At 37.2% G+C, this 88,628-nt stretch carries 99 protein-coding genes, 1 pseudogene and 1 riboswitch (1 of these 101 cut by a window edge); of the genes and pseudogenes, 32 read left to right on the top strand and 68 right to left on the bottom strand.

Annotated elements, in window-relative coordinates; translation table 11 throughout:
• On the top strand, positions 1-973 hold the 3' portion of the coding sequence (locus AB1279_RS03035) for a potassium channel family protein (protein WP_429757785.1). 23 nt of this gene lie to the left of the window's left edge; only the last 973 of its 996 coding nucleotides appear in the window; its start codon lies beyond the left edge, outside the window; the stop codon is at positions 971-973.
• Here the strand turns inward: AB1279_RS03035 and AB1279_RS03030 are convergent.
• Together AB1279_RS03030 and AB1279_RS03025 are read right to left on the bottom strand one after the other, a co-directional pair.
• Positions 963-1,373 (bottom strand): YugN-like family protein, encoded by a 411-nt coding sequence (locus tag AB1279_RS03030; RefSeq protein ID WP_429757784.1) that lies wholly within the window; start codon positions 1,371-1,373, stop codon positions 963-965. The genes AB1279_RS03035 and AB1279_RS03030 overlap by 11 nt on opposite strands.
• Before the next feature lie 140 nt (positions 1,374-1,513).
• Complete coding sequence (locus tag AB1279_RS03025; RefSeq protein WP_429753328.1) at positions 1,514-2,866, bottom strand: glucose-6-phosphate isomerase; 1,353 nt, start codon at positions 2,864-2,866, stop codon at positions 1,514-1,516.
• Positions 2,867-3,145: 279 nt separating this feature from the next.
• Between AB1279_RS03025 and AB1279_RS03020 the strand changes: the two genes are divergently transcribed.
• The gene (locus AB1279_RS03020) at positions 3,146-3,379 is read left to right on the top strand and encodes a DUF378 domain-containing protein (protein ID WP_377880077.1); all 234 of its coding nucleotides are present in this window, start codon (positions 3,146-3,148) and stop codon (positions 3,377-3,379) included.
• A gap of 222 nt (positions 3,380-3,601) precedes the next feature.
• On the opposite strand, the gene yugI is transcribed toward AB1279_RS03020, so the two are convergent.
• The 3 genes from yugI to AB1279_RS03005 all read right to left on the bottom strand — a co-directional run bounded on the left by yugI (position 3,602) and on the right by AB1279_RS03005 (position 5,788).
• On the bottom strand, positions 3,602-3,946 hold the full coding sequence (gene yugI, locus AB1279_RS03015) for a S1 domain-containing post-transcriptional regulator GSP13 (RefSeq protein WP_098309219.1): 345 nt from the start codon (positions 3,944-3,946) through the stop codon (positions 3,602-3,604).
• Between the two features lie 157 nt (positions 3,947-4,103).
• On the bottom strand, positions 4,104-5,294 hold the full coding sequence (locus AB1279_RS03010) for an aminotransferase (protein ID WP_429757783.1): 1,191 nt from the start codon (positions 5,292-5,294) through the stop codon (positions 4,104-4,106).
• Positions 5,291-5,788, bottom strand: a complete 498-nt coding sequence (locus AB1279_RS03005) for an Lrp/AsnC family transcriptional regulator (RefSeq protein WP_429757782.1) — start codon at positions 5,786-5,788, stop codon at positions 5,291-5,293. The genes AB1279_RS03010 and AB1279_RS03005 overlap by 4 nt, the downstream gene beginning before the upstream one ends.
• A gap of 350 nt (positions 5,789-6,138) precedes the next feature.
• Here AB1279_RS03005 and AB1279_RS03000 point away from each other — a divergent pair, with 350 nt between their 5' ends.
• Positions 6,139-7,107, top strand: a complete 969-nt coding sequence (locus AB1279_RS03000; RefSeq protein ID WP_429757781.1) for a 2-hydroxyacid dehydrogenase — start codon at positions 6,139-6,141, stop codon at positions 7,105-7,107.
• 242 nt (positions 7,108-7,349) lie between these two features.
• Positions 7,350-8,189, top strand: coding sequence for an alpha/beta fold hydrolase (locus AB1279_RS02995; protein WP_429757780.1), 840 nt, complete (start codon positions 7,350-7,352; stop codon positions 8,187-8,189).
• 118 nt (positions 8,190-8,307) lie between these two features.
• Here AB1279_RS02995 and AB1279_RS02990 read toward each other — a convergent pair whose 3' ends face one another.
• On the bottom strand, positions 8,308-8,559 hold the full coding sequence (locus AB1279_RS02990) for a DUF1871 family protein (protein ID WP_429715907.1): 252 nt from the start codon (positions 8,557-8,559) through the stop codon (positions 8,308-8,310).
• Positions 8,560-8,675: 116 nt separating this feature from the next.
• On the opposite strand from AB1279_RS02990, the gene AB1279_RS02985 reads away from it, so the two are divergent.
• A complete protein-coding gene (locus AB1279_RS02985) occupies positions 8,676-9,854 on the top strand; it encodes a MalY/PatB family protein (protein WP_429757779.1) in 1,179 nt (392 codons plus the stop codon).
• A 171-nt stretch (positions 9,855-10,025) separates the two neighbouring features.
• Here AB1279_RS02985 and AB1279_RS02980 read toward each other — a convergent pair whose 3' ends face one another.
• The 6 genes from AB1279_RS02980 to AB1279_RS02955 form a co-directional block, all read right to left on the bottom strand.
• Positions 10,026-10,724 (bottom strand): DUF3995 domain-containing protein, encoded by a 699-nt coding sequence (locus AB1279_RS02980; protein WP_429757778.1) that lies wholly within the window; start codon positions 10,722-10,724, stop codon positions 10,026-10,028.
• Positions 10,721-11,779 carry a hypothetical protein gene (locus AB1279_RS02975; protein WP_429757777.1) on the bottom strand — a complete coding sequence of 353 codons (1,059 nt, stop codon included), beginning with the start codon at positions 11,777-11,779 and terminating at the stop codon, positions 10,721-10,723. The genes AB1279_RS02980 and AB1279_RS02975 overlap by 4 nt, the downstream gene beginning before the upstream one ends.
• Before the next feature lie 213 nt (positions 11,780-11,992).
• Positions 11,993-13,345: a HAMP domain-containing sensor histidine kinase gene (locus AB1279_RS02970; protein ID WP_429757776.1), complete on the bottom strand. Its 1,353-nt coding sequence runs from the start codon at positions 13,343-13,345 to the stop codon at positions 11,993-11,995.
• Positions 13,342-14,016 carry a response regulator transcription factor gene (locus AB1279_RS02965; RefSeq protein WP_429757775.1) on the bottom strand — a complete coding sequence of 225 codons (675 nt, stop codon included), beginning with the start codon at positions 14,014-14,016 and terminating at the stop codon, positions 13,342-13,344. Before AB1279_RS02965 ends, AB1279_RS02970 begins: the two co-directional genes overlap by 4 nt.
• A gap of 618 nt (positions 14,017-14,634) precedes the next feature.
• Positions 14,635-15,192: a superoxide dismutase family protein gene (locus AB1279_RS02960; RefSeq protein WP_429753317.1), complete on the bottom strand. Its 558-nt coding sequence runs from the start codon at positions 15,190-15,192 to the stop codon at positions 14,635-14,637.
• 188 nt (positions 15,193-15,380) lie between these two features.
• Complete coding sequence (locus AB1279_RS02955; protein WP_336482490.1) at positions 15,381-15,557, bottom strand: hypothetical protein; 177 nt, start codon at positions 15,555-15,557, stop codon at positions 15,381-15,383.
• A 126-nt stretch (positions 15,558-15,683) separates the two neighbouring features.
• Here AB1279_RS02955 and AB1279_RS02950 point away from each other — a divergent pair, with 126 nt between their 5' ends.
• Positions 15,684-16,067: a kinase-associated lipoprotein B gene (locus AB1279_RS02950; RefSeq protein ID WP_429753315.1), complete on the top strand. Its 384-nt coding sequence runs from the start codon at positions 15,684-15,686 to the stop codon at positions 16,065-16,067.
• A gap of 59 nt (positions 16,068-16,126) precedes the next feature.
• Here the strand turns inward: AB1279_RS02950 and kapD are convergent, their stop codons facing one another.
• Positions 16,127-16,750, bottom strand: coding sequence for a 3'-5' exonuclease KapD (gene kapD / locus AB1279_RS02945; protein WP_429753314.1), 624 nt, complete (start codon positions 16,748-16,750; stop codon positions 16,127-16,129).
• Between the two features lie 330 nt (positions 16,751-17,080).
• Here kapD and AB1279_RS02940 point away from each other — a divergent pair, with 330 nt between their 5' ends.
• The gene (locus tag AB1279_RS02940) at positions 17,081-18,406 is read left to right on the top strand and encodes an ArsB/NhaD family transporter (protein ID WP_429757774.1); all 1,326 of its coding nucleotides are present in this window, start codon (positions 17,081-17,083) and stop codon (positions 18,404-18,406) included.
• A 55-nt stretch (positions 18,407-18,461) separates the two neighbouring features.
• On the opposite strand, the gene AB1279_RS02935 is transcribed toward AB1279_RS02940, so the two are convergent.
• On the bottom strand, positions 18,462-18,950 hold the full coding sequence (locus tag AB1279_RS02935) for a hypothetical protein (RefSeq protein WP_429757773.1): 489 nt from the start codon (positions 18,948-18,950) through the stop codon (positions 18,462-18,464).
• Positions 18,951-19,094: 144 nt separating this feature from the next.
• On the opposite strand from AB1279_RS02935, the gene AB1279_RS02930 reads away from it, so the two are divergent.
• Both AB1279_RS02930 and AB1279_RS02925 read left to right on the top strand, forming a co-directional pair.
• Positions 19,095-19,778 (top strand): DNA alkylation repair protein, encoded by a 684-nt coding sequence (locus AB1279_RS02930; RefSeq protein ID WP_429757772.1) that lies wholly within the window; start codon positions 19,095-19,097, stop codon positions 19,776-19,778.
• Between the two features lie 398 nt (positions 19,779-20,176).
• Positions 20,177-21,553, top strand: coding sequence for a glycine--tRNA ligase (locus tag AB1279_RS02925; protein WP_429757771.1), 1,377 nt, complete (start codon positions 20,177-20,179; stop codon positions 21,551-21,553).
• Positions 21,554-21,657: 104 nt separating this feature from the next.
• On the opposite strand, the gene AB1279_RS02920 is transcribed toward AB1279_RS02925, so the two are convergent.
• Entirely contained in the window at positions 21,658-22,041 is a 384-nt protein-coding gene (locus AB1279_RS02920; RefSeq protein ID WP_429757770.1) for a hotdog fold thioesterase, read from the bottom strand.
• 94 nt (positions 22,042-22,135) lie between these two features.
• Here AB1279_RS02920 and AB1279_RS02915 point away from each other — a divergent pair, with 94 nt between their 5' ends.
• Both AB1279_RS02915 and AB1279_RS02910 read left to right on the top strand, forming a co-directional pair.
• On the top strand, positions 22,136-22,879 hold the full coding sequence (locus AB1279_RS02915; RefSeq protein WP_429757769.1) for a DUF3298 and DUF4163 domain-containing protein: 744 nt from the start codon (positions 22,136-22,138) through the stop codon (positions 22,877-22,879).
• Between the two features lie 50 nt (positions 22,880-22,929).
• Positions 22,930-23,523 carry a biotin transporter BioY gene (locus AB1279_RS02910; protein WP_429757768.1) on the top strand — a complete coding sequence of 198 codons (594 nt, stop codon included), beginning with the start codon at positions 22,930-22,932 and terminating at the stop codon, positions 23,521-23,523.
• Positions 23,524-23,563: 40 nt separating this feature from the next.
• Here the strand turns inward: AB1279_RS02910 and galU are convergent, their stop codons facing one another.
• Together galU and AB1279_RS02900 are read right to left on the bottom strand one after the other, a co-directional pair.
• Positions 23,564-24,448, bottom strand: a complete 885-nt coding sequence (gene galU, locus AB1279_RS02905; RefSeq protein WP_429753306.1) for a UTP--glucose-1-phosphate uridylyltransferase GalU — start codon at positions 24,446-24,448, stop codon at positions 23,564-23,566.
• Positions 24,449-24,641: 193 nt separating this feature from the next.
• Positions 24,642-26,366 carry a phospho-sugar mutase gene (locus AB1279_RS02900; RefSeq protein WP_429757767.1) on the bottom strand — a complete coding sequence of 575 codons (1,725 nt, stop codon included), beginning with the start codon at positions 26,364-26,366 and terminating at the stop codon, positions 24,642-24,644.
• Positions 26,367-26,522: 156 nt separating this feature from the next.
• On the opposite strand from AB1279_RS02900, the gene cdaS reads away from it, so the two are divergent.
• Positions 26,523-27,128, top strand: a complete 606-nt coding sequence (gene cdaS, locus AB1279_RS02895; protein ID WP_429753304.1) for a sporulation-specific diadenylate cyclase CdaS — start codon at positions 26,523-26,525, stop codon at positions 27,126-27,128.
• 26 nt (positions 27,129-27,154) lie between these two features.
• Here cdaS and AB1279_RS02890 read toward each other — a convergent pair whose 3' ends face one another.
• From AB1279_RS02890 to AB1279_RS02860, 7 genes are all read right to left on the bottom strand, one after another.
• The gene (locus tag AB1279_RS02890; protein WP_429757766.1) at positions 27,155-27,385 is read right to left on the bottom strand and encodes a hypothetical protein; all 231 of its coding nucleotides are present in this window, start codon (positions 27,383-27,385) and stop codon (positions 27,155-27,157) included.
• Positions 27,386-27,484: 99 nt separating this feature from the next.
• Positions 27,485-28,969: a leucyl aminopeptidase gene (locus tag AB1279_RS02885; RefSeq protein WP_429757765.1), complete on the bottom strand. Its 1,485-nt coding sequence runs from the start codon at positions 28,967-28,969 to the stop codon at positions 27,485-27,487.
• A gap of 62 nt (positions 28,970-29,031) precedes the next feature.
• Positions 29,032-29,412, bottom strand: a complete 381-nt coding sequence (locus AB1279_RS02880; protein ID WP_429753301.1) for a DUF309 domain-containing protein — start codon at positions 29,410-29,412, stop codon at positions 29,032-29,034.
• Between the two features lie 90 nt (positions 29,413-29,502).
• Positions 29,503-30,129, bottom strand: a complete 627-nt coding sequence (locus AB1279_RS02875) for a 3D domain-containing protein (protein WP_429757764.1) — start codon at positions 30,127-30,129, stop codon at positions 29,503-29,505.
• Between the two features lie 209 nt (positions 30,130-30,338).
• A complete protein-coding gene (locus tag AB1279_RS02870) occupies positions 30,339-30,656 on the bottom strand; it encodes a YuiB family protein (RefSeq protein WP_429757763.1) in 318 nt (105 codons plus the stop codon).
• 21 nt (positions 30,657-30,677) lie between these two features.
• Positions 30,678-31,172, bottom strand: a complete 495-nt coding sequence (locus AB1279_RS02865; RefSeq protein ID WP_429757762.1) for an NUDIX domain-containing protein — start codon at positions 31,170-31,172, stop codon at positions 30,678-30,680.
• 349 nt (positions 31,173-31,521) lie between these two features.
• A complete protein-coding gene (locus AB1279_RS02860) occupies positions 31,522-32,730 on the bottom strand; it encodes an NAD(P)/FAD-dependent oxidoreductase (protein ID WP_429753298.1) in 1,209 nt (402 codons plus the stop codon).
• 656 nt (positions 32,731-33,386) lie between these two features.
• Here AB1279_RS02860 and AB1279_RS02855 point away from each other — a divergent pair.
• From AB1279_RS02855 to AB1279_RS02845, 3 genes are all read left to right on the top strand, one after another.
• Complete coding sequence (locus AB1279_RS02855) at positions 33,387-34,376, top strand: NAD(P)/FAD-dependent oxidoreductase (RefSeq protein WP_429757761.1); 990 nt, start codon at positions 33,387-33,389, stop codon at positions 34,374-34,376.
• A gap of 142 nt (positions 34,377-34,518) precedes the next feature.
• A complete protein-coding gene (locus AB1279_RS02850; RefSeq protein WP_429757760.1) occupies positions 34,519-34,998 on the top strand; it encodes a GyrI-like domain-containing protein in 480 nt (159 codons plus the stop codon).
• A 158-nt stretch (positions 34,999-35,156) separates the two neighbouring features.
• Positions 35,157-36,407, top strand: coding sequence for an MFS transporter (locus tag AB1279_RS02845; RefSeq protein WP_429757759.1), 1,251 nt, complete (start codon positions 35,157-35,159; stop codon positions 36,405-36,407).
• 17 nt (positions 36,408-36,424) lie between these two features.
• Here the strand turns inward: AB1279_RS02845 and AB1279_RS02840 are convergent, their stop codons facing one another.
• Complete coding sequence (locus tag AB1279_RS02840) at positions 36,425-37,315, bottom strand: helix-turn-helix domain-containing protein (protein ID WP_429757758.1); 891 nt, start codon at positions 37,313-37,315, stop codon at positions 36,425-36,427.
• Positions 37,316-37,600: 285 nt separating this feature from the next.
• On the opposite strand from AB1279_RS02840, the gene AB1279_RS02835 reads away from it, so the two are divergent.
• Entirely contained in the window at positions 37,601-38,053 is a 453-nt protein-coding gene (locus AB1279_RS02835) for a DUF523 domain-containing protein (RefSeq protein ID WP_429753293.1), read from the top strand.
• Positions 38,054-38,265: 212 nt separating this feature from the next.
• On the top strand, positions 38,266-39,078 hold the full coding sequence (locus AB1279_RS02830; protein ID WP_429757757.1) for a hypothetical protein: 813 nt from the start codon (positions 38,266-38,268) through the stop codon (positions 39,076-39,078).
• A 39-nt stretch (positions 39,079-39,117) separates the two neighbouring features.
• Here the strand turns inward: AB1279_RS02830 and AB1279_RS02825 are convergent, their stop codons facing one another.
• The 9 genes from AB1279_RS02825 to AB1279_RS02785 all read right to left on the bottom strand — a co-directional run bounded on the left by AB1279_RS02825 (position 39,118) and on the right by AB1279_RS02785 (position 45,658).
• Positions 39,118-39,273 (bottom strand): FbpB family small basic protein, encoded by a 156-nt coding sequence (locus AB1279_RS02825; protein ID WP_336482464.1) that lies wholly within the window; start codon positions 39,271-39,273, stop codon positions 39,118-39,120.
• A 308-nt stretch (positions 39,274-39,581) separates the two neighbouring features.
• Complete coding sequence (locus AB1279_RS02820; protein ID WP_429757756.1) at positions 39,582-40,919, bottom strand: amino acid permease; 1,338 nt, start codon at positions 40,917-40,919, stop codon at positions 39,582-39,584.
• 371 nt (positions 40,920-41,290) lie between these two features.
• Positions 41,291-41,461 carry a hypothetical protein gene (locus AB1279_RS02815; protein ID WP_176524580.1) on the bottom strand — a complete coding sequence of 57 codons (171 nt, stop codon included), beginning with the start codon at positions 41,459-41,461 and terminating at the stop codon, positions 41,291-41,293.
• A gap of 115 nt (positions 41,462-41,576) precedes the next feature.
• Entirely contained in the window at positions 41,577-41,669 is a 93-nt protein-coding gene (locus AB1279_RS02810; RefSeq protein ID WP_429757755.1) for a DUF3967 domain-containing protein, read from the bottom strand.
• On the bottom strand, positions 41,669-41,881 hold the full coding sequence (locus AB1279_RS02805; protein ID WP_429753289.1) for a hypothetical protein: 213 nt from the start codon (positions 41,879-41,881) through the stop codon (positions 41,669-41,671). Before AB1279_RS02805 ends, AB1279_RS02810 begins: the two co-directional genes overlap by 1 nt.
• Positions 41,882-42,033: 152 nt before the next feature.
• Positions 42,034-43,287 (bottom strand): ATP-binding protein, encoded by a 1,254-nt coding sequence (locus tag AB1279_RS02800; RefSeq protein WP_429757754.1) that lies wholly within the window; start codon positions 43,285-43,287, stop codon positions 42,034-42,036.
• Between the two features lie 606 nt (positions 43,288-43,893).
• Complete coding sequence (locus AB1279_RS02795) at positions 43,894-44,247, bottom strand: HesB/IscA family protein (RefSeq protein ID WP_098308732.1); 354 nt, start codon at positions 44,245-44,247, stop codon at positions 43,894-43,896.
• A 41-nt stretch (positions 44,248-44,288) separates the two neighbouring features.
• Positions 44,289-45,155, bottom strand: a complete 867-nt coding sequence (gene dapF / locus AB1279_RS02790; protein WP_429757753.1) for a diaminopimelate epimerase — start codon at positions 45,153-45,155, stop codon at positions 44,289-44,291.
• A 263-nt stretch (positions 45,156-45,418) separates the two neighbouring features.
• Positions 45,419-45,658 (bottom strand): YuzB family protein, encoded by a 240-nt coding sequence (locus tag AB1279_RS02785; protein ID WP_098308736.1) that lies wholly within the window; start codon positions 45,656-45,658, stop codon positions 45,419-45,421.
• Between the two features lie 335 nt (positions 45,659-45,993).
• Between AB1279_RS02785 and AB1279_RS02780 the strand changes: the two genes are divergently transcribed.
• Positions 45,994-47,064, top strand: coding sequence for an NAD(P)/FAD-dependent oxidoreductase (locus AB1279_RS02780; RefSeq protein ID WP_429757752.1), 1,071 nt, complete (start codon positions 45,994-45,996; stop codon positions 47,062-47,064).
• Between the two features lie 98 nt (positions 47,065-47,162).
• Here the strand turns inward: AB1279_RS02780 and AB1279_RS02775 are convergent, their stop codons facing one another.
• From AB1279_RS02775 to AB1279_RS02760, 4 genes are all read right to left on the bottom strand, one after another.
• A complete protein-coding gene (locus AB1279_RS02775; protein WP_429757751.1) occupies positions 47,163-47,666 on the bottom strand; it encodes a DinB family protein in 504 nt (167 codons plus the stop codon).
• 220 nt (positions 47,667-47,886) lie between these two features.
• Positions 47,887-48,684 carry a nucleotidyltransferase domain-containing protein gene (locus tag AB1279_RS02770; RefSeq protein WP_429757750.1) on the bottom strand — a complete coding sequence of 266 codons (798 nt, stop codon included), beginning with the start codon at positions 48,682-48,684 and terminating at the stop codon, positions 47,887-47,889.
• Positions 48,672-48,962, bottom strand: coding sequence for a hypothetical protein (locus AB1279_RS02765; protein ID WP_429757749.1), 291 nt, complete (start codon positions 48,960-48,962; stop codon positions 48,672-48,674). Before AB1279_RS02765 ends, AB1279_RS02770 begins: the two co-directional genes overlap by 13 nt.
• 74 nt (positions 48,963-49,036) lie before the next feature.
• On the bottom strand, positions 49,037-49,345 hold the full coding sequence (locus AB1279_RS02760; RefSeq protein WP_429757748.1) for a YuzD family protein: 309 nt from the start codon (positions 49,343-49,345) through the stop codon (positions 49,037-49,039).
• 160 nt (positions 49,346-49,505) lie between these two features.
• Between AB1279_RS02760 and AB1279_RS02755 the strand changes: the two genes are divergently transcribed.
• On the top strand, positions 49,506-49,742 hold the full coding sequence (locus AB1279_RS02755) for a NifU family protein (protein WP_098308748.1): 237 nt from the start codon (positions 49,506-49,508) through the stop codon (positions 49,740-49,742).
• Between the two features lie 207 nt (positions 49,743-49,949).
• On the opposite strand, the gene yutH is transcribed toward AB1279_RS02755, so the two are convergent.
• Positions 49,950-50,951 carry a spore coat putative kinase YutH gene (gene yutH, locus AB1279_RS02750; RefSeq protein ID WP_429757747.1) on the bottom strand — a complete coding sequence of 334 codons (1,002 nt, stop codon included), beginning with the start codon at positions 50,949-50,951 and terminating at the stop codon, positions 49,950-49,952.
• A 116-nt stretch (positions 50,952-51,067) separates the two neighbouring features.
• Between yutH and AB1279_RS02745 the strand changes: the two genes are divergently transcribed.
• Positions 51,068-51,559: a phosphatidylglycerophosphatase A family protein gene (locus AB1279_RS02745; protein WP_429753280.1), complete on the top strand. Its 492-nt coding sequence runs from the start codon at positions 51,068-51,070 to the stop codon at positions 51,557-51,559.
• 49 nt (positions 51,560-51,608) lie between these two features.
• On the opposite strand, the gene AB1279_RS02740 is transcribed toward AB1279_RS02745, so the two are convergent.
• Positions 51,609-52,097, bottom strand: a complete 489-nt coding sequence (locus AB1279_RS02740; RefSeq protein WP_429757746.1) for a GNAT family N-acetyltransferase — start codon at positions 52,095-52,097, stop codon at positions 51,609-51,611.
• Positions 52,098-52,266: 169 nt separating this feature from the next.
• Here AB1279_RS02740 and AB1279_RS02735 point away from each other — a divergent pair, with 169 nt between their 5' ends.
• Positions 52,267-52,848 (top strand): NAD(P)H-dependent oxidoreductase, encoded by a 582-nt coding sequence (locus tag AB1279_RS02735; protein WP_429757745.1) that lies wholly within the window; start codon positions 52,267-52,269, stop codon positions 52,846-52,848.
• A gap of 78 nt (positions 52,849-52,926) precedes the next feature.
• Here AB1279_RS02735 and AB1279_RS02730 read toward each other — a convergent pair whose 3' ends face one another.
• The 4 genes from AB1279_RS02730 to hepT form a co-directional block, all read right to left on the bottom strand.
• Positions 52,927-54,279 (bottom strand): MFS transporter, encoded by a 1,353-nt coding sequence (locus tag AB1279_RS02730; protein WP_429761288.1) that lies wholly within the window; start codon positions 54,277-54,279, stop codon positions 52,927-52,929.
• A 322-nt stretch (positions 54,280-54,601) separates the two neighbouring features.
• Complete coding sequence (locus AB1279_RS02725; RefSeq protein ID WP_429757744.1) at positions 54,602-55,366, bottom strand: TIGR01457 family HAD-type hydrolase; 765 nt, start codon at positions 55,364-55,366, stop codon at positions 54,602-54,604.
• Between the two features lie 92 nt (positions 55,367-55,458).
• The gene (locus AB1279_RS02720; protein WP_429753276.1) at positions 55,459-56,094 is read right to left on the bottom strand and encodes a helix-turn-helix transcriptional regulator; all 636 of its coding nucleotides are present in this window, start codon (positions 56,092-56,094) and stop codon (positions 55,459-55,461) included.
• Positions 56,095-56,312: 218 nt separating this feature from the next.
• Positions 56,313-56,753, bottom strand: coding sequence for a type VII toxin-antitoxin system HepT family RNase toxin (gene hepT, locus AB1279_RS02715; protein WP_429753275.1), 441 nt, complete (start codon positions 56,751-56,753; stop codon positions 56,313-56,315).
• Positions 56,754-56,901: 148 nt separating this feature from the next.
• Between hepT and glpX the strand changes: the two genes are divergently transcribed.
• From glpX to AB1279_RS02700, 3 genes are all read left to right on the top strand, one after another.
• Positions 56,902-57,873 carry a class II fructose-bisphosphatase gene (gene glpX / locus AB1279_RS02710; protein WP_429757743.1) on the top strand — a complete coding sequence of 324 codons (972 nt, stop codon included), beginning with the start codon at positions 56,902-56,904 and terminating at the stop codon, positions 57,871-57,873.
• A gap of 15 nt (positions 57,874-57,888) precedes the next feature.
• Entirely contained in the window at positions 57,889-58,155 is a 267-nt protein-coding gene (locus tag AB1279_RS02705; RefSeq protein ID WP_429753273.1) for a DUF3055 domain-containing protein, read from the top strand.
• Between the two features lie 370 nt (positions 58,156-58,525).
• Positions 58,526-59,029, top strand: a complete 504-nt coding sequence (locus AB1279_RS02700; protein ID WP_429757742.1) for a cytoplasmic protein — start codon at positions 58,526-58,528, stop codon at positions 59,027-59,029.
• A 39-nt stretch (positions 59,030-59,068) separates the two neighbouring features.
• Here AB1279_RS02700 and AB1279_RS02695 read toward each other — a convergent pair whose 3' ends face one another.
• Complete coding sequence (locus AB1279_RS02695) at positions 59,069-59,371, bottom strand: YutD family protein (protein ID WP_429753271.1); 303 nt, start codon at positions 59,369-59,371, stop codon at positions 59,069-59,071.
• A 252-nt stretch (positions 59,372-59,623) separates the two neighbouring features.
• On the opposite strand from AB1279_RS02695, the gene AB1279_RS02690 reads away from it, so the two are divergent.
• Positions 59,624-60,196: a YhcN/YlaJ family sporulation lipoprotein gene (locus tag AB1279_RS02690; RefSeq protein ID WP_429757741.1), complete on the top strand. Its 573-nt coding sequence runs from the start codon at positions 59,624-59,626 to the stop codon at positions 60,194-60,196.
• A 207-nt stretch (positions 60,197-60,403) separates the two neighbouring features.
• On the top strand, positions 60,404-61,180 hold the full coding sequence (locus AB1279_RS02685) for a YhfC family intramembrane metalloprotease (protein WP_429757740.1): 777 nt from the start codon (positions 60,404-60,406) through the stop codon (positions 61,178-61,180).
• A gap of 185 nt (positions 61,181-61,365) precedes the next feature.
• Here the strand turns inward: AB1279_RS02685 and AB1279_RS02680 are convergent, their stop codons facing one another.
• A complete protein-coding gene (locus AB1279_RS02680) occupies positions 61,366-62,238 on the bottom strand; it encodes a YitT family protein (protein ID WP_429757739.1) in 873 nt (290 codons plus the stop codon).
• Positions 62,239-62,737: 499 nt separating this feature from the next.
• Between AB1279_RS02680 and AB1279_RS02675 the strand changes: the two genes are divergently transcribed.
• The 3 genes from AB1279_RS02675 (at position 62,738) to AB1279_RS02665 (ending at position 64,312) form a co-directional block, all read left to right on the top strand.
• Entirely contained in the window at positions 62,738-63,319 is a 582-nt protein-coding gene (locus tag AB1279_RS02675) for a histidine phosphatase family protein (protein ID WP_429757738.1), read from the top strand.
• Positions 63,320-63,388: 69 nt separating this feature from the next.
• A complete protein-coding gene (locus AB1279_RS02670) occupies positions 63,389-63,709 on the top strand; it encodes a hypothetical protein (protein WP_429757737.1) in 321 nt (106 codons plus the stop codon).
• Between the two features lie 135 nt (positions 63,710-63,844).
• Positions 63,845-64,312 carry a YbaK/EbsC family protein gene (locus tag AB1279_RS02665; protein ID WP_429757736.1) on the top strand — a complete coding sequence of 156 codons (468 nt, stop codon included), beginning with the start codon at positions 63,845-63,847 and terminating at the stop codon, positions 64,310-64,312.
• Positions 64,313-64,370: 58 nt separating this feature from the next.
• On the opposite strand, the gene AB1279_RS02660 is transcribed toward AB1279_RS02665, so the two are convergent.
• The 3 genes and pseudogenes from AB1279_RS02660 to lipA all read right to left on the bottom strand — a co-directional run bounded on the left by AB1279_RS02660 (position 64,371) and on the right by lipA (position 67,059).
• Positions 64,371-65,822, bottom strand: a complete 1,452-nt coding sequence (locus AB1279_RS02660; RefSeq protein WP_429757735.1) for an RNA-guided endonuclease InsQ/TnpB family protein — start codon at positions 65,820-65,822, stop codon at positions 64,371-64,373.
• A 159-nt stretch (positions 65,823-65,981) separates the two neighbouring features.
• Positions 65,982-66,077: pseudogene (locus tag AB1279_RS02655) on the bottom strand (SMR family transporter); the annotation flags it as partial.
• Between the two features lie 85 nt (positions 66,078-66,162).
• Positions 66,163-67,059: a lipoyl synthase gene (gene lipA, locus AB1279_RS02650; RefSeq protein WP_336482440.1), complete on the bottom strand. Its 897-nt coding sequence runs from the start codon at positions 67,057-67,059 to the stop codon at positions 66,163-66,165.
• A gap of 190 nt (positions 67,060-67,249) precedes the next feature.
• Here lipA and AB1279_RS02645 point away from each other — a divergent pair, with 190 nt between their 5' ends.
• The gene (locus tag AB1279_RS02645) at positions 67,250-68,242 is read left to right on the top strand and encodes a M23 family metallopeptidase (RefSeq protein WP_429753263.1); all 993 of its coding nucleotides are present in this window, start codon (positions 67,250-67,252) and stop codon (positions 68,240-68,242) included.
• Positions 68,243-68,304: 62 nt separating this feature from the next.
• Here AB1279_RS02645 and yunB read toward each other — a convergent pair whose 3' ends face one another.
• From yunB to AB1279_RS02555, 18 genes are all read right to left on the bottom strand, one after another.
• Entirely contained in the window at positions 68,305-69,042 is a 738-nt protein-coding gene (yunB, locus tag AB1279_RS02640; RefSeq protein ID WP_429753262.1) for a sporulation protein YunB, read from the bottom strand.
• A gap of 52 nt (positions 69,043-69,094) precedes the next feature.
• Complete coding sequence (locus tag AB1279_RS02635; protein WP_336482437.1) at positions 69,095-69,397, bottom strand: YunC family protein; 303 nt, start codon at positions 69,395-69,397, stop codon at positions 69,095-69,097.
• A gap of 80 nt (positions 69,398-69,477) precedes the next feature.
• The gene (locus AB1279_RS02630; RefSeq protein ID WP_429761287.1) at positions 69,478-70,869 is read right to left on the bottom strand and encodes a bifunctional metallophosphatase/5'-nucleotidase; all 1,392 of its coding nucleotides are present in this window, start codon (positions 70,867-70,869) and stop codon (positions 69,478-69,480) included.
• 338 nt (positions 70,870-71,207) lie between these two features.
• Positions 71,208-72,749, bottom strand: coding sequence for a thiol-activated cytolysin family protein (locus tag AB1279_RS02625; RefSeq protein ID WP_429757734.1), 1,542 nt, complete (start codon positions 72,747-72,749; stop codon positions 71,208-71,210).
• A 434-nt stretch (positions 72,750-73,183) separates the two neighbouring features.
• A complete protein-coding gene (gene sufB, locus AB1279_RS02620) occupies positions 73,184-74,581 on the bottom strand; it encodes a Fe-S cluster assembly protein SufB (RefSeq protein ID WP_429753260.1) in 1,398 nt (465 codons plus the stop codon).
• Between the two features lie 50 nt (positions 74,582-74,631).
• Entirely contained in the window at positions 74,632-75,063 is a 432-nt protein-coding gene (gene sufU / locus AB1279_RS02615; RefSeq protein WP_002089369.1) for a Fe-S cluster assembly sulfur transfer protein SufU, read from the bottom strand.
• Positions 75,053-76,273, bottom strand: coding sequence for a cysteine desulfurase SufS (gene sufS, locus AB1279_RS02610; protein ID WP_429753259.1), 1,221 nt, complete (start codon positions 76,271-76,273; stop codon positions 75,053-75,055). Before sufS ends, sufU begins: the two co-directional genes overlap by 11 nt.
• Complete coding sequence (sufD, locus tag AB1279_RS02605) at positions 76,273-77,565, bottom strand: Fe-S cluster assembly protein SufD (RefSeq protein ID WP_429753258.1); 1,293 nt, start codon at positions 77,563-77,565, stop codon at positions 76,273-76,275. The genes sufS and sufD overlap by 1 nt, the downstream gene beginning before the upstream one ends.
• 15 nt (positions 77,566-77,580) lie before the next feature.
• Positions 77,581-78,366: a Fe-S cluster assembly ATPase SufC gene (gene sufC, locus AB1279_RS02600; protein ID WP_035433106.1), complete on the bottom strand. Its 786-nt coding sequence runs from the start codon at positions 78,364-78,366 to the stop codon at positions 77,581-77,583.
• A gap of 235 nt (positions 78,367-78,601) precedes the next feature.
• Complete coding sequence (metQ, locus tag AB1279_RS02595; protein WP_429757733.1) at positions 78,602-79,414, bottom strand: methionine ABC transporter substrate-binding lipoprotein MetQ; 813 nt, start codon at positions 79,412-79,414, stop codon at positions 78,602-78,604.
• A 100-nt stretch (positions 79,415-79,514) separates the two neighbouring features.
• Positions 79,515-80,330, bottom strand: a complete 816-nt coding sequence (gene metQ / locus AB1279_RS02590) for a methionine ABC transporter substrate-binding lipoprotein MetQ (protein WP_429753256.1) — start codon at positions 80,328-80,330, stop codon at positions 79,515-79,517.
• A 101-nt stretch (positions 80,331-80,431) separates the two neighbouring features.
• Complete coding sequence (locus AB1279_RS02585; RefSeq protein WP_429757732.1) at positions 80,432-81,097, bottom strand: methionine ABC transporter permease; 666 nt, start codon at positions 81,095-81,097, stop codon at positions 80,432-80,434.
• Positions 81,090-82,115 (bottom strand): methionine ABC transporter ATP-binding protein, encoded by a 1,026-nt coding sequence (locus tag AB1279_RS02580; RefSeq protein WP_429757731.1) that lies wholly within the window; start codon positions 82,113-82,115, stop codon positions 81,090-81,092. The genes AB1279_RS02585 and AB1279_RS02580 overlap by 8 nt, the downstream gene beginning before the upstream one ends.
• A 161-nt stretch (positions 82,116-82,276) precedes the next feature.
• A riboswitch (SAM riboswitch) is annotated at positions 82,277-82,384 on the bottom strand.
• 126 nt (positions 82,385-82,510) lie between these two features.
• Complete coding sequence (locus AB1279_RS02575) at positions 82,511-82,855, bottom strand: hypothetical protein (RefSeq protein WP_429761286.1); 345 nt, start codon at positions 82,853-82,855, stop codon at positions 82,511-82,513.
• A gap of 153 nt (positions 82,856-83,008) precedes the next feature.
• Positions 83,009-83,308 (bottom strand): thioredoxin family protein, encoded by a 300-nt coding sequence (locus AB1279_RS02570; protein WP_429757730.1) that lies wholly within the window; start codon positions 83,306-83,308, stop codon positions 83,009-83,011.
• Positions 83,309-83,319: 11 nt separating this feature from the next.
• A complete protein-coding gene (locus tag AB1279_RS02565; RefSeq protein ID WP_098308849.1) occupies positions 83,320-83,664 on the bottom strand; it encodes a toprim domain-containing protein in 345 nt (114 codons plus the stop codon).
• 172 nt (positions 83,665-83,836) lie between these two features.
• Entirely contained in the window at positions 83,837-84,220 is a 384-nt protein-coding gene (gcvH, locus tag AB1279_RS02560; RefSeq protein ID WP_098308851.1) for a glycine cleavage system protein GcvH, read from the bottom strand.
• 41 nt (positions 84,221-84,261) lie between these two features.
• Entirely contained in the window at positions 84,262-84,627 is a 366-nt protein-coding gene (locus tag AB1279_RS02555; protein ID WP_429753251.1) for an arsenate reductase family protein, read from the bottom strand.
• 369 nt (positions 84,628-84,996) lie between these two features.
• Here AB1279_RS02555 and AB1279_RS02550 point away from each other — a divergent pair, with 369 nt between their 5' ends.
• Positions 84,997-85,443, top strand: a complete 447-nt coding sequence (locus AB1279_RS02550; RefSeq protein WP_429753250.1) for a DUF3978 family protein — start codon at positions 84,997-84,999, stop codon at positions 85,441-85,443.
• Between the two features lie 230 nt (positions 85,444-85,673).
• On the opposite strand, the gene AB1279_RS02545 is transcribed toward AB1279_RS02550, so the two are convergent.
• Positions 85,674-87,392: a methyl-accepting chemotaxis protein gene (locus AB1279_RS02545; protein ID WP_429761284.1), complete on the bottom strand. Its 1,719-nt coding sequence runs from the start codon at positions 87,390-87,392 to the stop codon at positions 85,674-85,676.
• A 575-nt stretch (positions 87,393-87,967) separates the two neighbouring features.
• Between AB1279_RS02545 and AB1279_RS02540 the strand changes: the two genes are divergently transcribed.
• Positions 87,968-88,609 carry a phosphatase PAP2 family protein gene (locus tag AB1279_RS02540; protein WP_429757729.1) on the top strand — a complete coding sequence of 214 codons (642 nt, stop codon included), beginning with the start codon at positions 87,968-87,970 and terminating at the stop codon, positions 88,607-88,609.
• The last annotated feature ends 19 nt before the right edge of the window (positions 88,610-88,628 follow it).

Here is an 88,628-nt window from a genome sequence, read left to right as displayed (position 1 = left end):
AGACACATTTCGCAACTCTATCATTTTGCGATTGGTCACCTTAATTGGTTTATTCATTCTCTTCTTTGGATTTCTTATATACAAATTAGAACCCGTTCACTTTCAAACATGGTTTGATGGTATATGGTGGGCACTTGTTACGACATTCACTGTTGGATACGGCGATTACGTTCCTCATAGTGTACAAGGAAGAATCCTCGCAATTATTCTCATTTTGTTAGGAACCGGATTCGGTTCTTATTATATGGTCTCATTTGCTACAGAAATGATTAGTAAACAATATATGAAAATAAAAGGTGAAGAGGCCGCCTCTTGTCATAAACATATGATTGTTGTCGGTTGGAACGAACGTGTGAAGCATGTAGTAAGTCAACTGCGCGTATTACAACCAAACCTTGATATTGTTCTTATAGATGAGACACTCCCTCTACTCCCTAAGTCATTTCATCATTTACAATTTATTAAAGGTTGTCCTCATCATGATCATATTTTACTCAAAGCAAACATTCGTACTGCACATACTATTTTGATTACAGCTGACAAAGAAAAAAGCGAGAGCTCTGCTGATACGCAATCTATTTTAACCATTTTAACAGCGAAAGGATTAAACCCAAATATTTATTGTATCGTCGAAATGTTAACTTCCGACCAAGTCCATAACGCCAAACGAGCAGGCGCAACAGAAATTATTGAAGGAAATAAATTAACAAGTTATGTGTTTGCCGCTTCTTTATTATTTCCTTCGATTTCAGAAGTGCTGTTTACAATTTACAATGAAATTACTGCAAATAAATTACAACTCCTGCATATTCCCGAGCAATATGATGGTGAAACATTCGAATATTGTAACTGTACTTTATTAAAACAAAATATACTCTTACTCGGCCTACAACGTGATGGAAACTATCATATAAATCCTAGCCATTCATTTACTCTGAAAAAAAATGATTTACTGATTGTAATTAAACATTAAGCAAGTATCCTTCTAATTCCCGAACTAAAGCTTTTCCAATATCAATATATTTTGCTTGAATATCTCCATCTGAATCTTTTGGTTCTGCAAACTGATCAAAAGACGTTATCCCTGCTGTAAATGTATTCACTTCATCATCTAGTTCGTCTTGATACACATGCGACAGAAGGTACGGTGTATCAAGACGAACGATAACTCCATTTACATCAAGCTCTCCTTCAACAGCTGTAAACGGTAATCGTAAAAATTGATACCCTTCCTCTTCATCTATTTTATAATCGAAACATCCTTTCTCATAATCCCAATTCCCGCCGATTGTATAGCCGAGCGGCTTTAATATTTCTTCTAACTGGAAAAGAGCAAATGTTTGTCCTTCTAATTTTGAATGAATCCCAATCAAATGTATCATCCTTTCTAGATTTTTTTTAGCATACCCATTTCGCGCTCCATATATCGGTGCTTCGACATAATATAAAGACCCTTCGGTAATATTCGAAACGCACATAAAAAAAGCTGTTGGGATCACCCCAACAGCTTTTCTTATTTCAAACGTTCTTCCAGCTCTGCTTTTAGTTCTTCGAATCCTGGTTTTCCAAGTAGAGCAAACATGTTTTTCTTGTATGCTTCTACACCTGGTTGGTCAAATGGATTTACGCCTAATAAGTAGCCGCTCATCGCACATGCTTTTTCGAAGAAGTATACAAGATAGCCGAATGTATACTCATTTAGTTCAGGAATATTGACGATTAAGTTTGGTACACCGCCATCGCTATGTGCAAGTAATGTTCCTTCGTATGCTTTTGTGTTAACGAAGTCCACTGTTTCACCAGCAAGATAGTTTAATCCATCTAAATCGTTCTCATCCAATTCAATTTTTAGTTCGTGTGTAGATTTCCCTACTTTTAAAACTGTTTCAAATAGATCACGGCGTCCTTCTTGAATGTATTGACCTAAAGAATGCAGGTCAGTTGAGAAGTTTGCAGAAGATGGGAAAATACCTTTTTGATCTTTTCCTTCACTCTCACCAAATAATTGTTTCCACCATTCAGCAAAATATTGAAGTGCTGGTTCGTAGTTAACAAGCATTTCAATTGTTTTACCTTTATTGTATAGAGCATTGCGCACAGCTGCATATTGATAAGCTGGGTTTTCTTCAAGCTCTGATTTCGCAAAGTCATCACGAGCTACAGCTGCCCCTTGCATCATTTCTTCAATATTTAAACCACTTACAGCAATCGGTAATAAACCAACTGGTGTTAATACAGAGAAACGGCCACCAACATCATCTGGAATCACGAATGTTTCGTATCCTTCTTCGTTAGCTAATGTTTTTAAAGCACCGCGCGCTTTATCTGTCGTTGCATAAATACGTTTACGTGCTTCTTCTTTTCCGTATTTCTCTTCTAATAGCTTACGGAAAATACGGAACGCAATTGCAGGCTCTGTTGTTGTACCTGATTTGGAAATAACATTAATAGAGAAGTCCTTACCTTCTAATACATCCATTAAATCTTTCATATAAGTAGAGCTAATGTTTTGTCCAACAAATAGCACTTGTGGAGTTTTACGTTGTTCTTTAGACAGCGTATTATAGAAGGAATGATTTAACATTTCAATCGCTGCTCGTGCACCTAAGTAAGAACCACCAATCCCAATAACCAGTAAAATGTCAGAGTCATTTTTAATTTTCTCAGCGCATTTTTGAATGCGAGCAAATTCCTCTTTATCGTATGCAAGCGGAAGTTCTACCCAACCTAAGAAGTCGTTTCCTGCTCCTGTTTTTTCATGAATTGCATGATGTGATACTTTTACTGCATCACGTAAATATGTTAGTTCTTGTTCACTGATGAACGATAACGCCTTTGAATAGTCAAACGTTACATGTGTGCTCATCTTTTTCCCTCCAATACAATATGTATATGTATTTCTGTCTTCACTTTAGCGAAACCACAGTTGTAAATCAAGCGAACTACAAATTGTAAGCGTAGCCAATTTATTTTTTTTACAAAATCGTCATAACTTCCGTTTTTCGGTATAGACAAGTATACAATGAGAAATTTTAATTTTTTGGGTATAAGAACAACAAAAGGTATCCATTCTATAAAGGAAGCTTCATTAAACGAGCAAATGTATCTCGTTTTTGCTTCATCATTTAAGGAGGGACTGCTTAAAATGAGTACATTACAACGCATTGCCTTAGTATTTACGATTATCGGCGCAGTAAACTGGGGACTCATTGGCTTCTTTCAATTCGATTTAGTAGCAGCTATCTTTGGAGGGCAAGATACAGCACTTGCTCGAATTATCTACGGTATTGTAGGTATTGCAGGTTTAATTAACCTTGGTTTATTATTTAAACCTTCTGAAGAGCTCGGAACACACCCAGAAGCACGCGAAGTACGATAAATCTAATAGCATTCTAAAATGATATTATAAAACATGCATCTCCACTTGTTTTTAAACAAGTGGAGATATATGATGCTTTACTAACTTCCGACATACGGACGTTTTTTTATACTGATTAAAGTGCAGGAAAAGAAACGTTTGATTATTTTATATCATAATCTATAACATTCACCGACTACTTGGTGAACAAGAAATAAAAGCAGGGAGCTATGCTCCCTGCTTTTATTTTGTGATTTGAGATTCTTCAATCCACTCTGTTAACTTTTCTCGCAATGTGTTAAATCCGTTTGCAGACGGATTCGGTATACGCACTTTTCCTTGTTTACGTTTGGCAGCCTTCAATGATAAACTCATCTTTCCGTTCTCTCTATTAACTGAAAGCACCTTTACTTCTACTTCATCCCCGACTTTTAAAAAATCATGAATATCTTTCACATATCCATTTGTAATTTCAGATATATGCACAAGACCTTGCGTTTCTTCATCTAATGCAACAAATGCACCGTAATCTTGAATTCCTGTCACTTTTCCCTTCACAACCACTCCTGTTGTGTATTTGTCTGACATAAGAAACACTCCCATATGTTTTACCTATTGTATTAGTAAATTATACCACTTACTAGCATTTCATTCAAAAGTCATGAAAAAATTTTCCTTATCATGTATAAATCTTCAAATATCGGGATAAAATACTAACACATGGCTTTCTAGTATTCCCCCCCTTTTATGGACAAAACGTATTATGTTTTGTCCTTTTTTCGTTCTCTATAAACCGTTTCATACGTTTCATCGCTTCCATAAGTTGTTCAAGTGATGTTGCATATGAACAGCGAATAAATCCTTCACCACTCTCCCCAAACACACTTCCAGGTACAACAGCGACTTTTTCCGCTAATAATAATCGTTCGGCAAATTCCGCCGAAGATAATCCCGTTGAACGAATCGAAGGAAATACATAGAATGCTCCGCCTGGCATATGACAATCTAATCCCATTTCATTAAATGAAGTCGTTATAAAGTTTCGGCGTTGTTTATAGCTCCCACGCATTCGAACAACTTCTTGTTCTCCAGAGCGAAGTGCTTCTAATGCTGCAAATTGCGACATCGTCGGCGCACACATCATAGAATATTGATGAATCTTTAACATTAATTCCATAAAATATCGAGGGGCCGCAATTAACCCTAGGCGCCAGCCTGTCATCGCAAACCCTTTCGAAAAACCAGAGATTAAAATTGTATGATCGCGCATATGCTTCACACTCGCAAAGCTTGTATATGTCTCATCATAAACAAGCTCTGCATAAATCTCATCGGATAGTACGATTAAATTGTATTTCTCTATAATGACCGCAAGTTTTTCTAGCTCTTCTTTATTTAAGAGCGTTCCTGTCGGATTGTTTGGCGAACATAATAAAACCGCTTTTGTTTTCGTTGTAATTGCAGCTTCAATCTGCTCCGGCTGCACTTTAAATTCGTCAGTTGGAGATGTCGAAACAGGTACAGGTACTCCGCCAGCTAGCGTAACAAGCGGTGCATATGATACAAAACTCGGTTCAATAATAATCACTTCATCACCAGGATTTACAATTGCACGCATTGCTACATCTAACGCCTGGCTTGCTCCAACCGTTACAATAATTTCTTCTTTCGGGTCATAAGATACCGCAAATTGTTTTTCTAAGTATTTCGCAATTTCCTCGCGAAGCTCTAATAATCCAGCATTCGCCGTATATGCCGTATACCCTTCTTCTAATGAACGAATGCAAGCTTGTCTTACATTCCAAGGCGTTACAAAGTCAGGCTCTCCAACACCTAATGAAATAACGCCTTTCATGCCGGCCGCTAAATCAAAGAACTTACGAATACCGGACGGTTGTAAAGATTGTGCAACTTTCGATAATTCAAATTTACTCATGGTGTCACCACAATTCGCTTATCATCATCTTTGTTTTCATATATAATTCCCTCATGTTTATACTTTTTCAAAATAAAATGCGTTGTTGTTGATACGACAGATTCAATTGTTGCTAACTTTTCTGCTACAAATGTCGCAACTTCAGCCATCCCTTTTCCTTCTATGGTAATGGAAAGGTCATACGTACCTGACATTAAATAAACCGACTTCACCTCTGGATATCGGTAAATTTGCTCCGCTACTGCGTCAAAGCCAACGCCATGCTTCGGTGTAACTTTTACATCAATCATTGCTGTTAAACCTGTATGCTCTTTTACCTTTGTCCAATCAATTAGCGTAGCATAATCTACAATCACTTTTTCTTTTTCCAATTTTCCACGAATCGCTATTACTTCTTCTACATCTATGTTTAACATTTTAGCTAATGTTTCTTCAGATAATCGGCTATTCTTTTCAAGACAAGCTAACAATTCTAATACTTTTTCTTCCATCATATTCGTCCTTCCCCTTTTGTATATTTTCTAAATTATACAGACTTCTTTTCCTATTTGAAAAGAAGATTTTTTCAGAGAATTATGTAACAATAAAGTGAAACTTCCTTTTGGAGCGTTCTTCTCCAAAAGGTTAGTTGGACCAATCGGGCTCTTACGGACGCTCCTTCCACGAAAAGACTTTAAGCAATAGCGTCTGTTAGAGCGGGATAAAGTGAAACTTTCATCAGTGGAGAGTTTTTTCATCCCCCACTGATGGGAAGCTCTCACCTATCTTCTTTGTTCTCTTAGAATCTTAAGGTGAGAGTCTTACTGCCCAAAGTAGCAGGATCATATAAAAAGGAGATGAAACCATGAAACAAAGAGTATACATTGCAGAACAAGTTCCTGCCTTTGTTGAAGAATACATTGCTGAGCATTACGAATACGAAGCATGGGACAGGAACGAAAAAGTCCCGCGCCATGTACTATTAGAAAAAGTAAAAGATAAACACGGATTATTAAATTTCGGGGCAATTATTGATGAAGAACTACTCCAAGCAGCTCCGCAGTTAAAAGTGGTAAGTAATATTTCCGTCGGTTATGACAACTTCGATATTGAAGCCATGAAAAAAAGAAACATAATCGGAACAAATACACCATACGTGTTAGATGATACTGTTGCTGATCTCGTATTTGCATTAATGTTATCTGCCTCTCGCCGTGTTTGCGAACTTGATCGTTACGTGAAATCCGGAAAATGGGATGCAGAAATTAGCAAAGAGCATTTCGGCTTAGACGTTCATCATCAAACGATTGGAATCATCGGCATGGGGCGCATCGGAGAAGTTGTTGCAAAACGCGCGAAATTCGGATTTGATATGGACGTTTTGTACTACAATCGAAGCCGTAAAGAAAAAGCAGAACGAGAGCTTGACGCAACATATTGTGAATTAGAAACGTTACTGCAAAAAGCAGACTTTATCGTTCTACTTACACCACTAACAGAAGAAACTTATCATTTAATTGGGGAAAAAGAATTTAATCTTATGAAAGAAACAGCTGTTTTTATTAATGCATCCCGCGGAAAAACAGTAGATGAAGCTGCATTAATTGAAGCGTTGCAGCAAAAGAAAATTTTCGCAGCAGGTATTGATACATTTACACAAGAACCAATTGAAAAAGATAACCCGCTGTTATCTCTGCAAAATGCCGTTACGCTCCCTCACATCGGTTCCGCAACATTAAAAACGAGACAAGCGATGGCGATGACAGCAGCAAAGAACTTAGTAGCTGGATTGCAAGGGAAAACACCGCCAAACCTCGTCAATGAACTGAAATAATCATTGAACTCCCCCCACGAATAGCGGGATAAAGAGACAAGGCCATGTCACAATGGTTTTGTCTTTTTTATATACTTTATATACAACAAAATTCCCTTCGAGGACGCTCTTCTCCAGAAGGTTACCCCTCACTAATTGGGACCTTATAGTTGGTTTGCTTTTTCTCCTGTTTTCACTTCCTCCATGGGATAATTTCTCCTGAAAAGGAGATGATATGAACAAAAAACGACGGAGTGATGAAGATGGAAAAAGAAGTTCACCTCCCCCACTTCACCTTTTCTACAAGAGGAATTACGGTTCATTATGAGCTCTATCAGTCTTTCATCGAAGAAGAAAAACCAACATTTGTCTTAATTCACGGTTTTCTCTCTTCAACCTTTAGCTATCGGCGTCTCATCCCACTGCTCGCTCAGCAAGGGAACGTGATCGCTCTAGATTTACCGCCATTTGGAAAAAGTGATAAATCGTATCATTTCACATATTCCTATCAAAACCTGGCAACAATTGTTATTGAACTCATAGAACATTTACAAACCAAAAACGTTATTTTAGTAGGACATTCGATGGGTGGGCAAATTGCGTTATATGTAAGTAAATTACGGCCTGATTTAATTCAAAAAACAGTTCTTTTATGCAGCTCAAGCTATTTATCACGAGCAAAATTACCGCTTATTTATACTTCTTATTTACCGTTCTTTCATTTATACGTAAAAAATTGGATTATAAGACGAGGGATCGTTCACAATTTGATGAATGTCGTACATGACCACTCATTAATCGATGACGAAATGATGCAGGGCTATGCAGCACCTTTTTATGATAATCGCATCTTTCCTGCTTTAACACGAATGCTTCGTGACCGTGAAGGCGATTTAACATCAAAAGAACTACAAACAATTAATATCCCTACTTTGCTCATTTGGGGAGAAAAAGATCGTATTGTTCCTATTAATGTTGGACACCGATTGCACAATGACCTGCAGCATTCACACTTTATCTCTTATAAAGACACAGGACATTTATTACCAGAAGAAAAACCGGAACACGTATATGAAGAGATTATGACTTTCTTGGCAAATTGAACACATCGGGTGTATGTCAGCAGTAAGCTCCCATAGCGGGATAAAGAAAGAGACCAATATCCAAAAGTCAAGCTTCAATGAACTTTTGGATGTCAGCCTCTTTCTCCCGCTACTAACCTTATAGCGTACAGCTTCCACCATCTTTTAATAGTAACAATTGTTCTGCTAACCATTGACACTTTTCAATAGGCAATGTTTTTTCAAATGATAGCACATAAATGTGCTGTATTTTCTTTGCGATATATTTCGCATCATCAAATGTACTTACAATATAGACAATGTCACTTGCTTCTGTTTCATAAAATTCCGGTCCCATTTGAAACGGATCCCAATTCTTCACAAAGTCTATCATCTTCTCATATGTCCCCATACATTTCCCGCCTTTTTCTTATTTTCCACTTTTCTTTATCGTATCATATCAGCTATGCTAGAAGAAACAGAGGAACATTCAGTATTTTCAATCTACTATTGAAAGGAGTAATAAATATGGGGAACTTTAACGAAATGATAAATCGCCGCGGGACAGACTCCGTTAAATGGGATACACATAAAAACGAGGAACTTCTTCATGCCTGGATTGCAGACATGGACTTCCCTGTTCCCTCACCAATTCAAGACGCCTTAAAAAATCGTTTACAACACCCTATTTTCGGTTATAACACTTCAAGTGAACAAGTAAAAGAAGCAATTTGTCATTGGGTAAAAACACAATACAATTGGGTCATTGAAAAAGAATGGCTTGTCTTCAGCGCCGGCATCGTCCCTGCACTTAGTGTTTCTGTACAAGCTTTTACTGAAAAGCAAAATTCAGTGCTTGTACAGCCGCCTGTATATCCACCATTTTTCGAAATTGTAAAAACGAATGGGCGCCAAGTGCTGACCAATCCACTACGCCTAGAAAACGGTATTTACCAAATGGATTTTGAACAGTTAGAGAAACAATTTCAGCAAGGTGTAAAATTGATGTTTCTGTGCAGTCCACATAATCCGATTGGCCGTGTCTGGACAGTGGAAGAGTTAACAAAACTTGGTACGCTCTGTGAAATATATGATGTAACCGTCATCGCAGACGAAATTCATGCCGATATTATCTTCAATGGGCGTAAACATATACCACTTGCCTCTTTATCAGCAAACTTAGCAGAGCGAACTGTTACATGCATCGCTCCAAGTAAAACGTTTAATATCGCTGGACTGCAAGCATCGGTTATTATTATTCCAAATGAAAAGCTGCGAGATGCCTTTACCGCTGTGCAGCATCGCCAAGGCTTTCATGGCTTAAGCACATTTGCTTATACAGCAATGCAAAGTGCATACACAGAATGCAACGAATGGCTAACAGAGCTATTACCTTATATAGAAGAAAATGCACGATTTGCATGTGATTTCATTAAACAGCATATTCCGAAACTATCCGTCATTCAGCCAGATGGTACGTTCTTACTTTGGATTGATTGTTCCAAACTTGGGCTGACTCAAAATGAGCGAATGGAATTATTAGAGAAAAAAGGAAAAATCATTGTAGAGCCAGGAGAAAAGTTTGGTGCTGGCGGTGAGCAGCATATTCGTTTAAATATCGGCTGTCCACGCCCTGTATTAGAAGATGCGCTCCATCGCTTACAATGCGCATTTTCCTGTACTTCCAAGGAAAAGCTATCTATGTGACTTAAGCCTGATTATTATACACTCCAATATTCTTTGATTGAACTACCCCCACCTACCGTTTTGCGCTTGAGGTGGGGGTCTTCTCGCCAGATATGATAAAAATCCGCTGCTGCGCCAAACCAGAATCTGTAGAATGATAGATTCATATAAGATCCGACGCAGTAGCGGTAATTAAAATTTTCCGAAGTCAAAAATTATAGCGAACACAAAAAGCGCAGTAAGGAGAAAAACCAAACTCAAATAAATTAACGTACAGCGTCTGAATGTAGAAAGTGGAACACCAGAAGCTTGCGCATAATGGGAAGCAGTCAAACCAGCCAAAATCCCCATAATGACAAACCACGGTTCGTAAAACAAGAGATCCCATATAGCTAAGCTATGGACATCGACTACATTCCAGGCAGGGAAGTTACCTGTAATGACACCTGCCAAAAGCATAGCTTTTGTAATCATGCCACTGACTCCATGAGCAAGTAAAAAGGCAGTTCCGATAAGAGTAGGGATTAATAAAATAAGACGATGGATCTTTCTGCCTCCTATCAACGGCACCCATTTCGGAATGACCTTTCCCCATGGTTTGATAAGTGTAAGCAAGGCAAATCCACATAACATGATGATGACACCAGCGATGTAACTTGCCATGTAAAATGATTTAGGGTCATTAAATTGGCCCGAAAAGCCTATATTCCCCCCTGCCGCTTCATAAAATCGAACAAAAACCGCATATATAAATGCCAATAGGCAACCAACGTAACCAGGCCATACCGCTTTCTTTGTAAAGCGTTCAAAAACATTCAATATTTGCATAGAAGATTCCCCATTATTCGTTATTTTGTTCCTATTCATGCAACTCTCTTTTTTCTGCTTCAATTTTGATCGTCTCTCCCACAATGCGTACACTTACCACGCCGACGATAATAGTAAGCGATGGCAGCAAGACCAAGTGCTACTCCCCACGGCACCCAGAAAAGCATAGGTCCAATCGTCCACCCTATCTGACTGAGGAGGATGTTGTCGACTGGCATAAGGTGAAATGTTACGGCAAAAAAACTAAAGGTAAAGACAAATCCGGCTGCAGTTACAGCAATGGCTACAATAGAAGCTGGAACCACCGCGAGCATGATGGGAACTCTTTTACCGCCAATGAACGGAAACCAATGTGGGAATATTTCACCCCATTTTTGAATCAAACCAAGTGTAAGAATCCCTCCGCCTACACAAACAAATCCAAATACCAATGCTGTTATCTGTGCCTTAGGATTGATTTTTAAAAAATCGTGTAGGAATTGCGGGTCCATATTAAGTGCCCAAGCAAAACGTGTGAGGGCATAAGGAATGGGTGCAAGAGCTGCGATAATGGTCAGCCATTTCCCCCAGCGTACTAATAAAAATGTGTTTCCGTTCTCTGTCCGCCCGCAATATTCACAAGCATCACGGGTTCTACGTTGATATGCAACAACAGTCATGATCCAAAGTAGCGCACCTATAATACAAATAATTTGATTGAGCATAATCCAGTTAAAAGCAAACTTAAATAAAAAGGCATAAGCCATGACCTCGATTAGACTAATATCAGGAACAAAAAGGAGCAGAGCAGCAGCAAAGCCCCAAGCAAAAGTAAGGATTAACCACCGAGGAAAAACATTTCTCCATGTTTTTTGCATAGCCACGCCAATCACTATTCCTAGTAAACAAAGAATAACAAAAATGAGGCCTCCAACTTTAGAGGGAAGATAAGTAACCATAGCCGCAAACAAGTCCATTCCACCACGTTTGAAGGGATACCCCGCCCCTCCAAGTAACCAATAGAGCTGTACAGCCCCGTAGAGCAGTGACCATCCTACAGCGCCATATCCAACCCATAAAGGCCATCGTGTAAAGCTTTTTCTAGTTTTTTCTTCAATTATGGGTGATGAAGTCTCCATTGAAATTCTCCCCTTTTCTTTACTATTTTACATACCTATGAAACTAACCGAATGGGGTATTGGCACTTATTTATGTTTCAAAATTTAACCCCACCATCATTCTAATCAGCGAAGATTAAAATAATGGTGGGGTCTAGTTTAAATTCCGTTTAACTTTTATCAAGCGTCCAGAGGCTATTTCGTGCCCCCTTACGCTTAGAATTGGGATTTCATTTACACTTCAATTTTTTCACATAGATAAATGCGAGTGCCGTTCGTCGAACTTGTTATTTTCCATTCCAGATTCATGTCTTGGAGCATCAATGAAACAATTGATAAGCCGATCCCAGCTCCTTTTTCACTGGAGACGCTATCCATTCCAGGTCCTTTGTCCTCAATAACAATAGCAGTTCTTCCATCTAACTCTTCCAAACTTACACCAACATACCGTCCAGCTTTTGCGTGTCTAACAACGTTCTGGAATAGATTATCTAATATACGGGTAAACCAGTGCGGATCAACATTCCACATTAAAGCTTTTTCTGCCAAATGAACTTCTACTTCGAATCCTTCCTTTTCAAATACAGGAAACCACCCTGCGGCAGAAGTCCGGGTTAATCGGATAATATCTGTCTTCTTCTGTTGCAAAGTATATTTTCCTGCCGATAATAACGTGTAGGAAAGAAGGTTTTCGAGCAATTGGCTAAGAGCATCTACCTTTCTTTCAATCAAATGAAGCGATTCCCTCCCTTTAGGAGATAAAGTTTCCTTTTGTAATGAATAAGCATGTCCACGGATGGTGGTAAGTGGTGTCCGTAAATCGTGTGATATATTAGCAATCCATTGTTTACGAAGACCCTCCTCCTCCTGTTCACGTTCCCTGCTGTTTGTCAACTCGTCAATCATATGATTGAATGCCGACCCTAGTTGCGCGATTTCGTCCTTTTTACGAACGAGAATTTTCTGAGGAATGCCATTCTGATCAACTTCGGCCATTGCGGTTTGTAGTTGAACGAGCCGCCTGCGAATTTTCGAGAAAAATACCCAAGATGCAATTAGAAAAATTGCAAAGACAAGCGCAGCATATACTAGCAAAAACTTATCATCGATGGCGGACAGGTTGGGTGGTTTTGTAACAGAAAGAGGGACTTGAAAAACCATAAAGCCTTGGCTCTGGTCGTCGCCAATGAAAGCAATCATTGTGAACAGGTCATTATCAACATTTTTCTTCATAAATTTCGTGCTTTCCTGAAACGTCCATTGGTCAGGTATACTCTGTTTTTCGGGAAGCTTGAGCTGCGTTTTGCCTGCGGCGTCAACCCAGAACATTGTCGCCATTGAATATCGTTCTTTTAACGAACGGAGTTGTTTATCCACTTGATCCGGGGGCGCCCCGTTCAACTTTGCTGCCTCATCATTCCACATTTGTTCCAACTTTTTTGTATCCATATACTTGACCTTTTGTTGCATATCCTTGTCTAGTGTATATTTCGGCAAGTAATAAAGAGGTAAAACAAACGGCCATAAAACGAGCGCAGTTGTAATGATCAACAAATATCTAGCTAACAGCGAATGTCGGAATTTCATTGTTTCACCCTGTATCCAATACCGCGAATTGTTTCAATTATTTGTGGCTGACTTGGCTCCTGCTCTATTTTTTCGCGTAAATGGCGGATATGTACCATTAAGGTTTTATCTCCTTCGATATATGGATTTCCCCATACGGCCTCATAAATTTGTTCTTTTGTTAAAATTTGGTTTGGATGACGAAGTAAATAGGTGAAAATTTGAAACTGCTTAGCCGTAAGTATGACATCATTATTCGACCTGGAATCCACAATACGGTTCTCATTCAAATAAATGCGAAGATGTGATAGTACAATGAGCGGAGAGCATATCTTGTCAAACCGTCTGAGAAGCACTTCCACCCGTGCCGCGAGTTCATCGGGGTGAAAAGGCTTTGTCATATAATCATCCGCAAATCGGAGCCCCTGCAACTTATCATCAATCGATGATCTAGCGGATAGCATTAAAATAGGTGTCTTTGGAAATTCCTTTTTCAACCGCTGCCCAACTGAAAAGCCATCCAATCCTGGAAGCATAATATCAAGAATTACTAGGTCGATTTCCGCCATATGTTCAATGGCACCTTCACCTGAAGTAATCCAAGTTACCTGATAGCCCCGTTCGAATAAATCTTCACATACCCAAGCACCAATTTCCTTATTGTCCTCAATATATAAAAGTTTCTTTTTCATGTAATCTCCTTTCTTTATCCTCCACCTATCTTCTGTAGAAAAGCGGAAGCGGCTCGCCCAGAATCGCAGGACGTTGTAGCACCCGACAGAGAGGCGCTTTTTGTCTCGTCCGAGGGGGCGAAACGACCGGAGATTCTAGCCGCTAGAGCTGGACAATGAAGAAATGCGGAAGTGGCTCGTTCAGAATGTGAGGGGGATGGAGCTTCTGACGTAGAGGTGTTTTTTACCTCGTAGGAAGAAGCGAAGCCACCGAACATTCTAGCCACTGGAGCTGGACAGCGTTTCTCTCTGAATCTTGAAATGAGGGTCTTACTGTCCACAAATATAGGGATAAAATGGAAATATTATATATTAATAGGTTATATGAATACAAACTGAGGTATCAAGTAGTAAAACAAATATTTTCAGGTGATAAAGTGAAACTTCCATGTTCGTTCTTCGACAGCTGCTTGTCGTCGTGAAATTGTCCGCCGTTGCTTTAGCGGATGTCGCACGCAAATATGAGTTCTTTGTGCCCGCATCCAAGAACTTGTATCAACGATTTTAACATCAAAATATATAAAGGCTGCCGAGACTTTCACGGCAGCCTTTAAACGTTCAGTTTTCCGAACGTTTTCTTTATTTCCCTTTTTCTTTTTCCTTTTTTATATCCGAAGCTTTTTTCACAATCACACCGCATGCAATTCGTTTTCCTGAATTTCCAGTCGGTTGTGTCATCCCGTCATCTGCATTTTCTGTAATAATAAGTGATGCACCGTCTTTTCTGTGCATCGTTGTTTTTCCTTCTTTTAAAGACACTTGCGGCGCAGTAATATCCGCCTTAATCTTTCCCTGACCATCTGCAATTACATTCGGTAAGTCTCCGTTTTCAGACCCTTTCGGATGTAATAATCCATGCTTCTTTTTTTTCTCGAGATTAAAATGATTTCCAGAAGAAGCAAAGTCCGGTGCTTTGCATTCACCTATTTCATGAATATGTACTCCGTGTGCACCAGGCGTAAATCCTTCTGCTTTAATAGAAATCTTTACACCGCTTGTCTGCTGAGTGACCTTAGCTGTTCCAACTTTATCTCCAGAAGCATTGTAAAGCTTCACTTCTATTTCTGTCGGTTTCCCTTTCGCACATCCAGCAAAGAGAACAGCTGCGAAACATCCCAATACGAGTTGCTTTTTCATCCGTATTCCCTCCAAACTCATTCTGTTCTTATATTGTCCGAGCCTAGAAGGAAACATACAAAAGCAACTTATCCCGCTGCTTATGAACGCTAGCTTTAAACCAATTCTCGATGAAGAAGCGTCCATAAGAACCCGGATTCGTGAGGGCTAACCTTTTGGAGGAGTACGCTCCAAAAGGAAGTTTCGCTTTACCGTTCTTCTCGTCCCATGATACGTTTTTCCATCTCTTGCAAATTCTTTGCTTCTCGTTCTGATGATTTAATAAACATACGCCACGTAGCAACTGCTCCGATAAGAAATAGTACACATACAATAGCAGGTATAATATATTCTGTCTTGTCTTCTGGAAAGTATAAAGGCATCATAAATCTTCACTCCTTTGTTCATTCCTCTTATACAACCGATTATACAGAACTTTCAGTCAAAATAAAAATTCCTTCTCCTTTGACTCCTTCTCTTTCATTGCTTACTATGAGAAAGAGGTGAAAAACATGAATGAAACATTCCAAATTGGTGATGTCGTAACAGGCATTTACAAAACGGGTAAGTACATTGGCGAAATTACAAATGTTCGTCCACAACATTATCTTGTAAAAGTGCTCGCAGTTGTAAAACATCCAATGCAAGGCGACCTACATAATGTAAAACAAGCTGACGTTCCCTTTTTCCATGAACGCCGCGCCTTAGCATTTCGTGAACAAACAAATATCCCGCAGCAAATGGTCAAGCACTATGAAGGTGAAGTGCCTGATTATAAAGAATCGCTTCAAAAAGCATTAACAGAACAAATGCGACAATTACAAGAAGACGACTCTCCATTTGCAGAGCGAAGCTTACAAATGCTAGAACAATTAAAGCATGATTATCAATTGTAAGATTAGTAGTGCTAAACAAACAAAACAGCCAAATTACAATTATAATTGTAATTTGGCTGTTATTGTGCACTTACCTTTTTTAATACTTTCGAAAAGTCTACAAGCTCGCCAAGTGTTGGAGGAGCTGGTTTTACTAAGTATTGCTTATCTTTCTCAACAAGTTTAAAAATGTTATATGTCGTCATCGCATCATCTAACGCACAGTGATGCTTACCTGTACCAACCTTTCCATATGCTTCAATAGCTTTCCATAATCCAGTTTGGTTGCGGTCCCCAAAAAAACGCTTATACTCTAATGATAAATCACGGCACTGCCCCGCAAATGGATACGGAATATGCGCTACTTCGCAATTATGTTTCAGCACTCTCATATCCATATTTCCCCACGTCACAACTGTTGTACTGCAACGTTTATCATAGTTTGCTAGCTTTTCAACAAGTGTTGCAAATGAAATCCCATCGTCCACTGCTTTTTGCTGAATTCCTAAAAACTTTTTACACCGATCTGTTAACGTTGAAAAAGTTTCCGGTTTTACATAAGAAGAATACGTATCAACTACAACATGATTTACAACCGAGACAATTCCTACTTCAATAATTTCCGGAAAAAATCCTTTTGGCTTTTTTCGATTCTGAGGCATCGTAAACTCAAAATCTAAAAATAATAATTGTTGTTCATCCATACGATCCCTTCCTTATAAATTTTTCCATATTCATCCATTATATCACAACAAATAACCACGAACATGTTTACATGCATGAATCCTAATTGCGAAAGAGGAAGCGTCCATAAAAGCCCGAGTGGTTCAATAAGATGTATCTTATATATATGTCAAATAGCAGCAAATATTTTCAAAAACAAGAAAATAGCTCAATTCATTTGTGCAGAAAATATGACAAAATAAACGCTTTCGTTTACATCTTACATTTTTCTACTTTATAATGGCTTTAATTGTGTTTATTACAGAGTTGTATCAAATAATAAGAATAACTACTGAGAGGAGATGGGATTTTTGCACGAAACAACACAAGAAATTGCAAACTGGCAATACTATTTTGCAATTGCTGTCTTTTTAGTTACATATGCCATCATCATTTCTGAAAAAATTAACCGTGCTGTCATCGCGCTACTTGGTGCAGCCTTAATGGTAATTGTAGGAGTTGTTGATTTACATAACGCTTTTACGAAGCATATTGAATGGGGAACGATTACCTTACTCATTGGTATGATGATTTTAGTTAACATTACGAGTAAATCAGGGGTCTTTCAATATGTTGCGATTAAATCGGCTAAGAAAGCGAAAGGAAATCCAATTCGGATTTTAATTATTCTTTCTTTACTAACTGCAGTTGGCTCCGCTTTTTTAGACAACGTAACAACTGTTCTTCTCGTTGTACCAGTTACACTCTCTATCACACGTATTTTACAAGTAAATCCTGTTCCGTATTTACTATCAGAAATTATTTTCTCAAATATCGGTGGAACAGCTACACTTATCGGTGACCCTCCAAATATTATGATTGGTTCTGCAAATAAACATTTAGACTTTAATACTTTCTTAGTGAACTTAGCTCCGATTGTGGTCATCATTATTGCAGTGACAGCAGTTATGCTGTATTTCATGTACAGAAAACAATTAGTCGCTGATCCAATCCAAATTAAAAAGTTAATGAGCCTAGATGAAAAGCAGTACATTAAAGATCCAGTACTTATGAAAAAATCACTAACTGTACTGGGGCTTACAATCATCGGATTCATGACACATTCTATTTTTCACGTTGATGCAGCGATTATCGCCTTAACAGGAGCAACAGTATTAATGTTAATCGGTGTAAAAGAGCATGAAATTGAAGATGTATTTGCTAATATAGAATGGGTTACAATTTTCTTCTTTGCTGGCTTATTCGTACTTGTTGGCGGTCTTATCGATATTGGTTTAATTAAATCGTTAGCACAGCAAGTATTAAATATAACTGGCGGTGACATTTCCTTCGCTGCTGTACTTATTTTATGGGTATCTGGCATCGCTTCGGCAACGATTGATAATATCCCATTCGTTGCAACAATGATTCCGCTTATTAATGATATGGCAGTTGGACTCGGCTTAACACCATCTGATGCACAGGTCGACGTACTCTGGTGGGCACTTGCACTTGGTGCTTGTTTAGGAGGAAACGGCACATTAATCGGGGCATCCGCAAACGTAATCGTTGCAGGCATTGCAAACCGCGAAGGACATAGCTTTAGCTATATGGAGTTCTTAAAGGTCGGCTTCCCAATTACAATTGTTTCATTAATCATTTCGAACATTTATATTTATTTACGTTACTTAATGTAAATATGGAGCTGGATAAGAAAAACGGAAGGAAACCCCTTCCGTTTTTTTCTTATCCTCAATACCTCGGTTCATTATTCCGAATTACAAATAAGTGAATCGGAAGAAAAATAGAACATGTAATAACGTGTAGCACCGTAAATAGTACTGCATTTGTTGTGTATCTTTCTAATAGTAAATATACGATATAAATACCTAACACAATCAATAGGACTGAAGATATGGTATACAAAAATGGAATCCATCTGATAATACAGCAGGCAACATACACACCAAATAACTTCCACCCGGATTGAGGCTGCATAAATTGCGGTAATTTCTTTCCAATTAAATCTCCCCATATTTTACAATTTAAAAATGGAATAAACGCAAAGAAGGCATCTTCTAATCCATCAGCTTTTGCCATGTTATACAGCGCGAATGCTGTTAATAAATAAGCAGCTACAACCCAGACTAAAAAGATAATAACAAAAATAAGTCCTAACGCTAAAAAACCGGCTATAATCCCATCATTCGCTGTCCCACTTATTACAACTTGATCCCCCATCTCAATACCCCCTTTTAACTTAGTTCCGTTCTTTTTCTATATATTCGTAACGGAAAGTATTAAGAAGCGGATAAAAAAATTTTTATCTTTTCCAAAAAACATTACAATTAAATAAAAAAAATAAGAATAAGGAGGAGTAAACATATGCATCCTTTCACCGAAAGCTTACAAAAACATTTCGACGCACATCGCAACCGCGAAAAAGCAGAATCAATGGAACGTTATATGAAAAATCACTTTCCATTTCTCGGCATTCAAACACCAGAGCGAAAACAGTTATTTCGTGAAGTACTACAAAACAATGAAGTACCAAATGTAGCAGACCTTCCTGTTATTCTTCATGAACTATGGGCATTGCCAGAACGAGAATTCCAAATGCTCGCTTTAACTCTACTAGATAAATATCGCAAACATTTAAATGAAACACATTTACCACTCTTAGAAGAACTCATTACTACAAAATCATGGTGGGATTCTGTGGATATGCTTGCAAGTCATTTTGTCGGCCTCATCTTGGCGGCGCATCCCCATTTAATCGAACCGTATGTGCAAAAGTGGATGACTTCTAACAATATGTGGCTGCAACGAACATGCCTTTTATTCCAGCTTAAGTATAAAGAAAAAACGGATACGGAACTCCTCTTCTCTTTAATTGAACAACTCAGTCACTCTAAAGAATTTTTCATTCAAAAAGCAATTGGCTGGGTACTTCGTGAATACGCAAAAACAAATCCGCAAGCTGTATGGGAATTCGTACAAACACATCATCTTGCACCGCTTAGTAAACGTGAAGCTATTAAACATATCAAAAATGTATTCGAACAGTAATTTTTGGGCTATACTACATACTAGATACTGCATATACTAGGCTAAACACGTCTCTCTATTGTGAATTAGAAAAGAACATGATAAAATATGGTCATCTATTTTTTAAATATGGTAGCGATGAAGGACAAATAAGTACTTGCAAAAACGAAGCGATTCAGGGATGGTGAAAGCCTGAAACTGCAAGGAAAAAGGCAGTCCCGAGCAATACAATATAAAGTGGACATACAATTTTGTATGTCAACTAGGGTGGAACCGCGGGCAAACGCTCGTCCCTAGGCTGAATAAGCCTAGAGACGAGCGTTTTTTTATTGAAAAGCGGATCATCCCTAATTATCACTTCTACAAGTACTACTCTATCCTTCATCGCCAATACGTTACCTTTCAAGGAGGAATGGAAAATGGCTTCAATGGAACAAATCGTAAACTTAGCAAAACATCGTGGTTTTGTTTTCCCGGGTTCTGAAATTTACGGCGGTCTTGCAAATACTTGGGATTACGGTCCACTTGGTATCGAATTAAAAAACAACGTGAAAAAAGCTTGGTGGAAAAAATTCATTCAAGAATCTCCGTATAACGTAGGTTTAGACGCAGCAATTTTAATGAACCCAAAAACTTGGGTAGCATCTGGTCACGTTGGAAACTTCAACGATCCAATGATCGACTGTAAAAAATGTAAAGCGCGCCACCGTGCTGACAAATTAATCGAAGATGCTTTAGATGCAAAAGGCATCGAAATGATTGTTGACGGTCTTACTTTCGATCAAATGGCTGGATTAATGAAAGAACACGAAGTAAAATGCCCAGATTGCGGTAGCGAAGACTTCACTGAAATTCGTCAGTTTAACTTAATGTTTAAAACATTCCAAGGTGTTACTGAATCTAGCACAAACGAAATTTTCCTTCGTCCTGAAACAGCACAAGGTATTTTCGTAAACTTCAAAAACGTTCAACGCTCTATGCGTAAAAAGCTTCCATTTGGTATCGGCCAAATCGGTAAAAGCTTCCGTAATGAAATTACACCTGGTAACTTTACATTCCGTACGCGTGAGTTTGAACAAATGGAACTTGAATTCTTCTGCAAACCTGGCGACGATTTAGAATGGTTCACATTCTGGCGCAACACTTGTAAAAACTGGCTTCTTACACTTGGTATGAACGAAGAAAGTATGCGTCTTCGCGACCACGGTGAGGAAGAATTATCTCATTACAGTAACGCAACAACTGATATCGAATTTAAATTCCCATTTGGCTGGGGCGAACTTTGGGGCATCGCGTCTCGTACAGACTTTGACTTAAACCGTCATATGGAGCATTCTACTGAAGACTTTAACTACGTAGACCCACAAACGAATGAGCGTTACGTACCATACTGCATCGAGCCATCTCTTGGCGCAGACCGCGTAACATTAGCATTCTTATGTGATGCATACGAAGAAGAGCAATTAGAAAACGATTCTCGTACAGTTCTTCGTTTCCATCCAGCATTAGCACCATTTAAAGCAGCAATTCTGCCGCTTTCTAAAAAGCTATCTGAAGGTGCTGGGGAAGTGTTCGCAGAACTTGCAAAAGACTTCATGGTAGACTTCGATGAAACAGGTTCTATCGGTAAACGTTACCGTCGTCAAGACGAAATCGGTACACCATTCTGTATCACTTATGACTTCGACTCTGTTGAAGACAAAGCAGTTACAGTACGTGACCGTGACACAATGGAACAAGTACGTATGCCAATTAGCGAATTAAAAGGCTTCTTAGAGAAAAAAATCCAGTTTTAATTCGAAAAGCAGAAGCGGATCGCTCAAAACGTGAAGACGCTGGAGCTCCTGTTCTAGCTGCTTTTCTATATAAAAATAAAAGGTTGACCACAAAGGTCAACCTTTTATTTTGCTCGTTTCTCTTTTACCGCAACTGTACATCTTGAAATACAAATTAAAGTATTGTCTTCATCAATAATTCGAATATCCCAAACCATTGTCGTCTTTCCTTTATGAAGCGGGGTTCCAATTGCTGTTACAATTCCTTCTCGTTTTGAATGTAAATGATTTGCATTAATTTCAAGGCCAAAGCACAAATATTTATCTTGATCAATTAAATTATACGTACCAACACTTGCAACTGTTTCTGCTAGAGCGACAGATGCTCCTCCGTGTAAAAAACCAAATGGCTGATGCGTACTTCCATGTACCGGCATTGTCGCTACAACCTTCTCCTCTGTCATTTCTAATAATTCAATACCTAACGCTTCCATTAATGTTTTAGGCATACGACTATCCCCTTTCGAATTACCAAAAAATGCATAATATTATCTATTTCTTTTCAAACTATCAGTAAGTCTATAATACATGGAGGTACATTTCATGAAGAAACTATTATATATTATATTGTTTTTTTGCTTCTCCATCGCTATTGTACCAAAAAATGCAATAGCAGCCCAACCATCTAACCTTACAATTAAAGTTCATACTATGACCCAAAAAGGTAAAAACCCTTATTTTGAATATCAACTCAATTATCCACAATTTCATAATATTCCAGATGAACAATTTCAAAAAAAATTAAATACATATTATGAAAAAAGCACAAACCAGTTTAAAAAGAAATTAGAAAAAGATGCGAAAGCATATTATAAACAATCAAAAGAGACAGATGCTCCATTCCATCCATACATCGCGAACGTTGACTACAAAGTAGGATTAAATAAGTTTCCATTACTCAGTCTATATGTAAATCGTTATCAATATACGGGCGGCGCTCATGGCATGTACGAGTGGAAAGCAAATACATTCGATCTAGAGAAAAACAAACCGCTTCGCTTAGCAGATTTATTTCAAGAAGATAGTCAATATGAAACAATCATTAAAACAGAAATTGTTAGACAAATTGAACAAAATAAGGAAAACTTCTTCCCTGATGCTGCCGAGAAAGTAATGAGCGAAAAAAAACTGAAGTACGTTTTAGAACAAAACCATCTCATGATTTACTTTCCGCTGTACGAAATTGCACCGTATGTAAGCGGCATTCCACAATTCCGTATTCCTTATACGCTGCTTCGTGAAGTATTAAAGCCAAGGTATCAAAATATTCTAATTGACAATGCATAGATACATTCAGTACGATAATGTTAACTACAAAACAACAGGAGGTTAACATTATGAACAAACTTCGTGCATCTGACTTAGCCTTAGCCGCAATGTTTGTCGCACTTATGGCGATCGGTGCAAACATTACATCTTGGGCACCATTTCTACAAGTTGCTGGTGTTCCGCTTTCTATGCAACCGTTCTTTGCTATTTTAGCTGGTCTCCTTCTTGGAAGCAGAATCGGAGCCTTATCTATGATTGTTTATGCACTAGTTGGAATTGCAGGAGCACCTATATTTGCTGGCTTTCAAGCTGGATTTAGTACTCTATTGAGCCCAACTGGCGGATTTATTTTTGCTTTCATTATTGTTGCCTATGTAACAGGTAAAATCGTTGAACAGGTCAAAAACCCAAAATTCGGTACATTTGCTACTGCTTCTGCTGTCGGAATTATTCTTGTCTATATTATTGGAACAACTTATATGTACTTAGCTATAAATAACTGGGCAGGCGGTCATATTAGCTACGCAGCTGCTTGGAAAATTATGATGTGGTTTGCTGTAAAAGACATCGCCTTCACTGCACTTGGAGCAATGGTTGCACCGCGCATTTATTATGCTGTGCGCCGCTCAGCTTATCAGCATTCGCATTCTACAATATCTTAAAAAAATCCCTTAGCCAAATATGGCTAAGGGATTTTCTATCTTATAATTCTTTTGTTTGTTCTTCTAGAATCTTTCTCATCATCTCAAGCATATCATCTTTTAACTCATGATGCTGAAGCGCCATTTCAATCGTTGTCTGTACGAATCCTAATTTTTCTCCAACGTCATAACGCTTTCCTTCGAAATCATATGCAAATACACGCTGAATTTCATTTAATCGTTGAATAGCATCCGTTAATTGAATTTCGCCGCCCGCTCCAATTTGCTGCTCTTCTAGGAACATAAAAATTTCTGGCGTTAACACGTAACGTCCCATAATCGCTAAATTAGATGGTGCCGTTCCTTGTACAGGTTTCTCAACGAATTGTCTTACTTGATAACGACGTCCTTCTTGCTCAAGTGGATCAATAATACCATAGCGATGTGTTTCCTGCTCCGGAACTGTTTGCACACCAATTACAGAAGAAAGTGTTTTTTCATATTCATCCATTAATTGACGTAAACATGGTTTTTCAGCTTGTACAATATCATCACCTAATAATACTGCAAACGGCTCATCACCGATAAATTTACGTGCACACCATACCGCATGTCCAAGTCCCTTTGGTTCTTTTTGACGAATATAGTGGATATCAACCATTTTAGAAGAAGCTTGTACTTTTTCAAGCAATTCATATTTCTTCTTCTCTAATAAGTTTTGTTCAAGTTCAAATGCGTTATCGAAATGATCTTCGATTGCACGTTTCCCTTTCCCCGTAACAATAATAATATCTTCAATACCAGATTTAACAGCTTCTTCTACAATATATTGAATCGTTGGTTTATCAACGATCGGGAGCATTTCTTTCGGCATCGCTTTTGTTGCTGGTAAAAAGCGTGTTCCTAAACCAGCTGCAGGAATAATCGCTTTTCTTACTTTTTTCATGTAAGGTAACCTCTTTTCTATTTTATTTCCTCATACATCTCTTTCTATTATATATGTACATGTTCTAATAGTCCTATAAAAAATTTGTCATTCCAAGCATAAAAATCCATCAATTAAACCACTTTCTTTTCTAGGAACGAAAAGAGGAGATCGTATATATCCGCTCTCCTCTCACTTATTTACTTCTATTTTATCACAGAAGATTCATAACAGCTTCTTTAATCGCTGCTAGCTTTTCTTCACTATGTTGCAAGGAATCACTCTTTACACCAAAATAGAACTTAATTTTCGGCTCTGTTCCAGATGGGCGTAGGCAGAACCAAGAACCATCACCAAGCTGGTATTTTAATACGTTTGATTTCGGTAAGTGAATTTCTGTTACATGACCATCTTTCAGAGATGTTGCCTTGCTTGCTTTGTAATCTTCTACCGCTGTTACTGTAATACCAGCTACTTCTTTCGGTGCACTTTCACGGAATGATGTCATCATCTGTTGAATCTTCTCCGCACCGTCTTTTCCTTTTAACGTAAGCGATACAAGATCCTCACGGAAATAACCATACTTGCCAAACACCTCTAATAAACCATCATACAGTGTTTTTTCTTGCGATTTATAGTATGCCGCTACTTCACAAGCAAAGAGCACAGATTGAACTGCATCTTTATCGCGGCAGAATGGACGAATTAAATATCCGTAACTTTCTTCATATCCGAACTGGAACTCATATTGTCCGCTTTCTTCGTATTGTCTAATTTTTTCACCAATAAATTTAAAACCTGTTAATGTATCAACTGTATCTAAACCATATGCTTCTGCAATTGTACGACCAATTTCAGAAGTTACAATTGTTTTTAACACAACGCCGTTACTTGGTAATGTTCCATTCTTTTTCTTTTGCGATAATAAATAATCAAGCATTAATGCACCTGTTTGGTTTCCAGTTAACACTTGATATTCACCGTTATGATCACGAACAGCAACACCAAGACGGTCTGCATCTGGATCTGTGGCAATTAATACATCTGCATCTGTTTCTAAACCGTAGCGAATCGCAAGTTCAAATGCCGCATGCTCTTCTGGGTTTGGTGATTTTACTGTAGAGAAGTTTGGATCTGGTAATTCTTGTTCTTTTACAACCGTTACATTCGTAAAGCCCGCTTCCTCTAATCCACGGCGCGCTGGAATATTTGACGTTCCATGAAGCGGTGAGAATACAATTTTTAAATCTTTGCCAACTTCTTGTACAAGCTCTTTGTTAATGATAACAGTTTGTAACTGCTTAGCATACGCATCATCAACTTCTTGTCCAATTATTTGCAATAAGCCATCTGCCTTTAATTGTTCCACATCCGCAACTGTTACTGTTAACTCATCTTCTACTGCATTAACATAATCGATAAGCTCATCAGCTTCTTTCGGTGGAAGCTGTCCGCCATCTTCTCCGTATACTTTATATCCATTATACTCAGGAGGATTATGACTTGCTGTAAGAACGATCCCACTTACTGTATGTAAATAACGCACTGCAAATGATAGCTCTGGCGTTGGACGCAAGCTTTCAAATACATATGTTTTAATACCGTGTGCACCAAGTGTTGCTGCAACTTCCATTGCGAACTCAGGAGATTTATGACGAGAATCATAAGCAACGACAACACCGCGTCTTTTCGCTTCTTCCCCTTGCTTAGCAATAAAGCGCGCTAGTCCTTCTGTCGCTTTACGAACTGTATATACATTCAGGCGATTTGTACCAACACCAATTTCTCCGCGCATACCGCCTGTACCAAACTCTAAGTTTTTATAGAAGCTGTCTTCTATTTTCTTTTCATCTTGCTGCATCGCTTCTAGCTGTTCCTTTAGTTCTGCATCTAAATTTGCAAATGACATCCAGCGACTATATTCTTGTTTCCAATCCATGTTGTCCTCTCCCCTCGATTAACATACTCCCATTATATGAAAAAAACTACACCATCCTCAATATGTTTTGACATTTAGAAAGGATATACCTTTTATATTTCTATATTTTGTGCACACTAACGATTAGAATCAATACTTCACAAAAAGGGGATTACCATGGAAGAATGGACACTATCAGAAAAACTAAAACACCAAATTAAAGAATCCATTCAAAATGTTGAAGTGGAATTAACAAAAATAAAACAAGCCTTAGATAATGAGCATGAATGTATTTTATGTAAAGTTGAGGAAATCCAACATATGCTCATGCATATTCAGGCAAACGCTGCTTCTTATTATATGAAGACATATTTATCACCATTTACCGATTGTTACATCTCCTTAACAACAGCTATGCAACACCTAGCAGAAAAAAAGCACGGTGCTTTAATTGCCATTGAAAGACAAGACGCACTCGATAACTTTATTCAATCTGGAACACCGCTCACTGCACAGCTGACGGCCCCTTTATTAGAATCCATATTCTATCCAGGCAATCCTTTGCATGACGGGGCTGTACTAATCAAGGAGAACCATATCATTTCTGCTGCTAACATTCTTCCGTTATCTCAGCGTGTAGCAAAGGAACGAAAATTAGGTACTCGGCACCGTGCTGCGATTGGCTTATCAGAAGTAAGCGATGCCTTTGTATTAGTTGTATCAGAAGAAACTGGACGTACTTCTTTTGCTTTGGATGGTACATTGTACACAATTTCTTTATGAGAAAAATTACTGTTACCTGTTTAAAATTATGTACAAGACATAACTGCTTCGTTTACGTCTTTTTTCATGATTTTCACATTACTGTCGTTATCGATTTGATATAAAATTTTATTTTTTTGTAAGCATTTCATAACATATTGATCCGAATGCTGCGCCCAAATCACATCGTAGTTTTGTTTTGAATCGTTGTAAGATATACTTACTGTCAAAAGTACGAACAAACTCATTACCGAAATAAAGACAAACATTTTCTTCATAAATAGTAGTCCTTTCAAAACATACTAAAAAATGACGTGCAAACCTTCTATCTGCTTGCACGTCATTTCATATATTATCTATACGTATTCATTCTGATCTTACTCTTCTCCAAAACGCTCAACAAGTGTTGCTAATGTGCGCACCATTGTTCCTGTTCCGCCAGCTGGACCTAAGTCGTGTGCGCTCTTTGTATCAGATGTTCCTGCGATATCTAAATGCACCCAAGGTGTTTCTTCAGCAAACTCTCCAAGGAATGTTCCTGCCATGATTGCATGACCATCGCGTCCTGGCGAATTGTTTAAATCCGCAAATTTACTATTGCGAACACGCTCTTTATCACGTTCAAAAATTGGTAATTGCCAAATTGGTTCATCTGTTTCCATCGCTGCTTCTAACATTTGCTCATAAAATGCTTCGTTATTTGTCATTGCACCTGTCGTATGGTTTCCAAGAGCAACGATAATACCGCCTGTTAGTGTTGCAACGTCAACAAGATAATTTGCACCAAGCTTTTTCGCATACGTAATACCATCAGCTAATGCTAAGCGGCCTTCTGCATCTGTATTTAATACTTCAATTGTTTTACCGCTCATTGAGGTAATCACATCATCTGGTTTAAATGCAGTTGCGCTCACCATATTGTCCGTAGAAGGAATAATCGCAACTACGTTTTGCTCTGGGCGAAGCTCACCGATAATTTCCATCGCTCCAAGAACAGCTGCTGCGCCGCCCATATCGCCTTTCATACCAACCATGCTTTCGCGCGGTTTCAAAGAATAACCACCTGTATCATATGTAATCCCTTTACCAACTAAGCCAATTACATCTGTCCACTCTTCTTTACCTTTGTATAAAAGAGCAATCATTTTTGGCGGTTCTGTAGAACCTTGGTTAACTGCAAGAAGCGCACCCATCCCAAGCTCTTCCATCTCTTCTTTCTCAAGTACTTTATAGTCCATATCATATTTTTCTGCTAACTCAACCGCATAGTCTGCTAAAGCCGTTGCCGTTAATACGTTTGGCGGCAGATTCACAAGCGTACGCGCAGAGTTTGTAGCACGGCCGTGTACATAACCAACTGTTAACGCTGCTTCAATTTCTTGTGGATCTTCTTCTGTAATAACAACAAAGCTTTCTAATTGATGTGCTTCTTTTTGATTTGTTTTATATGTTATTAATTCATATGTACCAAGGCAATATGTTTCTGCTGCAATATGCGCTACATCAATTGCGTCCATCTTTTCAGTAACGAATGAATCTAATACAAATGCTACATTTTTTACTTTTGCACCGTGTAACATTTTCGCTAACTTACCAAGTGCACTGCGCAATGTTTCTGTTGTACATCTTTCTTTTTTGCCAAGACCGACAAAATAGTAACGCTTTACATTTGTTTTCCCTAAGCTATGTACTTTAGAAATCACTTTTTTCTTCGGAGAAATTTCTTTTTCGTCTAATAGCACTTGTAACTGTCCAGCAAACGCTTGATCTAATTCTTTTACAAAACTACTCATTACCTCATCTTCAAATAAGGCTACAACTACTGCTTCATGACTTGCTAGTTCTTTTTGTATTTGAAACATGCTAGCACCCCCAGATTTTATCTGTCTCTATTATAGACTTATTTTCGGGAAAATGCGACAATTCAAACTTCTTCCATATATAAAATAAACTCTGGGAGCTGAGGCAAAGTTTGAACTTGCTCGTATGGAATTTGATTTATCTCTTTCGGTAAAATTTTGCGGCACATTTGAATAAAGTGTACGACCTTTTCAACATTCAAATTCCAATACACAGGACAATATGGAGTTAAATACTCTTCCGCTACTTCCATCATCATTCGTGCTCCCTTTATATTCCCATAGCTATAATGATATTGGGCAACTGCCATTTGCAATAAACCTTTTAAAAACAAATTCCCCCGATCTTCGAGCCACATTTCTTCCAATAAATCATGACACGTATAATAATCGCCTTCGTTATATCTTATAAAAAACTCATAATACGCTAAAGGATAGTCTTCCATTCTTTCTCTCCCTTTGCTGCGTTTTTTCCCTTCATTTCACTTTATAATTACAAGAGAATTTAAAAAAGTCCAGCGCTATAAGCGTCTAGACTATCGTTGTTTTAAATATTGGCCGCGAAACACTTGCATCGTTTCATCTTCATTTAAAAGTGTTAAATCTTCTTCTGTAAGCTTTCCATTTCCCATTTTCACAATATAAACATTCAATTTTTTCTTTCCCCATTGATTATATACATCCCGCACAGTTTCATAATACAAATCAAGGCGATTCCCTTTAATCGCACCGCCTTTATCTGCTACAACACCATAGCCATATCCAGGAACAAATAAAATTGTTCCAATCGGAAATACGCGCAAATCAGCAGCAATTGTTGAATATAAATCTCGCTTTACTTTCACACCGGAATATGTAATCCCGTACTCTGGATGCCCTTTTGTCTTCCCAGTTGACTCCATACCTGCTGTATATCCTGTTGCTGTAACTTCCATCGAACGATATTTTGACCAATCCTTTGTATTCTCAAGAGCACGAATGACTTCCATACTTGGAATTGCCCGCTTGTCTTGCTCAGCTGCGTGTACTTCTTTCACTTCATTTTTCTTATACATATGAATCATTTCAGAAAGAGAGATTCCTGACACAGCTTGCCAAGTTACACATAGTGCGGCCAAAAATAAGCAAACCATCATCACGCGAATGCTATATCGTTTTATCATTTTTATTTTCCACACTCCTTCATCATTATTGTTCCCCAACTGATGAAGAAAATACTCACAAGAAAAGTGTAAGCGTCCTGTTTAGCCACGAAAAGCGCTGGAACCCTCAAGAGTGAAGGCGCTTTTTGCCTTCGCACTTGGGGGTGAAGCGACTCGAGAGGCTGGGCGCTGAAGCTAGACAAATAAAAAAAGCTCCTAAGAAAGGAGCTTCAAAACATTTGATATCCACGTTGACGTAGTGATTTAATAACAGCACCAGATAAAGCGGCACCAACTAAGCCAGTTGATAAGATCATGATATCAGCTTTTCCAAGATGAAGAAAACTTGTCCCTAATAAAGAAAATGCTTTTTTCGGTTGTACAAAATAATCGAAGAAATCAACTTTATCAATAATAAACACACAAATAAGCGGATATACAACGACCATCACCCATGTTGCTCGTAAAATCATATTTAATAAAAAACCAATTCCAAAAAATAAGACTAAAAATAACATCATTGAAATTAATAAAACAGGTATGCTCATGATTTCTTCACCCTTTCTTACTTATCGATCTGCTCTTCCTACAAAAACGTTATATGCCGTATAACCAAACTGGTCTCCTGGATTTAACGTCTCGTCCATTTTAAAAAGCGGTGCTGGCATTGCTTCTAACAAATAACGTATTAATACTGAAGTGTTTTCATCATGTGCGATATCTTCTGGAAATAAAAATGCTCCTTCATACAATTCTCTCTTTTGGATGACAATATCTTCTCCTTTTGGCTCTAAAAGAAAAATAATCATATTATCACTAATCTCACCGCGTATCACGCCAGATCGTGCACCCATTATCCCTTTTACATTTGTGGCAATTCCTGTTTCTTCTAATACTTCACGCTGCACTGCTTGATCAATTGTTTCTCCTTCATTCACAAAACCAGCAGGCAATGACCATTTCCCTTTTAATCCACCATATTTTTTCTTAACGACAAGCCATCTGCCATCTGCTGTGATAACAAGACCGCTTACCGCCAGCCACACATTTCCTCGCTTACTCATCGTTGCAAACCCCTTCCAATCAAACGAACAGAATATTCATTCTTTTCTTTCATTATACTATAAAGTAAACCTCCCGTCAGTGGGAGTCTTACTGCCCGCGATTAGCGGGGTAAAGCCCTCGAAATGAGAATGTTTGAAAATGTGTATCCTTTATAAAAAGAAATTTTTATTTTAGAATGTTCAGTAAAATTAAATTAAGGCACATTCTATCTTTTTAATGGGGTTCCCAATTAAATATCGCCTACACTCCCTTGAAGGTTTATTAAAACAAATAGTAGAAGAGCAAAATCAGACTAAAAAATAAAAAAAGCAGAAACAGCTTACAGCCATTTCTGCTTTACATTACATATTAAAATAATTTTAACTTACCTTTTTTAAGAACTAATAAAGGTCCGCCAAGCATGAATAGGTAACGGTTGTCGATTACTTTCTTCATAAATGAAGCTTTCCAACCAGTTAATTTTTTTCCCATTACAACGCCCATTGCATCGTCGTGACCTAATGAACATACAGAACCTTTGTTATCGAATACAAACTTCTGCATTTCGCCTTTACCACGAACAAGAACAGCTAAGTTATGTGCAATATTGTAACCTTGTTGAATTGCAATTTGTGCTGTTGGTGGGTATGGACGGTTAATTTCTTCGTTAATGATTAACGCTGCATCACCAACCATGAATACTTCTTCATAACCTGGAGCATGCATGTACTCGTCCACTTTTACACGGCCGCGCATTGCTTCAAAGCCAGACTCTTCTACAATACCGTTACCGCGAACACCTGCAGCCCAAACTACAGTTGCAGCTTTCAGTAATTCTACATCGTCACCGTTTGCAACAAGAATACCTTCTTCAGTTCCTTCTTTAATTGCTGTACCGATGCGGAATTCTACACCTTTTTTCTCTAATTGTTTTACAGCGTACTCAACTAGCTCTGGATCGAAACCAGGAAGCGCTGTTGGAGCAGCCTCAACACAGATGATACGTGCTTTTTCACGAGGAACATCGTACTCTTTGCAAAGCTCAGGAACACGGTTTGCAAGTTCACCTACATACTCGATACCTGTAAATCCAGCACCGCCGACAACGATTGTAACTAACTCGTCACGTTTTTCTGAAGCATATAGAGAGAACATGTATTCCATATGCTCACGGATTTGACGAGTTGCATTAATGTTAGCAATAGAGAATGCATGCTCTTTTAATCCTTTAATACCAAACGTTTCAGACTCGAAACCAAGACCGATTACTAAATAATCATACTCTAGCTCGCCATTTTTTAAAATAACGCGCTTTTCAGCTGCTTTAATTTCTACAACTGTATCTTGTACGAAGTTTACTTTATTTGTGTCGATTACATCTTTGATTTCTAAGCGAACTTTGTCATGATGCAACGTACCAGCTGCACTTTCATGTAACCAAGTTGCTTGATAATGATAGCTGTTGTTATTTACTAATGTGATTTCAGCTTCACTTACAGATAATGTTTTTTGCAGACGAACAGTAGTAATCATTCCGCCATAACCTGCGCCTAGAACTACGATTTTTGGCTTCTTCACCCTAATCACAACCCTCTTCTTTATATAGATAGTAAAAATAATGCTAAGAATGTAAACTTTCTCACAATCTAGACAAAATAAAAAAATTAATCTTCTTTATATAGATAGTAAAAATAGCAAAAATAATGCTAAAACAATTTAAATGCTAAGAATGTAGACTTTTTCACAATCTAGACAAAATAAAAAAATTAAGTTTGAAAAATGTTACGAAATTTGTCATAAAAAATTAACACATTTACTTTCCTATATTAGTCGTTTTCTCTTTACTTTTCAAGCAGTTGTAGAATTATCAATATTTTAAAATAACGAGGTCTTTTTAAGTTTTTTCACATTCCTTTATGTACTCAGCATGTAACGGACAGTCACAGTCTTTTCACCTTCAAATGCGGAACCATAATCTATAATTTTATTTCATCAACTACAAATGGTTATACTTTCCAAAAGATGTATACTTCACCTATTTGGATATTCTTTTCTAACAGATTTATACAAAGTGTATACACAATTCAGTCGTTTTCTAACGCTTTTTTTTATAAAATATGATATCATTTGTCTTGAGTGCGCTTGCACTCTGTTCACGGAAGTTTCGTATAACATACATACGAGTGTATATAGGAGAATCACGAAAAATTTCCTAATTATAGGGGGAGTAAACAGTGACAGAAAATCAAAAGGTATACGACATCACTATTATTGGTGGAGGTCCAACTGGATTATTCACAGCTTTTTACGGCGGTATGAGACAAGCAAGCGTAAAAATTATTGAAAGCTTGCCACAACTCGGTGGTCAATTATCTGCATTATATCCTGAAAAGTACATATATGATATCGCAGGTTTTCCTAAAATTCGTGCACAAGAACTCATTAATAACTTAAAAGAACAAATGAGCAAGTTCGAATCAACTGTTTGCTTAGAAGAAGCTGTTCAAACGTTAGAAAAACAAGCAGATGGTGTGTTCAAGCTTGTAACAAATAAAGAAACACACTACTCTAAATCAGTCATCATTACAGCTGGAAACGGTGCATTTCAACCGCGCCGTTTAGAATTAGAAGGTACAGAGAAATTCGAAAAAGCAAACTTACATTATTTCGTTGAGGATATGAATAAATTTGCTGGCAAACGCGTTGTTGTGTTTGGCGGCGGTGACTCTGCGGTAGACTGGACAATGATGTTAGAGCCAATCGCAAAGGAAGTAACAATCGTTCACCGTCGTGATAAATTCCGCGCACATGAGCATAGCGTTGAAACGTTAATGAACTCGCGTGCACAAGTCAAAACGCCATACGTTCCAGTTGAACTGATTGGTGAAGAGAACATTGAACAAGTTGTACTTCAACACGTGAAAACGGAAGAAAAAGTTGTCATTGATGTTGATGATGTCATCGTAAACTACGGCTTCGTCTCTTCTCTTGGTCCAATTAAAGACTGGGGTTTAGATATCCAAAAGAACAGTATCGTTGTGAACTCAAAAATGGAAACAAACATTCCTGGCATTTACGCAGCTGGTGATATTTGCACATACGAAGGAAAAGTAAAACTAATTGCATGCGGCTTTGGCGAAGCGCCAACGGCAGTAAATAACGCAAAAGCGTACTTCGATCCAAATGCGAAGCTGCAACCAATGCATAGTTCTAGTATGTTTTAATTGAAATAGATACGTTGAAGAACTCCTTTCTAATGGAAAGGAGTTCTTTTTATAAAAAATAACCATTTTCAAGCACCTCCTCTTTGGATAATTATGGTATAATAAAAAAGAACGTTTGTTCTATAACGAGGAGGATGATACGATGATTCAACCTACAATTGTAAAAAAAGAAACTTTTCAAGCCATTGGTATTTCCATTACTACAAACAATAAAATTGAAATGTCCAGCGATGGAAAAATCCCTCACCTATGGAATCAATACTTCCAAGAACAAATCACCAACCAGATTCCAAATAAAGCTACCCAAACAGAAACGGTGGCACTGTATTCAAACTATGAATCTGATGAAACAGGTAACTACACGTATACAATCGGTGTTCCAGTTTCGACTATAAGCAATACACCTGAAAATATGACGGTACTCACTATACCTGCCGCTACATATGCCGTATTTACAACTCGCAAAGGCCCATTATCAGAAATTATAGCAGAAACATGGCAAGACATTTGGAAATGGTCAAAAGAAAACAACCGTGCATTCACAACAGATTTCGAGCTGTACGATGAACGATCTTTCGAGCCAAATAATGCACAAGTTGATATTTACATTGCATTAGTTTAAAGTGTAAATAAGAAGATGCCTCGGCACCTTCTTATTTTTATGCTTCAGCAATCTGCTGGGCAAATTCCGCTTTTTTGAATACAATGAAAAAGTATCTGTATAGAAAGATTAGAAACTGTTAACAAAGATAAAAAGACATATGACAGAAAGGGATTCATATGGAGGAATTACATAAAAGTAAACTTGCTGTAAAAGAAATGGGAACGCCTTTATTAAAAAATACAAATTTCCTGTTTCTTTGGGGCGCTACCTTATGTTCAAGCTTTGCCTTAGCATTTTTTACGTTTTCGCAAACTTGGTACATAGCAAAAACATTAAACTTAGAAGCATCACTCGGAGTTGTATTTGTTGCTCTTAGTGTTCCGCGCCTAATCTTTATGATTATCGGCGGAGCCGTTGCAGACAAATTCCAGAAAAAAAACATCATGTTTTATTCTAATATTGTGCGCGCGCTTCTTGTAACGATCATTCTCATTTGGTTCATCATTGGGCACGTTACATTATACACATTTGCTTTCTTTGCGCTCTTCTTTGGTTTAGCTGATGCCTTTTTCTGGTCAGCTGATGGATCTATCTTACCGGATCTCGTAGAGAAGCATCGCCTTACACAAGCAAATTCACTCACGCAAATGACAAACCAAGCATCTGTTATTCTTGGTCCTGTCCTTGGCGGGATACTAATTAAATTCAGTAATTATGAAACAATCTTTGCGATAGCGATTTTATTATTACTTATTGCTGCCATACTTATCCAAAAAGTTCACGCAAGTACATTGCAAGAAGAAACAAACCAAAACAAAGGCATGTTTACTTCTATTAAAGAAGGCATCCTTTATGTGAAAGAATCACCATTTTTATCAACGTTTCTTATTTGCAGCGCCTTTTTGAATTTATTTTTAATCGGACCGATGCAAGTCGGTTTTCCGCTGTTCATTAAAGATGTACTGCACGGTGACTCGCTCCACTTTAGTTACTTAGAAGCTGCTGTTGGCGGGGGAATGGCCATTGGTGCAGTTATCGTCGGGCTGCGAAATATTAATCGGCGCCGCGGTTTATTTTGCATTATTATGATGCTGCTATCCGGTGTTTTCTTCTTATCTATTAACTTTAGCACAACACTTTGGCAAGCAGTTCTAGCAGGTTGCTTTTACGGCATTTCAATCGCAATGGCCATCGTACCATTAATGGCCATGATTCAATCAACTGTGAAAGAAGAAATGATGGGCCGAGTTATGAGCTTACTCATGCTATCATCGATGGGTTTTATCCCGATTTCTTATGCCCTGACTTCACTTGCATTAGCTGCTGGGATACCGATTGTCACGATTATGAAAAGCGGTGCAATTGCTGTCATTCTATTTGTGTTATTTATCGCAATTCGCGTTCCGATTGTACGAAAATTTGATTAAAACTAGAGAGTTATGCTTCATAAGCATGACTCTTTTCTTTTTTCACCTTCAAATGGATTATATAAAACAATCCCGCTGTTCCTTCTCACTGCCGCTCCCCACTCTAATGCGACATCTAAAAATAACGCCTGCATCGTACCATATAAAAGTGCACCAAAATCTTTGCGAATCTCACCGTACTTATATGCCCTTACAACACTTTTTGTCCGCCGAATGATTTGCATTTGTATATCATCATGCTTCATAATCTGTTCCCACAACAACCCTAGCTCAAATAAACCGCTCTTTTTATAAGCGAGTTCCACTTTACTCCAAGCAAAATTAATTGTTTGCGGATGATGAGACATTGGTGAAATCGCATCTACAAATTGCACTGGAATATCATGACGGCAATACGTTTCGTCCATATCATACGTTTTTATTTTCTGTTGTATCTTTAAATTGTTTTCATAAACACTAGTTTCCGTTTCCTCATTCAACTGCTCCTTCTTACACTCTCCTGCACTCTCGCCATTTTCACATGCGGTCATTTGCATACGGTCACTCATGCGGTCAACTGCCCGTTTACAAAACACATACAAATTCGCACTATATCCCCCGCGCTTATATCTTTCCTTCGTGAACACACGCTTAATAATACTAAGCTGCTCAAGCTTTGCGACAGAACGGCGTACAGTCCGTATACTTTTCCCTAATTTCACCGCAACCGTTTCCATTAATGGACATGCAACACCAACCGTTTTTTGCTTTTCGTTTATCGCATACCTTCCTAACAAACAGATCACAAGAAAATCTGTTTTATTCAAATGCGTTTGATACTGCGTCAAAATTTGCTGTTGATATGTATTAAACTCTTCTTTACTTTGAAATTCGCTATATTCTTTCATTAATGTATACAATTTACTCATGCTCATCCCCCTGTTTATCCCGCATTAACGGGCAGTAAGACCTCCACGTCAAGATTCAAAGGGCAGAAAGGTTGACTGCCCGTAAAAGCCCGATTGGTTCAACTAACCGTCAGTGAGTGGGGATAAAGCCCCCACTCACTGACGGAAGTTTCACTTTATCCCGCATTAACGGGCAGTAACCCCACACCGATGGAAGTTTCACTTTATAAATAAGAAGAAAAACATAAAAGTGGCGAAAGATTTTGTTGTATGATGAAAGTAAATCCATCAAAATGAGGTGAAAACATGATTGTAATCAGTGCGTGTTTAGCTGGAATTGCTTGTCGTTATGACGGAAATGATAATCTCGTTGCAAAGATTCAAGAACTGCTAGAAAAAGAAGAAACGATTCTTATTTGTCCGGAAGTATTAGGCGGATTGCCAACACCTCGTACACCAGCCGAAATTGTCGGTGGAAACGGTGACGATGTATTGAATGGAACTGCAAAAGTAATAGACCAAAACGGAAATGATGTGACAGAAATCTTTATTGCGGGGGCCTATGAAGCATTACATCAAATAAAAGATTTAAACCCTGAATATATTATTCTGAAAGAACGCAGTCCATCTTGCGGAAGTTCCGTCATTTATACAGGTGAATTTAATGGTCAAAAACAAGATGGTTACGGTGTTACGACTGCATTATTCAGACGACATGGTTTTACGGTGATTTCAGAAAATGACTTTGTAAAAAAATAAGGAGATGGCTTTTTATCCATCTGTTTGTTTTAATTTTCAGAATTTAACACACTATGTATAGAGTAAATATTTACATAAAGGGGGATACATATGCCATTTGAACACACATTAGAAAGATTGTATGTTATCAAGACTTAGAATTTAAAAATTAAGGGGCGCACCTATTAACTATGATTATATGAAATGTGTTATAGGAAGCAGGTGAACTGAGAGTGAAGAAAATTAAAGCAGCTGTTTTAATTTTAGTGCTTAGCATACCAATATTCCTATTAAGCGGTTGTTTTACAAAAACAAAACTAAATAAACCAATAGGAGATTATTTGTCAAAAAACTATGGAATAAAAAATGGAGATTTTAAAATTCTTTCTGCTGATAATAATTGGTTCGAAGGTATTGATCATCAGACTTATGTAGAAATTAATAAACCCTATCATACCTTTGCTTATTTAATTGTAGACAGAAATTCACATGAAATAGATAAAGATAGTGGCGATGATGTTTTCTTAGAAATATTCAAAGGAGCTTATGTTGAACAACATAGTGATGTTTTGAAACAATCCGATAAAATTATAAAAAAGTATAACTTATTAAGTGAATCCCCTAACGACTACGATAAGGGAAAACAAAATTTCTATTACTATTTACATGTAAATATAGATGAACACCAAGAAAAAGAATTGATTGAAGACTTTAAACAAGAACAAAAATTAAACACTGACAAAATAATTAAAAATGTAAAGGTTAGTAAACCTAGAAATAATGCCAATTATATAGGAGTCATCAATTTTATTTACTATTACAACACCTATAAAAATAGTGGCAGTGTGCCTAATGCTCAAAGTATTGTGGATGATTTTGAAAAAAGCCACGTATTAACAGAGGGAGTTTATAACATAGCAGTTCGTACCATATATTCTAGTCCTGCTTCTATACAACAAGGGGTGGATAGTAGGAATAGTAATGTCATGTTCATCGTAGATAAATCAGGAAAGTTTAAAGTAACGGAACCAAATTTGAATTTTTAGATTCGATGATTCCAAAAATTTTAATGAAAAAACCAGCCATTATGAGGCTGGTTTTGTAATTATATAACGTTGTTCAATTCTTTGTTCAATTCTTTCCAACTCTTGTTTATCATTAAGTATCTTTTGTTTATTTTCTTGCACTAATTCTTTAAATGTTTTACTGAGTAATTGACGGGACTTTCTTGTCATAATCATTCCTCCTCATTTTCTTTGGCATCAAAGATATAGAATGAAAAATACAATCACAAAATTTTTCGCGCTTTGTAAAATATTTGTCTTAATTTGTCGAAAAATTCGACTTACCTAAATAATACTATAACTTTTAGTTTTTCAAATGTTATTTATTTGAACTTTATGTGAAAAAATTATTTGTTCCATAGTTACTATTAATCATCTAAAATTTCTTGCAAAAACTTTTTTAATGAAAATACCAAAACAAAAAGGCCGCTTTACACGGCCTTTTTGCTCTTAGAAAGTGATACTCCTTTTTAAGCTAAAAATCTCTATTTCGATTCCTTTCTGCCAACCAAAATAGATAGAACAGATAAAAGGATAAGAATACTTGCGCATACAATAGAGTTAATTATATTCCCTGCATTGAACAAGAAGAAAATAAAAATAATTGCCAAGGCAGCTGCTGCAAACAAGGTGCTGTATGGAAAGAACCATACGCGAAAATACGGCATTTTAGGATACTGTTTACGCAACTTGAATTGCGCAAGGCAGATGCTAGTCCAAATAAGCAAAACAGTAAAGCCCGGGATAGACATCAAATAGCCAAAGACATGTTCTGGTGTAAGGAACGCAATAAAAGCCCCAATTAATAAACCAGTGCAACTAACAAGAACCCCCCATACAGGAACACCACGTTTAGTAAGACGAGAAAATAGAGCAGGAGCTTCGTTATTTTGCGCCAGAGAGTACAAAATGCGGGAAGTAGCATACATTCCTGAATTGGCAGCCGACAACACAGCGGTCAATAAAATAAAGTTCATAATATGTGCTACACCTTGTAATCCAGTTGCAGAGAAAACCTGTACGAAAGGACTGCCTTGCTTTCCTACTTCGTCCCAAGGGATAAGTCCAGTGATGATGAGAATAGGTAATGTGTAAAATAAAACTACTCGGAACATGACCCCTTTTATTACTTTAGGAAGCGTTTGTTCCACGTTTTTCGTTTCTGTTACAGTTAATCCGATTAACTCTGAGCCTCCGAAAGAAAAGACAACGATTAAGAGTGCTGTAAAAACACTTCCCCATCCTTGCGGAAAGAATCCGCCGTGACTTGTATAGTTTGTAAAATATACTGCTTCATGATTTGGAATGAGACCAAATAATAAGGCAAAACCAAGCAAAATAAATAAAACAAGCGTAATAATTTTGATACTCGCAAGCCAAAACTCTATTTCACCGTAAAGTTTGACGCTAATCAAATTGATAATGAGAAGAAACGCAGTACATGCTAGACTAAGCAGCCATAAAGGAGCGGATGGAATCCAGTATTGTAAAAAGCTCCCCCCTGCCAAAACCTCAACAATAATAACTAAAATCCAGTCGATCCAGTAGAGCCAACCAACGACAAAGGCGAAACGAGAACCGAAAGCTTTTTGAATCATTCCTTGAATGTTTAAGCCCGGGTAAGCAATAGCCATTTCCGCTATTGCGCTCATAACAATGAGAAGAAGAAATCCTGCAAATAAATAAGAAAAAACGATGCCGGGCCCTGCGGCTGAAATCGTATCTGCACTTCCTTTGAAAATTCCCGTCCCAATCATCCCGCCTATTGCCATAAGCCTGATGTGACGCGGTTGCAGTTCGCGTTTCAATTGTTGCTGTGCCATGTCTAATCCCCCTTTAGTAATAAAATAGAAACAAGGTTAATCTCTTTTTCTCAAAAGTGATTATGTAACATCACTAACTGCTGTATAGTTCTTTCTAGTTGATTTAATATTTAAACTATACAATAATCTTTTTGATTTTGGCATATATTTTTGAAGCGTATGCTGAGAGAATTTGAAAGAGAACGTTTCATAATCAACAGTTTTTGGAACATCCTAAGTTAGTAAAAAGATCCTTTTTATGAAATTAATAATTTTATAGGTATAGTGATATTTTTAATTTTTAGCTCTTGATTTTTGCTTAAAATATAAATTTTTTGCACAAAGCGAAAAAAGTGGCGATTTTTTCATCGCCACCACTGCATCAATTTTTTCTATTTAGGACTGTTTTTGAGTATTTGAATATTTTTATCTCTTTCTCCGCCATCGGAAAGCTCCTCTGAAAATTCATGGTCTGCTTTCTTCCCTAACAGGAGTTCAGATGACCGAATTGTGCTGGATGGCAAATTATTATTCGGTGCCGCCTGTTCATTCCATTTTCCCATCAAAATCACCTCTTTTTTATTATCGGATTTTTGTCATGATTTTATTAAAAATCACCGATAAAAAAAAGAAGCCCTCCGATTTGGAAGACTTTTGTTCCGTTCACATTATAATTCTCTACTTACTGAACAACCATGACCAAAAAGATTCTTTCTGTTCTGATGTTGCAATCATCTTCTTCGTCTCTTGTGTCGCCCGTATAACAGTCATTAAATCACTTGCTCGTTACGATGCCCTTTATTCGAATTTAAGTAAATCTTTTTTAAATCCAATTCCGAAAGTTTTCGTTTTTCCGCCACCGCTCTTATTAGAGCTATCTCGTGATACATAGCTTTAGAAAGAATTCCCTTTTTTATGTTCCTGCTAATTTCCACGAAAAAACCCGCTAAAAGATCGTCCGATAATTCTTTGTACGAAAACAAGAATTTTCCTCCTTACAATAGATTTGCGTATACACAACATTTACATCTTCTATAATAGAGATTAAAATCCTTTTTTAACTTTTGATACTGAAGAAATCATTTCATCATTTACGCCCAAACATATGCATTCCTTCATAATATTTCGTTTTTAATTAGCAAGGTATAATGATCGAAAAACGTGTTCCCTTTCCTTTTGTACTCCTTATTTCTATATCTCCGTTCAATTCTTTAATAATGCTATAAGCAACCATAGTACCTAATCCAGTTCCTTTTTCTTTTGTTGAATAAAACGGCATGGCAATTCGCTTTATTTCTTCGCAGGACATTCCAATTCCTGAATCGATAATATGAATCACAATATTACTTTTTACTTTTTGTGCATGAACTTGTAATATTCCTCCATTTTCCATAGCTTCAATTCCATTTTGTACAATATTTATTAGGCATTGTTTTAGTTTTTCAGGATTAGCATCTATATACAGATCACCTGTAATACTTCTCTTAATTTCAACATTGTGTGAAAGTGCTAGCGGTGCAATCATTTCTGTTACTTCATGAACAATACTACTTATATTCAGTGGTTTTTTTATCGTGTTTTGTGATTTTGTTAAGGATACATAATTATTAATAATCACTTGTACTTTTTCTAACTCCATTAACATAATTTGTAAGTATTGATCTTGAGATGTTTTCGGAATTTCATTTTCATGAAACAACTGAGTAAATCCATATACGGTAGTTAGTGGATTATGAATTTCATGTGCAATCGATGCAGCTAATTCACTAACTGTATAAAATTTTTCCGCTCTTTGAATTTTTTCTTTCATTTTAAACTTCTCAATCATTCCTTCTACTAAATAAGCAGATAATAGTCCTGTGAAAATGTTAATGATTATATAATTGATTAGAAGTTCAATAAAAACCGCTTCGATTTTACCATTTATTTTAATTTGATTGATTATAGCGAAGATAGAAAGAGAACTTGTATTAATCAAAATAAGCAGTATATTGAACAATATTTTATTTCTCTTGAAATGAGTAGGTACAACATAACGGGATATGACCGTAACAATAGTAGTTATACTAAATATAATGAACGATGGAAAAAAACCATTTCCACCCAAATAAAATCTATAAGAAATATATATAACACTTATAACAATAATGCTTCTTGTATTGCCATATAAGAAAACCAAAATAATAGGAATAAAACGCAAATCATAAATATACCCATCATATAAGCGAAAAGGGAATGTCATACAAAGAACAAGTGCAATCGACGCAAGAACAGCAATCAATATCTCGTTATATGGTTCTTTTTCAGTCTTATCTAGCCAAAATACTTGATAAGTAAGGATACAAATGATAATAATAAACGCATTTAATAGTAGTGTAGAGATTCCCATATTCTATACCTCCCTGATTTTTTGTAAGAGAGATGGTGAATTCATTTTATCAAGTATTTCATTTATATATCTACACGTTACAATCTTCCTCATCATGTTAAATTTATTATTTAATGGAATAAAAGTAAAGTGAAGTAAAATAGCTTTTTATTGCTTATATTAAATTTAATAATGGTGTCGAGGAAAAATACTTTGGTAGGAAAGTACAAAAAAGAAATAACTGGGGGAAAATCAAAGCATTATCCATTAATAACTCTCAAAAATTAGGATTTTTACAAATTTTTTTATTATTTACATTATAATTATTAAAGTACCATAAGAATAATCCAATTACAACTTTCAAAACTGAAAATTCTACTTTTTTCGTCATTTTATGTTACAAGTAACTTGAAATTATAATTGCGTTTTACTACTTCTAGTTTCGCACAAAATAAAAACCTTCTTAACGATTTGATTTCATCGCTAAGAAGGTCGTTATCCACAACCGTATATTTGAACGTTTTCGGGTTGTTTATATACCCGAAGATACTTGTTTTCCTGCGTTCTAAACCGTGTAATCCGTAACCCATCGGCTCAGTTTTCGCTTAGACTGACGAAGCTAGAAACTTAGCACTCTTCAGGCTTACCAGCATTCGTCGCTGTGCGGAAAGATGAACCGCATCCGCATGATGCGATCGCATTTGGGTTATCAATCGTAAACCCGCCGCCAAGCATCGATTGTTTATAATCGATTTTTACTCCTTTTACAATCGGAGCACTTTCTTTATCAATAACAAATTCAACACCGAAAAATTCAAGAACTGTGTCGTCTTCATTTGGTTCTCTTTCAAATCCTAAACCGTAAGAAAGACCGCTGCATCCACCGCCGTGTACTGCAAGACGAACGTATTTCTCTCCATCCTCGGCATCTTTTAACATATCTTTAATTTGATATGCCGCTTGTTCTGTTACAGTAATCATAGAATCCACCTTCCTTTCTTTTCTCGTTCTATTATACATCTTTACTCTTCAATCTTATAATAATATACACCGCTGCAAGTGACTTCTGCTGGACCATTCATTAAAACTGTCCCTTCTTCTGTCCATGTAATCAGTAAGTCTCCGCCTGCTAAATGAACAGTGATTTCTTGTCCGCGCTTCATCTTTCCATTCAAGATTGCAGCTACAACCGCAGCACACGCTCCTGTTCCACATGCTTGTGTAATACCAGAACCGCGTTCCCATACACGGAAATGCATTTCGTGGTTATTTAATACTTCGATAAATTCCACATTCACACTTTCTGGGAACATCTCGTGTGTTTCTAGCACAGGGCCTAATGTTGTCAGCGGCGCTTCTTCAATATCATCTACAAAAATAACAGCATGCGGATTTCCCATTGAGACGGCTGTAAATGCATAGCGGTGATTGCTGTAAAGGAAATCTTCACGAATAAATGGTGTTTCTCCTTCACCTAGCATCGGTAAATCAACGCGTTTTAATCGCGGTGCACCCATATCAATCGTAGCTGAAGTTACAATTCCATCCTCAATTGATACTTCTGCTGTAACGATTCCGGCTAACGTTTCAATTGTAAAAACAGTCTCTTCTACTAATTTATGTTCATATGCATATTTTGCGACGCAGCGCAGTCCATTCCCGCAGCTTTTTCCTTCTGAACCGTCTTTATTAAAAATACGCATCTTCACAGGAGCAACTTCAGATGGACAAATTAAAATCATTCCGTCAGAGCCAATTCCCGTATTCACATTTGACACTTTTTCAGCAACTTTCGCTAGATGCTCTTCTGCAATTTGTTCTTCAAACATATTCACATAAATATAATTATTTCCAAGACCGTGCATTTTCGTGAAAGAAAGTTGTTCCATATTGTTTCACTCCAAAATTTTTTATTGTTATAAGTATAAAATGTGCGCTTTTGGAAAACAATAAGAATGTCCCCCGTTTCTCATATTCAACGACAATTTTGGCGTAACAAGGTCGTGCTTACACGTATTGTGTAAGAAAAAAGCCCTTCAACAAAGGGCTTTCTTTTTTTATATATACATATCAGCAATTGCTGCACTTGTTAGCTTGTTCCTTTAAGATGATTTTATGTGTTTATAAAAAGACGCTGCCTCATTGCAACACCTTAAAACATCGGATTTTCATCTAAATAATCATATATGTTTTTCACAAGTTCTTCCGGTGTTTCGCCTTTTACAACTTCACCGTTCACAAGTGCATATGGTCCTTCAAAACAAATACCGCAATAACCAAGACAACCATACTCAATCACATCTAAATTCGGATCTTTCTCTAGTTGTTCCCTTGCCTTTTGCGCACCACTTGCAAGGTTGCCGACACAAAATTCAATTAACGGTTTAATCAACCTTATCCCCCCTATATCTATATATTAATCCTTGTTTTATAACAGTAAAACTAAGATGTTGTATAAATTGTGCTGAAACGACTAAAATTTTCAATCGTTTCATTCTGTAATCCTTAATAAAAAGCACTTTTCGGTCGAAAACTGCAACATTCTACAGTTTTTTCACAAATCGCCCCACTTTTCTTCTTATTGTACAACAGATTATGCATTCATACATTGTTATTTGCTTCTAAATTCGATATAATTTGAATGGGTAAAGTCAAAATATTTTTGTAATATAAAAACTTTTATTTTTATGATTAGGGGATATTTCAACAGAAAAGGGGTAATCCATCATGAAGCACCTCGTAATACTTGGTGGGGGCTACGGTGGAATGAGAGTTTTACAGCGTCTTCTTCCGAGCAACCAACTTCCGGATGATGTTCAAGTGACATTAATCGACAAGGTACCGTATCACTGTTTTAAAACAGAATACTACGCATTAGTAGCAGGAACGATTTCTGAAACGCATATTCGCATTCCATTTCCAGAACATCCACGACTTAATATTCAATACGGAACTATAACGAATGTTGATTTAGAAAACAAAGCCGTTCATCTTGATAGCGGTGAAGTTGTTAATTATGATGACTTAATTATTGGACTAGGTTGTGAAGACAACTATCACAACGTTCCAGGAGCGCAAGAAAATACGTATAGCCTTCAATCCATTGAACAAGTTCGTCAAACATATCAACAACTAAACGGTTTAGAACCACATGCAACAGTTGCTGTTGTAGGAGCTGGCCTAAGCGGCGTTGAAGTAGCAAGCGAGCTTCGCGAAAGCCGTCCAGACTTAAATATTTATTTATTTGACCGAAAAGATCGCATTCTTTTCCCGTTCCCAGAAAAATTAAGTAGATACGTAGAAGAGTGGTTTTTGAAACATAATGTTACAATCATTCGTAACTCGAACATTACAAAAGTAGAACCAAATATTGTGTATAATCACGATGAACCACTTGAATGCGACGCAATCGTATGGACAGCTGGCATTCAAGCGAGTGAGATTGTTCGTAATCTACCTGTCGAGCACGATAATAGTGGTCGGGTTGTATTAACAAAATATCATAATATTCCAGAATACGAGAACGTGTATGTATTAGGTGACTGCGCTGCATTGCCGCATGCACCATCTGCTCAGCTTGCAGAAGGACAAGGCGAGCAAATTGTCCAAATATTATTAAAACGTTGGAATAATGAAACATTACCAGAAGAACTACCTGTTATTAAATTAAAAGGTGTTCTCGGTTCTCTTGGTAAAAAACACGGCTTCGGTTTACTTGCAAATCAGCCGTTAATGGGCCGCGTACCTCGCCTTTTAAAATCAGGTATTCTGTGGATGTATAAACATCATAATGGTTAAACAAAAAACAAGAGCCGCCATGCAGCTCTTGTTTTTTCTGTTGCCTATATGTGTTAAATTACAATGTTGAAGTAACGAATTCGTAGCACATACTATTTTTAAAGTGGTGGATTTTCCACTCCTAAATGGATCCAATCTTCTTTTGGTGGACCATACACTCCAAATGGTTTTATGCCTGCTTGACGCATAAGAATTGTAACTTGTCCGCGATGATGAACAATGTGCTTAATTAGCCCCATTAGGATTGTAGCGTTTGATTCCTTTCTTCCAAATGCTTCTTGTATTTGCTTTAGTGATTCATCTGTCCATTGTTCTTCAATAACTTTAGCTGCAGCGAGACTTATATTTTTAAAAGCTTCAGCAATTTCCTTCGCTGATGTTAGTACACTTTCTACATTTTCTACTCCATCTATCTTTAATCCGAAATGAGCTAAATAATCTGGAATATTTGTTGTAAAATGCCACGCAATTCTCCCTAAAGTACGACCTTCTGGATAAACTTGTTGTTTTAATGATTCATCTGTCAAACCATCCAAAACTTTCTGGGTTAGCATTGCTTCCCTATTCCATTCATTAATAAAGTCTGAAATTGTTACATACATAAATAATCTCTCCATAATCAAATTTTAATTGCCAATTTATTTCTTGAAATACAGATGGAAGTTTCACTTTATCCCGCATTAACGGGCAGTAAGACCCCACCTCAAGATTCAAAGAGAAACGAGGAAGATAGGTGGGGATAACTGCCCGTAAAAGCCCGATTGGTTCAACTAACCATCAGTGGGGAATGAAAAAAACTCCCCCACTGATGGAAGTTTCACTTTATCTTCCCCACTTCTTCTTACATTCCTCTATTCCAAACAATAAATACTTCTTCGTCATCTCAGCACGTCTCCATCTCGATAGGGACGGCTTCATCTCTTCCTTTTGACGCATCCGATACACATCTTGCAGTAACGGTTCCCATTGTTTAGAAGATTTCATCATATATTGCAGACCTTCATCTTTAGAAACAATCCGTTCCGTTTCTAGCGTGTATATAATACGTCCCATTGTTACAACTGCAAATTCTACCCATTCTGTGGATAAAAATAAATAGAGACGTTTTACTTTCTCACTCCAATATTGTTCCACATTGTATTTCATTGTGCTCACAACATCATCCCACGTTATTGCATATGGAAGCTCGTTTGCCTGTTTACCCCAAACAGTAATACCTTGATTTTTTAATGTCCACCACGTAACAGAATTAATATCCCAATGCCCTTCATTCGTTTTTCCATCTGAACAATATAAATACGGTGACATTTCATGATTTTGCTTTCCTACATCAACAAGCGAAATATACATACCATCCATTCGCTTACCAAGATCATGTTTATAGAGCTCCTTATGTAGTTCACGTATCTTCACTTTCTCTACTTCATTCACTTGTTCTGTCGTCACCGTTACAAAATCAACATCACTCGTTTCCAAATGAAAAGCTCCTAATGCTAGTGAACCATACAAATACACACCAACCAACTTTTCTTTAACAATAATTTCCTGAAGTCCATTCACGTATTTGTCTAATAAGAGTTTCACTTCTTCTGGTATAGAACGCTCCATTACGATACCCATAAGTATACTCCTAACGCAGCTACGACATTAGGAATCGCTGCAAACACATTCGTTTTAGCAGATTGAAAACGAGATTCTTTTCGCGTTGGCTTTGCCGAAGCAAATGTCCCCCGCGCTCCTAAAATGAATCCATCTATACAAAGAAATGCTGCACTAGCTAAGAAAAAGAGGCTCAGCCAACCTGCTAACGAGTAAATCATCGCTGCATCTCCTTCCATATAGGCAATACCGCTGACTGCAAAAAGCCCTATACTCCCTATTACAAGGCCCTTCTTCATCTCATCCACCCTTTCGAATACAGAAAAAGCCCCTGCGTTTCGTAGTCTACGTTGCAAGAGCTCTGTGAGTTATATTATAGATATTTCTCAATTTCTTCGTATACATCCTTTAAGCGGGGATTACCTTCTCCTACAATTTCACCATTTACAAGTACAACAGGGTAAAATAAGTCTTCTTCAATCACGCGCTCAGCAAAAGCTCGTTTTTCTTCCCCTTCTTGCAGCTCGTGAATGTCCACATATTCAAAATGAAACTTTTCTTCTTGTCCTTCATACTTCCTGCCAATTGCTGCTTGCAGCCATTCATACGTTTCCGTTGATGACGGCATCCCAACGCAGCTAGCACACACAACCTTTGCCCCGTAAACGCTAACTTTTATCATATTCTCTCCCCCATTTGCACATACATTTTTTTCTGCATCTTATTGTCACATATAAGAAGGAAATTTCCATAAACTATTTTGACAACATAAGAAAGATATAAAAAATAGATTTTCCCCTGTATCTTGATTATAATAAAACTAATGAAAGGAGTCGATAAAAATGGAAAACGAAAACTTACACGAACAAGTAGCTGAAGTATTAGATAAATTACGTCCGTTCTTACTTCGCGATGGCGGTGACGTAGAATTAGTAGATGTTGAAGAGGGTATCGTTAAATTACGCCTTCTAGGTGCTTGCGGCAGCTGCCCAAGTTCTACAATCACATTAAAGGCTGGTATCGAACGTGCACTTTTAGAAGAAGTACCAGGCGTAATCGAAGTAGAACAAGTATTTTAATCTAAAAGCGGAAGCGGCTCGCTTAGAATAAAAGGGGGATCGAGCTTCTGACGTAGAGGTGTTTTTTACCTCGCAGGAAGAAGCGAAGCCACCGACTATTCTAGCCGCTGGAGTTGGATAATGTAAAATCTTTAGTGGATTATTTAAAATAGCCACTAAATCTAAAGAAAAGAGACCCGCTATGGTCTCTTTTTTCAAAACTACATATTACGTTAACCAATCTAACTTACGAATTCCTAACTTATCCACAGGTAAATGAATAAGGTCATAAAAGCGCTGAAGAAATTGTTCCGATTGATTTACCTGTTGCAAAATAGTTTCCAGCCGATCTTGGTATACATATTTCTGCGTCTCACTTCCAGTTAAGTAATACCCTTCAACTGTTTCAAAGTAATGAAGAGGAAAGAGAAGACGCGCAAATAGGAGCCGCCACCCAAAGGAAGATAATGGATAGTTACGTTCATAATCCGTTAAAAACTGGACAATCGTTTCTTCCCATTTCTCTCTTTTTTCAAAAGAAACGTGACGGACCCACTCTGCTAAGTCGCGGCTTGGATGATCGTATACCCAATCAATCGGCAGCTTTAATCGCTTCGTTTGCTTCCAAAGCAACGGTGTAAATCGTTCCTGACAAATTGTTGCGGCATCAGCAAGTTGAGGAGTATCATCAATTTCTGTATCTACTACATATTGAATTGCATTTTCGGCAAGACCTAAGTAGTAGGGAAATGATTCAATAAATAATTGTTCAAACATATCAGTAGGGTGACTCATTATTTTGGATTGCCAAAAGCGCTCGAGCTGATCTAATCGTTTTTCCCACAGCGCCTTCCATTCGCCAATTCGGCTGAGATGTTCAATATCATCTGAAAAAAATGCACCGCGCTTATGAAATAACGATAGCTCACTTCCTGGAGACATTGCATTGCGATCTAGCATACGCATTCCTTTTAGCAAGCAATAATTTGCATCTTCTATCTCGCTAACATAATAACCTTGTATGTTTGGAACAAAAGTCGCAACTGTAATATCACCTTGCTGATTCATATAATCACTTAACTTCTTCATTTCAACAAGCTCTTCTTCTTGCAAGCTTCCCGTCGCAAGAAGCACATAAATTTTATTTCGAACCCAAAAGCTCTGATAGGGCCCGAGGGGTGTAAATTCTTTGACGTGTATATGATAATGCTCATAAATATATTGAATCATCGTACTCGCCACCTACATTTTTTCTATATATATATGAGCTTCTGATGAACTTTCATTCCTATGCACATAGTACACCTATACGTATACAATATTAAAAAGAAAAAAAGGTGATAATCATGACACAACGAAATGAACTACAAGAAAGAGCATTACAATTACTACAAGAACGCGGTGTAACAATTGACGATATTGCAGAGCTCGTTCATTTTCTTCAAAAAAAATATCATCCAAATTTAGCAATGGAGGAATGTCGTTATAATGTAGAACGCGTCTTATCCAAACGCGAAGTGCAAAATGCACTCATTACAGGAATTGAACTGGACGTCCTTGCCGAAAAAGGATTATTAAGTGCACCTCTTCAAGACATCATACATCGTGACGAAGGATTATACGGTGTAGATGAAGTCGTTGCCTTATCTATCGTCAACGTATACGGCTCAATCGGTTTCACAAACTTTGGTTATATTGATAAATTAAAACCAGGTATTTTACAATATTTAAACGACAAATCAACAGGAAAAGTTCATACATTCCTCGATGATATCGTCGGAGCGATTGCAGCTGCTGCATCCAGCCGTTTAGCGCATAGAGCTGCACATGCTGAATAATACAAAAACAAGAAAACCAGCTTCTTTATGAATAAAGAGCTGGTTTTTCTTATTTATTTTTACATCCCGCCGCGTCATACTCCATAAGTAAAAACTCCCTTCCCCTGCTCATGAAAGAAGCCTTCTTTTGAAAACCTGCTTTCATATACAGATGAATGGCACGTTCATTAAAAGCGGCGACACTTAAACGAATCTTCTCTGGTCCAAATTGCTCTTTCGCAAACTGCAATCCAGCTTGTAAAAAAGATATCCCCAATCCCTTTCCAGTTAAAGCTGGTTTTATTCCAAGTCCAATATCCACAACACATTCACCTGTGTATAATTTTGCGTCTCTTCCGCCTGGTACTTGTGCGTTATCCCCAAAACAAAAATAACCAATGAGTTCATTATGCTCATTACGAACGCCATAATATGTACCGTCTAACAATTCTTCTAATGTTTCAGGTGCCCCGGTAAAACTGTATAGTTCATACGGCTCATCATATTGCCATACATTTATCTCTTCTGCTTCTCCTGACGTAAGTACATGAATGTCCATTTGTACGTTCACCTTCTCTTTCCTTGTACCAATTCGCTCAAACTAGGAGAATTCCTCTTCTCCAAAGCATCTTCTTTGATTTCCTAACAGCAAGTAACTAAAATAGTTACAATAGATGTTTTTTTATATGAACATACTACTAACATATCCACAGGCAGGAGGAATTGTAATGAAACACTTACTTGTTTATGCACACCCGAATCCACAAAGTTTTAACCATGCAATTTTAGAAACGCTGCAAGGACAACTGCAAGAAAAAGGACACGAAGTACGCGTTCGTGATCTATATGCGATAAACTTCAATCCTGTATTAGCTGCCAATGATTTCATTTCATTTTCACAAGGAAATACGCCGGCTGATATTCAGGCAGAACAAGAACATATTACATGGGCAGATGTAATCACATTTATTTATCCAGTTTGGTGGACAGGTCTTCCTGCTATCTTAAAAGGGTATGTAGACCGTGTATTTAGCCAAGGATTTGCTTTTACATACGGTGCAAATGGTGTTGATAGATTGTTGACAGGTAAAAAAGGGTTATTATTATCCACAATGGGCAATTCGCAAGAAAATTATGATGCAAGCGGTATGTTTGAAGCAATGAAGAAAACAACTGATGCAGGTATTTTTGATTTTACTGGTATTGAAACAGTAGAGCACGCTTTCTATACGAGTGTTCCTTCTGTGGATAACGAGACGAGAACACAGTATCTTGAAGAAGTGAAAGAGCTTGTGAATCGTTTATTTTAACGAAAAATCCACCTTGTGAAGGTGGATTTTTAATTTCCCAAAGAAGCCAAACATTTTTGTTCGACCTCTAAACATCAATTACAATTCATTTCTTCTTCGACTATAAGCTACTGCATAGATAGTTGCACCAATTAATATGGTAACAATAAAAACAAGTAGTAAATTACTATACAAGTACGCTTTCGCATTTTGTATAGTGAAAAGTAACGGATAGTCTAGAATATGTTTTGTTAACAACCCTCCAACAATAGCGATCCCTATTCCCTCTGCTAAGAAGCAGGCGAAGTTAAGAAATCCCATACCTGTACCGACTTCCTTCGGCTCCAGAGCATCTGCAACACTCGTAGAAATTACTGTTTTAACGAAGGAAAGTCCACCAAACATTAGAATCAACATACCAGAAACCAACCATGGTGTTTGATCTGCAAATAATGAAATGATAAGAAAACTCGCAACAATGAAAAGTGAGCCCATCCATAGAACAAACGTAGTTCCTCGTTTATCAACTAGACTGCCACCAACTATACCGAATAACATCACACTCATAGTTCCTGGAAATATAACCCACCCAATCATACTTGCAGACAGTTGGTGTACATCTCTCATCATATAAGGAATCATTGATATACAACCTGCTACGGTTCCTAGCAAAATACCCCCAGTTAGAACTCCCAATATAAACTTTCGGTTTAGGAATAATCTTGGTTCTATAAAAGGTTGTTCAACTTTGTGTATATACAAAGCGAATCCTGCAAACAACGCAAAACTAATCGCCAAATACAACCAGTTATATTGCGTTGTGTATATAGTAAATGTGACAATCCCACAGGACAGTAACGCTAATCCCCAAGTATCTAACCTCTCTCCCTTTGTGGATTCATTAGGGAGTTCTTTTAGAAAAAAGGGGATAGTAAAAAGTGTTAGCATCGGAATCAGAAAAAGAAAGGGCCACTGTACATAATGGGCAACCGTCCCGCCAAGGGCTGGGCCTATTCCTTCTCCCATAGCTACCAACGAACCAATTATACCAAATGCTTTACCACGATTCTCCGATTTCACGTAGCGTGCAACGATTACCATAATAAGCGCTGGTACTGCTGATGCACCAACACCTTGAATAAAACGTGCAGCAATTACAGCAAAAAAATTAGAATGTGCCAACACACCTAAAAGTGACCCACCACTATAAGCTAGCAGACCGAAAACCAGTAATTTCTTCACACCATATTTATCACTTATTGTTCCGTACGTGATTGACCCAATAGCAAATGAAAGCATAAAACTTGTATTTACCCAATTAGCCAAAGACGGTGATATGCGAAGGTCTTTCGCGATATCGGGTAAAACTACATTAAAAACCATTTCGTTCAATACGCTGAAGAAAGCAAGAAAGCCAAGCCATAGAAAAGCCTTCTTCACATCATTAAACACATAATTCGGTAAATCGGTTGCTGTAGTTGTTACATTACTATTCTTTAATCCTTGTAAATCCTTTTCCACTAGGACGATACCCCCATATAAAGGGGAACCACGCAGTTTATAGGGTAAATGATGCGTTTCCCCTTAAATTTGTACCCCCATCATTTTTGTGCACTTCATAAATACGCCTCCTCATTACATTTATTCCATATTATACCATTAATCTGTTCAGCAAGGAAGGAATGAAACTTCACACAATTCGACCATATATATCACCAGAACGAATTTTTTGTTATAAAAAAATAGGCAACCATTTACGATTGCCTATCTCTTCTTATATCTTTTCAATCCACTCTGTCAAACTGTGGACAACGTGCGTCGGTTGCACATCATATTCTGTTAATTTTTCCACAGATGTGACTCCTGTGTGGACAAGAAGCGTATCCAGCCCCGCATTCATACCAGCTAAAATGTCTGTATCGTAGTTATCCCCAACCATTAACGTTTCTTCTTTCGTTGTACCAAGCACTTTTAGAGCCTGTTCCATAATAATGGATTCTGGTTTACCAATGAAGATTGGGTTTACCGTTGTGGATACCGCTACAACAGACGTTAAAGAACCGTTCCCCGGTAATAAGCCGCGTTCTGTTGGAATTGCAATATCACCGTTTGTTGAAATGAATGTTGCCCCGTTTCGAACGGCTAAGCATGCTTTTGCTAGCTTTTCATATGTAACTTCACGATCTAATCCAACAACGACAAAGTCCGGATTACTATCCACAAGTGTGAATCTTTTTTCCACAAGGGCATCGCGTAAGCCTTCTTCTCCAATCATATATACAGAAGCATTTTGCTTTCTTTCATATATAAAATTCGCCGTTGCCATACTTGTCGTAAATACTTGCTCTGGGCTAGCTGGAATATCAAACTGCACAAGCTTGTCTGCAACTTGCTCTGGTTTACGCGTTGAGTTGTTCGTAACAAATAAATACGGTAAGTTACGTTCTTGCAGCGCTTTTATAAAATCACTTGCCTCTTCAATTCGTTCTTCGCCTCGATACATTGTTCCATCTAAGTCAATTAAATAGCCTTTATACATAGGTGCCACTCCTTATTGATACATACTCTTCTCTTATCGTATCCTCTTTTTCAAAATAAAAAAACGCTTTTTCGAAAAGCGTCCTATAATGTTCATTTTTTTTCTTTTATTTGATACGAACAGAAGCAATCCCCATCACACATACTAGATAATATTTTCACATCAGCATCTGGCAAAAGTGTATCATACATATTTTTCTCATCATGACAAATTTGCGGAAACTTTTCAGCTACCTCTATTAAAGGACAATTTTGCTTTTGTAATAGGAAGGAATGTTCACTTTCTTTTTGTACGCGAACCATATAACCATTTTTCTCTTGCACAGCTGCAATTTCTTTTAATCGCTCTACTGTTGTTTCTTTTCGATTTATACGGTTTGCTAATTGTTCTTCCATACGGTTCGTACGTGCCCTTAAAAGCTTCTTAACGAGTTCCTCATCGCCAATATGCAGCAAGTCTTCTAGCATTTCGACTGCAAACTGCTTATATTGTTTCGGAAACAGGTCTTCCCCTTTTGTACTTAAACGATAAACATACATCGGTCTTCCGACATGTTGGCGTACCATCTTCGCTTCAATCAGCTCTTCCTTTTCAAGCCTGCTTACATGACGACGCACTGCCATCTCCGTAATTTGCAATGCTTCTGCTAATACCGCAACAGTTTGTTCTCCCCTTACTTTCAAAAGTTGCAGAATTTCTTCTTTTGTAGAACGTGCTGCTTCCCCCATTAATCAACCCTCTTCCCTTTCCCCAGCTCTAATAAACAAAATACATCACTGTCTATTAAAACCGCATGAATTTATCCCGCTATTCGCGGACAGTAAAACCCCCACCTCAAGATTCTGTGAAAACAAAGAAGAGAGGTGGGGACTGACTGTTGGCATGCGCCTGCCTGGTGAGAGATTTCCATCAATGGAGGTGAACCTCCACTGATGAAAGTTTCACTTTACTCTCCTGCAAACGCAGATACAGGACCAAGTTCTTGCTCCAAATAACGACGAATATTAGCAGGATACTGTTTAATCATATCAATATGTTTTTGAACTGTATCATACACTTCTGTATGGTTCATATCTACATACTCTTGTACAATCATTTTACGAAGACGAACGACTTCTTTTAAACGTTCTCCTTCTTCATTCGTAACAACTTTTTCATCCATTAAAATATCAATAATATCTTCATAACTACCTGGATCACGCATAATAAATCCATCAATCATGGCATTGCCTACGTCTAGAATACAATCAATCATAAGATGTGCCATGCGCTCTAATGCATATTCATCAAGCGCTCCGCGGTATTCTTGTTTTGTTTGAAATGCTGCAACAACTTTCTCTAAACACTGTAACATTTGTTCAATTTTTTTACGGTCTACAAAGTACATATATGTCACCTACCTGGAAATTAAAGCATTTTCATTCCCAATTGTACCCCTTTATTCAAAAAAAATCGACAATTTTTCGAATTCACCTTTTTCTCTTTCTTTGTTATAGTTATACGTGTATGATTTTCGGAATTGGGGGAATGACACCTTGGAACGTGAACTCGCACTAGAAATTGTCCGTGTAACAGAAGCAGCAGCCCTTGCATCAGCACAATGGATGGGCCGCGGTAAGAAAAACGAAGCAGATGATGCTGCAACGACTGCAATGCGTACGATGTTTGACTCTGTTAACATGGCAGGTACTGTTGTAATTGGCGAAGGGGAACTTGATGAAGCACCGATGCTTTACATTGGTGAAAAGCTTGGAACGGGAAACGGCCCAGAAGTAGATATCGCCGTTGATCCATTAGAAGGAACAAATATCGTAGCAAAAGGTCTTGCAAACGCAATGGCTGTTATCGCTATCGCTGATAAAGGAAACCTTCTACACGCTCCTGATATGTACATGGAAAAAATTGCGGTTGGCCCAAATGCAGCTGGTAAAATCAGCTTAGATGATCCAATCGAAAAGACAATTGAAATTGTAGCAGAAGCAAACAATAAAAAAATTCGTGACTTAACAGTTATCGTACAAGAGCGTGAACGTCATCAAGAGATCATCGAACGCGTACGTGCAAAAGGTGCACGTGTAAAATTATTCGGCGACGGTGATGTTGGTGCCTCTATCGCAACAGCTCTTCCTGGAACAGGAATCGACTTATTTATCGGTACTGGCGGTGCTCCGGAAGGCGTTATTTCTGCTGCAGCTCTCAAGTGTCTTGGCGGAGAAATGCAAGCACGTCTCGTTCCAATGAATGAAGAAGAAGAAGCACGTTGCCACGCAATGGGCTTAGAAGACCCACGTCAACTTCTTATGCTAGATGATTTAGTATCCGGTGATGACGCAATCTTCTCAGCAACAGGTGTATCTGCTGGCGAGTTATTAGATGGTGTGAAATTCCTCGGCGGAGATTTAGCAGAAACATATTCTATCGTTATGCGTTATAAAACAAGAACAGTGCGCTTTATTAAAACGCACCACCATTTAGATTATAAACCACACTTAAATTTAGATATTTAAAAAGGAGTCATGTTCATGGGAGAACGCTTTTTTCTTTACGATGATACAGTAGAAACAAAAACGCGTTTCGTAAGCTTTATGGGAGAAAACGAGCGCCACGATTTAGCACTTTTGTATTCTGACCGTCATTATGGTAAAACAATCGTCCTAGATATACAGCGCAATAAATTTGCCATTATCGGTCGTGATGACTTAGAAGAACCTGGCTACTTAGAACATGCATTTTCTATTTCTGAAGAAAATGCAGAAGAATTACGTTCATTTTTATATGAACTAATGTAATCAAAATTACCAGCTTGTAACAGGCTGGTAATTTTGATTACTATTTATTTTGAATTTTCAGTTTACTGTGATATACTAACGACAAATCTATTTGGATAGAAAGGATATTACACTACGTATGCCAACATATACTTTGTAATGGATCAGCAACTGGATAGTATTACTCCCACGAAAAAGCACAACGCTTTTTCGTGGGAGTAGTCTGCCCAATTCCCATTACAAAGGAACGTAGCACATCTGTAGTATGATTGTTACGAAGGTTCCTCACAGGGGAGTCTTCTTTTATTTTTCTCTGTTTTCTTTATTTCATACTGCAAGACATCCAAATAGATGTCTCACGTTCCTTTATCTAAATACGAGGTGAAGGAAAATGCAAAACGGACAACTTTCTTGGAACTTATATAAGGCAGAATTAGAAGCAATTATAGAAAAACATTGTAAAAACTGTGGTCATACAGCTCTTTTTACTGATACACATATTCGTAGACATAACGCGAATGGTAAAAACATTTATCGTTTTGCGATTTACAAATGCGAAAAAGGACATACATGGAATAAAAAATTACACATTTATAAAACGTATTCTGAACATGTTGAAACAGTGGATATGCTTCAAGAAGAACGCCAGGAAACGATAAACAACATTTCAATCCTGCCCTATGAAAACGCAGGATTGACGGAACTAACCATACTATTAGAATTCGTGCATGGATTATTTCGCATCGACAAAGCACTCGCAACCTATATTTCAGAATGGAGTCGTGCGGTAATTATAGAGAAAATTAAAGAAGGATCTATTCACTTAAACGGTCAACGCATTAAGCCAAGTGCCAAACTTGCAGCTGGTGATTGTATTTCTATATACATGCGATAGGCAAAAAAACTCCTCTTACCCGATGCAAGAGGAGTTTTTTTACTTCTTCACTTTTCGCAGTACAAAGTATGCACATCCAAAATTACAATACTCGTATAAATACTCCGATAACGTACTAATTTTCGTATCATACGTTGCACGCTGGTTACTGTCATCAAAGAATCCGCGCAATCGAAGCTGATCATAGCCCCAATCACCCACGATGTAATCATATTTATTTAAAATTTCTGCGTAGCGAGCTTTAAATGCTTCTTCATTAAATCCATTTCGATTTTCTGCTATTACTTCATAGTGGATATTATTCACGTAAACTGTAGTGCGAATCTCCTGCTTCTGCTCCATCTTCCATTCCCTTTCCTCTTCTTTCTTCTTTTTATCGTATCATAAAGCCACAAAACCAACAATTTCAAATACAAAAAATCTCTTAAGTGGGAAATGCTATAGAATGAAACTTCCTTTTAGAGCATTCTTCTCCAAAAGGTTAGTTGAACCAATCGGGTTTCTTACGGACAGTTATCTTCCTCACTTTTCCTTGAATCTTGAGATATGGGTATTACTGCCCGCAAATAGCGAGCCAATAAGGAGGAAACAATCATGAAAAAACAACTGCTCTTATCCCTTCTTACTCTTTCCATCTTTGCTGGATGCCAAACAAACAAAGCGGAAATGAAAAAGGAAGAAGGAAGCCGCGTACTCTTGTCTTCGCATAGAGACATATACGGGAAAGAAGTGCCAAACGACATGCTGACAAAAGTCGGCTATTCTCAAAAACAAAAACATGAAGTATCCAATCGCCAAGCTGGTACAATTAACAAGGAACGATTAGCAGAAATGATTACAGATTTAACTGTGAAACTACCCGATGTCATGAATGCAGCAACACTTGTAACAGATGATGAAGTGTTTGTTGTATACCGAGCAAACACGACAAATCCAAATTTAGTTGCCGATCAAGTACAAAAAACAGCATTATCTGTTGTTCCCCGCTATTACAAAGCATATGTATCAACAGAACAAAAATTAATATCCCAAATTCAAGGACTGAAATCTGGCACATTAAACGATAAAGAATATGCACAAACACTTGATATGCTCAAGCATGAAATGAGCAAAAATCCGCATTTAAATAATACGCAAAATAATACGCTCCCTAATACAATGAAATAACCTGAGAATACACTCTCAGGTTATTTCATTTCTTTTGACCACTATATCTCATCTTCAAAAACATAAAGAGCAGCACTCGATTATAAGTCTAAATATTCCGCACTTTTTTGCGTAGTGAAGCACTTCCTCCTTTTAGGCTATTTTTTGAAAAAATTTTTTCGCTCAATGTATAATAAGACTATAAACTAGTGAAAAGTGGTGAATTTAATGGTTTCAAATACAGCAATTGGAAGTATGATTGTGCAACTTGTTATTTCTGTTCTCATCCCGATTATTGCGCTCCTTTACTTCCGAAAGAAATATAGAATCTCTTTCAAAATTGTCGGTGTCGGGATTGTATTTTTCCTCGGATTCTCACAAATTTTTGAAAAAACGTTACATGTCTTTGTCTTTGGAAATCCAACAGCAATTGAGCTATTTAAAAATCCGTTTATCTATGCTATATATGGCGGATTAACTGCTGGTATTTTTGAAGAACTGGCTCGTTTTATTGCCTTTTTCTTTTTACTTAAGAAATACCAGAAGTATGAAGACGGCCTTGCTTATGGAATCGGTCACGGAGGAATCGAATCATTATTAATCGGAGCAACTGTCGGAGTGAAAAGTCTTGTATTTGCTTTCTCCATTAATAACGGAACCTTTTCTAAAATGATTGAGAAAGCACCACAGCTTAGCGCTGTCCATGATGCATTAGTACATACTCCGCCTTACTTCTACTTATTTGGCGCAGTAGAGCGGCTTGTTGCTTTTATCATGCAAATTGCCCTCACAATGCTTGTCTTATATGCTGTAAAATATAAGAAATACATATTTATAGGGCTGGCAGTATTCCTTCATGCATTTATTGACTTTTTCGCAGTACTCTACCAACGCGGACAAATCCATTTATTTGTAATCGAAGGACTTATGATACTGTTTGGTATTGGTGCTTATATCCTAATTCGCAAAATGAAAACAAAATTCCTAGCAGAACATGCAAGCTAAGCTACTATGTAATGTTAAAGGCCAATGAAAGTACGTGCGGTTTTTAAGAACAATAACTTATTTATAATATTGCACCTTATATTAACAAAAGTAGCGGGCTAAAACTCCAGTATAAAAATCACCTTTTAGTCAAACTAAAAAGGTGATTTTTTTATGAAACTATATTAAATGTTTCTAAGTTATAATTAATGAATATCATGTTTTCTGAAATTACCGCCCTTTACTTCTGCTACGTCATATACCGTAACAAAGGCATTTTCATCAATTTCATGAATGATTTCTTTCATTTTACTTTCTTCTAAGCGGTTAATGACACAAGTGATTTCTTTAAATTGTTCATTTGAATAACCGCCGTAAACTTCATTATAAGTTGCACTTCGACCTAATCTCTCTCGAATTGTTTCTACCATTAATTCAGGTTCCTTTGTGATAATTTTAAATGTTTTAGAACCACTCAAACCGACTTCAACAATGTGAATGACTTTAGAAGCAATAAAGTAAGCAATGGCTGAAAGAATAGCCCCTTCAAGACCAAATACTGTTGAGACAACAATAAAGACAAACATGTTTAAAAATAAGATAAGGTCACTTGTCCCAAAAGGTAATTTTCGAGAAAGTAATACGGCTAACATATCAATTCCATCTAATGCGCCGCCATTACGCAGTGCTAACCCCATACCAAAACCGATGATAATTCCGCCCACAACGGTAACTAACAATGTATCACCGTGAATAATCGTTCGTACGTTGTGCATAAGAACAGTACCAATTGCTAGTGAAGCAATACCGATAATCGAATAAATAGCGAAATTTTTACCAATTTGCTTATACCCTAACCAAACAAACGGGATGTTAATGACTGCAATTAAAATTCCTAATGGTAATCCAAGTAATTGTGAGCTAACGATACTTAAACCCGTCACACCACCATCTGAAACGTTGTTTGGGATTAATACCGATTCTAGTCCATATGCTGTTATAAATGCTCCAATAATAATCATTAATACTCGAAAAATAATTTTTACTTTATTGGGCTTGCGCTTTTTGTTTATACTCATATAATTCCTCCGTTTCAAATTATGTTTTCTTTTCATTCCTACACGTCTTTTAATTAGCTAGACCCATTCCTAATAATTATTCTAACATATTACTATTAGGTTATTTAACGAAATGGCACAATTGTAGAATTTCAGAACAAGCATATTTTTAAATGTAGTGTTTTCAAATCAAACTACCTCCCCCTTCACGCTTGATGTAGGGGTCTTCTCGCCAGGGATGATAAAACAAATTGGCTTAGCTTTTTACTCTGTAAGAAAATCCACTCCATTTACCAACAACTAGAAAAAAGAGGATTCCTCACTCTATTTGTCGAAGTACGTACAAATTCGTCTATTCGTCCCGCATTAACGGGCAGTAAGCCCCCCACTTCAAGGTTCAGAGAGAAGCGAAGAAGATAGGTGGGGATAACTGCCCGTAAAAGCCCGATTGGTTCAACTAACCATCAGTGAGAAAAGCATCACTGATGGAAGTTTCACTTTATAAGCGAGGGATGGAATTATGAAGAAGTTAATTGTTGTCCGCCATTGCGCTGCAACTGGGCAAGAACGTGATGCACCACTTACAGAAATAGGCCAGCAGCAAGCTAAAGCTCTTGCCAATTTTCTCATCACAGAACAGCTTCCTATCGAAAAAATTATCTCGAGTCCGTTTGCTCGCGCCGTTCATTCGATTGCACCTTATGCGTCACAAGTACAACTTCCTATTCAAGAGGATGATCGACTAGCTGAACGTATATTAAGCGGTGTACCAATGAATAATTGGCTACAAATGCTCGAACAAACATTTACAGAAATTGATGTCGCCTTTCCTGGCGGAGAATCGACGCGCCAAGCAACAGAACGAGTACAATCACTTATCCACAGCATAGTACAACATCAGGAGCAGGAAGTAACGCTGCTCATTACACACGGTAACTTATTCACACTCATTTTAAAGATTTTTGACAACGGCATCGGTTTTTCCACATGGAAAAGCTTAAGCAATCCAGACGTATACGAAATTACAATAGAGCATGGTACAACCACTATCCACAGATTGTGGGGAATACATTGTGTAACGAATGAACGTAACTACCGATAATCTAGAATCAGAACATATTTGCTGCGCTATATCTGACAAGAGAATGGCACGCGGAGTTTTGCAAAAGAAATGCATATTGAAACCAAAGAAGGATTGGTCGTGCATTATACAGATCAATGCTCATTTACGGATTATTATGTCCATGAAGAACTGAAAGAAGTTGAACAAAAATACAATATTCCTGTTCAGCGCTATAAAGTAAAACTTCCTTTTGAAGTGCTCTTCTCCAAAAGGTTAGTTGAACCAATCGGGCGCATGCCAGCAGTTATCCCACACCTATCTTCTGTAGAAGAGCGGAAGCGGCTCGCTCAGAATCGCAGGACGCCCGCGCCCAAGGCAGAGAGGCGCTTTTTGCCTCATCCAAGGGAGCGAAACGACCGGAGATTCTAGCCGCTAGAGCTGGACAACGTTTTTCTCTAAACCTTGAGGTGGGAGTCTTACTCCCCTAAAGTAGCAGGGTAAAAAAGAAATTCGAAAAATTACGGAAAACACTCAAGAAGTGAAACGAAAGGAGTCTGCATTACGATGTACGAAGAAGTCATCTCGTTACTACATGAAACGAATGTTTTATATGAAAAGTTTGAACATGAACCAGTTCTAGATTATGAAACAGACCGCATCGTTCGAGAACGCCTTGGCTTAGAAGGCGAACCAAGTAAAAGTCTCTTTATGAAAACGAAATCTGGGACTTACTATGTCTTCTTTACGTTAGAAGGAACCCGCCTTGATATGAAGCAAATGAAAGATCTTATCGGTACACGCGTATCTCTTTGTTCATCTGATGAATTAAGAGAGAAAACGGGATGTCTCCCGGGATGTGTTGCACCGTTTGGTTATACAGAGGATGTAACAATTATTGTAGATCCTTCTATTTATCAATACGAAAAAATATTAATTTCACCTGGTGTCCCTGAAGTTACAATTTCTTTATCCACAGCAGAATTACATAAACTTTTATCCACATGTGGAAATACTGTACTGGAATACAAATGAAAACTCCCGCCACTTATCTACTTCGGATCTTGAAGTGGGGGTTTCTCGTGTATCACCCTCAAAAGATGCTTAACACGAGTGGAGTTGACACAGCTGCCTGATGGCACAACCCCTCTATTCCATCGGCAAACGCCTTCGGAACTGCTTTTTTTAAGATGTTATAGGAACCATTCACATCTGCGTTCAATAGTTTATTTTCTTTCGTACGATACAAGCCACGTTTGATACGTTTTCCACTGAACTCAGGAATACCTTCCTCACCGTAAGTGGGAATCACATCATTGTCTAAAAAGGATGCCTTGCTTGTATACGATTCTTCTACGACTTGTACAGCAATACCTTTTCGTTTTGCTTTATAGGTAATCATTTCAATGAGTAGATTATGCGGGATATGGCAGAACGATTGATTCTGTCGTTTCCCCATATCACTGTTTTGTTTCCAAGATGTATTTTTCCCAATCACAATCATAGAAACTTCCTGTTGAATTGCCAGCTGGACAATGTGATAACTCATTTTGTGAAAGAGATCTTTTATTTTCAGAAACCTTTTTTCATGAAGTCTCTCTAAACGCTTTGACGTGTGTAGTCCTTCTTTTGGTTCTTTTCCATGACGAATAATCCCTATTAAATAAGCCTTTTTCTTGTTGTAGTATTGATTGATGCTTTTAATGACATTGCCCTTTACTAATACAGGAGTAGCCCCTATATTCGTTGTGATAGTTGCAATGTTATGAATCCCTAAATCAATACTCATATAGCGATTATTGTCGACATGTTCAGGTGCTGGCTCAGATTGTTCTGTCACAATTTCAACTTTAAACTTTCCGTAAGCAGGAGAAACGCGTACCTCTTTCAAATTTTCAATATACCCAAACAATTTACCGATATTTAATTTTATGCTTGTTTTTGGAAAACGAATGTACTTATCTTGGAGTTTACATACTTGATTCGTGAATACAATTTCTTTCATAGATGATTTGATATATTTTGGAATGCGAGGTCTGCCTGTAAAGGTGGAAGGATGTTTCTTGTATGCCTTAATGGAAGCAAAGAATGATTTCCAGTTTTGATATACCTTCTTCATAACCGCTTGATTCGTTTGCGCTGGCAAATTCATATAATCTTGTTGTTTCATTGTTTTAAACAAGCAATCTAAGAAATGATACGATAGGAACGATTTCTCTTTTGTCGGGAATGTAAACAAGTTACATTTTATGTCTTTCTGTTCTTTAACAGGTTTCTCTTTTTGTTTTTGTACACGTTTTTGATATGCATGAAGTTGATTTTCATTCATGGTTTCAATATGCGTTTGTAATGTATGAAGAACTTCTTGTTGAAGTGGCTGTAATGGTTTCTCAGTACGTAAGGCCGTATATACTTGGCGAATATAGAAGTTTGTTGTATTGTAGAGATTTTTTGCATTTTGACATATTCCCATGAAGTAGGCGTGCAATTTGTGACCTTTCTTAATCCAAATTTGATAGGTTGCATATTCTTTTTCTTTCGTCATAATTTTCACCTCCCTCTCTTCTTACCTTCATGATACTATAAAACGACGAAAAAGAACATATATTCGTATTGATACCGAAAATTTTTTACAAATGCAAGGACAATTTATCCCTCCCTTAAACTGGACTATGTCCTGCGCGTTTTGAAGATAGGGTTTTCTTGGCCATACTTTCGTAAATCCGTCTGACAACTTCAGCATCGTTGTCCCAAATACTTCACTCACAATTGCGATTGCTAACAAAACAAACCCTTTCATGGAATTCTTCCCCCTTTGTTATTTCTACAATACTTTTCATAAAAAAATCCCCCTTAGTTGATTCACTAAGAAGGATCTTTTCTCATTATTTTGCTTCTGCTGTATTTTCTCTTGCAGATTGTACTTGCTCATCTGCATGGTAAGAAGAACGTACAAGCGGACCAGCTTCGCAGTGACTAAATCCTTTGCTAAGCGCAATTTCTTTTAGCTCTGCAAATTCTGCTGGTGTGTAATACTTAATAACTGGTAAATGCTTTTTAGACGGTTGCAAATATTGACCAAGCGTTAAAATATTAACGTTGTTTGCACGCAGGTCATCCATTGCTTCGATAAGGTCTTCTCTCGTTTCCCCAAGTCCTACCATGATGCTTGATTTTGTTGGAATGTCAGGCTGCATTTCTTTTGCACGACGTAAAAATTCTAGGGAACGATCGTATTTTGCTCTAGCGCGAACTCGGTCAGATAATCGACGTACTGTTTCAATGTTATGATTTAAAATATCCGGACGTGCATCCATTAACATTTTTAAATTCTCTTCTACTCCACCCATATCAGATGGTAAAACTTCAATAGACGTAAATGGATTTTTGCGACGAACAGCGCGCACTGTTTCTGCAAAAACAGCTGCTCCTCCGTCTTTCAAATCATCACGTGCAACTGCTGTTATAACAACGTGTTTTAAGCCCATTTGTTCTACAGAATCTGCTACGCGTTCTGGCTCTTGTAAATCAAGCTCTGTTGGTAAGCCTGTTTTAACCGCACAGAAACGGCATGCGCGTGTACAAACTGCACCTAAAATCATAAATGTTGCTGTCTTACGAACAGCCCAGCATTCATGAATATTCGGACACTTCGCTTCTTCACAAACTGTATGAAGGTTCTTAGAACGCATCATTTTCTTTAAGCCTGTATAGTTTTCATTTGTGTTTAATTTAATTTTCAACCACTCGGGCTTGCGCATATATTCTGTTTGTTTTGTCATGTTCATCAACTCCGCACAATTATGAAATAGTTTACCATGTTCGCTTCTTTCAATGTAACATATCTATTTTATCGTATGAAAGCGATTTGCTCAAATGAAGATTCAAAGAATTCCTTCCAATTATTACTTATAATGAAATATCGTGTATATCCCACACTAAAGGTAGTGATTTCGAAAGGAGCTTACTGCCGTGCATCGAAAATTTTTCCTTCTGCTTTCTATCTGTTTTCTTCTCCAAACAAACATTGTGTATGGACAAGAAAACAATCAAGAAGACATATATATGAAGCGAATGACATTATACAAAGAAATAGAGACAATCTTCCATATTCCATGGTACTACTTTGCTGCCATCGATCAATACGAGCGAAATATCCGTGCTGTTCGCCGTGATATTCCTAAGAAGCCAGATGCTATTATCTCTATTTACTTCAAACCAGAAGTATGGTCCGGACCAGCAAATCCAGACCCTCATGATACGAAACCGTATACAATCTCCTTATTTGGAGGCATGGGGTTAGACGGAAACAACGATGGATTGGCAGACGCAAATAATGAACAAGATGTTCTCTATACAATGGCTACTATATTAGGGAAACGTGGGACAAATCGTGATCAATTAAAAATTATGCTGTGGGAATATTATCAGCGATCTAAAACAGTAGAGTTAATATTAGGTTATGTTCGTATGTACAAACATTTCGATCGAATTAATTTACAAGGTAACGCCTTCCCTCTGCCGATTCGCAGCGATCATAGTTACCGTAGTACATTTGGCGCTAAACGAAGCTTTGGCGGACGCCGTATGCATGAAGGCACAGATATTTTCGCCGGCTATGGTGTACCTGTTCGTTCTACTTGCTATGGCATCATTGAAACGAAAGGATGGAATCGTCTTGGCGGCTGGCGCATTGGTATTCGCGACTTATATAACAATTATCATTACTACGCACACTTAGGCGGATTTTCAAAAGAAATACAGCTTGGACAAATCGTTGAACCTGGAACTGTTATTGGATTTGTCGGCAGCACTGGTTATGGTCCCCCTGGGACAGCTGGTAAGTTTCCGCCTCACTTGCATTTTGGATTGTATAAAGATAACGGCTATACAGAATGGGCGTTTGATCCATATATGCATTTAAGCTTATGGGAGCGAAAAGAGCGAATGAATTCAAAAAGATAACCGCAGTTTGATGCTACAGTTATCTCAAATTAACAATTTCTTTATCTAAAAGGCGGATAACATTAGTTATCCGCTTTTTTCTCCTTTTTTTCCGGTACAACAACTCCGCCGCCTCCGTAATAGCCAGGCACTTCCCCTTGAATGATACGTGTGGCTATCGGAATATCTTGCTTCACAGTTACTTCTTTTGTATGGAAAGGAATAATCACCTGAAGCGTCACTTCAATTTCCATCACAATTTTAATAGCTGTACTATTAATTCCATGCGCTTCAAAGTCTTGCTTAATATTCGTGTACACATCACCGATTGTTGTAAATTTAATTGGAATATCCGGTCCTAAATTACCAAGTAATGCATTGTCTGTAATTCTCCCAAGTGGAACTGATAATGAAATTCCTCCGTCCTCTGGCAAACCTAATGCCTTCGTATCTCCCTGTTCTGCTTGATGTAAATATTTCTCTATGTACGTTGTAGTTGATGTGAGAATTTGATTAACTTCTTCTGTATTTACATCCATCGTCGCAACTTTTCCATTCTTGTCTGTCTGCACCTTCATTAATGAATCGACATTAATCCCTTGTGCAACCCTATCTTTCACTGCTTTCGTCATAACAACTGTTGCTGTTCGCTTCGTCTGCATTTCTGCATATTTCATTAATGTCGGCTGAATACTTCTATTCACAAGCCATAATCCTTGTACGGTAAGAAGAATAAAAATAGCAAATGAAATAAGCAATACGTAACGAAATGGCAGTGGCCCTTTCCGAAACCGAGAAGTCCGGGGGCGAAACGCACGCATAACAAATCCCTCCTTCTTACACATGTATATGCAAAAAAGAGGGACGATATATTTAGATCATTTTTAGCAGTGCATCTTTTCCAATTGTACCAGCTGTAATGCCTAACCTTTCAGCTTCAAATGTAACCGATTCAAGCGGTGCCTCTAACAACTGCTCAATCGTTCTTACACCAACAGCGCGCCCCGCAAGAATGCCGCGATCGCTTAACTTTTCGTTTAACAATCCCACATCTAAAGCCCCGCACATAATGTATCCTTTATCGCTCATAACTGCTAACAAATTTGTCTTTGGAAGCTTTACACTCACTGCTATAAACGTGTATTCATTTATTATAATTGGTTCTATATTAACCATAGTTCACACTCCTCTCTCCTTTATCTGTATGAAAAGAGAAAAAAGAATGTGAACCCAAAAAGCCTACTGCAATCAGTAGGCTATAATTTTACAGATGACGCATATTTCATTAATGTATCCTTCAAAACATCACGGAGCAATTCCGGCATATAATATTCTTTTTCTGGCACGACCGCAAGCTCTGGGTATAAGTAACCGAATGTGAACATATCAATCGTTCCTACTGTATAGACTCGTTCTAGGTCTAATGATTCTCCGTTGATAACGACATCTTCAAGTAATATTTTATTACCCGGAATCGTATCTAGTACAACTTCTACGCCATCATATATCATTTTCCCCATGACTTTCCCCCGAAAACCTAAACCTTTCACTTCAAGCTGTTCCATGTTTGGACGGCGTGCTTTCAAAATCACATCTCGCAATGTTTTTCCTTTCACTTGCAAACGGCATGGATTAATCGGATGTGGACAAATGCGATGAATATCTCCTCGGGTAACTACACCTTCCTGCAATCCTTCGAGTAATACCCCTGCATTTACCATACCAATTTCAGCATCGCACCATTCTCTAAGAGATTCGGCAAGCATATGAGCAAATTTCGTTTCCTGAAACCAATCAACTTCTAGTGATTCTTTTAAATTTACAACAGGCTCTGCCATGATGAACTTACTTTCTTGTTCAAGCTTCTCTAACAAAGCATGAGACCCTCCATAGGCTCCGAGTCGCTTCGTATTAATTGCTCGTCCATCCTTTTTTATCACTTGCTTTGTTTGTAAATCCACTGTTATTTGTACATGCCCCACATAATGCCCCCACTTCTCGCAGCAGCAAAGAAGTGTTCCATTCACTAATACACCGCGATCAAATAAATGATGGGTATGTGCGCCTAAAATAACATCTATATCATAATGCTCTGCCATGTATTCATCTGCATTCTTTCCTAAATGGGACAATACAACAATGACATCCGCCTTTGAACGTACCTCTTCTAAAATCGCTTCTAAATGTAGATATGGATCTTCAATATGCCAATCTAACTTCGCATAAAAATCAGGATACGCTACTGTTAAACCGATAAAAGCAATTGTAATCCCATTATCAAGTGTTTGCAGTACATATGGTTTTACCCAGCTAGGACGTGTTTGATTTGTTTCAAATAAATTTGCAACGAGCACTTCAAAATTCGCATTGTCATATAAATGATCCAGTTGCTCTTTCGCAAGTGTAATCCCCTCATTGTTTCCAATCGTTACATAATCGTACAGCGCTTTATTTAATAGCTGCACATTTCCTTTTCCGCTCGTTGCCTCAGAAATCATATGAAAGCGATCAACGTGATCGCCAATATCTAATGTAAAGACCGCTTCACCAGCAGCAAGACGACGCTTTTTCTCTTCTACAACAAACTGAGAAATTTGCGGCCAATTTTCAAAATGACTATGTATATCATTTGTATGATAAAGATGAATTGTTACTTCCGTATCTATACGCAGAGAAAAAACCTCCTCTCGATTCCATACTTCTTGTTTACGCTACATGTAAGCTTGAATCCTGTAAATACTTTTCGTCTTTTCTTGCTATTTTACATTGTACTCTGATTAATGGAAAAAGCAAAAGTTTCTTCTTTAAAAGTTAAGGAGAAGATGCAGCATGATTATAATTAACAAAAGCTTTTCGCATGTCGAACTTCTTCAGAAGGTCTTTATATTGTGTCAAAGCGCCGATATATTGTAAAAAGTACCATTATATTTGCCGCCAATTAAAAAAGTGCCCTGTAAACAGGGCACTTCGAACATATACATCATCTTTAATTATAACTAATATTAGAGGTTGGGTATAATGTCGTTCCGCCAATCCAGATGTTTATTTCATTTGCTAACGGAACATTTTGTTCATTAATAACTGTTCTCCACCATTCCCATGCAAGACCTGTACATTCCCATGCTACGACTTTTAAATTTTTTGAATTAGGCGGAAATGGTATAACTGTAGAGAAATGAGCAGTTTTGTTTCTGTCGTTTGCTTCCCAAGCTTTATGAGTTAATACTTCATTTCCATTTTCATCATATGAAAATTCATCCCAAGTTATTTCAAATTGAGCAACATATGCACCATAATGATCAAGCCTCATTTTAGCACTGGAATATTCTGTAGATGTAGTCTCGATATACTCTGTATTGTTATGAACAGCAGCAATTGAATTATCTTTTAAGAAAACGCTTGAATATGAAATTGGGTATGCTGGATTTTTAAGACTAAATTCTGCATTATCTTTAATTACATTTCGTATTTCATTAAAATCTTTTGTAACAACCTTGTTATGCTCTTTTGCATCTCCGCCTAATACTACAGCAGTAAAGGAACTGTTCTCATAAATATCTTTGTACTGTTGATTCGTTTGGACGCCTTGATTCTCAATTAAAGCTTTAAAGGCAGCTTGTACATCTTTGCTCTTAGAAGTTGTTTCTAATTTCACATAAATTGTTCTGCCGTAAGCTACATTTGACACCATAACAGGCGGGGCCTCATTACTTACCCCTTTACGGGTTAACTCTTCAAACGTAACACTATTATCAAAAAGGTCTGATGGATTGTCAGGTAGTTCTGCACTTACGGTATAAAATATTTGCTTATATGCCGCAACCATCACTTTTTTCTCTCCATTTGCAATCGCATTAAAGTCAATGTTCAGTCCGTTATCAAGATATTTAGCGTTAACGTTAAGAGCACTTGCTATTTGAGATTTACTATAAACCATAGATTCTGTATACTGCATTCTTGCAGGTAACGTATGTGTTGCTGAATATTTTTCACTCCAAGCAGATACTAAATCATCTACTGCTCCGGACACATTACTATATGTTGGATTTTGGACAGTTGTTGTATTGTTTTTTCCCATGCCAGGTAAGTCTATACTAATATTCAAAGGTTTTCTCTTGGCCACTAATAAACTAGGTTGATTATCTGCAAACGCTTTATTTGCAAGTTGTACTGCTCCTGGATATGTACGATTAGCCATAGAATCAATAATTGAAATATCGACTGGTGAAGCTGAAAGTGATTTTTTCTCACGTTCAACCACTACAAATTTACCATTTGAATTGATGCCTTGTTTCGGAACAAAACTCTCTACTTTATCACCATTTACTGCTAAAACATCTCTACTATCATACTTTAAATTCGCTATGCCAGTATCAATGCCACTAACATTTTTTGTTGCATCAGCTGAATTATCTGTTTGTGTTTCCGCGAAGGAAATAAATGAATAATTAATAGTGCATAAACTAACTAATAAACATGCTAGAAACTTTATTCCTCTGATGTTTTTTATAATTTTCAAAAAATTCAACTCCTTTTTTAGAATAATTTTGTTGCACCAACTGAATTACTGGTTTAATTTTCAGCGAAGGGAATAAACGAATAATGAATAGTGCATAAACTAACTAATAGACATACTATGAATGTTATCCCCTCAATAAAGTTTAGAATTCTCTAAAAACTAACCTCCTTTTTCAAAAAATTATATCATAAAATGTCGATTTTTGTATATTGATAAAATTTTTTCAGATAGTTTTTTAGCTATTTTCATGCACCCGGTCCTTTTTACTTCTTAATATCTTTATACCTATAAAGTGAAACTTCCACAAAAATAAAATGCGTGTCCGAGCGTCCTAATAAAGTAAATATCGTATAAAAAGCGTCGTTATATTTGCCGCAAATGAAAAAAGCGCCCTGTAAACAGGGCGCTTCCACTTTTAATATTGTCTAGCTCCGCATTTCTAATTAACCGATAGAACCTTCCATTTCAAACTTGATGAGACGGTTCATTTCTACTGCGTATTCCATTGGAAGTTCGCGAGTGAATGGCTCGATGAAGCCCATTACGATCATTTCTGTTGCTTCTTGCTCAGAAATACCGCGGCTCATTAGGTAGAATAATTGTTCTTCTGATACTTTTGATACTTTCGCTTCGTGCTCAAGTGATACGTGATCGTTTTTGATCTCGTTGTAAGGAATTGTATCAGATGTAGATTGGTTATCCATGATTAACGTGTCACACTCAATGTTAGAGCGAGAGTTTGTCGCTTTTGGTCCGAAGTGTACGATACCACGGTATGTTACTTTACCACCATGTTTTGCAATCGATTTAGAAACGATTGTTGAAGACGTGTTTGGTGCTAAGTGAATCATTTTCGCACCAGCATCTTGGTGTTGGCCTTTACCAGCAATCGCGATAGATAATGTTAAACCACGAGCGCCTTCGCCTTTTAAGATAACAGCTGGGTATTTCATCGTTAATTTCGATCCGATGTTACCGTCAATCCATTCCATCGTTGCGTTTGCTTCACAAACTGCACGTTTCGTAACTAGGTTGTATACGTTGTTTGCCCAGTTTTGGATTGTTGTATAACGGCAATATGCATCTTTCTTAATGATGATTTCTACTACCGCACTGTGAAGTGAGTTTGTTGTGTAAACAGGTGCTGTACAACCTTCTACGTAGTGTACGTGTGCGCCTTCGTCTACAATAATAAGCGTACGCTCGAATTGTCCCATATTTTCAGAGTTAATACGGAAATACGCTTGCAGTGGTGTTTCTACTTTCACACCTTTTGGAACGTAGATGAATGATCCACCAGACCAAACTGCAGAGTTTAATGCAGAGAATTTGTTATCAGTTGGCGGGATTACTTTTCCGAAATGCTCACGGAAAATATCTTCATTCTCTCTTAACGCGCTATCTGTATCTTTAAATACGATTCCTAGCTCTTCTAAATCTTCTTTCATGTTGTGGTATACAACTTCAGATTCGTACTGTGCAGATACACCCGCTAAATATTTTTGTTCTGCTTCTGGAATACCTAATTTATCAAACGTCGCTTTAATTTCATCAGGTACTTCATCCCAAGACTTCTCAGATTTCTCAGATGGTTTTACGTAGTACGTAATTTCATCGAAATCTAAGTCGTTTAAGTCGCCGCCCCATTGTGGCATTGGCATTTCATAGAAGTGATCCAGTGATTTTAAACGGAAGTCTAACATCCACTGTGGTTCTTCTTTCATACGTGAAATCTCTTCTACGATTTCTTTTGTTAAACCGCGCTCAGCACGGAAAATTGAAACGTCCTTATCTTTGAAACCATATTTATAATCGCCGATATCTGGCAGCTGTTTCGCCATGTTCGTATGTCCCTCCTTGGATAAACTTCGTATTTAGGAACTCATTTGCATTACTTGTCTTCGTTCAAGCCTTTTTCTAACGCTTTCCAAGCTAATGTTGCACACTTAATACGCGCTGGAAACTTGCATACACCTTGTAATGCTTCAATATCTCCTAAATCAATGCTGTCATCATACTCTTTTCCTAGCATCATATCCGAGAAAATTTTTGAAAGCTTAAGTGCCTCTTCAATTTTCTTTCCTTTTACTGCTTGCGTCATCATAGAAGCGGAGGACATGGAGATGGAACAGCCTTCTCCTTCAAACTTCGCTTCTTGAACAATTCCTTCTTCTACTTTCATTGTAAGTTGAATGCGGTCACCGCAAGTTGGATTGTTCAAATTAACCGTAACACTATCTTCTAATACGCCATGGTTACGTGGATTTTTATAATGATCCATAATAACTTGACGATATAACGTATCTAAATTATTAAATGACATTTGTGAAATACTCCTTTGTTTTCGTCAGCGCTTCGACAAATGTATCAATTTCTTCTTTTGTGTTATATAAATAGAAGCTTGCACGTGCTGTAGAAGAAGCTTTTAGCCACTTCATTAACGGCTGTGCACAATGATGCCCTGCACGAACCGCAATACCTTCTACATCCAATACTGTTGCAACATCGTGTGGATGTACGTCATCAATATTAAATGTAACAAGACCTGCACGGCGCTTTGGACCATAAATTGTAACACCGTCTACTTCTGATAGTCTTTCTAAAGCATACTGCGCTAATTCATGTTCATGCTTTTCAATATTATCAAGACCGATTTCTTCTAAGAAATCAATCGCAGCTCCAAGTCCGATTGCGTTGCCGATAATCGGTGTACCTGCTTCGAATTTCCACGGAAGCTCTTTCCATGTAGACTCTTGTAAGTCTACGAAATCGATCATTTCACCGCCAAATTCGATTGGCTCCATATTTTCAAGCAATTCCTTCTTACCATATAATACGCCGATACCTGTAGGACCGCACATTTTATGAGCGGATAAAGCGTAAAAATCACAATTTAAATCTTGTACATCCACTTTCATATGCGGTGTACTTTGCGCACCATCAACGATCATGATTGCTCCGTTTTGGTGTGCGATTTCTGCAATTTCTTTTACAGGGTTAATCGTTCCAAGTACGTTTGATACGTACATAATAGATACGATTTTCGTATTTGGTGTAATTGTTTGGCGAGCATCCTCTAATGAGATCGACCCGTCTTCTTGAAGCGGAAGATATTTTAATGTTGCGCCTGTTTTCTTAGCCACTTGTTGCCAAGGAATAATGTTACTATGGTGCTCCATGTAAGTGATGACGATTTCATCGCCTTCTTTTACATGTTCCATGCCATAGCTTGCTGCAACTGTATTTAACGCTGTTGTTGTACCGCGCGTAAAAATAATTTCTTCCATAGACTTCGCATTAATAAACTTACGAACTTTCTCGCGTGCGCCCTCATACGCATCGGTTGCTTTCGTACCGAGCGTATGAACACCGCGATGCACGTTAGAGTTGTATTCTTTATAGTAACGTTCTAACGTTTCAATAACTTGAATTGGTTTTTGAGAAGTTGCTGCACTATCGAAATAAACAAGTTGTTTGCCGTTCACCTTTTGATCAAGAATTGGAAACTGTTTGCGTATTTCATGAATATCCATTAGCGAACTTTCCTTTCAATTACCTCAACAAGCTGTGCTTTTACTCCTTCGATTGGAAGCTCATTTACTACAGGTGCTAAGAATCCATGGATGACTAAACGTTCTGCTTCTTTCTTCGGAATACCACGGCTCATTAGGTAGTATAGTTGAGTAGGATCTACGCGTCCTACAGAAGCTGCGTGACCTGCCATTACATCATCTTCATCGATTAAAAGAATTGGGTTTGCATCGCCGCGTGCTTTTTCGTTTAACATCAGAACGCGAGAAGATTGCTGTGCGTTTGATTTAGAAGCACCGTGCTCGATTTTACCAATTCCGTTAAAGATAGATGTTGCACTATCTTTTTGTACACCGTGTTTTAAGATAAAGCCTTCAGAATGTTTACCGAAGTGAACAACTTTTGTTGTAAAGTTTTGTGTTTGGTTACCACGGCCAATTGTTACTGTTTTTGTATCAGCAAATGAACCGTCGCCCATTAAGTTTGTTACGTTCTCAGAAATTGTGTTTCCATCGTTCATAAGACCTAATGCCCACTCTAGACGTCCATCTCGTCCAACTACGCCGCGGCGGTTTACGTAAGATGTTACATCTTTTGCTAATAAGTCAACTGCACCAAATTTCACTTGTGCGCCTTGTTCTACAATTACTTCTGCCACGATATTTGCAATACCAGTAACATTTTCATTTGCCACGTAGTTTTCTACATATGTTGCAGAACTATTTGCATCTGCTACAAATAATACGTGGTTATAAACGTTTGCTTCTTCACCGTCTACTAAGAATACAGCTTGAAGTGGTGTTTCAAGAACAACGTTTTTCGGAACGTATACGAACGCACCGCCGTTGATTAATGCAGCATGAAGTGCTGTTAAACGATGCTCGTCAACCTTCACGCCGCCCTGCATTAAATACTTTTGTAAAAGTTCAGCATGCTCAGTTGCAGCTGTTACGATATCTGTAAAAATAACGCCTTTTGTTTTTGCTTCTTCTGATAAAGAAACGAATGCAGTTGTACCGCTGCGCTGTACAAGAACGTTATTCTTTTCATCAATTAAATTTTTCACTGCTTCTGGAAGTTCTTCTACAGAACGTACAGGCTCTTGCTTTGCAGTTTGACCTTTGCCGATAAAGTCCCATTTATCAATCTTTGTTTTATCAGGCGTTGGCATTGGAAGTTCAGTTGCCTTTGCAAGAGCTTGTAAGCGGAACTCAGTCAACCAAGCAGCTTCATTCGCTTCGCTTGCACGTTGACGGATAGAATCTTGATCGAAAGGTAATGTACCAATTGTCATGTTTATGCTCCTCTCTTACGCTTCTTGCTCTTCTGTTTCGTCTTCAATACCTAGCTCTTTTTTAATCCAGTCATAACCTTCAGCTTCTAAACGTTGTGCAAGCTCAGGGCCGCCAGATTTCACAACACGACCATTCATCATAACGTGTACATGATCTGGAGTGATGTAATTTAATAAACGTTGGTAGTGCGTGATCATTAAGCAACCGAAATCTTCGCCGCGCATTTCGTTAATACCTTTAGATACAACTTTTAATGCGTCGATATCAAGACCAGAGTCAATTTCGTCTAAAATTGCGATTTTTGGCTGAATCATCATTAATTGAAGAATTTCATTACGTTTTTTCTCACCGCCAGAGAAACCTTCGTTTAAATAACGTTGTGCCATTGATGGATCCATTTCTAGGAATTCCATGTTTTTATCTAATGTACGGATAAATTTCATAAGAGAAATTTCATCGCCTTCCTCACGGCGTGCATTAATTGCAGAACGTAAGAAGTCAGCGTTTGTTACTCCGCTAATTTCACTTGGATATTGCATTGCTAGGAATAGACCAGCTTGTGCTCGCTCATCTACTTCCATTTCTAATACATCTTCACCGTCGATGATGATGCTGCCTTGTGTTACTTCATATTTTGGGTGACCCATAATTGCAGAAGATAAAGTTGATTTACCCGTTCCGTTAGGTCCCATAATTGCGTGGATTTCTCCACCTTTTACTTCAAGGTTTACACCTTTTAAAATTTCTTTGCCATCGATTGATACATGTAAATCTTTAATCGTTAATGTAGAACCAGCCATCTCAATACCTCCATTAATCATCTATATACATTTTAAAAATTCCTAAAACGTTCACATTCTCATTTTATTCTCATTCTAATTTTATATCAAATAAAATGATATCGCAAACATTGAAAAAAAGTAACAATTTTTCTACAAATACGAGCAGGAATTTTCTGCACATTATATTATGATACACCTTTCTTCCTACTTATATAAAGAAAAAAGGGCTGAAAAATCCTAGCCCTTTTTCGCCTTATTCACTTACAGGAAGTACAGCTCCTTTGTACTCTTTCTTAATGAAATCTTGAATTTCTTTTGAATGCAATACTTCAACAAGCTCTTTAATTTCTTTTCTGTTTTCGTCACCTTTACGAACAGCAATAATATTTGCGTAAGGAGAATCTGGTCCTTCAAGTGCAATTGCATCTTTTGTCGGATTTAATTTTGCATCAATTGCATAGTTTGAGTTAATGAATAATGCATCGCCTTCATTGTTCTCATATAATTTTGGTAAAAGTCCTGGTTCAACATCTGTTTTAAATTTCAAGTTTTTTGGATTTTCTACAATATCTTTTTCTGTCGCTTTTACAACGTCTACGCCATCTTTCAGTTTAATAACGCCGCCTTTTTGCAATAATGCAAGCATACGACCTCGTTCCGCTACATTATTACTCATAATAACAGTCGCACCATTTGGAAGGTCTTTTAAACTTTTATATTTCTTAGAGTAAATCCCCATAGGCTCTAAATGAATTTTTCCTGCATTTACAATTTTATACCCTTTTTCTTGAATTTCTTTCTCTAAATACGGAATGTGTTGGAAATAGTTCGCATCAATTTCTTTATCAGCTAACGCTTTGTTTGGTAATACATAGTCTTGGAATGGTTGAATTTTTAATGTAATACCTTTTTTCGCTAATAGTGGTTTCGCTTTTTCTAAAATAACTGCATGCGGTACGTTAGAAGCACCCACTACAAGTGTTTTCTTATCTTTATCACTGCTACCACAAGCAGCTAATGCAAATACAAAGGCTGCTATAAAAATTGAAAATATAATTTTCTTCATAAAATGTCACCTTCATTTTCTTAATTTTCGGAATTTCTTTTCCACATTCATCTTACTGTTTATAAAGTAAGAGCTGGCATTTACCAGCCCTTTTTTCACCTTATTCACTTACAGGAAGCACAGCTCCTTTGTATTCTTTCTTAATGAAATCTTGAATTTCTTTTGAATGTAATACTTCTATAAGCGCTTTAATTTCTGGTTTATCTTTGTCACCTTTACGAACAACAACTACGTTTGCGTATGGAGAATCATTGCCTTCAATCGCAATCGCATCTTTTTCTGGGTTTAATTTCGCATCAATTGCATAGTTTGAATTGATTAAAACCGCATCGCCTTCTTTATTGTTATACACTTGTGGTAACAAGCCCGGCTCAATGTCTGTTTTGAACTTCAAGTGTTTCGGGTTTTCTGCAATATCTTTTATCGTCGCTTTAACAGGGTCTACACCATCTTTAATTTTTAAAATGCCCTCTTTTTGCAAAATTGCTAACCCACGTCCATGATCAGCTACAGAGTTACTCATAATAATTGTTGCCCCATCAGGAAGATCTTTTAAGCTTTTATATTTTTGGGAATATACACCAATTGGTTCTAAGTGAATTTTCCCCGCTACTTCAAATTTATAACCTTTTTCTTGGATTTCTTTCTCTAAATACGGAATGTGTTGGAAATAGTTCGCATCAATCTCTTTATCAGCTAATGCTTTGTTTGGTAATACATAGTCTTGGAATGGTTGAATTTTTAATGTAATACCTTTTTTCGCTAATAGTGGTTTCGCTTTTTCTAAAATAACCGCATGCGGTACGTTAGAAGCACCAACAACAAGTGTCTTCTTATCTTTCTCACCACCGCCGCCACAAGCAGCTAATGCAAATACAAATACAGCAAGAAGTGCTGAAAATAATACCTTCTTCATGTTATGATATCCCTTCTTTCTCAATATTCGAAATATAAAATCTATAGGGAGTTTTCGTGGTAGACGAAAACTCTTTATCCCAATAATCCCTAAACTTCCCTTTACCTTTTATCAAGTCGCTTTGTAAGAAAATCACCAAACATTTGAATAATAAATACAATAACAAGCACAAGAATTGTTGCCATGAGAGTGACATCACCATTATTGCGTTGAAATCCCTCTAAATAAGCAAGGGTACCAAGACCGCCTGCTCCAACAACTCCAGCCATCGCTGTGTAGCCTACAAGTGCAATTGCCGTTACCGTAATACCCGAAATAAGTGCTGGCAAAGATTCTGGTATCAATACTTTTAAGATAATTGTACTCGTCTTTGCTCCCATCGCTTTCGATGCTTCAATAACGCCTTTATCAATTTCACGAAGTGCAATTTCAACCATTCTCGCATAGAACGGTGCTGCTCCAACAATTAATGCTGGCAATGCGGCACTTGCTCCAAGAATCGTATTAAGAAGAAACTTCGTAAATGGAATCAGTAAAATGATTAAAATAATAAACGGAATCGAACGAAAAATATTTACAAACGCGCTAATTACAATATTGACTGGCTTGTTCTCCCATAGATTATCTTTTCCTGTAAGAAACAGTACTAACCCAAGAATAAGGCCCAATACAAACGTTGCAAGTGTAGCAATTGCCGTCATGTATAACGTCTCTTGTGTAGCTTCTAACATTTGATTCCAATCAACATTTTGAAACAAATTATCCATGTGCAATCACCTCCAGTTCTACTTGCTCTTGTTGAATCGTTGCAACTGCCTCTGCAACTACATCTTCGTCACCTTTTAAATGAACAATTAAACTTCCATACGCCCCGTTTGTCGTTTGAGCAATATTCCCTTGCAGAATGCTCACTTCAATTCCATCTTTCTTCATTAATTCCTGCAGAACTGGTCTTTCCACTGCTTCACCAATAAATTGCAGTTTTACGACTTTTCCTTCCGGGTACTTCTCTACTAAATGCTCAATTGTTTCGTCTGCATCTTCAGAAACTGTTATTTGCTTAACGAAGCGCTTTGTAATGTCTTGCTGCGGATTACGAAATACATCTAACACGCTGCCGCTTTCAACAATCTTCCCTGTCTCCATAACAGCAACACGATTACAAATTTTTTGAATCACATGCATTTCATGCGTAATAAGTACAATCGTTAAATCGAGGCGTTTATTAATATCAAGAAGCAAATCTAAAATTTGATCTGTTGTTTCTGGGTCTAATGCTGATGTTGCTTCATCGCATAATAACACTTTTGGATTATTTGCTAATGCTCTCGCAATACCAACACGCTGCTTTTGTCCACCACTTAACTGAGATGGATACGCATCTCCTCGTCCTTCTAACCCAACAAGACGAATCAATTCATCCACACGCTGCTTTCTTTTCTCTTTTTCCACTCCAGCAATTTCAAGCGGAAAAGCAATATTTTCACGAACAGTTCGTGACCAAAGTAAGTTAAAGTGCTGGAAAATCATCCCGATTTCTTGACGAGCTTCTCGAAGTTCTCTTCCTCTAATTGCTGAAATCACACGCTCTCCAATAGTAATTTTTCCAGACGTCGGTTTCTCCAGTTGATTAAACAAGCGAATTAAGGAACTCTTTCCGGCACCGCTATATCCGATAACTCCGAAAATTTCGCCTTTTTCTATTTGTAAATTCGCATTATCAACAGCAGTAACATCACCGTTTTTGGAACGATATATTTTCTTTACATTTTCTAACACAATCATTGATGTCACCCCTTTTTAATTAAAAAGCGTAAGCGGCTCGCCGCTATAACTATAAAAACGATTTGTTGTTTGAGCGTCCTCCTACACTAAAACAACAAAAAAACCTTTCTGCTTTAAAATGAGCAGAAAGGTTTATATACATAAATTACTATTATCCTTTCCTCTCATCTCTCAAAGCATTCGCTTTGCAGGAATTGGCACCATTTCAACATAAGTTGACGGTTGCCGGGTTTCATAGGGCACAGTCCCTCCACCTCTCTTGATAAGAGAAAATCAGATGTAAATTTCGTCTGATTTTGTCGTTATGAAGTTTTCGTTATTTCATGTTTTGAATTGTATCAACGCATGAAATAGATGTCAACAGAAATTTTCGCCAAGAAAAAACTTTCTGAAACTTAAGCACCTACTCGCAGCGGCTTACAAATGTGAAATACAGATTCTAATAATAACATTGTTTTATATGTCCCTCTATATGTAATGGCCTTTCTACGCAATAGTGACTGCAAACGAACTTGTCCTGTAATCAATAACTGCAAGTCATCTTCTTGAAAGCAAACAAGTTCTTCCGTTCCCATTGCACCATTCGTAAGCTCAATTTTCTCTCTTGAAATTTTCAACGAATAACGCTCATCTTGAAAATTAAAACAAACAGCCCGCTCAAATTGCGGCAGTAGCGGTTCTAAATGACACTGCGTATTGGCATATGTTACAAATGATTGAAGCAGTGAATACAATTTCATCTTCGTCACACTCCTCATATCACGTTCTACATAATACCATTCCATTTCTATAACGAGCTCTCCTGTATCTTTCTCTCGACAAAAGTTGTACGAAAAGCAATCTGTTGCTTATATTTCCCAAGAAATATGTCGAGGCGGCAAAATATTTGCCGCCTATTGTAATTCCATATATAAATATTCCACAGATTGAAATGCATATATTTTTTTCACAAGTTGATTTTTCTCAAATATAAGTAAACACGGAACACTTTCAATTTCATACTCCCGCGCAAAATGCGGTGCATAATTTAAATTCAACATTCCGATTTCCAAATGAGATAATGCTGCTTCAACAACCGTTAACATTTTTTTAGCAAGTTGACACGTACCGCACATTGGCGTATATACGTATAATACCGTTTTATTTTGATCTCTAACTGCGGCTACAGCTTCATTTCCTGTCCAATCGATCATTCTACCATTCCTTACCGTAAAAATTCTGTATAAACGTCAATGTCAGCTCCCCATAAAACGTTCGCTAAATGATTTGATGGTGCAGTTGCAACCTCACGATACGAACGGTCAATATAAATATGTTCAGCATGTGGAAATTCTCGGCGAAACTGTTTGCGTAGCTTCTCTCCTGCATCATCTGCGTCCACAAGTACATACACTTCTTTATCGTACAGCTGATCAATAAGTTCATCCATTTTCGACAAACTAATTGTACCATTTGTACAAACAATTTCCACCGGTTCTCTAATAATCGTTTCAATCTTCTTCTTATCTGATTTACCTTCAACAATAATTACTTTTTCCACATAGACCACTTGGCATCACCCGATCACCATATACTATGATACAACCTTACCTTTAGTATATATTATATTCGTTATTTCAATGTTGTTTCCTGTTTATTTTTGTGAAGAAAAGTGGAAGTGGCTCGTTTAAAATTTTAGGTGGCACAAATAAAAAGGACAGCTATTAGCTGCCCTTTTTATATTAGTCTTGATTGATCATTTCTTCGTATTGTTCTGCAGTTAATAAGTTATCAACTTGGCCTGCATCTTCAATCTCAACTTTAATCATCCATGCACCTTCGTATGGAGATTCGTTAACAAGCTCTGGCTTGTCGTTTAATTCTTCATTTACTGCTACAACTTTACCCGCTACAGGTGCGTATAACTCAGAAACTGTTTTAACAGATTCTACGCTTCCGAATGGCTCGTCAGCTTCGATTGTTGCACCAACTTCAGGAAGTTCCACGAATACGATATCTCCTAATTCGTGTTGTGCGAAATCTGTAATCCCGATAACAACTTGGTTGCCATCAACTTTTACCCATTCGTGTTCTTCAGAGTAACGTAATTGTTTTGGAATGCTCATGTTTGTACCTCCAATGAATGTATTAATTATGTAAAAATACCTTATTGGTACTTTTTCCACACGCTTTCAAATTGCTCTTCATTAAAGCCAACTGTTACATGATTACTGCCTGTTACAATTGGTCGTTTGATTAACATGCCATCAGAAGCGAGCATGTCCAACATTTCCTCTTCACTTGCATCTTTTAGCTTATCCTTTAAACCAAGCTCGCGGTAACGCATTCCACTTGTGTTAAAGAATTTTTTTAATGGTAATTCGCTTTTTTCATATAAATTGCGAAGTTCTTCCTTAGAAGGTGGACTTTCGACAATATGAATCATTTCATATGCTACATCATTTGCTTCTAACCATTTTTTTGCTTTTTGACATGTTCCACATTTTGGATATGAATAAAATGTTACTGACATACATTCACCTACTTTTCACTAACCTTTACCTTATCATATAGAAAATATTTTTTCATTTCAAACTTTAACTTATTTCGCTAAGAATTTCTTTTATCCTGCAAAATCTTTTCTTTTTCGCAAATTTACCAATAATATTTTACAATTCCAAATAATATTATTTAATCATAATATTTTTTATACCAAATATAACGCTTTTAAAATACGAAATATTAAATCAATTTATATTGTTTTTTAGTAATTTGTCATGTATTCTCTTTAAGGAACAATAAAAATGTTTAATTTTATTTACTACTTGAAACTACTATATTAATTCTTTTGTTCTATATTTCTATCTTTATAGCACATAAAGAAAAGGAGATTATTTACTATATGGAACTACAAATTCACTCAACAATCCAGCAACAAATTCAAAACTGCTCAGATCAAACTACAATCCATTTTCAACTTGAAGAACTTGATGAATTAACAGACACAAAATTAAAATCAACAACATTGTCCATCGCTATAAACAAAGAAGTTCTTCAGTTTCAAGTGATAAAACAAACCGGAATAAGTAATACGAATACATATCGTAAAACATATGCCATTCCTATAAAAGCATTTGACTATCTTCTCGTATCAACACAAGAAGATTCAGATCAAATAAATGCTCATATACAAGTATTTGGGCATCACGGGGAATTTCTGTTAAACGAGAAACTCTCTTTACAGCATGTAGATAACATTCGCACGGACTGTTCAGAATTCACAGACTTTTTTATGAAATTAAATGAAAGCGTAACTAAATACATAAACGAATATAATCCATCTATTTAAGCCCTTACATAATATTTTGTTAAAATAACAAAATTCTAACTTTTTTTATTATAATATATTTAGTAACAGAAAAACACTTCATTTTTTGAGAAGTGTTTTTTATTTTTTCACAAAAGATGTGCAGCATTATAGAGCATATATCTTAATCAAACGTTTAATTAATACCATAAAAAATAAGAGACGCCGTTAAATTCGCCGCCTCTTATTTTCATTATGTTTATAAATAATTCTTATTCCTCAATTTTAAATTGTGAAATCAATCCTTCTAATTCTTCAATTTTGTTCTTTATTTGCATGGATTGATTCGTTATTTCTGTAATGGATGCTGCTTGTGTTTGAATGGCTTGTACGGTTTGATCCGTATCTTTTGCTACCCTTGTAGAAGTTTCTGATACTACTGATAATGAAGCGTTAATTTCTTCCGTTCCAGCAGACATTTCTTCTGTTGTAGCTGATACTTCTTGAATTTGATGTGTTATCTTATGAATGTCTGTCATGATTGTTGAAAACGCTCGCTCTGCTTCATTAGCAGCATTTCTTCCTTGTTCCGCTTCTTCCTGACCTTTTCTCATAATTTGAACGGTATCTTTTGTATCTTGTTGAATTGCTTTAATTAAATCATTAATTTCATGCGCGGATTGCTTTGAGTGTTCAGCTAAGTCTCGCACTTCAGCTGCAACAACTGCAAAACCTTTTCCATTTTCCCCTGCACGCGCTGCTTCAATTGCAGCATTTAAAGCAAGCAAGTTTGTTTGTTCCGCAATATTCGTAATCGCATTTAAAGCTTTATCTATGTCTTGCGTACGTATAACAAGACGATCTATCATTGTAGATGTTTCTTCCACAGCTTTATGTACATTATTCATTTGAGTAATAGATTGCTTGATTACTTCACTTCCGCTATCCACACGATCTGTTGTAATAACAGACACTTCAGCAACAGTTGATGCAGATTCAGCTACTGTTTGAACTCCATTTGCTACGTCACTCATTGCTGTTGAACTTTCTTGAATACTCGTAACTTGTCCTACTATTTGTTTGTTCACTTCAGCAATCGTTTGAACAGCTTCGTTAGAGATTTGAGATGCTTGTTTTGTATTTTGTAACATACGATCAGTCGAGGAAGTAACCTCGTGTGCCGTTACTTTTATTTTCTCAATTAGTTGTTGCAAATTGTCTAACATGTGATTAAAAGAAATAACGATATTTCCTAATTCATCATTTGCTTCATAAGAAGTACGTATTACTAAATTCCCATCTGCTACTTCTTTCATATCATGCTGTAATAACGTAATTGGACGTTGAATAGCTATTTTAATAATATAACCAATCAATATAATAGTCGCGGTCGCTAAAACTGAAATAAGGATAAATATCATCATTGCAGTTTTAGCGCTGTTAGCATTATGTTCCTGTAATTGTTCTGCTTGGTTACTATTACAATTAGCGAATTCTTGAATAGACTTAATTGATTTTTGCATAGCGGGCTCAACTTCTTTTAAATAATAAGCATAAGCCTCTTCGTTTTTATTTTGCATTGCTAAACTTTGTGCTTCTTTCATTTTCGGTCTTAACTCGCCGAAATTTGCTTTGAAATTTTCATATAACTCCTTTTCTTGTTGGGAGCTTATCGTTGATTCTAGCTTTTTTATTAACTGATCATTTTCTTCACGTACTTTAGACAGGTTATTTGCCAACTCTTTATTTCTATTTTCATCTGTTGTTATCATAAGTTCCATAAAATTATTATTACCATAATAGAAATTAGCTTCTACGGTCTTTACCCGTTGAATTGGAAGTAACATGTTTTTATACATACTTTCAGAACTTTTGTCTGCATTCTTTAATGCGATTATCCCTATGAACGATAAAATAATACATGCAATACTAGCTATAATCATTAACACGTTTAATTTCGTACCAATTTTACTATTTTTTAACAATGCCATCACACCACTTCCTTCTCCAAATCTTTATATTACGTTATATAGTTTATAACAAAAAATGACAAAACACGACATATTTTTTAATATCGATGTTTGTCATTTTCACTTGGAATGAATAGCACTTTTATTTACATGTGACAATCCCTTTAGACTATGTATTTCTAGTCTATTAAACAAACGTTTGATTAAAAGCTAAAAATGGAACATATATATTAATTAAACGTTTGTTTAAGAATCGTTTCACCCATATCGGCATCCTACAATATGATACATATAAGTCGCTGCAATGCAGAACAAAACATGACCTACACTCGCTTTTCCCCTTGCATGTGGCATGAAAAGGCCCTGCCCCATCTAAAAAGACCAGGAGTTTTAGGTCATTTTTTAATTCGTATTTATCGAAAAATGAACAAGAACGCCCCATCTTCAAGATTCGAAGGAAAGAAGGAGTTTTCAAATAGTGACAAAACTGTAAGTTTATTTGTAAAAAATGTTAGAGAAATCGATGGTTCATTTACATTTTTTATATTATAATTTTTCAAGTTTCAAGTCATTACACTACAAATAGGAGAATTACTATGAAAAATAATAAATCTTCAGCCTTTATTCCATTATCTTATATACTCCTACTCGTACTTGTAAGTCCTCTTTATAGCGTACTGAATCATTCAACAGTAGATGCTGTGAATGTGACAACAAAAATAGACGAATGGATTCCATTTACAAAAGAATTTATCGTTCCATATTTACTTTGGTTCCCTTACTTATACGGTGCTCTTATTTATTACTGCTTTGCTGATCGAAAGCTCTATTACGTTACATTAAGTAGTATTTTATTAGGCAACCTTACTTCCTTTAGCATTTATTATATGTGGCAAACGACGATAACACGTCCCGACGTAATCGGCAATGATGTGTTTGCTAATTTAGTGCGCTATATTTACAGTATCGATCAACCTGTGAATTGCTTTCCTAGCATTCACGTACTCACAACATTTGTCATTATGATTACAGCACATAAGAGGAAAAAGCAAAACAAATGGGAATATGGCATATTAACATTCATTGGCGTACTCATCATTTTATCTACTTTATTTACAAAACAGCACGCCTTTATGGATGCAGTAGCAGGCACTGTAGTAGCAAGCTTCCTTTATGCCGCTATGTATTATGTCTTTGAATCACGTGAACAAAAGGTTACTGTGCAAGCCGGAGTATAATCTATGACAAAAAAAGCAG

Source organism: Bacillus sp. S14(2024), from assembly GCF_050473785.1.
GTDB classification, from domain to species: Bacteria; Bacillota; Bacilli; order Bacillales; family Bacillaceae_G; genus Bacillus_A; species Bacillus_A yunxiaonensis.
Note: the sequence above shows the minus strand (reverse complement) of the source record. Positions and strands in the feature narration are given on the sequence as shown.

What these genes read in the sequence shown, in the direction of transcription:
- AB1279_RS03025 (WP_429753328.1), bottom strand. Translation starts at nt 2,866, where the DNA reads ATGAGCACACATGTAACGTTTGACTATTCAAAGGCGTTATCGTTCATC.
- AB1279_RS03020 (WP_377880077.1), top strand. Translation starts at nt 3,146, where the DNA reads ATGAGTACATTACAACGCATTGCCTTAGTATTTACGATTATCGGCGCA.
- yugI (WP_098309219.1), bottom strand. Translation starts at nt 3,946, where the DNA reads ATGTCAGACAAATACACAACAGGAGTGGTTGTGAAGGGAAAAGTGACA.
- AB1279_RS03010 (WP_429757783.1), bottom strand. Translation starts at nt 5,294, where the DNA reads ATGAGTAAATTTGAATTATCGAAAGTTGCACAATCTTTACAACCGTCC.
- AB1279_RS03005 (WP_429757782.1), bottom strand. Translation starts at nt 5,788, where the DNA reads ATGATGGAAGAAAAAGTATTAGAATTGTTAGCTTGTCTTGAAAAGAAT.
- AB1279_RS03000 (WP_429757781.1), top strand. Translation starts at nt 6,139, where the DNA reads ATGAAACAAAGAGTATACATTGCAGAACAAGTTCCTGCCTTTGTTGAA.
- AB1279_RS02995 (WP_429757780.1), top strand. Translation starts at nt 7,350, where the DNA reads ATGGAAAAAGAAGTTCACCTCCCCCACTTCACCTTTTCTACAAGAGGA.
- AB1279_RS02990 (WP_429715907.1), bottom strand. Translation starts at nt 8,559, where the DNA reads ATGGGGACATATGAGAAGATGATAGACTTTGTGAAGAATTGGGATCCG.
- AB1279_RS02985 (WP_429757779.1), top strand. Translation starts at nt 8,676, where the DNA reads ATGGGGAACTTTAACGAAATGATAAATCGCCGCGGGACAGACTCCGTT.
- AB1279_RS02975 (WP_429757777.1), bottom strand. Translation starts at nt 11,779, where the DNA reads ATGGAGACTTCATCACCCATAATTGAAGAAAAAACTAGAAAAAGCTTT.
- AB1279_RS02970 (WP_429757776.1), bottom strand. Translation starts at nt 13,345, where the DNA reads ATGAAATTCCGACATTCGCTGTTAGCTAGATATTTGTTGATCATTACA.
- AB1279_RS02965 (WP_429757775.1), bottom strand. Translation starts at nt 14,016, where the DNA reads ATGAAAAAGAAACTTTTATATATTGAGGACAATAAGGAAATTGGTGCT.
- AB1279_RS02960 (WP_429753317.1), bottom strand. Translation starts at nt 15,192, where the DNA reads ATGAAAAAGCAACTCGTATTGGGATGTTTCGCAGCTGTTCTCTTTGCT.
- AB1279_RS02955 (WP_336482490.1), bottom strand. Translation starts at nt 15,557, where the DNA reads ATGATGCCTTTATACTTTCCAGAAGACAAGACAGAATATATTATACCT.
- AB1279_RS02950 (WP_429753315.1), top strand. Translation starts at nt 15,684, where the DNA reads ATGAATGAAACATTCCAAATTGGTGATGTCGTAACAGGCATTTACAAA.
- kapD (WP_429753314.1), bottom strand. Translation starts at nt 16,750, where the DNA reads ATGGATGAACAACAATTATTATTTTTAGATTTTGAGTTTACGATGCCT.
- AB1279_RS02935 (WP_429757773.1), bottom strand. Translation starts at nt 18,950, where the DNA reads ATGGGGGATCAAGTTGTAATAAGTGGGACAGCGAATGATGGGATTATA.
- AB1279_RS02930 (WP_429757772.1), top strand. Translation starts at nt 19,095, where the DNA reads ATGCATCCTTTCACCGAAAGCTTACAAAAACATTTCGACGCACATCGC.
- AB1279_RS02925 (WP_429757771.1), top strand. Translation starts at nt 20,177, where the DNA reads ATGGCTTCAATGGAACAAATCGTAAACTTAGCAAAACATCGTGGTTTT.
- AB1279_RS02920 (WP_429757770.1), bottom strand. Translation starts at nt 22,041, where the DNA reads ATGCCTAAAACATTAATGGAAGCGTTAGGTATTGAATTATTAGAAATG.
- AB1279_RS02915 (WP_429757769.1), top strand. Translation starts at nt 22,136, where the DNA reads ATGAAGAAACTATTATATATTATATTGTTTTTTTGCTTCTCCATCGCT.
- AB1279_RS02910 (WP_429757768.1), top strand. Translation starts at nt 22,930, where the DNA reads ATGAACAAACTTCGTGCATCTGACTTAGCCTTAGCCGCAATGTTTGTC.
- galU (WP_429753306.1), bottom strand. Translation starts at nt 24,448, where the DNA reads ATGAAAAAAGTAAGAAAAGCGATTATTCCTGCAGCTGGTTTAGGAACA.
- AB1279_RS02900 (WP_429757767.1), bottom strand. Translation starts at nt 26,366, where the DNA reads ATGGATTGGAAACAAGAATATAGTCGCTGGATGTCATTTGCAAATTTA.
- cdaS (WP_429753304.1), top strand. Translation starts at nt 26,523, where the DNA reads ATGGAAGAATGGACACTATCAGAAAAACTAAAACACCAAATTAAAGAA.
- AB1279_RS02890 (WP_429757766.1), bottom strand. Translation starts at nt 27,385, where the DNA reads ATGAAGAAAATGTTTGTCTTTATTTCGGTAATGAGTTTGTTCGTACTT.
- AB1279_RS02885 (WP_429757765.1), bottom strand. Translation starts at nt 28,969, where the DNA reads ATGTTTCAAATACAAAAAGAACTAGCAAGTCATGAAGCAGTAGTTGTA.
- AB1279_RS02880 (WP_429753301.1), bottom strand. Translation starts at nt 29,412, where the DNA reads ATGGAAGACTATCCTTTAGCGTATTATGAGTTTTTTATAAGATATAAC.
- AB1279_RS02875 (WP_429757764.1), bottom strand. Translation starts at nt 30,129, where the DNA reads ATGATAAAACGATATAGCATTCGCGTGATGATGGTTTGCTTATTTTTG.
- AB1279_RS02870 (WP_429757763.1), bottom strand. Translation starts at nt 30,656, where the DNA reads ATGAGCATACCTGTTTTATTAATTTCAATGATGTTATTTTTAGTCTTA.
- AB1279_RS02865 (WP_429757762.1), bottom strand. Translation starts at nt 31,172, where the DNA reads ATGAGTAAGCGAGGAAATGTGTGGCTGGCGGTAAGCGGTCTTGTTATC.
- AB1279_RS02850 (WP_429757760.1), top strand. Translation starts at nt 34,519, where the DNA reads ATGATTCAACCTACAATTGTAAAAAAAGAAACTTTTCAAGCCATTGGT.
- AB1279_RS02845 (WP_429757759.1), top strand. Translation starts at nt 35,157, where the DNA reads ATGGAGGAATTACATAAAAGTAAACTTGCTGTAAAAGAAATGGGAACG.
- AB1279_RS02840 (WP_429757758.1), bottom strand. Translation starts at nt 37,315, where the DNA reads ATGAGTAAATTGTATACATTAATGAAAGAATATAGCGAATTTCAAAGT.
- AB1279_RS02835 (WP_429753293.1), top strand. Translation starts at nt 37,601, where the DNA reads ATGATTGTAATCAGTGCGTGTTTAGCTGGAATTGCTTGTCGTTATGAC.
- AB1279_RS02825 (WP_336482464.1), bottom strand. Translation starts at nt 39,273, where the DNA reads ATGATTATGACAAGAAAGTCCCGTCAATTACTCAGTAAAACATTTAAA.
- AB1279_RS02820 (WP_429757756.1), bottom strand. Translation starts at nt 40,919, where the DNA reads ATGGCACAGCAACAATTGAAACGCGAACTGCAACCGCGTCACATCAGG.
- AB1279_RS02815 (WP_176524580.1), bottom strand. Translation starts at nt 41,461, where the DNA reads ATGGGAAAATGGAATGAACAGGCGGCACCGAATAATAATTTGCCATCC.
- AB1279_RS02810 (WP_429757755.1), bottom strand. Translation starts at nt 41,669, where the DNA reads ATGACTGTTATACGGGCGACACAAGAGACGAAGAAGATGATTGCAACA.
- AB1279_RS02800 (WP_429757754.1), bottom strand. Translation starts at nt 43,287, where the DNA reads ATGGGAATCTCTACACTACTATTAAATGCGTTTATTATTATCATTTGT.
- AB1279_RS02795 (WP_098308732.1), bottom strand. Translation starts at nt 44,247, where the DNA reads ATGATTACTGTAACAGAACAAGCGGCATATCAAATTAAAGATATGTTA.
- dapF (WP_429757753.1), bottom strand. Translation starts at nt 45,155, where the DNA reads ATGGAACAACTTTCTTTCACGAAAATGCACGGTCTTGGAAATAATTAT.
- AB1279_RS02780 (WP_429757752.1), top strand. Translation starts at nt 45,994, where the DNA reads ATGAAGCACCTCGTAATACTTGGTGGGGGCTACGGTGGAATGAGAGTT.
- AB1279_RS02775 (WP_429757751.1), bottom strand. Translation starts at nt 47,666, where the DNA reads ATGTATGTAACAATTTCAGACTTTATTAATGAATGGAATAGGGAAGCA.
- AB1279_RS02770 (WP_429757750.1), bottom strand. Translation starts at nt 48,684, where the DNA reads ATGGGTATCGTAATGGAGCGTTCTATACCAGAAGAAGTGAAACTCTTA.
- AB1279_RS02765 (WP_429757749.1), bottom strand. Translation starts at nt 48,962, where the DNA reads ATGAAGAAGGGCCTTGTAATAGGGAGTATAGGGCTTTTTGCAGTCAGC.
- AB1279_RS02760 (WP_429757748.1), bottom strand. Translation starts at nt 49,345, where the DNA reads ATGATAAAAGTTAGCGTTTACGGGGCAAAGGTTGTGTGTGCTAGCTGC.
- AB1279_RS02755 (WP_098308748.1), top strand. Translation starts at nt 49,506, where the DNA reads ATGGAAAACGAAAACTTACACGAACAAGTAGCTGAAGTATTAGATAAA.
- yutH (WP_429757747.1), bottom strand. Translation starts at nt 50,951, where the DNA reads ATGATTCAATATATTTATGAGCATTATCATATACACGTCAAAGAATTT.
- AB1279_RS02745 (WP_429753280.1), top strand. Translation starts at nt 51,068, where the DNA reads ATGACACAACGAAATGAACTACAAGAAAGAGCATTACAATTACTACAA.
- AB1279_RS02740 (WP_429757746.1), bottom strand. Translation starts at nt 52,097, where the DNA reads ATGGACATTCATGTACTTACGTCAGGAGAAGCAGAAGAGATAAATGTA.
- AB1279_RS02735 (WP_429757745.1), top strand. Translation starts at nt 52,267, where the DNA reads ATGAAACACTTACTTGTTTATGCACACCCGAATCCACAAAGTTTTAAC.
- AB1279_RS02725 (WP_429757744.1), bottom strand. Translation starts at nt 55,366, where the DNA reads ATGTATAAAGGCTATTTAATTGACTTAGATGGAACAATGTATCGAGGC.
- AB1279_RS02720 (WP_429753276.1), bottom strand. Translation starts at nt 56,094, where the DNA reads ATGGGGGAAGCAGCACGTTCTACAAAAGAAGAAATTCTGCAACTTTTG.
- hepT (WP_429753275.1), bottom strand. Translation starts at nt 56,753, where the DNA reads ATGTACTTTGTAGACCGTAAAAAAATTGAACAAATGTTACAGTGTTTA.
- AB1279_RS02705 (WP_429753273.1), top strand. Translation starts at nt 57,889, where the DNA reads ATGGGAGAACGCTTTTTTCTTTACGATGATACAGTAGAAACAAAAACG.
- AB1279_RS02700 (WP_429757742.1), top strand. Translation starts at nt 58,526, where the DNA reads ATGCAAAACGGACAACTTTCTTGGAACTTATATAAGGCAGAATTAGAA.
- AB1279_RS02695 (WP_429753271.1), bottom strand. Translation starts at nt 59,371, where the DNA reads ATGGAGCAGAAGCAGGAGATTCGCACTACAGTTTACGTGAATAATATC.
- AB1279_RS02690 (WP_429757741.1), top strand. Translation starts at nt 59,624, where the DNA reads ATGAAAAAACAACTGCTCTTATCCCTTCTTACTCTTTCCATCTTTGCT.
- AB1279_RS02685 (WP_429757740.1), top strand. Translation starts at nt 60,404, where the DNA reads ATGGTTTCAAATACAGCAATTGGAAGTATGATTGTGCAACTTGTTATT.
- AB1279_RS02680 (WP_429757739.1), bottom strand. Translation starts at nt 62,238, where the DNA reads ATGAGTATAAACAAAAAGCGCAAGCCCAATAAAGTAAAAATTATTTTT.
- AB1279_RS02675 (WP_429757738.1), top strand. Translation starts at nt 62,738, where the DNA reads ATGAAGAAGTTAATTGTTGTCCGCCATTGCGCTGCAACTGGGCAAGAA.
- AB1279_RS02670 (WP_429757737.1), top strand. Translation starts at nt 63,389, where the DNA reads ATGCATATTGAAACCAAAGAAGGATTGGTCGTGCATTATACAGATCAA.
- AB1279_RS02665 (WP_429757736.1), top strand. Translation starts at nt 63,845, where the DNA reads ATGTACGAAGAAGTCATCTCGTTACTACATGAAACGAATGTTTTATAT.
- AB1279_RS02660 (WP_429757735.1), bottom strand. Translation starts at nt 65,822, where the DNA reads ATGACGAAAGAAAAAGAATATGCAACCTATCAAATTTGGATTAAGAAA.
- lipA (WP_336482440.1), bottom strand. Translation starts at nt 67,059, where the DNA reads ATGACAAAACAAACAGAATATATGCGCAAGCCCGAGTGGTTGAAAATT.
- yunB (WP_429753262.1), bottom strand. Translation starts at nt 69,042, where the DNA reads ATGCGTGCGTTTCGCCCCCGGACTTCTCGGTTTCGGAAAGGGCCACTG.
- AB1279_RS02635 (WP_336482437.1), bottom strand. Translation starts at nt 69,397, where the DNA reads ATGGTTAATATAGAACCAATTATAATAAATGAATACACGTTTATAGCA.
- sufB (WP_429753260.1), bottom strand. Translation starts at nt 74,581, where the DNA reads ATGGCGAAACAGCTGCCAGATATCGGCGATTATAAATATGGTTTCAAA.
- sufU (WP_002089369.1), bottom strand. Translation starts at nt 75,063, where the DNA reads ATGTCATTTAATAATTTAGATACGTTATATCGTCAAGTTATTATGGAT.
- sufS (WP_429753259.1), bottom strand. Translation starts at nt 76,273, where the DNA reads ATGGATATTCATGAAATACGCAAACAGTTTCCAATTCTTGATCAAAAG.
- sufD (WP_429753258.1), bottom strand. Translation starts at nt 77,565, where the DNA reads ATGACAATTGGTACATTACCTTTCGATCAAGATTCTATCCGTCAACGT.
- sufC (WP_035433106.1), bottom strand. Translation starts at nt 78,366, where the DNA reads ATGGCTGGTTCTACATTAACGATTAAAGATTTACATGTATCAATCGAT.
- metQ (WP_429757733.1), bottom strand. Translation starts at nt 79,414, where the DNA reads ATGAAGAAAATTATATTTTCAATTTTTATAGCAGCCTTTGTATTTGCA.
- metQ (WP_429753256.1), bottom strand. Translation starts at nt 80,330, where the DNA reads ATGAAGAAGGTATTATTTTCAGCACTTCTTGCTGTATTTGTATTTGCA.
- AB1279_RS02585 (WP_429757732.1), bottom strand. Translation starts at nt 81,097, where the DNA reads ATGGATAATTTGTTTCAAAATGTTGATTGGAATCAAATGTTAGAAGCT.
- AB1279_RS02580 (WP_429757731.1), bottom strand. Translation starts at nt 82,115, where the DNA reads ATGATTGTGTTAGAAAATGTAAAGAAAATATATCGTTCCAAAAACGGT.
- AB1279_RS02575 (WP_429761286.1), bottom strand. Translation starts at nt 82,855, where the DNA reads ATGAAATTGTATTCACTGCTTCAATCATTTGTAACATATGCCAATACG.
- AB1279_RS02570 (WP_429757730.1), bottom strand. Translation starts at nt 83,308, where the DNA reads ATGATCGATTGGACAGGAAATGAAGCTGTAGCCGCAGTTAGAGATCAA.
- gcvH (WP_098308851.1), bottom strand. Translation starts at nt 84,220, where the DNA reads ATGAGCATTCCAAAACAATTACGTTACTCTGAAGAACACGAATGGGTA.
- AB1279_RS02555 (WP_429753251.1), bottom strand. Translation starts at nt 84,627, where the DNA reads ATGTCAGTAACATTTTATTCATATCCAAAATGTGGAACATGTCAAAAA.
- AB1279_RS02550 (WP_429753250.1), top strand. Translation starts at nt 84,997, where the DNA reads ATGGAACTACAAATTCACTCAACAATCCAGCAACAAATTCAAAACTGC.
- AB1279_RS02545 (WP_429761284.1), bottom strand. Translation starts at nt 87,392, where the DNA reads ATGGCATTGTTAAAAAATAGTAAAATTGGTACGAAATTAAACGTGTTA.
- AB1279_RS02540 (WP_429757729.1), top strand. Translation starts at nt 87,968, where the DNA reads ATGAAAAATAATAAATCTTCAGCCTTTATTCCATTATCTTATATACTC.